The organism is Pseudomonas sp. 1912-s, assembly GCF_029269205.1.
GTDB lineage: Bacteria > Pseudomonadota > Gammaproteobacteria > Pseudomonadales > Pseudomonadaceae > Aquipseudomonas.
Genome location: NZ_JARIXR010000014.1, coordinates 1 through 113,563 on the forward strand (window position 1 = coordinate 1; position 113,563 = coordinate 113,563).

General features: G+C 61.4%; 103 protein-coding genes and 1 pseudogene (1 of these 104 cut by a window edge). 68 read left to right on the top strand and 36 right to left on the bottom strand.

What is annotated here, in order from left to right; all coding sequences use genetic code 11:
• Positions 1-939 precede the first annotated feature (939 nt).
• Complete coding sequence (locus P3C29_RS18140) at positions 940-2,124, top strand: MFS transporter (protein WP_275965074.1); 1,185 nt, start codon at positions 940-942, stop codon at positions 2,122-2,124.
• Here the strand turns inward: P3C29_RS18140 and P3C29_RS18145 are convergent.
• From P3C29_RS18145 to P3C29_RS18155, 3 genes are all read right to left on the bottom strand, one after another.
• Entirely contained in the window at positions 2,118-3,155 is a 1,038-nt protein-coding gene (locus P3C29_RS18145) for a dienelactone hydrolase (RefSeq protein ID WP_010169565.1), read from the bottom strand. The genes P3C29_RS18140 and P3C29_RS18145 overlap by 7 nt on opposite strands.
• Before the next feature lie 228 nt (positions 3,156-3,383).
• Positions 3,384-3,995, bottom strand: a complete 612-nt coding sequence (locus P3C29_RS18150; protein ID WP_010169567.1) for an FMN-dependent NADH-azoreductase — start codon at positions 3,993-3,995, stop codon at positions 3,384-3,386.
• 121 nt (positions 3,996-4,116) lie between these two features.
• Positions 4,117-5,055, bottom strand: a complete 939-nt coding sequence (locus tag P3C29_RS18155; protein ID WP_275965075.1) for an AraC family transcriptional regulator — start codon at positions 5,053-5,055, stop codon at positions 4,117-4,119.
• Positions 5,056-5,201: 146 nt separating this feature from the next.
• On the opposite strand from P3C29_RS18155, the gene P3C29_RS18160 reads away from it, so the two are divergent.
• Positions 5,202-6,110 (top strand): LysR substrate-binding domain-containing protein, encoded by a 909-nt coding sequence (locus P3C29_RS18160; protein ID WP_201123854.1) that lies wholly within the window; start codon positions 5,202-5,204, stop codon positions 6,108-6,110.
• Positions 6,107-6,469, top strand: coding sequence for an MmcQ/YjbR family DNA-binding protein (locus P3C29_RS18165; RefSeq protein ID WP_275965076.1), 363 nt, complete (start codon positions 6,107-6,109; stop codon positions 6,467-6,469). Before P3C29_RS18160 ends, P3C29_RS18165 begins: the two co-directional genes overlap by 4 nt.
• On the opposite strand, the gene P3C29_RS18170 is transcribed toward P3C29_RS18165, so the two are convergent.
• Positions 6,452-6,835, bottom strand: coding sequence for a DUF1294 domain-containing protein (locus P3C29_RS18170; RefSeq protein ID WP_201123850.1), 384 nt, complete (start codon positions 6,833-6,835; stop codon positions 6,452-6,454). The two genes, P3C29_RS18165 and P3C29_RS18170, sit on opposite strands and share 18 nt — an antisense overlap.
• On the bottom strand, positions 6,832-7,662 hold the full coding sequence (locus tag P3C29_RS18175) for an undecaprenyl-diphosphate phosphatase (RefSeq protein ID WP_010169576.1): 831 nt from the start codon (positions 7,660-7,662) through the stop codon (positions 6,832-6,834). The genes P3C29_RS18170 and P3C29_RS18175 overlap by 4 nt, the downstream gene beginning before the upstream one ends.
• Before the next feature lie 229 nt (positions 7,663-7,891).
• Here P3C29_RS18175 and P3C29_RS18180 point away from each other — a divergent pair, with 229 nt between their 5' ends.
• The 4 genes from P3C29_RS18180 (at position 7,892) to P3C29_RS18195 (ending at position 12,018) form a co-directional block, all read left to right on the top strand.
• Positions 7,892-9,526: a methyl-accepting chemotaxis protein gene (locus P3C29_RS18180; RefSeq protein WP_275965077.1), complete on the top strand. Its 1,635-nt coding sequence runs from the start codon at positions 7,892-7,894 to the stop codon at positions 9,524-9,526.
• 230 nt (positions 9,527-9,756) lie between these two features.
• Positions 9,757-10,320 carry a nicotinamide riboside transporter PnuC gene (gene pnuC, locus P3C29_RS18185; RefSeq protein ID WP_275965078.1) on the top strand — a complete coding sequence of 188 codons (564 nt, stop codon included), beginning with the start codon at positions 9,757-9,759 and terminating at the stop codon, positions 10,318-10,320.
• Positions 10,317-10,838: an AAA family ATPase gene (locus P3C29_RS18190; protein ID WP_275965079.1), complete on the top strand. Its 522-nt coding sequence runs from the start codon at positions 10,317-10,319 to the stop codon at positions 10,836-10,838. Before pnuC ends, P3C29_RS18190 begins: the two co-directional genes overlap by 4 nt.
• Before the next feature lie 19 nt (positions 10,839-10,857).
• Entirely contained in the window at positions 10,858-12,018 is a 1,161-nt protein-coding gene (locus P3C29_RS18195; RefSeq protein WP_275965080.1) for an NAD(P)/FAD-dependent oxidoreductase, read from the top strand.
• Here the strand turns inward: P3C29_RS18195 and ggt are convergent.
• Positions 12,012-13,736, bottom strand: a complete 1,725-nt coding sequence (gene ggt, locus P3C29_RS18200; protein ID WP_275965081.1) for a gamma-glutamyltransferase — start codon at positions 13,734-13,736, stop codon at positions 12,012-12,014. The genes P3C29_RS18195 and ggt overlap by 7 nt on opposite strands.
• A gap of 153 nt (positions 13,737-13,889) precedes the next feature.
• Here ggt and P3C29_RS18205 point away from each other — a divergent pair, with 153 nt between their 5' ends.
• Positions 13,890-14,525 carry a TetR/AcrR family transcriptional regulator gene (locus P3C29_RS18205; protein ID WP_010169592.1) on the top strand — a complete coding sequence of 212 codons (636 nt, stop codon included), beginning with the start codon at positions 13,890-13,892 and terminating at the stop codon, positions 14,523-14,525.
• Between the two features lie 129 nt (positions 14,526-14,654).
• Here the strand turns inward: P3C29_RS18205 and P3C29_RS18210 are convergent, their stop codons facing one another.
• The 4 genes from P3C29_RS18210 to P3C29_RS18225 all read right to left on the bottom strand — a co-directional run bounded on the left by P3C29_RS18210 (position 14,655) and on the right by P3C29_RS18225 (position 20,730).
• Positions 14,655-18,191: a molybdopterin cofactor-binding domain-containing protein gene (locus tag P3C29_RS18210; RefSeq protein ID WP_275965082.1), complete on the bottom strand. Its 3,537-nt coding sequence runs from the start codon at positions 18,189-18,191 to the stop codon at positions 14,655-14,657.
• A 16-nt stretch (positions 18,192-18,207) separates the two neighbouring features.
• Positions 18,208-18,684 (bottom strand): (2Fe-2S)-binding protein, encoded by a 477-nt coding sequence (locus P3C29_RS18215; protein WP_010169595.1) that lies wholly within the window; start codon positions 18,682-18,684, stop codon positions 18,208-18,210.
• A 368-nt stretch (positions 18,685-19,052) separates the two neighbouring features.
• A complete protein-coding gene (locus tag P3C29_RS18220) occupies positions 19,053-19,487 on the bottom strand; it encodes a MarR family transcriptional regulator (RefSeq protein WP_169388283.1) in 435 nt (144 codons plus the stop codon).
• A 190-nt stretch (positions 19,488-19,677) separates the two neighbouring features.
• Positions 19,678-20,730, bottom strand: a complete 1,053-nt coding sequence (locus tag P3C29_RS18225) for a 2,5-dihydroxypyridine 5,6-dioxygenase (RefSeq protein WP_010169600.1) — start codon at positions 20,728-20,730, stop codon at positions 19,678-19,680.
• A 308-nt stretch (positions 20,731-21,038) separates the two neighbouring features.
• Here P3C29_RS18225 and P3C29_RS18230 point away from each other — a divergent pair, with 308 nt between their 5' ends.
• The 17 genes from P3C29_RS18230 (at position 21,039) to P3C29_RS18310 (ending at position 45,590) form a co-directional block, all read left to right on the top strand.
• The gene (locus tag P3C29_RS18230) at positions 21,039-22,172 is read left to right on the top strand and encodes an FAD-dependent monooxygenase (RefSeq protein WP_010169602.1); all 1,134 of its coding nucleotides are present in this window, start codon (positions 21,039-21,041) and stop codon (positions 22,170-22,172) included.
• Positions 22,169-22,978, top strand: a complete 810-nt coding sequence (locus P3C29_RS18235) for an alpha/beta hydrolase (protein WP_275965083.1) — start codon at positions 22,169-22,171, stop codon at positions 22,976-22,978. Before P3C29_RS18230 ends, P3C29_RS18235 begins: the two co-directional genes overlap by 4 nt.
• 11 nt (positions 22,979-22,989) lie before the next feature.
• Positions 22,990-23,742 (top strand): Asp/Glu racemase, encoded by a 753-nt coding sequence (locus tag P3C29_RS18240; protein ID WP_088424308.1) that lies wholly within the window; start codon positions 22,990-22,992, stop codon positions 23,740-23,742.
• Between the two features lie 74 nt (positions 23,743-23,816).
• Positions 23,817-24,449: an N-carbamoylsarcosine amidohydrolase gene (locus tag P3C29_RS18245; protein WP_275965084.1), complete on the top strand. Its 633-nt coding sequence runs from the start codon at positions 23,817-23,819 to the stop codon at positions 24,447-24,449.
• A gap of 140 nt (positions 24,450-24,589) precedes the next feature.
• Positions 24,590-25,900 (top strand): MFS transporter, encoded by a 1,311-nt coding sequence (locus P3C29_RS18250; RefSeq protein WP_275965085.1) that lies wholly within the window; start codon positions 24,590-24,592, stop codon positions 25,898-25,900.
• Between the two features lie 27 nt (positions 25,901-25,927).
• Entirely contained in the window at positions 25,928-27,001 is a 1,074-nt protein-coding gene (locus tag P3C29_RS18255) for a nucleoside hydrolase (RefSeq protein ID WP_275965086.1), read from the top strand.
• Between the two features lie 194 nt (positions 27,002-27,195).
• The gene (locus P3C29_RS18260; RefSeq protein ID WP_275965087.1) at positions 27,196-31,842 is read left to right on the top strand and encodes a DUF6543 domain-containing protein; all 4,647 of its coding nucleotides are present in this window, start codon (positions 27,196-27,198) and stop codon (positions 31,840-31,842) included.
• 87 nt (positions 31,843-31,929) lie between these two features.
• Positions 31,930-33,213: a glycosyltransferase gene (locus tag P3C29_RS18265; RefSeq protein ID WP_275965088.1), complete on the top strand. Its 1,284-nt coding sequence runs from the start codon at positions 31,930-31,932 to the stop codon at positions 33,211-33,213.
• A 71-nt stretch (positions 33,214-33,284) separates the two neighbouring features.
• Complete coding sequence (locus tag P3C29_RS18270; protein ID WP_201123818.1) at positions 33,285-34,190, top strand: AraC family transcriptional regulator; 906 nt, start codon at positions 33,285-33,287, stop codon at positions 34,188-34,190.
• A 175-nt stretch (positions 34,191-34,365) separates the two neighbouring features.
• Complete coding sequence (locus P3C29_RS18275; RefSeq protein WP_003215317.1) at positions 34,366-35,676, top strand: sugar ABC transporter substrate-binding protein; 1,311 nt, start codon at positions 34,366-34,368, stop codon at positions 35,674-35,676.
• A 158-nt stretch (positions 35,677-35,834) separates the two neighbouring features.
• Complete coding sequence (locus tag P3C29_RS18280; RefSeq protein WP_003215314.1) at positions 35,835-36,761, top strand: sugar ABC transporter permease; 927 nt, start codon at positions 35,835-35,837, stop codon at positions 36,759-36,761.
• 10 nt (positions 36,762-36,771) lie between these two features.
• Positions 36,772-37,602 (top strand): carbohydrate ABC transporter permease, encoded by an 831-nt coding sequence (locus P3C29_RS18285; protein WP_003215312.1) that lies wholly within the window; start codon positions 36,772-36,774, stop codon positions 37,600-37,602.
• A gap of 43 nt (positions 37,603-37,645) precedes the next feature.
• Positions 37,646-38,749: a sn-glycerol-3-phosphate ABC transporter ATP-binding protein UgpC gene (gene ugpC / locus P3C29_RS18290; RefSeq protein WP_010169614.1), complete on the top strand. Its 1,104-nt coding sequence runs from the start codon at positions 37,646-37,648 to the stop codon at positions 38,747-38,749.
• Positions 38,750-38,766: 17 nt separating this feature from the next.
• A complete protein-coding gene (locus P3C29_RS18295; RefSeq protein ID WP_275965089.1) occupies positions 38,767-40,248 on the top strand; it encodes a mannitol dehydrogenase family protein in 1,482 nt (493 codons plus the stop codon).
• A 149-nt stretch (positions 40,249-40,397) separates the two neighbouring features.
• Positions 40,398-41,879 carry a xylulokinase gene (xylB, locus tag P3C29_RS18300; protein ID WP_275965090.1) on the top strand — a complete coding sequence of 494 codons (1,482 nt, stop codon included), beginning with the start codon at positions 40,398-40,400 and terminating at the stop codon, positions 41,877-41,879.
• Positions 41,880-41,891: 12 nt separating this feature from the next.
• Positions 41,892-42,830: a carbohydrate kinase gene (locus P3C29_RS18305; protein WP_275965091.1), complete on the top strand. Its 939-nt coding sequence runs from the start codon at positions 41,892-41,894 to the stop codon at positions 42,828-42,830.
• Positions 42,831-42,986: 156 nt separating this feature from the next.
• A complete protein-coding gene (locus P3C29_RS18310) occupies positions 42,987-45,590 on the top strand; it encodes an autotransporter outer membrane beta-barrel domain-containing protein (protein ID WP_275965092.1) in 2,604 nt (867 codons plus the stop codon).
• A gap of 519 nt (positions 45,591-46,109) precedes the next feature.
• Here P3C29_RS18310 and aqpZ read toward each other — a convergent pair.
• Positions 46,110-46,802 (bottom strand): aquaporin Z, encoded by a 693-nt coding sequence (gene aqpZ, locus P3C29_RS18315; RefSeq protein WP_201123811.1) that lies wholly within the window; start codon positions 46,800-46,802, stop codon positions 46,110-46,112.
• A gap of 114 nt (positions 46,803-46,916) precedes the next feature.
• Positions 46,917-48,158, bottom strand: a complete 1,242-nt coding sequence (locus P3C29_RS18320; protein WP_275965093.1) for a hypothetical protein — start codon at positions 48,156-48,158, stop codon at positions 46,917-46,919.
• A gap of 254 nt (positions 48,159-48,412) precedes the next feature.
• On the opposite strand from P3C29_RS18320, the gene P3C29_RS18325 reads away from it, so the two are divergent.
• Together P3C29_RS18325 and P3C29_RS18330 are read left to right on the top strand one after the other, a co-directional pair.
• A complete protein-coding gene (locus P3C29_RS18325) occupies positions 48,413-48,631 on the top strand; it encodes a hypothetical protein (protein WP_275965094.1) in 219 nt (72 codons plus the stop codon).
• 161 nt (positions 48,632-48,792) lie between these two features.
• Positions 48,793-49,053, top strand: coding sequence for a DUF2790 domain-containing protein (locus P3C29_RS18330; protein ID WP_201123804.1), 261 nt, complete (start codon positions 48,793-48,795; stop codon positions 49,051-49,053).
• Between the two features lie 80 nt (positions 49,054-49,133).
• On the opposite strand, the gene P3C29_RS18335 is transcribed toward P3C29_RS18330, so the two are convergent.
• The gene (locus P3C29_RS18335; protein ID WP_010169634.1) at positions 49,134-49,403 is read right to left on the bottom strand and encodes a DUF1652 domain-containing protein; all 270 of its coding nucleotides are present in this window, start codon (positions 49,401-49,403) and stop codon (positions 49,134-49,136) included.
• A 525-nt stretch (positions 49,404-49,928) separates the two neighbouring features.
• Positions 49,929-50,927, bottom strand: a pseudogene (gene ilvA, locus P3C29_RS18340) (threonine ammonia-lyase, biosynthetic); the annotation flags it as partial.
• Positions 50,928-51,185: 258 nt separating this feature from the next.
• Between ilvA and P3C29_RS18345 the strand changes: the two are divergent.
• Positions 51,186-51,389 (top strand): ParD-like family protein, encoded by a 204-nt coding sequence (locus tag P3C29_RS18345; RefSeq protein ID WP_010169638.1) that lies wholly within the window; start codon positions 51,186-51,188, stop codon positions 51,387-51,389.
• Positions 51,386-52,135 carry a type I methionyl aminopeptidase gene (gene map, locus P3C29_RS18350; protein ID WP_275965095.1) on the top strand — a complete coding sequence of 250 codons (750 nt, stop codon included), beginning with the start codon at positions 51,386-51,388 and terminating at the stop codon, positions 52,133-52,135. Before P3C29_RS18345 ends, map begins: the two co-directional genes overlap by 4 nt.
• A 43-nt stretch (positions 52,136-52,178) precedes the next feature.
• Here map and P3C29_RS18355 read toward each other — a convergent pair whose 3' ends face one another.
• From P3C29_RS18355 to P3C29_RS18365, 3 genes are all read right to left on the bottom strand, one after another.
• On the bottom strand, positions 52,179-54,080 hold the full coding sequence (locus P3C29_RS18355; RefSeq protein ID WP_275965096.1) for an acyltransferase family protein: 1,902 nt from the start codon (positions 54,078-54,080) through the stop codon (positions 52,179-52,181).
• Between the two features lie 91 nt (positions 54,081-54,171).
• Complete coding sequence (locus tag P3C29_RS18360; RefSeq protein ID WP_275965097.1) at positions 54,172-55,113, bottom strand: magnesium transporter CorA family protein; 942 nt, start codon at positions 55,111-55,113, stop codon at positions 54,172-54,174.
• A 6-nt stretch (positions 55,114-55,119) separates the two neighbouring features.
• The gene (locus P3C29_RS18365; protein ID WP_010169643.1) at positions 55,120-56,706 is read right to left on the bottom strand and encodes a RimK family protein; all 1,587 of its coding nucleotides are present in this window, start codon (positions 56,704-56,706) and stop codon (positions 55,120-55,122) included.
• Positions 56,707-56,800: 94 nt separating this feature from the next.
• On the opposite strand from P3C29_RS18365, the gene P3C29_RS18370 reads away from it, so the two are divergent.
• Entirely contained in the window at positions 56,801-57,901 is a 1,101-nt protein-coding gene (locus P3C29_RS18370; RefSeq protein ID WP_275965098.1) for a GNAT family N-acetyltransferase/peptidase C39 family protein, read from the top strand.
• On the opposite strand, the gene sfnG is transcribed toward P3C29_RS18370, so the two are convergent.
• Entirely contained in the window at positions 57,885-58,976 is a 1,092-nt protein-coding gene (gene sfnG, locus P3C29_RS18375) for a dimethylsulfone monooxygenase SfnG (RefSeq protein ID WP_010169645.1), read from the bottom strand. The two genes, P3C29_RS18370 and sfnG, sit on opposite strands and share 17 nt — an antisense overlap.
• A 263-nt stretch (positions 58,977-59,239) precedes the next feature.
• Here sfnG and P3C29_RS18380 point away from each other — a divergent pair, with 263 nt between their 5' ends.
• On the top strand, positions 59,240-60,475 hold the full coding sequence (locus P3C29_RS18380) for an acyl-CoA dehydrogenase family protein (RefSeq protein ID WP_275965099.1): 1,236 nt from the start codon (positions 59,240-59,242) through the stop codon (positions 60,473-60,475).
• On the opposite strand, the gene P3C29_RS18385 is transcribed toward P3C29_RS18380, so the two are convergent.
• Complete coding sequence (locus P3C29_RS18385) at positions 60,472-61,257, bottom strand: sulfite exporter TauE/SafE family protein (protein ID WP_201123796.1); 786 nt, start codon at positions 61,255-61,257, stop codon at positions 60,472-60,474. The two genes, P3C29_RS18380 and P3C29_RS18385, sit on opposite strands and share 4 nt — an antisense overlap.
• A gap of 82 nt (positions 61,258-61,339) precedes the next feature.
• Complete coding sequence (locus P3C29_RS18390) at positions 61,340-62,119, bottom strand: class I SAM-dependent methyltransferase (RefSeq protein ID WP_275965100.1); 780 nt, start codon at positions 62,117-62,119, stop codon at positions 61,340-61,342.
• 136 nt (positions 62,120-62,255) lie between these two features.
• On the opposite strand from P3C29_RS18390, the gene P3C29_RS18395 reads away from it, so the two are divergent.
• From P3C29_RS18395 to P3C29_RS18415, 5 genes are all read left to right on the top strand, one after another.
• A complete protein-coding gene (locus tag P3C29_RS18395; protein ID WP_275965101.1) occupies positions 62,256-62,777 on the top strand; it encodes a DUF3455 domain-containing protein in 522 nt (173 codons plus the stop codon).
• 71 nt (positions 62,778-62,848) lie between these two features.
• Positions 62,849-63,376 (top strand): sigma-70 family RNA polymerase sigma factor, encoded by a 528-nt coding sequence (locus P3C29_RS18400; protein WP_275965102.1) that lies wholly within the window; start codon positions 62,849-62,851, stop codon positions 63,374-63,376.
• Entirely contained in the window at positions 63,373-64,056 is a 684-nt protein-coding gene (locus tag P3C29_RS18405; protein WP_275965103.1) for an anti-sigma factor, read from the top strand. The genes P3C29_RS18400 and P3C29_RS18405 overlap by 4 nt, the downstream gene beginning before the upstream one ends.
• 114 nt (positions 64,057-64,170) lie before the next feature.
• Positions 64,171-65,424 carry a chloride channel protein gene (locus P3C29_RS18410; RefSeq protein ID WP_275965104.1) on the top strand — a complete coding sequence of 418 codons (1,254 nt, stop codon included), beginning with the start codon at positions 64,171-64,173 and terminating at the stop codon, positions 65,422-65,424.
• An 87-nt stretch (positions 65,425-65,511) separates the two neighbouring features.
• Entirely contained in the window at positions 65,512-66,066 is a 555-nt protein-coding gene (locus tag P3C29_RS18415) for a UPF0149 family protein (protein ID WP_275965105.1), read from the top strand.
• 73 nt (positions 66,067-66,139) lie between these two features.
• Here the strand turns inward: P3C29_RS18415 and P3C29_RS18420 are convergent, their stop codons facing one another.
• The 3 genes from P3C29_RS18420 to P3C29_RS18430 form a co-directional block, all read right to left on the bottom strand.
• Entirely contained in the window at positions 66,140-66,769 is a 630-nt protein-coding gene (locus P3C29_RS18420; RefSeq protein WP_275965106.1) for a lytic polysaccharide monooxygenase auxiliary activity family 9 protein, read from the bottom strand.
• Positions 66,770-66,981: 212 nt separating this feature from the next.
• On the bottom strand, positions 66,982-67,335 hold the full coding sequence (locus P3C29_RS18425) for a DUF1428 domain-containing protein (RefSeq protein WP_275965107.1): 354 nt from the start codon (positions 67,333-67,335) through the stop codon (positions 66,982-66,984).
• A 42-nt stretch (positions 67,336-67,377) separates the two neighbouring features.
• Positions 67,378-68,349, bottom strand: coding sequence for a LysR family transcriptional regulator (locus P3C29_RS18430; protein WP_275965171.1), 972 nt, complete (start codon positions 68,347-68,349; stop codon positions 67,378-67,380).
• A gap of 113 nt (positions 68,350-68,462) precedes the next feature.
• On the opposite strand from P3C29_RS18430, the gene P3C29_RS18435 reads away from it, so the two are divergent.
• From P3C29_RS18435 to P3C29_RS18455, 5 genes are all read left to right on the top strand, one after another.
• Positions 68,463-69,362 carry an NAD-dependent epimerase/dehydratase family protein gene (locus P3C29_RS18435; RefSeq protein ID WP_275965108.1) on the top strand — a complete coding sequence of 300 codons (900 nt, stop codon included), beginning with the start codon at positions 68,463-68,465 and terminating at the stop codon, positions 69,360-69,362.
• Positions 69,359-70,189 carry an SDR family NAD(P)-dependent oxidoreductase gene (locus tag P3C29_RS18440; protein WP_275965109.1) on the top strand — a complete coding sequence of 277 codons (831 nt, stop codon included), beginning with the start codon at positions 69,359-69,361 and terminating at the stop codon, positions 70,187-70,189. Before P3C29_RS18435 ends, P3C29_RS18440 begins: the two co-directional genes overlap by 4 nt.
• A gap of 11 nt (positions 70,190-70,200) precedes the next feature.
• Positions 70,201-70,659 carry a nuclear transport factor 2 family protein gene (locus tag P3C29_RS18445; protein ID WP_275965110.1) on the top strand — a complete coding sequence of 153 codons (459 nt, stop codon included), beginning with the start codon at positions 70,201-70,203 and terminating at the stop codon, positions 70,657-70,659.
• Between the two features lie 84 nt (positions 70,660-70,743).
• Positions 70,744-72,000 (top strand): 3-phosphoshikimate 1-carboxyvinyltransferase, encoded by a 1,257-nt coding sequence (gene aroA / locus P3C29_RS18450; protein WP_275965111.1) that lies wholly within the window; start codon positions 70,744-70,746, stop codon positions 71,998-72,000.
• Positions 72,001-72,032: 32 nt separating this feature from the next.
• Complete coding sequence (locus P3C29_RS18455; protein ID WP_010169661.1) at positions 72,033-72,422, top strand: hypothetical protein; 390 nt, start codon at positions 72,033-72,035, stop codon at positions 72,420-72,422.
• 1 nt (position 72,423) lies between these two features.
• Here P3C29_RS18455 and P3C29_RS18460 read toward each other — a convergent pair whose 3' ends face one another.
• Positions 72,424-72,798, bottom strand: coding sequence for a tautomerase family protein (locus P3C29_RS18460; RefSeq protein WP_275965112.1), 375 nt, complete (start codon positions 72,796-72,798; stop codon positions 72,424-72,426).
• Positions 72,799-72,803: 5 nt separating this feature from the next.
• Complete coding sequence (locus tag P3C29_RS18465) at positions 72,804-73,082, bottom strand: carboxymuconolactone decarboxylase family protein (protein WP_275965113.1); 279 nt, start codon at positions 73,080-73,082, stop codon at positions 72,804-72,806.
• 107 nt (positions 73,083-73,189) lie between these two features.
• On the opposite strand from P3C29_RS18465, the gene P3C29_RS18470 reads away from it, so the two are divergent.
• Entirely contained in the window at positions 73,190-74,047 is an 858-nt protein-coding gene (locus P3C29_RS18470) for a LysR substrate-binding domain-containing protein (protein WP_275965114.1), read from the top strand.
• Here the strand turns inward: P3C29_RS18470 and P3C29_RS18475 are convergent.
• Positions 74,044-74,649: an NAD(P)H-dependent oxidoreductase gene (locus P3C29_RS18475; protein ID WP_275965115.1), complete on the bottom strand. Its 606-nt coding sequence runs from the start codon at positions 74,647-74,649 to the stop codon at positions 74,044-74,046. The genes P3C29_RS18470 and P3C29_RS18475 overlap by 4 nt on opposite strands.
• Positions 74,650-74,740: 91 nt before the next feature.
• Here P3C29_RS18475 and P3C29_RS18480 point away from each other — a divergent pair, with 91 nt between their 5' ends.
• Complete coding sequence (locus P3C29_RS18480) at positions 74,741-75,352, top strand: TetR/AcrR family transcriptional regulator (RefSeq protein ID WP_275965116.1); 612 nt, start codon at positions 74,741-74,743, stop codon at positions 75,350-75,352.
• Positions 75,353-75,458: 106 nt separating this feature from the next.
• Positions 75,459-75,836, top strand: a complete 378-nt coding sequence (locus P3C29_RS18485; protein ID WP_275965117.1) for a hypothetical protein — start codon at positions 75,459-75,461, stop codon at positions 75,834-75,836.
• 151 nt (positions 75,837-75,987) lie between these two features.
• Here the strand turns inward: P3C29_RS18485 and P3C29_RS18490 are convergent, their stop codons facing one another.
• A complete protein-coding gene (locus tag P3C29_RS18490) occupies positions 75,988-76,662 on the bottom strand; it encodes a GNAT family N-acetyltransferase (RefSeq protein ID WP_010169668.1) in 675 nt (224 codons plus the stop codon).
• Positions 76,663-76,940: 278 nt separating this feature from the next.
• Positions 76,941-77,831, bottom strand: coding sequence for a LysR family transcriptional regulator (locus P3C29_RS18495; RefSeq protein ID WP_275965118.1), 891 nt, complete (start codon positions 77,829-77,831; stop codon positions 76,941-76,943).
• Between the two features lie 111 nt (positions 77,832-77,942).
• On the opposite strand from P3C29_RS18495, the gene P3C29_RS18500 reads away from it, so the two are divergent.
• The 7 genes from P3C29_RS18500 to P3C29_RS18530 all read left to right on the top strand — a co-directional run bounded on the left by P3C29_RS18500 (position 77,943) and on the right by P3C29_RS18530 (position 85,923).
• On the top strand, positions 77,943-79,175 hold the full coding sequence (locus P3C29_RS18500) for an MFS transporter (RefSeq protein ID WP_275965119.1): 1,233 nt from the start codon (positions 77,943-77,945) through the stop codon (positions 79,173-79,175).
• Between the two features lie 38 nt (positions 79,176-79,213).
• Positions 79,214-79,924 (top strand): FadR/GntR family transcriptional regulator, encoded by a 711-nt coding sequence (locus P3C29_RS18505; protein ID WP_029615839.1) that lies wholly within the window; start codon positions 79,214-79,216, stop codon positions 79,922-79,924.
• A gap of 106 nt (positions 79,925-80,030) precedes the next feature.
• Positions 80,031-81,224, top strand: coding sequence for an L-2-hydroxyglutarate oxidase (gene lhgO, locus P3C29_RS18510; protein WP_275965120.1), 1,194 nt, complete (start codon positions 80,031-80,033; stop codon positions 81,222-81,224).
• A 57-nt stretch (positions 81,225-81,281) separates the two neighbouring features.
• Entirely contained in the window at positions 81,282-82,607 is a 1,326-nt protein-coding gene (locus P3C29_RS18515) for an MFS transporter (RefSeq protein WP_201123750.1), read from the top strand.
• 81 nt (positions 82,608-82,688) lie between these two features.
• Entirely contained in the window at positions 82,689-83,546 is an 858-nt protein-coding gene (locus P3C29_RS18520; RefSeq protein ID WP_275965121.1) for a CAP domain-containing protein, read from the top strand.
• A gap of 140 nt (positions 83,547-83,686) precedes the next feature.
• The gene (locus P3C29_RS18525) at positions 83,687-84,106 is read left to right on the top strand and encodes an organic hydroperoxide resistance protein (RefSeq protein ID WP_275965122.1); all 420 of its coding nucleotides are present in this window, start codon (positions 83,687-83,689) and stop codon (positions 84,104-84,106) included.
• A gap of 140 nt (positions 84,107-84,246) precedes the next feature.
• Positions 84,247-85,923, top strand: coding sequence for an ATP-binding protein (locus P3C29_RS18530; RefSeq protein ID WP_275965123.1), 1,677 nt, complete (start codon positions 84,247-84,249; stop codon positions 85,921-85,923).
• Positions 85,924-85,926: 3 nt separating this feature from the next.
• Here the strand turns inward: P3C29_RS18530 and P3C29_RS18535 are convergent, their stop codons facing one another.
• Positions 85,927-87,054: a sensor domain-containing diguanylate cyclase gene (locus tag P3C29_RS18535; RefSeq protein ID WP_032881879.1), complete on the bottom strand. Its 1,128-nt coding sequence runs from the start codon at positions 87,052-87,054 to the stop codon at positions 85,927-85,929.
• 150 nt (positions 87,055-87,204) lie between these two features.
• On the opposite strand from P3C29_RS18535, the gene P3C29_RS18540 reads away from it, so the two are divergent.
• The 4 genes from P3C29_RS18540 (at position 87,205) to P3C29_RS18555 (ending at position 90,234) form a co-directional block, all read left to right on the top strand.
• The gene (locus P3C29_RS18540; RefSeq protein ID WP_201123744.1) at positions 87,205-87,732 is read left to right on the top strand and encodes a GNAT family N-acetyltransferase; all 528 of its coding nucleotides are present in this window, start codon (positions 87,205-87,207) and stop codon (positions 87,730-87,732) included.
• 133 nt (positions 87,733-87,865) lie between these two features.
• Complete coding sequence (locus P3C29_RS18545; RefSeq protein ID WP_275965124.1) at positions 87,866-88,906, top strand: alpha/beta hydrolase; 1,041 nt, start codon at positions 87,866-87,868, stop codon at positions 88,904-88,906.
• On the top strand, positions 88,906-89,418 hold the full coding sequence (locus P3C29_RS18550) for a cytochrome P460 family protein (RefSeq protein WP_275965125.1): 513 nt from the start codon (positions 88,906-88,908) through the stop codon (positions 89,416-89,418). The genes P3C29_RS18545 and P3C29_RS18550 overlap by 1 nt, the downstream gene beginning before the upstream one ends.
• A 111-nt stretch (positions 89,419-89,529) precedes the next feature.
• Positions 89,530-90,234 (top strand): hypothetical protein, encoded by a 705-nt coding sequence (locus P3C29_RS18555; protein WP_275965126.1) that lies wholly within the window; start codon positions 89,530-89,532, stop codon positions 90,232-90,234.
• Between the two features lie 19 nt (positions 90,235-90,253).
• Here the strand turns inward: P3C29_RS18555 and P3C29_RS18560 are convergent, their stop codons facing one another.
• The 4 genes from P3C29_RS18560 to P3C29_RS18575 form a co-directional block, all read right to left on the bottom strand.
• Complete coding sequence (locus tag P3C29_RS18560) at positions 90,254-90,682, bottom strand: TOBE domain-containing protein (protein WP_010169682.1); 429 nt, start codon at positions 90,680-90,682, stop codon at positions 90,254-90,256.
• Positions 90,683-90,856: 174 nt separating this feature from the next.
• The gene (locus P3C29_RS18565) at positions 90,857-92,266 is read right to left on the bottom strand and encodes an OprD family outer membrane porin (protein ID WP_275965127.1); all 1,410 of its coding nucleotides are present in this window, start codon (positions 92,264-92,266) and stop codon (positions 90,857-90,859) included.
• Between the two features lie 204 nt (positions 92,267-92,470).
• Positions 92,471-93,880, bottom strand: a complete 1,410-nt coding sequence (locus P3C29_RS18570; RefSeq protein WP_275965128.1) for an amino acid permease — start codon at positions 93,878-93,880, stop codon at positions 92,471-92,473.
• 77 nt (positions 93,881-93,957) lie between these two features.
• A complete protein-coding gene (locus P3C29_RS18575; RefSeq protein WP_169388236.1) occupies positions 93,958-94,992 on the bottom strand; it encodes a histone deacetylase family protein in 1,035 nt (344 codons plus the stop codon).
• Between the two features lie 118 nt (positions 94,993-95,110).
• Here P3C29_RS18575 and P3C29_RS18580 point away from each other — a divergent pair, with 118 nt between their 5' ends.
• From P3C29_RS18580 to P3C29_RS18605, 6 genes are all read left to right on the top strand, one after another.
• Positions 95,111-95,611, top strand: coding sequence for an Lrp/AsnC family transcriptional regulator (locus P3C29_RS18580; protein WP_275965129.1), 501 nt, complete (start codon positions 95,111-95,113; stop codon positions 95,609-95,611).
• Positions 95,612-95,741: 130 nt separating this feature from the next.
• Positions 95,742-96,596, top strand: coding sequence for a MurR/RpiR family transcriptional regulator (locus P3C29_RS18585; protein WP_201123734.1), 855 nt, complete (start codon positions 95,742-95,744; stop codon positions 96,594-96,596).
• Positions 96,597-96,598: 2 nt separating this feature from the next.
• Entirely contained in the window at positions 96,599-97,243 is a 645-nt protein-coding gene (locus P3C29_RS18590) for an isochorismatase family cysteine hydrolase (RefSeq protein ID WP_010169688.1), read from the top strand.
• Positions 97,240-98,574 (top strand): glutamine synthetase family protein, encoded by a 1,335-nt coding sequence (locus tag P3C29_RS18595; RefSeq protein ID WP_275965130.1) that lies wholly within the window; start codon positions 97,240-97,242, stop codon positions 98,572-98,574. Before P3C29_RS18590 ends, P3C29_RS18595 begins: the two co-directional genes overlap by 4 nt.
• Complete coding sequence (locus P3C29_RS18600) at positions 98,558-99,310, top strand: N-formylglutamate amidohydrolase (protein ID WP_275965131.1); 753 nt, start codon at positions 98,558-98,560, stop codon at positions 99,308-99,310. The genes P3C29_RS18595 and P3C29_RS18600 overlap by 17 nt, the downstream gene beginning before the upstream one ends.
• A gap of 137 nt (positions 99,311-99,447) precedes the next feature.
• Entirely contained in the window at positions 99,448-100,791 is a 1,344-nt protein-coding gene (locus P3C29_RS18605) for an APC family permease (RefSeq protein ID WP_275965132.1), read from the top strand.
• Positions 100,792-100,794: 3 nt separating this feature from the next.
• Here P3C29_RS18605 and P3C29_RS18610 read toward each other — a convergent pair whose 3' ends face one another.
• The gene (locus P3C29_RS18610; protein WP_275965133.1) at positions 100,795-101,832 is read right to left on the bottom strand and encodes an alpha/beta fold hydrolase; all 1,038 of its coding nucleotides are present in this window, start codon (positions 101,830-101,832) and stop codon (positions 100,795-100,797) included.
• A 276-nt stretch (positions 101,833-102,108) separates the two neighbouring features.
• Between P3C29_RS18610 and P3C29_RS18615 the strand changes: the two genes are divergently transcribed.
• From P3C29_RS18615 to P3C29_RS18630, 4 genes are all read left to right on the top strand, one after another.
• Positions 102,109-102,642: an RNA polymerase sigma factor gene (locus P3C29_RS18615; RefSeq protein ID WP_010169693.1), complete on the top strand. Its 534-nt coding sequence runs from the start codon at positions 102,109-102,111 to the stop codon at positions 102,640-102,642.
• Positions 102,635-103,579, top strand: a complete 945-nt coding sequence (locus P3C29_RS18620; protein WP_275965134.1) for a FecR family protein — start codon at positions 102,635-102,637, stop codon at positions 103,577-103,579. Before P3C29_RS18615 ends, P3C29_RS18620 begins: the two co-directional genes overlap by 8 nt.
• 106 nt (positions 103,580-103,685) lie before the next feature.
• A complete protein-coding gene (locus P3C29_RS18625; RefSeq protein ID WP_275965135.1) occupies positions 103,686-106,103 on the top strand; it encodes a TonB-dependent siderophore receptor in 2,418 nt (805 codons plus the stop codon).
• 49 nt (positions 106,104-106,152) lie between these two features.
• The gene (locus P3C29_RS18630) at positions 106,153-106,773 is read left to right on the top strand and encodes a LysE family translocator (protein WP_169388227.1); all 621 of its coding nucleotides are present in this window, start codon (positions 106,153-106,155) and stop codon (positions 106,771-106,773) included.
• Between the two features lie 2 nt (positions 106,774-106,775).
• On the opposite strand, the gene P3C29_RS18635 is transcribed toward P3C29_RS18630, so the two are convergent.
• Positions 106,776-107,480 (bottom strand): CerR family C-terminal domain-containing protein, encoded by a 705-nt coding sequence (locus tag P3C29_RS18635; RefSeq protein ID WP_275965136.1) that lies wholly within the window; start codon positions 107,478-107,480, stop codon positions 106,776-106,778.
• A 98-nt stretch (positions 107,481-107,578) separates the two neighbouring features.
• Here P3C29_RS18635 and P3C29_RS18640 point away from each other — a divergent pair, with 98 nt between their 5' ends.
• Genes P3C29_RS18640 through P3C29_RS18650 form a run of 3 tightly spaced genes read left to right on the top strand, consistent with a single transcriptional unit; the run spans position 107,579 to position 111,679 of the window.
• Complete coding sequence (locus tag P3C29_RS18640) at positions 107,579-108,691, top strand: HlyD family secretion protein (protein ID WP_275965137.1); 1,113 nt, start codon at positions 107,579-107,581, stop codon at positions 108,689-108,691.
• Positions 108,684-110,264, top strand: a complete 1,581-nt coding sequence (locus tag P3C29_RS18645; RefSeq protein ID WP_275965138.1) for a DHA2 family efflux MFS transporter permease subunit — start codon at positions 108,684-108,686, stop codon at positions 110,262-110,264. The genes P3C29_RS18640 and P3C29_RS18645 overlap by 8 nt, the downstream gene beginning before the upstream one ends.
• Positions 110,261-111,679: an efflux transporter outer membrane subunit gene (locus tag P3C29_RS18650; protein ID WP_275965139.1), complete on the top strand. Its 1,419-nt coding sequence runs from the start codon at positions 110,261-110,263 to the stop codon at positions 111,677-111,679. Before P3C29_RS18645 ends, P3C29_RS18650 begins: the two co-directional genes overlap by 4 nt.
• Positions 111,680-111,833: 154 nt before the next feature.
• On the opposite strand, the gene P3C29_RS18655 is transcribed toward P3C29_RS18650, so the two are convergent.
• Positions 111,834-113,563 carry the 3' portion of an OsmC domain/YcaO domain-containing protein gene (locus P3C29_RS18655; protein ID WP_275965140.1) on the bottom strand. The gene runs 466 nt beyond the window's last position, so the window shows 1,730 of its 2,196 coding nt (coding positions 467-2,196); its start codon lies off the right edge, out of view — the gene reads right to left on this strand; its stop codon occupies positions 111,834-111,836.

A 113,563-nucleotide genomic window follows, 5' to 3' on the forward strand; every position in this document is an offset into this window, starting at 1 on the left:
CTCTTCCTCCGGGCTATGGTTTTGAGCACTTGAAGGGCTCACCCAGAGGCGCAGGCTTGTTCCTATCGTCGGTCATAGCCAGATGCATTCTTTATCGGCGCTTGGGTGAAAGGAGGAGGGGCGAAATCTCCCACGGTCTGTACTGCGCCAACAGTCAGAATCGGGCTTTGTCCCTCCTCCTCCCTTCAAGTCCTAGCATACAAGCGGGCTTGCTCGCGAATGCGGTGTGTCAGTCACCGAATGCATCAACTGAAAGACTGCATTCGCGAGCAAGCCCGCTCCCACATTTTTGACCGAGTTCGCTTTGGCCTTTCCTCTGCCTGAAAGCCGACCCCAGTGGTAGAAGCCAAGATAAAGGCCGCCGCGAAAGCCAAATCTGAAGCTGAAGCAGCTCTGCTTTTTTGTGGGAGCTGGCTTGCCTGCGATGCAGGCAACTCGGTCTTCCAGACACACCGAGGTGATGCCATCGCGGGCAAGCCAGCTCCTACAGTTGACCGTGCCCGCTTTGGCTTTTGATTGTGCTTTTGCTTCACCACACTCAAGCCGGCCGGTAGGCCGCTGTGCTCTTGCTTTTGATCTTAGGCGCCCCGTTAACCACGATGGCCGCACGCAGGTATTGAGGAGCGGGTAAACCGGCAGGACGCCGGTTTAGCCGCGACGGGGCAGGGACGCCCCGTCGCGGCGGCCCGCGGAGCAATGCCGGAGTGCGGGCACACCGAGCCTAAGCGAGGTGCCGAGTGGTGGGGCAAGAGCCCTTTTGGTTACTTTTGGGGCTCTTTTCCAAAAGTGACCCGCCGTAAGGGCGGAACCCATAGCCGCCGTTACCGCAGCAACGGATATGCCCCCCGCCCTCAAATACACCCAATATAGTTAGCCTGCTTCCTTTTACCCCAAGCCCTTGCCATGATGCGCCTACCGCCCGCCCGCGAATGAGTCCCCATGCCTGCCCCACAGCCCGCCACCGCCAGCTCCCTGTCGATCACCCTGCAGATCGTCTCCATCGTCTTCTACACCTTTATCGCGTTCATCTGCATCGGCCTGCCGATTGCGGTGATCCCCGGCTACGTCCACGGCGAACTGGGCTTCAGTGCGGTGATCGCCGGGATCACCATCGGCTCGCAATACCTGGCAACGTTACTCAGCCGCCCGATGGCCGGACGCATGTCCGACAACGTGGGCACCAAGCGCGCCATTGTGTTGGGCCTGAGCGGCATCTTGCTGAGCGGCGTGCTGACGTTTATCGCGACGCTGGTGCAAAGCCTGCCGCTGCTGAGCCTCGGCATATTGATCGTGGGCCGCCTGTTGCTGGGCGTGGCCCAGGGTTTGATCGGGGTGGGCACCATCAGTTGGTGCATGGGCGCGGTCGGGGCCGAACACACCGCGCGCTCGATCTCGTGGAACGGTATCGCCTCCTACGGCGCGATTGCGATTGGCGCGCCGCTGGGCGTGGTGATGGTTGCCGATTACGGCTACACCAGCCTCGGAATCGCCCTCACGGTGCTTTCCGCCCTGGGCCTGTTGCTGATCCGCAATAAACCCTCGGTGCCCGTGGTGCGCGGTGAACGCCTGCCATTCTGGGCCGTGTTCGGACGCATTGCGCCGTTTGGGGCCAGCCTGTGCCTGGCGTCGATTGGCTACGGCACCCTCACCACGTTTATCACCCTGTATTACCTGAGCCGTGGCTGGGTCGGCGCGGCGTGGTGCCTGACGGTATTCGGGGTGTGTTTTATCCTCTCGCGCCTGGTGTTTATCTCCGCCATCAACCGCTTCGGCGGGTTCACGGCGGCGATTGCCTGCATGACCATCGAAACCCTCGGCCTCACGCTGCTGTGGCTGGCACCGTCCACCGGTGTGGCATTGATCGGCGCCGGGCTCACTGGCTTTGGGTTGTCGCTGGTGTACCCGGCGCTGGGCGTGGAGGCGATCAAGCAGGTGCCCAACAGCAGCCGTGGCGCCGGGTTGAGTGCGTATGCGGTGTTTTTTGACCTGGCGCTGGCGATTGCCGGGCCGGTGATGGGCGCAGTGGCATTGAATCTGGGCTATTCGTGGATCTTCTTCTGCGCCGCCCTGCTCTCGGTCACCGGCCTGGGCCTGACCTTGATGCTCAAGCGCCGCGCTTACTGATCAGCCGTCTGCAAGCCCGCCCGGGTGGATTGGCCCAGGGTGTGATTGAAGAACCGCCCGGCCTCGGAAATCAGGTCGCGATGGATACTTTCACGGTCAACCCCGTCGGCATCGGTGCACATGGCCGGCATTGCGGCCAGTTGGCTCTCATCGCAAGGCGCCATGAACACAAAGTGCCCTGCCCCGGCCAACAGCTTGAAGTCCGGCGGTTGCGGCAGTTTGCGCGCCAGGGCCTCGGCGTTCTTGTCCACCGCCACCAGCTTGTCACCGTCGCCGCTGTAGAGCAGCACCGGCACGTGCACGTCTGCCAGGGTGTGACGGCCAAACATCAGGCTCAGCGGCGCCATCAACATCAAGGCATGGATGCGCGGGTCGGCCTGAGGCTGCAGGTCGTCACGGTCGACGATCAACTCACCCTTGGTGGTGCAGGCATCACGGTCTTCAGGACGTTGCTGGCAGTAACGGCGCAGGCGGTCCAGGTCCGGCTTGGCACCGGCCAGAATCAGCGCGGTCTCGCCGCCGGCCGAATAGCCGATGACCCCCACCTGATCGACGTTGACGAACGGCGACAGCATCGGGTCGCCCAGGGTGGCGGTGATGGCTTCGGAAATCTGGATCGGGCGCCCATACAAGTTGCTCAAGGTGCCCAGGCGGCTGTGGTCCTTGTAGTTGTCGCCCGGGTGCAGCACCGCCACCACCACAAACCCTTTGCGTGCCAGGGAGGTTGCCAGGTCGTGCAGGGCCAGCGGTGTGCCGGTATTGCCGTGGGACAGCATCAACATCGGAAAGCGGCCGATGGCGATTTTCGAATCTTCAGTGGCGGCGATGTGATAAGCGCCCACCTGGGTGGTGTGTTCCAGGCCCGTGGACGGATAGAACGCGACGGCTTTCATCGGCTGCAGGTCCAGCGGGTCGAGAAAGGTCATGCGATGGAAGCCCACACTCCAATGAGGGTGCGGCGCCGGCGCGGCTTGCACTGAAATCAGGCCGCCGAGCAGAGAAATGACCAAGACTGCACAAAGACGCATCATGGGGATGTCCACCTTTGCTGCGTAAGCCCGCGTAGCTATTGAAATATCCATGGTTCAGGCGCTCGGACTGGCAGGGTTCTACCCATGCGTGCATAACCTGGGCCAAAGTAGTGACAGCGGGTAAACGAAAAAACTCCGTACTCCGTTCGCTTTTCAGGCGAGCAGAATACAGAGTTTAGGCGCCTCGACTCAGATTGATATCGAGGAACTGCAAAATTTACATAAGTCTTACGCAGCGGCGAACAATTGTTCGTTGATGACTACGTTGGCGTCGCTGATCGCCTTGCTGCGAACTTCTTCGCCGTAGCCCAAGCCGTGGGCGCGGACGATTTCGATGTCGGTGATGCCAAGGAAGCCCAGCAGCACTTTCAAGTAGTCTTCGTGAGCCACGCCGGTCGGCTGGCCAACATGCAGGCCGCCGGACGTCGACACGATGATGACTTTCTTGCCACCGGCCAGGCCTTCAGGGCCGTTTTCGGTGTAGCGGAAAGTCTGGCCGGCGACGGCGATACGGTCGATCCAGGCTTTGAGCTGGGTCGGGATGGTGAAGTTGTACATCGGTGCCGCCAGTACAATCGCGTCGGCCGCGAGGAATTCAGCGAGGGTGTTGGCGCTCAACTCGGCTTCGTGTTTCTGCACGGCATCACGCAGCTCGGCAGCGGTGCCCAGTGCACCCAGGGTCACGCCGGAGAAATGGTTGATGCCTTCACCGGCCAGGTCACGGTAGGTCACTTCAACGCCTGGCTCGGCCGCCTGCCAGGTCTTGACGACGCCGGCGCTCAACTGACGGGAAACCGAGTTGTCGCCGAGGATGCTGGAATCGATATGCAACAGTTTCATGGGTTATCTCCAAGTAAGCATCGCCAGGGGCGACGGAATGGAAATAAGCCTACAGATGAAACCAATCATGTATTAGTCGGGCAAAATGCGATTGTTCGTCCCACTGGCAGGACAGTGTTTTTTAATGTGAAGAGACGTAGATGGACGCGCTCGTGGGCGCCGGCAACGCGTAGGTGCGTTTCATCCAGTCAATTTCTTCAAGGGGCGTGCGACCAAAAAACCGCTTGAACTCACGGCTGAACTGCGAGGCGCTCTCGTAACCGACCTTGATGCAGGCCGTGGCGGCGGTGATATCACTCCTCAGCATCAGCAGTCGCGCCTGATGCAAGCGTGTCGACTTCAAGTACTGCATGGGCGAGGTGTCGGTCACCGTACGAAAGTGCGCATGAAAACTCGGCACGCTCATCATGGCTTCTTTAGCCAGCTGCTCCACGTCCAGGCGTTGTTCGTAACACGCATGAATCTTGCGAATCGCCCGGGCCACCTTGCCAAACTGGCCCTGGCGATTCAGCGCCGCACGCATCGAACCGCCCTGCTCACCCGTGATGATGCGGTAGTAGATTTCCCGCATCAGAGTCGGCCCCAGCACGCGCGCTTCCACCGGCACACTCATCACTTCCAGAAAGCGCAACAATGACTCACTGAGCTTGTCGTCCATCGGCGAGGAATACATGCCTTTGGGCCTGGCTTCGGGCGACGGGGCCAACTCATCCAGTTCCAGCATCAGCTCGGCAGCCAGGTTGAAGTCCAGCCGCAGGTAAACCGCCAGCATCGGCTCTGCTTCGCTGGCCTCGGTTTCCATGGTGAACGGCACCGGCACCGACACCACCAGGTAGTGCTGGGCGTCGTAGACATAGATGTCTTCTCCCAGGTAACCGCGTTTGCGGCCCTGGCACACGATCACGATACCCGGGTCGTAAAGCACCGGAATCCGCGTCAGCGACCGGTTGGAGCGCAGGAAGCGCACGTCATCCAGCGGCGTCAGGTTGTAGCCCTCAACGGGCGCCAACCGCCCCATCAACTCGATGATTCTGCGGGTGCGCGGGTGCTCAAGGCTCATTGGAAAGTACGTGCCGGGGAAAACCAGAAGGTAACCCGCCGATGCGTGACTGGCCAGCCAACTCTTGCTCGCGCCTGCAGTTGGGGGTGGATTTGCCGACGTCAGACGCGGATAGTTCGTCCCATTGACAGGACAATAGGCCGACCATGCAAGATCTGAATGACCTCTACTATTTCGCCAAAGTAGTGGAAGCCGGCGGTTTCGCCGCCGCCGGGCGGCTGCTGGGGATTCCCAAGTCACGGCTGTCGCGGCGCATCGCCGAGCTGGAAGAGCGCCTCGGCGCACGTTTGCTGCAACGCACCACCCGCCAGTTGACCCTGACCGCCGTAGGCGAACGTTACCTGCGCCACTGCCAGGCGATGCTGCTGGAGGCGGAAATGGCCGATGAGGCCGTGGCCAGCATGTCCAGCGAGCCCCGTGGCCGGTTGCGGGTCAGCAGCCCGGTGGGCCTGGCTCACCAGTTCCTGCAAACCGTGGTGGCAGAGTTTCTCAGCGCCAACCCGCTGGTGCAGTTGGAGATGAACCTGGTCAACCGTCGCGTTGACCTGGTAGCCGAAGGCATCGATGTGGCCCTGCGCGTGCGCGAGCTCGGGGACGAAGACCCGTTGCTGGTGACCAAGCGCCTGCGCCAGGCACAGACCGCCATTGTCGCCAGCCCCGCCTTTGTGCGAGACCGGCAGATCACCACCCTGGAAGACCTCAAGCAACTGCCGGTGCTGGGCGCCCTGGAGGCAGACCGCATGGTGCACTTCCGCATGCTGAGCCCGGAGGGCATTAGCCATGACCTGGTCATGGAAGCCCGGCTGGGCATCGACGATTTCCTGGTACGCAAGGCCTGCGCCCTTGCCAGCCTGGGGTTTACGGTGTTGCCGATGATGTATTGCGAGGAGGAGTTGGCCAGCGGCCAGTTGGTGCAGCTCTTGCCGGAATGGTCCTTGCCGGGCGGCTGGTTGCAGGCGGTTTACCCACACCGGCGTGGCGTGCTGCCGGCCGTGCGGGCCTGGATCGACCATCTGGATAACGCCTTCAAAGGGTGCGGAGACCGTTTGCTATGAGAATGACCGAAGACCAAGTCGCCGAGTTTTGCCTGGGGTTGCCCGGTGCGCGGGAGGATTACAAATGGGGCGGCGTGCGGGTGTTCTCGATTGCCGGCAACAAGATGTTCGCCTTGCAGCACCTGCGGGGTGATTCGCTGGCCTTCAAGGTCGACAAAGAGCTGTTCCTGGGCCACGTAGACCGCCCGGGCATCCATCCGGCGCCGTACCTGGCGCGGGCCCAATGGATCATCATGGAAACGCCCTACCCGCTGGGCGCTGAAGAACTGCGTGGCTTGTTGCAGCGTTCCCACCAGTTGGTGGTGAGCAAGCTGCCCAAGCGCACGCAGATTGGTTTGCTGCTAGAAAATCGAGAGTAGCGTGCCGCCGAGGAACAACTGGTCAATCCAGAACACCTCGTGCAGCAACACAATCACCCAGAACAGCACCTGATACGACACCTTGCGCGTCTTGTGGCGAAACACCTGCTGGGCGATCAGCGCGCCCGGCCAACCGCCTGCCAGCTCCACGGCGTGCAGGATGTTTTCCGGGGTGCGCCAGCCGTCTTCGCGGGCCTGGCGCTTGTCGCGCCAGTACAGCAAGAACGCGATAACGCTGACCACGCCATAGGCCACCAGCGGGATCATAGAAACCCCGCGATACCCCAGCAGCGCCGAACCCAACAGCGGCGCGGCGCACACCAGTGCAAACACCAGCGCCTTGAGGCGCGGATGCTGGATGCTCATGGCTTGACGGCCGACCAGTCGATCCAGCCGAACTGCCAGGTCGCCAGGATCACCAGGCCGAAGGCGATCCGGTACCAGGCAAACGCCGCGTAGCTGTGGCTGGCGATGAACTTGAGCAGCGCCTTGACCGCGATCATCGCGAAGATGAACGAGGTGACAAACCCGATGGCAAACACCGGCAAGTCATCCGGCTGGAACAGGTGGCGGTACTTGTAGCCCGAATACACCGCCGCACCGACCATGGTCGGCATCGCCAGGAAGAACGAGAACTCGGTGGCGGTCTTGCGTGACAGGCCGAACAGCAGGCCGCCAATGATGGTGGCACCGGAACGCGAGGTGCCCGGGATCATCGCCAGGCACTGGGCGAAGCCGACTTTGACGGCGTCCTTCCAGGTGATCTGGTCGACGGTTTCGGCGTGCACTTCATGTTGGCGACGCTCGGCCCACAACATGATGATGCCGCCGATCACCAGCGCCGTGGCCACGGTGATCGGGTTGAACAGGTAGTGTTTGATCAGGTCGGCGAAAATCACCCCCAATACCACCGCCGGCAACACCGCGATGATCAGGTTGATCGTGAAGCGCTGGGCGTTGCGCTGGGTCGGCAAGCCGATCACCACGTCGAGGATCTTGCGTCGAAACTCCCACACCACCGCCAGGATCGCGCCCAGCTGGATGATGATGTTGAACGCTTCAAAGCGCTCGCCACCGAAGTTGATCAAGTCGGCGACGATAATCTGGTGCCCGGTACTGGAGATCGGCAAAAACTCCGTCAGCCCTTCTACAACCCCGAGTATCAGCGCCTGAGCGGCGGTCCAAAGATCCATCAATTCCCCCAAAGGTCATGCTCGCGGCATGCCTCGTTCATATTTTTTAGACGTTCACTAACGATGAGTACGCGGCGAAAGCAGCGCAAACAATCAACACCAGGCTGCGAAAATTCCGTGAAAAATCAGGCAGGACTCAGGTTTTTTGATTCTGGGCCGAAAGCCTATCAGACAAGCCGGAAATGTCGATGCAGCACCCAAAATTATAAGAACACGGAGTGACAGGACCATGAACAGTTTGCGCAGTATGTCGATCAGCCGGCGCCTCTGGCTGATCCTGATTGTCGCGGTGCTGATGCTGCTAACCCTCGGCCTGCTTATGCTCAAGCAGATTCATGGCGACCTTTACCTGGCCAAGAGTGAGCAGACCCAGCGCGTGGTTCAAACCGCCAACGGGATCCTGACTTATTATCACAACCTCGAAACCAGCGGCGTCCTGACCCGCGAAGCGGCCCAGAAGCAAGCCTTGAGCGTGGTCCGCGGCCTGCGGTACGGGCATGACGATTACTTCTGGATCAACGACCTCACGCCCGTGATGATCATGCACGCGGCCAACCCCAAGCTTGATGGCCAAAACCTGTCGGCGATTCGCGACCCGGACGGCTTTGCGGTGTTCAACGAGTTCGTGATCCTTGCCAAGGCCAAGGGCGCCGGGATGGTGAACTACCGCTGGCCCAAACCCGGGGCCGATGCGCCGGTGGCCAAGACCTCGTATATCCAGCTGTTTGAACCCTGGGGCTGGATCATTGGTTCCGGCGTGTATGTCGATGACGTGCAGGGCGAGTTCCGGGGCCAGGTGTGGAAAGCCTCGATGGTGGGCCTGGTGATTGCCGTGATCATGGCGCTGCTGGTGGTGTTGATTGCCCGCAGCATCGTGCGCCCGTTGCAACAAGCGGTGAACGCCATGGCCAATATCGCCAGCGGCGAAAGCGACCTGACCCGCACCCTCGACACCCATGGCCAGGACGAAGTCACCCAACTGTCCCGGCACTTCAACAGTTTTACCGCCAAGCTGCGGCAGGTGGTCGGCCAGTTGCAGACCTGTGCCAATGCACTGGGCCAGTCGTCCACCGAGTTGGGCAGCAATGCCAGCGACGCCCATGACCGCAGCCAGCAGCAATCCCAACAGATGGAGTTAGTGGCAACGGCGATCAACGAAGTCACCTACGGCGTGCAGGACGTGGCCAGGAATGCCGAGCACGCCGCCAGCGAAATGCGAGACGCCCAGGTACAGGCCGAACAAGGCCAGCTCAATATCGACGGCAGCCTGCAACGGATCGACCAGCTCTCCACCACCATCAGCCAGGCCGTGGAAGTGATCCGCACCCTGTCGACGGAAAGCACGCAGATTGGCGGCGTGCTGGAAGTGATCCGGTCCATTGCCGACCAGACCAACCTGCTGGCCCTGAATGCTGCGATCGAGGCCGCGCGCGCCGGGGAGCAAGGGCGGGGCTTTGCGGTGGTGGCCGATGAGGTAAGGCTGCTGGCCCAGCGCACGCAAAAATCCACGGCTGAAATCCAGAGCATGATCGAGCGCCTGCAAGGCCACTCGGAAGCGGCGGTCAAGGTGATCAGCGACAGCCACCAGGCGTCGCAACTGACCATCGAACAAGCGGGCCAGGCCGGCGCGAGTTTGACGGCCATCGGCCAGGCGCTGCGCAATCTCAATGGGCTGAATGCGTCGATTGCCAGCGCTACCTTGCAGCAGGCGCATGTGGTGGAGGACATCAACCAGAACGTTACCCAGGCGGCGGGGTTGTCCCACAGCACGGCGTTGGCGGCAGAGCAGTCCAGCGTGGCGAGTGCACACTTAAAAGGCTTGAGCGAACAACTCGACGGGCTTCTGCGCCAGTTCAAGGTCTGACTCGATCTCTGCCAAAAGGGCTTTCTGTGGTGAGGGGGCTTGTCCCCCGCTGGGCTGCGAAGCGGCCCCAAAACCCTGGCACTCGGTTTGTCTGAAAGAACGCGTTTACCTTATCAGGGCCGCTGCGCAACCCAACGGGGGACAAGCCCCCTCGCCACAGAGGAGCTCTACCCCGCGCCCACCACTCTGGTTACAATCACCGCCCTCTTCGACTCCCCCAAGGAACCGCCATGTCCGGGCTTGAACTGTTTGCCGCCCCCCTGGGGGTGATCGCTGTCTGGTTGACGGTTAAACAGAACCCGTGGTGCTGGCCCATCGGCCTGGTGATGGTGCTGCTGTACACCTGGATCTTCTTCGATGTGAAGCTCTACTCCGACATGCTGCTGCAAGTGATCTATGCCGGCCTGCAACTCTACGGCTGGTGGCAGTGGACCCGCGCCGGCGAGGTCAGGCAAGGCCGGCAGGTCACCAGCCTGGGGCTGCAACCGATCCTGCAAGGCCTGGCCGTGGGTGCCCTCGGCAGCCTGTTGCTGGGTGCGGCCATGGCCCATTGGACCGACGCCGCCCAACCCTGGCTGGACGCGGCCCTGACCGGCTTCAGCCTGGTGGCGCAAATGTGGATGGCACAAAAACGCGTGCAGTGCTGGCCGCTGTGGATCACCGTGGATGTGATCTTCGTCGGGCTGTTCCTCTATAAAGGCCTGTACCTGACCGCCGCGCTCTACGCCTTGTTCACCGTGATCGCGGTGCAGGGCTGGCGCGAATGGCGCGCCGACCCGGCGTTGCACGCATGAAAGTCGTGGTACTGGCCGGCCCGGAATCCAGTGGCAAAAGCTGGCTGGCCGAGCAGTTGCAGGCGCACTTTGGCGGGCTGATGGTGGGCGAATACGTGCGCCATTTCATCGACCAGCATCAGCGCGATACCACCCTGGCCGATATTCCGGACATCGCCCGTGGCCAACTGGCCTGGGAAGATGCCGCCCGTGCCGCACAGCCGGCGTTGCTGATCCTGGACACCAACCTGCTGACCAACAAGCTGTGGAGCCAGACTCTGTTCGGCGACTGCCCGGCATGGCTCGACAGCGAACTGCTGGCCCGCCACTACGACCTGCACCTGCTGCTGTCGCCCGAGGATGTGGAATGGACCGCTGACGGCCAACGCTGCCAGCCGGAGTTCTCCGWCCGCCTCGTATTCTTTCAGGCCAGCCGTGACTGGCTGGAGCAACATCATCAGCCGCTAAGGATAATCCGTGGGGATTGGCACGCCCGCCGAGCGCAGGCGTTTTCAGCTGTGGAGCAACTGCTGGATTAACCGGCAAGGACACGTGTGCATGAACCGCTCATTACGCATCGCCATTGTCGGTGGCGGCCCCGCCGGGCTGACCCTGGCACGGATTCTTGTGGTCAACGGTTTTACCGTCAGCGTATTCGAGCGTGAGCGCGGGCCGCTGGAACGCCCTCAGGGCGGCACCCTGGACCTGCACGCGGAATCCGGTCAACTGGCGCTGAAACGCGCGGGCCTGGAGGACGCCTTCCGCAGCATCGCCCGCTATGAAGACCAGGGCTCACGCCTGATGGACAAGCACGCCCGGCTGCTGCTGGAAGACCCCGACCCGGGGGCCGGCGATCGCCCGGAAGTCGACCGCACCGCCTTGCGCCAGATCCTGCTGGACTCGCTGCCTGCCGATTGTGTGAAGTGGGACGCCAGCGTCAGCGAGATCCGTCAGGCGGGCGACGCACGCTGGACCGTGCATCAGGGCGACTCCGTCCATGGGCCGTTTGACCTGGTCGTCGGCGCCGACGGTGCCTGGTCGAAAGTGCGCCCGTTGCTGTCGCGCTATCAGCCGCAGTACAGCGGGCTGACGTTTATCGAGTTCGGGATTGATGATGTTGATCGCCGCCATCCCGCCCTCGCCCAACTGGTCGGCCGTGGCAAACTGGACGTTTCGGGTGATGCCAGGGCGCTGGTGGTGCAACGCAATGCCAACGCGCACCTGCGCGGATATGGGATCTTTCGCGTTCCCATGGACTGGGCCGCCCGGCAGCTCGACTGGTCATCACCGCAAGCGACCCGGCAATCGCTGCTCGCTCAGTTCGAAGGCTGGCACCCGGATATCCTGGCGCTGCTGCACGCCGCAAACGAGCGGTTCGTGTCCCGGGCAATTCATGCGCTTCCCGTCGGCCATCACTGGGCGCACCGCCCAGGCCTGACGCTGATCGGCGACGCGGCGCACCTGATGTCACCGTTTGGTGGCGAAGGCGTGAATGCCGCGATGCTCGACGCGGCGGAGCTGGCCCGGCACTTGATCGAAAACACCTCATGCTCCGAGGCGGTACAAGCCTTCGAAGCCGAGATGTTTGAACGCATTGAGCCCATTGCCCGTGACAGCGCTGAAGCGGCTGCCACCCAGCTTTCCCATGATGATATCGCCCTCTCCCTGGCGCACTTTCTCAGCCACCAGGGAGAGCACGACGGGTCGATGCCTCAGTAGCCCAGCGACAGCCCGGTATTGCGCCGTGGGTCGTTGGCCCCGTAGAAGCGGTTGTTGCCGACCGGCTTGCCATCCAGGGACGGCGCGCCCACCAGGATCGCCGCCAGGTGGTTGGCGTCCTGCGGGCCGGCAAACTTGTGGCCCCAGCCTTCGAGGATTTTCTGGGTATCGGGGCTCAGGGCAAAGCGCTCGATATTGGTCGCCTCAGGCAACCATTGCTGGTGGAAACGCGGTGCGTCCACGGCTTCCTGAATGTTCATCTTGTAGTCAATCACATTGAGGATGGTCAGCAAAGTGGCCGTGATGATGCGACTGCCACCCGGCGTACCCACCACCATCACCGCCTTGCCATCCTTGGTGACGATGGTCGGGCTCATGGACGACAGCGGCGTCTTGCCCGGGGCGATGGCGTTGGCTTCGCCCTGGACCAGGCCGTACATGTTCGGCACGCCGATCTTGGAGGTGAAGTCGTCCATTTCGTCGTTGAGGATCACCCCGGTCTTGCTGGCCATCACGCCGGCACCAAACCAGTCATTGAGGGTGTAGGTCACCGAAACCGCGTTGCCCCATTTGTCGACGATGGAGTAATGGGTGGTGTTATTGCCCTCGTGAGGCGAAACGCCCGGCTTGATGTCCTGGGAGATGCCGGCCTTTTGCGGGTCGATGGCGGCGCGCAGTTTGGCGGCGTAGTCCTTGTCCAGCAGATGGTCGACCGGGTTCTGTACGAAGTCCGGGTCGCCGAGGTAGCTGTTGCGGTCAACGTACGCGTGGCGCATGGCTTCGATCTGATAGTGCAGGCCCTGGGCCGAGTGATAGCCCAGCTCGGCCATCGGGTAGCCTTCGAGGATGTTCATGATCTCGCAGATCACCACGCCGCCGGAGCTCGGTGGTGGCGCGGACACTACGTGGTAGCCACGGTAGTCACACTCGACGGGCGCCAGTTCCCGGGTCTTGTATTTGTCCAGGTCAGCCTGGGTGATAAGGCCCTTGCCCGCCTGGCTGGAATCGACAATCGCCTTGGCCACCCAGCCCTTGTAGAAGCCGTCGGTGCCCTTGGCGGAGATCTCCCGCAGGGTTTTCGCCAGGTCTTTCTGCACCAGCTTCTGGCCCAACAGCATGGGTTCGCCACCGTGCAGGAAGATGCCGCGCAGGTCTTTGTCTTTCTTGAATTCGTCGGTGGCGGTGTGCAGCAGGTCGATATCGCCCTGCTCCAGGGCAAAGCCCTCTTCAGCCAGCTTGATGGCCGGGGCGATTACCTGGGCGCGCTTGAGGGTGCCGTATTTGCTCAGCGCCAGTTCCATGCCCGACACGGTGCCGGGGACGCCCACGGCCAGATGGCCCTTGGAGCTGAGGTCCGGGACGACGTTGCCGTCCTTGTCCAGGTACATGTCGGCGGTGGCTGCCAACGGCGCTTTTTCGCGGAAGTCCAGGAAGGTCTTGCGCCCGTCGGCCAGTTGCACGGTCATGAAGCCGCCACCGCCCAAGTTGCCGGCCGCCGGGTACACCACCGCCAGGGCATAACCCACCGCCACCGCCGCATCCACGGCATTACCACCAGCCTTGAGCACATCCACGCCCACATGGGTGGCCAGGTGTTGGGCGGTGACCACCATGCCATTTTCGCCAGCCACCGGGGCCTGGGAGGCCGCCTGTACACCGCTGACGCTCAGCACCAGCGCCGTGGCAATCAATGTTCGGGTAAACGGTTGGTATTTCATCCCTGGCTACTCTGTTTATTAGAAGAACTAGAAAGTAATACGTTTCGGATCCAAGCCCCAGCGTGATGCCGCGTTTGTGACAGAGCTTGTCGGTAACGGAATAATGCCCATGCTATATTCCGGGCCTTTACGCTGTGCAGCAGAGGCTTTTCGATGGTGATCAAGAAGACCGGTATCCGCGCCCAGCAGGCCGACCAGACCCGTGCGCGGATTCTCCAGGCGGCGGTCAAGGTCTTCACCCGCGACGGCTATTCCGGCGGGCGCGTCGAGAGCATTTCCCGGGAGGCCGACTCCAACGACCGCATGCTCTATTACTATTTCGGCAGCAAGGAACACCTGTTCGTGTGCGTGCTGGAACACACCTATGAACAGTTCAACAAGGCCGAGAGCAAACTCAAGCTCGACCTGAGTGCGCCGGTGCAAGCGTTGCAGGCGCTGGTGGCGTTTATCTGGAACTACTACGTCAAGCATCCCGAGTTTGTGGCGATCTTGAGTATCGAGAACCTGCACAAGGGCAAGCATGCCAAGCAGTCCGGCGAATTGCGCCGGCTGTCCGGGGAGGCGGTCGGGGTGTTGCGGCCGATCATCGAGGCCGGCCAGGCACAGGGGCTGTTTCGCGAGGATGTGGACATCAAGCATGTGTACTTGATGATTGCTTCGTTGTGCTACTTCTACAATTCCAACCAGCACACCCTCAGTTCGTTTCTGGGGGAAGATCTGGCGGACAAAGGGCAGCAGCGGGATTGGCTGGGTTTTATCAGTGATCTGGTGTTGCGTGGTGTACGGTAGAAACCGAATCAAAATGTGGGAGCTGGCTTGCCTGCGATTGCGGTGGATCAGCTAATAATTCAGTGACTGACGCACCGCTATCGCAGGCAAGCCAGCTCCCACATTTGATCTCCATATGGCTTGAATTTGTCAGTGAGTGCCGGGGTTGGCTCGTAGATGGGCAACCTTTTGCTCCAAGCTATTCCACTGCGGTGCATCGGGTGCAAAGCGGCTGCGCAGGTATGACGCCAGCTCCGCCACCTGGGTGTTGGACAGGCTGTCCTTGAACGCTGGCATATAGCCCAGGTCCTTGGTCGCCGGGGTGCTGATGCCTTGCAGGATTACCTTGATCAGGTTGTCCGGCTGGTCGCTGTGCACATTGGTATTGGTCGCCAGTGACGGGCTGACGCCGAACAGCTTCGGCCCCTGCCCGTCGGCATGGCAGGCCTTGCATGAACCTTCGAATACACGCCGTCCATTCGCATTGGGCAGCGTCGCGGCGGCTACCACCTGCGCTTCGGCGGCGCTGCTGTCGTTCAGTGAGGCCAGGTACACCGCCATCGCGCGGATGTCGGTCTTGGGCAGTTTCGCCAGCTCAGTCACGACCGGTCCCATCGGTCCTGTCGCCACGCCGTGGGCGTCGGAATAGCCGGTGCTCAAATAGGTGAACAGTTGGTCTTCGGTCCACGGCGTCGGCGCCTTGGACAAACCATTCAACGCCGGCGCCTCCCAGCCGTCCACCGTGCCGCCTGAAAGGAACGCCTTGCCGCCCTTCTCCGCCCCCATCAAGTTACGCGGTGAGTGGCACGCCGCGCAGTGCCCCAGGCCATTGACCAGGTAGGCCCCGCGATTCCATTGCTCGCTGCGCTGGGGTTGCACGGTGATTTCCCCCCGGCGCAAAAACAGCGCATTCCAGCCGGCCATCAACGGCCGGAAATTGAACGGAAAACTCATGGCATTCGGCACGGGTGCCTGGCTCACCGGGGCCTGGGACATCAGGTAGGCATACAACGCCTGCATGTCGGCATCGTTGATATTGCGAAACGCGGTATAGGGAAACGCCGGGTACAGGTTGCGCCCGTCGCGGCCAATGCCGTCACGCATCGCCCGCTCGAACGCCGGGTAGGACCAGTTGCCAATCCCGGTCTTCTCATCCGGGGTGATGTTGCTGCTGTACAGCGTGCCGAACGGCGTGTGCATCGCCAGCCCGCCGGCGTTGGTCGCCCCGCCCGGTGCTGTGTGGCACACCGCGCAATCCCCTGCCGCCGCCAACAAACGCCCGCGCTCCAGCGTGGCCTTGGACCAGGTGCCGGCGCTGGGCGGCGCAATCGGGGCGATTTCACCGTGGAACGGCCAGGCCGTAGCCGCCATCCCCAGCACCGCACCCAAAGCAGCGAACAATGAGCCGAATAGCCATTTGCGACGCTTCTGCGGGGACTTTTCCGGCTCGCCCAATGTGCCCGCATTCAGCGCCGCCAGCACGCGCTCGGGGGTAATCGGCAATTCGCGAAAACGAATGCCGGTGGCGTCATAGATCGCGTTGGCAATCGCTGCCGCACTGGGCACCGAGGCAGACTCGCCGGCGCCCATTGGTGGCTGGTCCTGGCGCGGCATCATCAGCACATCGATCTGCGGCACTTCAGGGAAGGTCAGGATCGGATAACCGCCCCACTCCTTGCTCGCCACGGTCGACTCTTCAAAGGTCACGCGTTCCTTGAGCACGCGGCTGGTGGACTGGATCACATTGCCGTGGATCTGATGCTGCACCCCCGCCGGGTTGATCATCATCCCCGAGTCATGCCCGATCACCACGCGGGTCACCGAGACATCACCGGTGTGTTTGTCGATGGCCACGTCCGCCACCCAGGCCGCCCACGCCGCGCCGAAGCCGGGGAACTTGCTGTGGATGTAGCGCGCGTAGGCAAAGCCTCGGCCTCGCAGCAGGTGGTCCTCATTCGCGGTTTGCATCGGCGCGGTGCGCGGTGCCCAGCTGGCCCGTTCGGCGGTGGACTTCACCAGGTCGATGGCGCGTTCGTCCTTGAGGTACCGCAGGCGGTATTCCACCGGATCGACCCCGGCGGCGAACGCCAGCTCGTCGATATAGGACTCATGGGCGAAGGTGTTGGGCAGTGCCGACACGCCGCGCATCCACGAGGCGCGCACGATGGGCGCCATGTCGTTGATGGTGACCCGCATATTCTCGATGTCGTAAGGCGGAATCGAGGTGCGGTCGCCCATCTCGAACATCGCCGCCACCGGCTCGACCCGCCCGGTCAGCAGCAGCGCCAGGGTGGGAGCGCCGTTGGACGGGTAGCTGGTTTCAAAGTCATAGGCGGCGATGCTGCCGTCGGCGTTCAGGCCGCCATCCACATCCATCAGCTGTGCGGTGCCCTTGGGCTCCCACAGGTGTTCCTGTTCGCGGGTCAGTTGCACCCGCACCGGCTTGCCCACGGCGCGGGACAACAGCAAGGCATCGGCGCACACATCGTCGGCGCAATTGCGGCCATAACAGCCGGCGGCTTCCATACGGATCACGTCGATGGCGTCTTCTGCGCACTCCAGCAGCCAGGCGAGATCCGCCCGCAGCAGGTGCGGGTTCTGGCTGCCCGACCAGACCCGGCTGACCCCGGGCTGATAATCCGCCACGCCGCAGGACGGGCCAATGGAGCCATGCATCTGGTACGGCCACAGGTAGGTGCGCGGCATGCGCTGGCTGGCGGCGGCCAGGGCTTCGTCGACGTTGCCCTGGTCGAGCACCGTGCGCCGTACTCGGGGGTTATCACGAATCGCCTGCTCCACATCGCTCATGTCCGGCAACGGGTGGTTCCAGGGGTTCCAGTGAACCTGCAGTTCCTGGGCGGCCTTGATCGCCTGTTCTTCGCGCAAGGCGACCACGCCGACAAAGTCACGGATCACCACCACCGCGACAATGCCCGGAATGTGGGCGATGGAGGATTCATCCACCTTCAACAGGCTATTGCCGACAAAGTCACCACAATCCAGGCCCGCATACGGCGGGCGAATCACCCGGCCGTGGAGCATGTCCGGCACGCGCATGTCGTGGACGTAAGTCAGCTCGCCAGTGGCCTTGCCGGGGATATCCACCCGGGCAGCGCCCTTGCCCACCAGGCGGTAATCGGCGGCCGCCTTCAGCGGTGCATCGCCGCTGATCCGCAGTTGGTCATGCTCGCCCGTGACCAGCTCGCCGTAGGTGGTGGTGCGTCCGTCTTCGGCGCTGATAACCCCTGCGTCGACCTTCAGGCTGTGTGCATCGACCGACCAGCGTTGCGCCGCCCGCGCCAGCAGGAAACGCCGGGCTTCGGCGGCGGCGTTGCGCAGCGGGATCGCGGAGATCTGCAAGGTCGCACTGGCGATGGTCGCGCCCTGGTTCGGCACGCGCTCCGTATCACCCAGCACCATGCGCACCTGCTCCATGGTCAGGTCCAGCTCTTCGGCCACGATCTGCGCCAGCGAGGTGCGAATGCCGGTGCCCAGGTCCACGTGCCCGTTGAAGGCGTACACCAACCCGTCATCGTTCACGGCGATAAACAGCCCCAGCTCCTTGGGCTTGACCGTCGGCGTGCCGCCCTTGGCCACCGGCCCCGAAGGCGGCAGCACGTCATCGACGATCAGCAGGACGCCGGCCTTGGCCAGCCATTGGTCACGGGAAGGGATTGCGTCAGTCATGGTCATCGATCCACGTTCAAGGCGTTTGGCGGGCGGCACGCAGCACCGCGCGGAGGATTTCGATATGGGTGCCGCAGCGGCACAGGTTGCCCGACAGTTCGGTGCGCACCTCGGCTTCGCTGGGGTTGGGATTGCGGTCGAGCAAGGCCTTGGCGGTCATGATCATGCCGTTGAGACAGTAGCCGCACTGGGCGGCCTGCTCGTCGATAAAGGCTTGTTGCACGCGGTGCGGGGTTTCGCGGGTGCCGAGGCCTTCGAGGGTGACGATGTCGCGGCCCACGGCTCCCGACAGCGGGAATACGCAGGCCCTTGCGGCCACGCCGTCGATGATCACTGTGCACGCACCACACTCCCCCAGGCCGCAGCCGTACTTGGGGCCGTTGAGTTGCAGGTCATTGCGCAGGATCAGCAATAGCGGTGTGTCCGCCATTGCGCTGACTTCCGTGGTGTGGCCGTTGACCTCAAGCGTTACCGTGATGTGCTGGCTGATCATTCGCTTCGCCCGTTGGCTTTGGTGAAGTGTCCACTACATCAAACAGTCAAAAAAAAGCGTCGCGTACCTGGGGTCTCGCGACACACTTGACGGGTGAAGTGGTTACTACACGAATGCAGAGCAAAAACGGTGCCAGAAGATGGATTCTCTACTTGTGGTGAGGGGGCTAGCACCCCGTTGGAGTGCGCAGCGCGCGCGCTTTTTTGGGGCCGCTTCGCAGCCCAACGGGGGGCAAGCCCCCTCACCACAAAGGGGTTGGGTTATCAGCCTTGAAAGTTGGGTTATCAGCCTTGGAAGTTGGGTTATCAGCCTTGGAAGTTGGGTTGTCAGCCTTGGGAGTTGGATTATCAGCCTTGGAAGTCGGGGGATCAGGCTTGGGGGTCGTCGATCATTTTGCGTAGCAGGAACAGCACCGCCACGCGTTCGGCGGGGTTGAGGTTGCTCAGGGTCAGCTCGGTGATGGTCGCGGCGCAGGGTACGGTTTGCTGCACCAGGGCGGCGCCGGATGCGGACAGGTTGACCACCACTTTGCGTTTGTCCTGGGGGTCGGGTTCCAGGGTGATCAGTTCGCGGGCCTTGAGGCGTTCGACGATGCCGCGGATGGTCGCCTGGTCGACGGCGGTGGCCTTGACCAGTTCGGTGAGCGAGCTTGCACCGTGATCGCGCAGGGCACACAGGGTGACGAACTGCACGGCGGTGAGTTGGGAGTCGCCCACGTTCTGCTGGAAGATCGCCAGGTGGCGCTGGTAGGCCTTGCGCAGCAGGTGGCCAACTTGCTCGGAGAAAACGTAGGAATCAGGCACGGCGGGCTCGGAAAGGCGGCGGTCGATGGGGTGGCATGATGGCGGGGTTGTGGGTTGGACTCAAGCATCAGCCACTGAAGGAATCAAATCGAATGTGGGAGCTGGCTTGCCTGCGATTGCGGTGGATCAGCCAGCTCTCTGTTGTCTGACACTCCGCTATCGCAGGCAAGCCAGCTCCTACAGGGGATGTTTAGCGTGCCAGGGAGGCTTGAGGGGCTACCACGTCGCCGGCGATGACTACGGCCTCATCATCGAGGTAGACGTCGCAGTTTCGCAGCGGGATGTCCATGTGGCACGGCGTCTTGCGGGTGCCGCCGACTTCGGTATTCGGGCCGGTGGAGAACAGGAAGTTGCCGTAGAACGCGCGGGCATCCATGCACATGCCGTCGTTCTTGTCGTGCAGGCCCATCGCCGTCCATTGCGCCCGCGGCTGCAGGCCCCATCCGATGTGGGAGATGCCGTAGACCTCGGGGTCGTTGAAGTATTTCATGTAGTCGCGCAGGTATTCGGCCTCGAAACCACCGTGAATCCGGGTGATGAAGCCCTTCTCGATCTCCAGGGTGATTTTCTCCCGGGTGTAGGTCTTGAACGGCAGCAAAATGTCGCCGATATCCAGCACCAGCACGCCCTCGGCGGTTTCTTCGTTGGGCCAGGAGAACAGGAAGCCGCTGGGCCAGTGGTCCCAGCGCCCGGGCTCATCGGCAAAACCGTACTCGGTGACGGACGGGTATTGCCCCAGCGCGGCGCGAAAATCACTGCCGGCGCGGGATTTGACGTGGATCGAGCGAGCCTTTTTCAACAACTCTTCGGCCGCCAGCACGCGCACCTTGTCTTCCTCGGTCGGCAGCATGCGCGCCAGCACTTCAGGTGGCTCCACCGCCAGCAGGATGCGCGTGCCGGTCTTGAGGATCTGTTCCTGCTCCGGCGAGTGCAACAGCATCATGGTGTCGACGATCAGGTCCGCCGCCTCCAGCGCCCGCTGGGCCGCAATATTGCCGGTCAGCGCGGTGTCGCCGCAGTAGGCGGTCATGTCATTGCCCATCGCCCGGGGGTGGTTGAACGACGGCAATTCCACCGCGTACACCTTGGCCCCCAGGCGCTGCGCAGCGTCCATCGCGGCACGCACAGTGCGCGGGTCGGAGTAATGGCTCTTGAGCACGGCGACGCTCTGGGTCGGATCGACCTTCGATAGCTTCAACACGTGTTCAAACATCTGGGTCAGTTCGCAATCACTTACCGGCATTTCCTGTCTCCTCAGCGGCTGCACCAAGATCTGGCAGTGCGCTTCACTCTAGTGCGTTTTTATAGCGTATACGCCATTTAATAACGATAAGAACTGATTTGCGCATGGACTGCAAGCGCCACGCCAAAACGTTACCAATCCACACAGAACCAATGAAATATGGAGATAGTCGGTTACAGGGGATCGATATGGCCAAAAAAACAATTTTTAAGGCACGGGCTTTTCATTTGAAAAAATGAGCGTATACACTTTAAAAACCTTGCGGCCAGACACTGCCGGCCATCATTCGAAAAAGAGGACCACGCCCCATGGGAAGCACACAAAAAATCGCAATCGTCGGCGCCGGCCTTGGCGGTGCCGCCGCTGCCACCCTGCTGCAACAGGCCGGGTTTGACGTGGACATCTACGAGCAGGCGCCGGAATTCTCCCGCCTGGGTGCCGGGATCCACATGGGCCCCAACATCATGAAAATCTTCCGGCGCATGGGCATCGAAAAGCAGCTGGACCTGATGGGGTCGCACCCCGAGCACTGGTTCAGCCGCGACGGCGAAACCGGCGATTACCTGTCACGCATCCCCCTGACCGGCTATGGCGCGTCCTACATCACCGTGCACCGCGGCGACCTGCACGCGCTGCAGATGTCCACCCTCAAGCCCGGCACCCTGCACTTCAACAAGCGCCTGGAAACCCTCGAAGAAACCGACACCCAGGTACGCCTGACCTTCGCCGACGGTGAAGTGACCTACGCCGACATCGTGATCGGTGCCGACGGCATCAACTCGCGCATTCGTGAAGAGCTGCTGGGTGCGGAAAAACCGCTGTACAGCGGCTGGGTCGCCCACCGTGCGCTGATCCGGGGCGATCAACTGGCCAAGTACGACCTGAAGTTCGAAGACTGCATCAAGTGGTGGACCGAGGACCGGCACATGATGGTCTACTACACCACCGGCAAGCGCGACGAGTACTACTACGTCACCGGTGTGCCGCACCCGGAATGGGACTTCCAGGGCGCCTTCGTCGACAGCAGCCGCGAAGAGATGTTCGACGCCTTCAAGGGCTACCACCCCACCGTCCAGGCCCTGATCGAATCCACCGAAAGCGTGACCAAATGGCCGTTGCGCAACCGCAACCCGCTGCCGTTGTGGAGCCGTGGCCGCCTGGTGTTGCTGGGCGATGCCTGCCACCCGATGAAGCCGCACATGGCCCAGGGTGCCGGCATGGCCATCGAAGACGCGGCGATGCTGACCCGCTGCCTGCAGGAAACCGGCATCAGCGACTACCGCACCGCCTTCGAACTGTATGAGGCCAACCGCAAGGAGCGCGCCTCCCGGGTCCAGGCGGTGTCCAACGCCAACACCTGGCTGCGTACCCAGGAAGATCCGGACTGGGTCTACGGCTATGACCTCTACGCCCAGCAACTGAAATCGGGGGTGGCCGCGTGAGCAGCTTTCTCTATGGCGGCAACGTCCAGGCCAACGGCATTCGCCAGCATTACCTGCGCTACGGTGGCAAAGGCCCGGCACTGATCCTGATTCCCGGCATCACCAGCCCGGCGATTACCTGGGGTTTTGTCGCGGAACGCCTGGGCCTGCATTTCGACACGTATGTGCTGGATGTGCGCGGTCGCGGCCTGTCGTCCACCGGCCCGGAACTGGACTACAGCACCGACACCTGCGCCGATGACATTGGCGCGTTTGCCGACGCGCTGAAGCTCGACAGCTATCACCTGGTGGGCCATTCCATGGGCGCGCGGTTCGCCGTGCGCAGTGCGGTGCGCCATCCCCGGGGCGTCAACCGCGTGGTGTTGATCGACCCGCCGGTGTCCGGCCCCGGTCGCCGTGAATACCCGAGCAAACTGCCGTGGTACGTCGACTCGATTCGCCAATCGCTGGTGGGCATGGACGCTGAGGCCATGCGCGCGTTCTGTGCCACCTGGACCGACGAGCAGCTGCAACTGCGCGCCGAATGGCTGCACACCTGTTACGAGCCGGCGATCGTGCGCGCGTTCAATGACTTCCACACCGTGGACTTCCATCAGGACCTGCCGCACCTGGAGGCGCCTGCCCTGCTGATTGTTGCCGGACGCGGCGGTGTAATTCAGCCCGAAGATGTCGCGCAAGTCCGACAGTTACAGCCAAGCCTGCAGGTGGCCCACGTGCCGAATGCCGGACACATGATCCCTTGGGACGACCTTGAAGGCTTTTTCACAGCCTTCGGCGACTTCCTCGGCCAGCCCCTGACTGCCTAACGGAGACCACCATGCTCAAGCCTTACCGCATCGGCCAGATCGTGCCGAGCTCCAACACCACCATGGAAACCGAGATCCCTGCGATGCTCAACGCGCGCCAGGCAATTCGTCCGGAACGTTTCACCTTTCACTCCAGCCGCATGCGCATGAAGCAAGTGCGCAAGGAAGAACTGGCGGCGATGGACGGCGAGTCCGACCGTTGCGCCATCGAGCTGTCCGACGCCAAGGTCGACGTGCTGGGCTACGCCTGCCTGGTGGCGATCATGGCCATGGGGCTGGGTTACCACCGCAATTCCGAACAGCGCCTGCGCAAGGCCACCGCCGACAACGACGCCAACGCCCCGGTGATCACCAGTGCCGGCGCCTTGATCGAAGGCCTGAAAGTGATGGGCGCCAAGCGCATCGCCATCGTCGCGCCCTACATGAAACCGCTGACCGAACTGGTGGTGAACTACATCCGCGAAGAAGGCTTTGACGTAGTGGACTGGCGCGCCCTGGAAATCCCCGACAACCTCGAAGTGGCCCGCCACGACCCGGCCAACCTGCCGGCCATCGTCGCCGGAATGAACCTGGAAGGCGTCGACGTGATCGTGCTGTCGGCCTGCGTGCAAATGCAGTCGCTGCCCGTGGTGGCCAAGGTCGAAGCGCAAACCGGCCTGCCGGTGCTCACCGCTGCGATCGCTACCACCTACGCCATGCTCAAGGCCCTGGACCTGGAACCCATCGTCCCCGGCGCCGGCGCCCTGCTCTCCGGCGCCTACTAAAAACGCTTTTGTGGCGAGGGAGCTTGCTCCCTCACCACAAGGTATGCGCACTGTCCATTAGCGAGAATTGAAAGATGAGCGAACAATCCGCCGACGCCAACTACCAGGGCGTCTGGGGCAACCGCATCGGCTTCGGCAAAAAATCCGCCCTGCTGATGATCGATTTCATGCAAGGCTACACCACCGAAGGCGCCCCGTTGTTTGCACCGGGCGTGGTCAGTGCCGTCGCCGAAAGCATTGAGCTGCTGGCCAGCGCTCGGCATCACGGGATCAGCGTGGTGCACACCAATATCCGTTACCATCCGGGCCATTTCGCCGACGGCGGTATCTGGGTAAAAAAAGCCCCGGTGATGAAAGACATGGTCGAGGGTAACCCCCTGGCCGCGTTCTGCACCGAGGTCCTGCCCCTGGCCAATGAAGTGGTGATCACCAAACAATACGCCAGCGCGTTTTTCGGCAGCAGCCTGGCCCCGATGCTGCACGCCATGGGCGTCGACACCGTGGTGCTCGCCGGCTGCTCCACCAGTGGCTGCATCCGCGCCACCGCAGTGGATGCGGTGCAACACGGGTTTCGCACCATCGTCGTGCGCGAATGCGTCGGCGACCGCCACCCGGCGCCCCACGAAGCCAACTTGTTTGATATCGACAGCAAGTACGGCGACGTGGTCAGCAAGCGGGAGGCCATGAGCAAGTTCAAGGAGCAATAAGGTTTCATTAAGAACCGCGCCACAGAGCGCGGTCTTGCACTCTTCTGACACTGCCTTTGGACGTCGCTTCTACAGCACTCCGAAGTGCTGGAAAAAAAGCGGCTGTATAAAAACCATAAGTCACCGCCAGGAGACACCCAATGCCCATTGCGAATGCAGCGCCCGCGACTACGGTCGCCGATCCGGTCCACACGCTCTACCACAAGATCACCTGGAAGCTGATTCCGTTCCTGTGTTTCTGCTACCTCGCCGCCTACCTGGATCGCATCAATATCGGCTTCGCCAAATTGCAGATGCTCGACCAGTTGCACTTCAGCGAAACCGCGTTCGGCCTCGGCGCCGGGCTGTTTTTTGTCGGCTATATCATTTTTGAAGTACCCAGCAACCTGATCCTGGAAAAGGTCGGCGCGAAGATCTGGATCGCCCGCATCATGATCACCTGGGGCCTGCTCTCGGCCTGCACCATGCTGGTCACCTCCACCACCCAGTTCTACATCCTGCGGTTCCTGCTGGGCGCCGCCGAGGCCGGGTTCCTGCCGGGCGTGCTGTATTACCTGACCACCTGGTTTCCCACCCATCGCCGGGGGCGGATCAGCGCCCTGTTCATGATCGGCCTGCCGCTGTCCAGCGTGATCGGCGGCCCGTTGTCCGGCTGGATCATGGGCCACTTCGACAACATGGCCGGCCTGCGCGGCTGGCAGTGGCTGTTCCTGATCGAAGCGGTGCCCAGCGTGCTGCTGGGTGTGTGGACCTTCTGGGCACTGCCCAATACCTATCAGCAAGCCAAGTGGCTGTCCCCTGAAGAAAAGACCCTGCTGGAAAGCGAACTGCGCAAGGACGACGCCGACGGTGCCGGCAGCAAGCACAGCTTCCGCGACGGCTTCTTCAACCTCAAGGTGTGGATGCTCGGCGGTATCGACTTCTCGATCCTGCTCAGCGCCTACGCCATGGGCTTCTGGATGCCGACGTTTATCCGCAACGCAGGCATCACCGACACGTTCCACATCGGCATCCTCACTGCCTTGCCCAGCGTGGCGGCGTTGCTGGGCATGCTGCTGATCGGCGCCAGCTCCGACAAACACCGTGAACGCCGCTGGCACATCATCGTGCCGTTTTTCATCGGCGCGGCAGCGATGGCCACGAGCACCTTCTTCACCCATAACGTGGTCGCCACCGTGGCCCTGTTTGCGATTGCGTCAGCCGCGATCATCGGGGCGGTGCCGGTGTTTTTCAGCCTGCCGGCGACCTTTCTCAAAGGTACCGCGGCGGCCACCGGCTTTGCCCTGGCCTGTTCACTGGCGAACATCGCAGGCCTGGTGAGCAACTCGTTGATGGGGGTTGCGATTGACGTCACAGGCAGCAGTGCCGGAGCCTTGTGGTTTTTTGCCGGCTGCCTGATTCTCAGCAGCTTCCTGGTCATCGCCTTGCCGGCGAAACTGGTGAACCGTTAATAACAACAACTCTTCGGGTGAGTCTCCATGCAAGGTTTCATCAAGCGCTGTACCCTGCTTGTCGCCGTCGGCCTGTGTGCCGGTACGGCGCAGGCCGCAGAAAAGGTCATCTTCGACACCGACTTCAACGTGCTCAACGATGACGGCCAGGCCTTTATCATGCTCGCCCAGTTGCATGCGCAAAAACGCATCGACCTGCTGGGCATGACCCTGGTCAGCGGCAACGCCTGGGTCGACCAGGAACAGGTGGACGCCCTCAAGGCCGTGGAACGCATGGGGGTGGAAAGGGAAGTCGGTGTCTATTCCGGCGCCGCCTACCCGCTGCTGCATGACTACGCCACTTATGAGGCCGAAAAAGCCCTGTTCGGCTCCGGCTGGCCGGGTGCGTTCAAGCACCCGCGCCCAACGAATGCATCACAACTGGTAGCACCCCCGGATGGCCTGGCGACCCACACCACGCTGCGCAAGGAAACCGCCGCCCAGTTCATCGTCGACAGCGTGCGGGCCAATCCCCACCAGGTGACGATTCTGGCGGTAGGCCCGCTGACCAACATCGCCCTGGCGATTCGCTCGGCGCCGGACATCGTGCCGCTGATCAAGCGCATCGTGTACATGGGCGGCGCCCTGGAGATTCCGGGCAATACCACGCCGGCAGCGGAGTTCAACTGGTGGTTCGACCCGGAGGCCGCAAAAATCGTATTGCGCTCGCCGATCGAACACGTGATTTTCCCCAATGATGTCTGTGAGAAAGTCACCTTCGACAAGTCGGTGTACCAGCGGGTGATCGCCCATAAAGGCCCGATTGCCGACCTTTACAAGCACGAGTTCGGGCCACTGTTCGACAAAGATCCGGCCTACCACAGCTTCACCTGGGACAGCCTGCCTGCGCTGTTTCTGGTAAGCCCCGACATCGTCACCGAATCCCGCGAACTATGGGTGGACGTGGACGCCACCTTCGGCGCCGACTACGGCCGGGCACTGGGCTACAAGAAAGGTGCGCCGGTGGGCACGCAGAAGGCCAAGGTGGTGTTCGCCGTGGACCAGAAGAAGTTCTGGGACGGCTATGTCGGGCTGGTGACACTGCCAACGCCGGTAAAATAACGCCATAAATATACTCACCCGTTGCGCCTGCAGAGGCCAGGCCAACGGGCACCTTACCGCTTTTGGGTGTTTCTCCTTGAAATACCCCGCCAAACTCCCTCGGTTATTTCTCGGAACGCCTACGGCGCGCGACTCGACACAGGCGGGTAAGTTCGGTCATTCCTGATCCGGCCTCCCTAGTTCAAGGAGCTTCCATGAGAAGTGTCGAATCCCATTTCCCTGCTTCCACCAGACAGATGCCGGCGGACGATAGCACCGGCATCCGGCCCCTCGGCTCACCCGACACGCTGCAGCCACTCACCACGCCCCCCCGTGATGCGCCGCCCGAACCGGGTGACAAAGAAGTCGCGCCGCCTCCTAAACGCTCGGGGTTCGGGCTGGTGCGCCAGGCATTGGAAGACGCACCAGCCTCTGCGCCGTCAATGCCATTCACCAGGCAACACAGTCTTTCAGAGTCCAGCGTCAGCGGTGATCCGAACACATCAACCCGCGCCGAGGCCGACGCGCAGGTGGCGCAAACCCTGGCGCAAACGGACGATCAGCAGACCGCACCTCTTCACGTGCCGCCCTTGTCGACCCTTGGACAATGGTTAACCCAATTGCGCACTGCACTGAACAGCCCTGCATTTCAGGCTTTTATCCAAGAAACCGGCTTTGATGCATCCAGCATTAAGTTTCTGCCTTCTATGTCGAGCCTCAACGGCATGATCAACGGGAGATTGGTGAGGGTCTCAATCGAAAGCGAAGGTGCTTCGAATAACGCGATCCGGAACCTGGCAATCGCAGAAGCTGTCGTCATCGGCAGCGGGCTGCCAACGCCCCTGTCCTACGCTGAGGTAATGAGCGGTGCGCTAAACGCCTCGATGGTAAAAGCGTTCTACGACGATAGTTTCAAATCCATCCTCAAATCGGAGAAAGCGCGCGGTCCACAGACGCTGGCAATTCATCGCCAAATCGTTGGCGATATCTATGATAGAGATAACCTCGCGCAGGAACTGAAGTTCATCAGTGCCCGCCTGGGCGCGGGCCGAATGACGCCGACAACGCTCCCGCATGTATTGGCCAACACCCAGGTAGATATCCAGACGGGCTCAACCTACAGCCAACTGCACGCAACCGAGCCAGGAGGCTCTGCCAACCTCGCGAGCTTCCTGAAAACCCTGGGCAAGCCACTGCCGGAAAGCCGGGAGCAAGTCGACCAGCTTGTCACCTTCCTCACCGGTAACGCCGATCTCTTTTCCGAAGAGACAATCCTGACGATGGCCTATTCCAGCGCACTGAGACAAGCCGCCGAAGGTCAATCAGAGGGGCTCGTCACAGTGCCACGCCACTCGCTGCTGGGCCGCTGGCTCGAACTTTACCGCGGCTTGCTCGACCACGAGGTGATCCAGACATGGCTGGTCCGGCAAAACGTTGATCCAGGTACGTTCACGGTTATTCCCGCGACCGGGCAAGCGACAGCCACGGTGAACGGCGCGCTGAAAACCTTTGAGCCATCAGACGATTCAGGCTGGGCACAGATCGCCGGCCCACTCCTGGCAATAGGCAAACTCATCGCACCAGGTTCTGAACAGTCGTTACAGATGCCGCGCTTGAGCCAGTTTATCGACGTGCCATTGAGCATGGTCGCCGGCTTTTACAATGAGCCGCCCACTGACACTGCCGTTCAAGCCCGGGAGCGGGCCGACTATCTTGAACATACAGGGGCTTTCGATTCCTCGCCGGCAACTGCGGAGCATTCGATCCCGTCCCTTGAAACGCATAAGCAGCAAGCGGATACCTATTACGACAACCTTGCCCGCGCCATGGCTGAAAAAAGCAAGTTTGAAAACATTGCCAGCACCACCGCCGCGGCACTGCCCAACGCACGTGCTGAGGCGAAGAAATCTGCCGAGGCGATCATTTTTAACCTCACGGGTAAGACGGTGGATGCCGACACGATTTACCACAACCGGTTTGACACGGCCCGCACGTCCGAAGAACTGTCCCACCGGCGGATCAAAAGCTCACTGCGCTTGCCGGATGCCTTATTGAAGAACTTCAGTGAGGCCGACTGGGTTCCTGGCATGCTCGACGCCACCTCGGGCCTGTACACCGACCCTGAGGGTTATGGAGAACACCACAAGTTTGCACTTGCCCCCTCAGAGGTGATGAACGAAAGCTGGAAAACGGATCTCCAGACGATCATGACTACCAAGCTGGATAACTTCTGGGATCAGCACCGTGACGATTTTCGCTCGATCCTCAAGGGCCGGTTCATTGCCCAGGCCCGCCAGCAACTGCAGGCCTACGAAGCGCTTTCCCCGACAGAGCAGGCAGCGCTTGCCGATGAGCATAAATTCACACGCGAGGACTACCTGCTGGTCATGGGGGCGACGTCGAATGTTTCTGTGAATGAGCGTGCCCCGATCACCGTAGCGCAGTTGCAGGCATCCACATCGACACGCGGCGTTGTCCGGGCCCACCCCCTGGATATCAATGGCTATGGTTCCGATATTGTGCGTTTCACCGCCCAGGACGATGGGCAATACCTCTACTCCAATGGCCGGCGTGATGGCAGACAGGTGCTTTACGTGCCGGGAGGCGACCCGGATTTTGTTCGCTTCGACTCCCTGGAAAAAATGGACCAGTGGATCGTCGACCAGGCCCGGGATCCGAAGAAGCGCAAGGACCTGGCGTCGCACTTCTCTGTGTACGACCGGCAGGACGGTATCAGCTATTACGGCGTCGAGACTTCGCTGGCCATGCTCGGGACAAAGCAGTGGGATCTTGAGGAAGGCATCACCATTGATCGTGCCAACATCAGTATTCACGGCGATGTCTTCCAGCACATCACGCAGGTCACCAAAAAACGCACGAGCAGTGATGCGGACTTGGCGATCAAATCAAACAGCGAGGCCATTCGCGACGCTTGGCTTAACGACATCACCGTTGGGACAGGACTGCTGGCAAAGTTGGCCCCCACGGGCATCATCGCCACCGGGGTGGCTACGGCCGCCGCGATCGCTGAAACAGCCCTTGGCGTAGAAAAATCGGTTTCAGGTGACACCTTGGCCGAGCGCAGTGATGGCGCACTCAAAGCTGCGGATGGCGCCCTCAACGCCCTGTTTTCCGTGGGTGCGAGCAGCGTTCCTGAAGATCCCTTCATCCTGCCAGCCGCCCGAGCCCCATCAACGCTCCCACTGCAAAGTGAAACCTTCTTTGACGGCACCCAGGCGTTGGTCACCGGGCAATCATTGGCAGAAGATGCCTATGTCATCCCACGCTCGGACGGCTTTGACGTGGTGGATGGCGAGAAGGTCTATCGCTACAACGCCAGACAACCCGGCCAACTGACGGACCTGGAGTCTGCCGGGCGCGAGGCGGAGCTGGAGAACTACGAAGCCTTTTGCCCGGTGCCCGCAGCGCCGGTCGGGAGAGTGAAACGCGGCGCCAACGATGAGTGCTTCTCCAGAATCATCGTCAACACTGGCGACGAGCTGCAGTTGGAGTTACAGGCGCTGGAGCACGAGCGCCTGCTGCCTTCCCCGCGCAAACTGTTCAACAGTGACCGGTACGTGGTGCGGGAAAGACGCCTGCACAAGATGGTCGATACTGAAATGGGCACCAAGCTCGTACCGCTTCCCACCCAAAAGCCTATCGAATACAAAACACTTATCGACGGAAAAATAATCGACGATCCACACTTCGGCCTCCCTTCTGAAACCACCAACACGTTCCTTGAAGCAGAAACACGCGTGGTGAAGCTCGGCAGCATCAGCCATGGCGTCAACGATCAGCGCGAGAAGCGCGGTATTGTGGTGCCCAGCTCCAGAGCAGGTGACCCCTCCCAGTTCCTGGTAGTTGAGGCAGATACCGCTGAATTCTATTACGTGAAGCTCAGCACGCCGCCGGCAACGGAGGTGACATTCATCAAATGCGGCGCGACAGAATTTGACTTGGAGCTGGCAAAAGAATATCGATCAAAATTTTACATACGCCAGGGCAATTCGGCCCATCCGAATGACGCCAACTTCATTGCCTTGCCTAAATTGAAGGATGCTTACAAGTCACTGGAGAGAAATGGCTACTCAAAAGCGGACATCGCTGAACTCAAAAACAAGGTCGCCACGATGACTGTCGAGCAGCAGCGTGAGGTGGTGTTCCAGCTACAAACACGAGGCGCGCTTGGCAGCGCCACTATTTCCATGATGCCAAACAAGATATCGGCCCTGACAACACCCGATAACTTCGCCGGGCTGACCGAGGCACAAAAAAACCGGTTTTATGCGCAGAAGGCAAAAGAGACGGTGGACCGTGCGATGAAAGCCACCGGGCTGGGCCCCAGCAACCAGGTACATTCAATCGCCGATATAAAACGAGCCGATGCTGCCAGCCAAACCATTGGATGGTTGCGCAAAACCGCGAATCCAGGGACCCATGACCTCGGGGCTCAGGCCCTGAAAAGCGGCGCCGGAAACTGTGGCGAAATGAGCCTGCTCGCCAGGGATATCATCACGAAAAGCGGGGGCCAGGCCTATACCTGGGGCGCGGGCGACGCTCACGCGTTCACCGTCGTTGGCGGTCCATCGATATTGCCTGGCGATACCGTCGACTTCTCGCAAGCCGAATGGGCTGATGCCTGGATCGTTGATCCGTGGGCCGAAATAGCCTGCCCCGCCCGGCAATACAATGCCGAGCTGGAGGCGACAATGAAACGATGGGATGCCTTGGGATGGAAGATCAGGGAGGGCAAGAACCCCAACATGAGCCCCCTCGATAACAACTGGACGAATACCCTGTTCAATTTACCGAAAAGCCCGAATAGCTATGGGTACGTCGAGCAGGCCTTGAGCGCCTGATCCGCCGATACGCCATCACGGCGGCGCGATACCAGGCCAATTGTGGTTTAATCGCGCCGTTTTTTTGCCCACAGGAACGCCCTGCTCATGAACCCGTCCGCCACCAAAGTCCTGGTCATTGGTTACGTCTGGCCCGAGCCCCGCTCTTCAGCGGCCGGCGGGCACATGATGCAGATTCTGGAGAGTTTTCTGGCCCAGGGCTGGGACATCACCTTCAGCAGCCCGGCCGTCACCGGCGAACACAAGGCCGACTTGCCCGCCCTGGGCATTCGCGAATGTGCGATCGAGCTGAACAACAGCAGTTTCGACGAATTTATCCAGCAACTGTCCCCTGATATCGTGCTGTTCGACCGCTTCATGATGGAAGAGCAGTTCGGCTGGCGTGTGGAAAAAGCCTGCCCGGGTGCCCTGCGCGTCCTGGAAACCTGCGACCTGCAAAGCCTGCGGGACGCCCGCCACCAGCGCCTCAAGGATGTCCTGAAGGCTGAACCCGGCGCTGACGACTTCAGCCCTCTGTTCAATGCGGACCTGGCCGCCGAATTCGATGACATGGCTGACACCGACGTGGCCAAGCGCGAGATGGCGGCGATCTACCGTTGCGACATCAGCCTGATGATCTCCGACGTGGAAAGCCGCTTGCTGACCGAGCACTTCAAAGTGCCCGCCGCCCTGCTCCACTGGTGCCCATTGATGCTGACGCCGCCCACCGAAGCGTTTGCGCCGTTTGAAGACCGCGCGCACTTCCTGAGCATCGGCAACTTTCGCCACGCGCCCAACTGGGATGCGGTGTTGTGGATGAAGAACAGCGTGTGGCCGCTGATCCGCCAGCAACTGCCCGGCGCTCAACTTCACGTGTATGGCGCCTACACGCCGCCCAAGGCCACCGCCCTGCACAACCCGGCCCAGGGCTTTCATGTGATGAACTGGGCCGAAGACGCCTTACAGGTCATGACGGCGGCGCGTATCTGCCTGGCGCCGTTGCGGTTTGGCGCCGGCATCAAGGGCAAGCTGGCCGACGCAATGCTCTGTGGCACACCGAGCGTCACCACACCGATTGGCGCCGAGGCCATGGGTGAACCGTGGCCCGGCGCGGTCGAGCACAGCGCCAGCGCCCTGGCCAACGCAGCCGTGGCCCTGTACCAGGACCGCGAGCGTTGGGTCCACGCCCAGGAAGCGGGACGCGCATTGCTGGCCAGCCGTTATGCCCAAGGCACTCACGGCCCGGCACTGGTGGCGCGCCTGGAGCAGTGCCGCAGCGAACTGGCCGAGCACCGCCGGCGCAATTTCACCGGCAGCATGCTGCGCCATCACCTGCACAAAAGTACCCAGTACATGGCGCAGTGGATCGAGGCGAAAAACCGCAACCTTTAAACAGCGGCGCTGGCGAGGTGGCGCGCAAGGGGGCATTATCCTTTTCGCAACCACAATAAAGCGACTGCAGCATGACCCGAGCAGCGAGAATCACCGACCCTTCCTACGAGCTGATGGACGATCACAACGGTCTGTCCATCATCTATCGCCAACACGGCTTCCCGTGCCCTTTGGTGCGCTGGCATTTCCACAAGGAATACGAGCTGCACCTGATCGTCGCCAGCTCCGGCAAGGTGTTCATCGGCGACTACATTGGCAACTTCTACCCGGAAAGCCTGTTCCTCACCGGCCCCAACCTGCCCCACAACTGGATCAGCCAGGTGGCCGAGGACGAAGTGGTGCCCAAGCGCGACATGCTGGTGAACTTCACCGATGAGCTGTTCGAAGGCGGCAGTCATGTGTTCGCCGAACTCAAGACCCTTGCGCCGTTGCTGGAACGGGCGCAATACGGCATCGAATTTCGCTGCAAAAAGACCATCGCCCAGGCGATGACCCTGATGCAACGTATCGAGGACGCCCACGGCATGGCGCGCCTGGGGCACTTCTTCATCCTGATGGAGGTGCTCAGTGCCTGCGAGGACTACCAACTGCTGTCCGGCGTGACCACCCCGCAACTGGCGGACGAACACAGCATCGACCGCACCAACCGGGCGGTGGACTACATTTTTGCCCACTACGCGCGGGAACTGTCCCTGGAAGAAGTCGCCGAATACCTCGGCATGAAGCCCACTTACTTCTCCCGTGTGTTTAAACAGGCCACCGGGCGCACCTTCATTGAATTCGTCAATCGCCTGCGCATCAGCAAATCCTGCGAGCTGCTGGCCGACGGTGACAAAGCCGTGACCGATGTATGCTTCGAGTCGGGCTTCAACAATATTTCCAACTTCAACCGCCGGTTCCAGCAGCTCAAGGGCATGACGCCGTCGCACTACCGGCGTTTGGCAGTGCAACGTTTGACCGAGCAGAATTTAGCTTAATCATTTCAGCGCCTTTCCGATGGAGTGCAAAAAAGTATCAGTAGAAGTGCTCCCAAGGATTTGTCACCACGCCAATTGAAGGCTGTAATCAACGCACACTTTTCCAGCTGTCGTGGAAGACACAACAACAATAACTGTCCTTCTGTAGCCCCTGGGCGCAGAAATGGAGTGCGCGATGAAGTTCACAGCTAAAGCTCTGCTTGCCTGCACCTGCATGACCCTGAGCGCCGTCAGTCTTGGCGCGCAAACCCTGACCATTGCCACCGTCAACAACAGCGACATGATTCGCATGCAAAAGCTCTCGAAAACCTTCGAGACCGAGCATCCGGAGATAAAGCTGAACTGGGTGGTACTGGAAGAAAACGTCCTGCGCCAACGTCTCACCACCGACATCGCCACCCAGGGCGGACAGTTCGACGTGTTGACCATCGGCATGTACGAAGCTGCACTCTGGGGCGCCAAGGGCTGGCTGGAACCGATGAAGGACCTGCCTGCTTCCTACGACCTGGACGACGTTTTCCCTTCCGTGCGTGACGGCCTTTCCGTCAAGGGCTCGCTGTACGCCCTGCCGTTCTACGCCGAAAGCTCCATCACCTACTACCGCACCGACCTGTTCAAGGACGCCGGGCTGACCATGCCCGAGCACCCGACCTGGACGCAGATCGGCGAATTCGCCGCCAAGCTCACCAACAAGGACAAGGAACAGTACGGCCTGTGCCTGCGCGGCAAAGCCGGTTGGGGCGAGAACATGGCGCTGATCACCACCCTGGCCAACGGTTACGGGGCACGCTGGTTCGATGAGAAGTGGCAGCCGGAATTCAACGGTCCCGAGTGGAAAGACGCGCTGAATTTCTACGTCGACAACATGAAAAAATCCGGCCCGCCGGGCGCCTCCAGCAACGGTTTCAACGAAAACCTGGCGCTGTTCAACAGCGGCAAGTGCGCGATCTGGGTCGACGCCAGCGTCGCCGGCTCGTTCGTGACCGACAAGACCCAAAGCAAAGTGGCTGACCACGTCGGCTTCACCTTTGCGCCCCATGAGAAAACCGACAAAGGTACGTCGTGGCTGTACTCGTGGTCCCTGGGGATTCCGACCAGCTCCAAAGCCAAGGACGCCGCCAAGGTCTTCACCACCTGGGCCACTTCCAAGGAATACAGCCAGTTGGTCGCCAAGACCGACGGGATTGCCAACGTACCGCCAGGTACCCGCAAGTCGACCTACAGCGACGAATACATGAAGGCGGCACCGTTTGCCAAGGTGACGCTGGAATCGCTGAAAGTCGCCGACCCGAAAGACCCGTCGGCCAAGCCGGTGCCGTATGTGGGCATCCAGTTGGTGACCATTCCTGAATTCCAGGCAATTGGTACCCAGGTCGGCAAGTTCTTCTCCAGTGCACTGACCGGTGGCTCGACCGCCGAAAAAGCCCTGGCGGATGCACAGACCTTCACCGAACGCGAAATGAAGCGGGCCGGTTATCCCAAGTAACCCCCAATACCTGTAGGCGCTGGCTATGTGGTGAGCGGGCTTGCCCCGCGCTGGGCTGCGAAGCAGCCCCATCAATCTGTGGTGAACCCGGAGGGGGACAAGCCCCCTCACCCCATAGCCCGCTCCCACACGCATGTACCTGACTGGTCCTGATCACCATGAATACCACCACTGCCCAAGTGCAAACCGCTACGCCGGACAAGCCGCGCAAAAGCCGCTTGATCAACCCCGGCTGGTTCCTCGTCAGCCCCTCGGTGGCCCTGTTGCTGCTGTGGATGATCGTGCCGCTGGGCATGACCCTGTACTTCTCGCTGATTCGCTACAACCTGCTCTACCCCGGCGAAAACCAATTCGTGGGCCTGGAAAACTTCACCTACTTCATCACCGACTCGGGCTTCCTGCCCGGTGCCACCAACACCCTGTTGCTGGTGGGCAGCGTGCTGCTGATCAGCGTGGTGTTTGGTGTACTGATCAGCGCCCTGCTGGAGGCCAGCGAGTTTTTCGGTCGCGGGCTGGTGCGGGTGTTGCTGATTTCACCGTTCTTCATCATGCCCACCGTCGGTGCGCTGATCTGGAAGAACCTGATTTTCCATCCGGTGTCGGGGATTCTCGCCTACGTGTGGAAGCTGTTCGGCGCCCAGCCCGTGGACTGGCTGGCCCATTACCCGTTGCTGTCGATCATCATCATCGTGTCGTGGCAGTGGTTGCCCTTCGCGATCCTGCTGCTGATGACCGCCATGCAGTCCCTCGACCAGGAACAAAAGGAAGCCGCCCGCCTGGACGGTGCCGGCGCCATCGCGATCTTCTGGCACCTGACCCTGCCGCACCTGGCACGCCCGATTGCCGTGGTGGTGATGATCGAAACCATCTTCCTGCTCTCGGTGTTCGCGGAAATCTTCACCACCACCAACGGTGGCCCCGGCTACGCGTCGACCAACCTCGCCTACCTGATCTACAACCAGGCGCTGGTGCAGTTCGATGTGGGCATGGCCTCGGCCGGCGGCTTGATTGCCGTGGTCATCGCCAATATCGCGGCGATCATCCTGGTGCGGATGATCGGCAAAAACCTGACTGACAAGCCTTGAGGGCCGCGCCATGACGCTCCAACAATCCCGCCGCCTGCAAAGCGTGTTGCTCGGCACCCTGGCCTGGGCCATCGCGATCCTGATTTTCTTCCCGATCTTCTGGATGGTGCTGACCAGCTTCAAGACCGAAATCGATGCGTTCGCCACCCCGCCGCAGTTCATCTTCACGCCGACGCTGGAGAACTACCTGCACATCAACGAGCGCAGCAACTACTTCAGCTACGCCTGGAACTCGGTGTTGATTTCCTTCAGCGCCACCGCCCTGTGCCTGCTGATCTCGGTGCCGGCCGCCTACTCCATGGCCTTCTACGAGACCAAGCGCACCAAGGGCACGCTGCTGTGGATGCTCTCTACCAAGATGCTGCCGCCGGTGGGCGTGCTGATGCCGATCTACCTGCTGGCCAAGAGCTTCGGCCTGCTGGACACGCGCATTGCGCTGATCATCATCTACACCCTGATCAACCTGCCGATCGTGGTCTGGATGGTTTACACCTACTTCAAGGACATCCCGAAAGATATCCTCGAAGCCGCCCGCCTGGACGGTGCCACCCTGTGGCAGGAAATGGTCCGGGTACTGCTGCCGATCGCCAAGGGTGGCCTGGCTTCCACGGTGTTGCTGTCGCTGATCCTGTGCTGGAACGAAGCGTTCTGGTCACTGAACCTGACCTCGTCCAACGCCGCGCCGCTGACCGCTTTGATCGCCTCGTACTCCAGCCCCGAAGGCTTGTTCTGGGCCAAATTGTCTGCCGTGTCGACCCTGGCCTGTGCGCCGATCCTGATCTTTGGCTGGATCAGCCAGAAACAGCTGGTCCGCGGTTTGTCCTTCGGCGCCGTGAAATAACGGCACCTTCAAACAACAACGAATTTAGAAGCGGAGGCCCATCATGGCCAACCTGAAAATCAAGAATCTGCAAAAAGGCTTCGAAGGTTTCTCCATCATCAAGGGCATCGACCTTGAGGTGAACGACAAGGAATTCGTGGTGTTCGTCGGCCCGTCGGGCTGCGGCAAATCCACCCTGTTGCGCTTGATTGCGGGCCTGGAAGAAGTCACTGAAGGTACCATCGAGCTGGATGGCCGCGACATCACCGAAGTCACCCCGGCCAAGCGCGACCTGGCGATGGTGTTCCAGACCTACGCCCTGTACCCGCACATGAGCGTGCGCAAGAACATGTCGTTTGCCCTGGACCTGGCAGGCGTCGACAAGAAGATTGTCGAGAGCAAGGTCAACGAAGCGGCGCGCATCCTGGAGCTGGGCCCGTTGCTGGAGCGCAAGCCCAAGCAGTTGTCCGGCGGCCAGCGTCAGCGTGTCGCGATCGGCCGTGCGATTGTGCGCAACCCGAAGATTTTCCTGTTCGACGAGCCGCTGTCCAACCTCGATGCCGCCCTGCGCGTGCAAATGCGCCTGGAGCTGTCGCGCCTGCACAAAGAGCTGCAAGCCACCATGATCTACGTGACCCACGACCAGGTCGAAGCCATGACCCTGGCCGACAAGGTGGTTGTGCTGAACAGCGGCCGCGTGGAACAGGTGGGCTCGCCGCTGGAGCTGTATCACCAGCCGGCCAACCTGTTTGTCGCAGGCTTTCTGGGTACGCCGAAAATGGGTTTCCTCAAAGGCAAGGTCACCCGCGTTGACGCGCAGGGTTGCGAAGTCGAGCTGGATGCCGGCGGCCGCATCAGCCTGCCCCTGAGCAGCGCGACCTTGAGTGTCGGCAGTGCAGTGACCCTGGGCATTCGTCCAGAACACCTGGAAATCGCCTCGCCGGGGCAAGCCACCCTGACCGTTACCGCCGACGTCGGCGAGCGCCTGGGCAGCGACACCTTCTGCCACGTCATCACCGCCAGCAAAGAGCCGCTGACCCTGCGTATCCGGGGCGACATGGCCAGCCAATACGGCGAAACCCTGCAGCTGTACCTGGACCCGACCCAATGCCATCTGTTCGACGCTGACGGCGTTGCCGTGGCCCGCCCCCTGCGCGCCGCCGCCTGATTTCGCGAGACTTACCCATGAAACTGAACAAGCAAAACCTCACGCAACTGGCCCCTGAAGTGCAGTTGCCAACCTATGCGATCGCCGATACCCGCCAGGGCATTGCGCACATTGGCGTCGGCGGGTTCCACCGCGCCCACCAGGCGTATTACACCGATGCACTGATGAACACTGGCACCGGCCTGGACTGGAGCATTTGCGGGGTCGGCCTGCGTGCCGAAGACCGCAAGGCCCGGGACGACCTGGCCGGCCAGGACTATCTGTTCACCCTGTATGAACTGGGCGACACCGACGACACCGAAGTGCGGGTTATCGGTTCCATCAGCGACATGCTGCTGGCCGAAGACGGTGCCCAGGCGCTGATCGACAAGCTGGCCAGCCCGGAAATTCGCATCGTCTCGCTGACCATCACCGAAGGCGGCTACTGCATCGACGACAGCAACGGCGAGTTCATGGCCAACCTGCCGCAGATCCAGTACGACCTGGCCAACCCGGGCTCGCCGAAAACCGTGTTCGGGTTTATCTGCGCCGCGTTGACCCAGCGCCGTGCCGCCGGGGTTGCGGCCTTTACCGTAATGTCCTGCGATAACCTGCCCCACAACGGCGCCGTGACCCGCAAGGCCTTGCTGGCCTTTGCCGCGCTGCATAACCCTGACCTGCATGAGTGGATCAAGGCCAACGTGAGCTTTCCGAATGCCATGGTCGACCGCATCACGCCGATGACCAGCACCGCGCACCGCCTGCAACTGCACGACGAGCACGGCATCGACGACGCCTGGCCGGTGGTTTGCGAACCGTTTGTGCAATGGGTGCTGGAAGACAAGTTCGTCAACGGCCGCCCGGCCTGGGAGACGGTGGGCGTGCAATTCACCGATGACGTCACACCGTACGAAGAAATGAAGATCGGCCTGCTCAACGGCAGCCACCTGGCGCTGACGTACCTGGGCTTTCTGAAGGGTTATCGCTTCGTCCACGAGACCATGAACGATCCGCTGTTCGTGGCGTATATGCGCGCCTACATGGACCTGGACGTCACGCCAAATCTGGCGCCGGTGCCGGGCATCGACCTGACCGAGTACAAGCAGACCCTGGTGGACCGCTTCTCCAACCAGGCGATTGCCGACCAGCTGGAGCGCGTGTGTTCCGATGGCTCCTCGAAGTTTCCCAAGTTCACCGTACCCACCATCAACCGCCTGATTGCCGATGGCCGCGAGACCGAGCGCGCTGCGCTGGTGGTGGCGGCGTGGGCGTTGTACTTGAAAGGCGTGGATGAGAATGGCGTGATCTACCGGATTCCGGATCCCCGTGCCGACTTTTGCCAGGGGCTGGTGACGGATGATGCGCTGATCAGCCAGCGACTGCTGGGGGTGGAAGAGATTTTTGGTACGGCTATTCCCAACTCACCTGCGTTTGTGGCAGCGTTTGAGCGGTGTTTCGAGAGCCTGCAGGATGTGGGTGTGAGTAAAACGCTGGAGCGGCTGCTCGCCAATCTCAACTGACAGAACCGAATCAAAATGTGGGAGCGGGCTTGCTCGCGAAGGCGGTGATTCAGTCGATACATTCTTAACTGACACACTGCATTCGCGAGCAAGCCCGCTCCCACATTTGAGCGGGTTACCAAGCCAACAATAATGCTGAGCAAATCCTCATGACCCAGCAAAACCTCTACCTCGGCATCGACTGCGGCACCCAGGGCACCAAGGCGATCGTCCTCGACGCTACCAGCGGCAAAGTCCTGGGCCTGGGCGCTGCCAGCCACACCCTGATCAGCGGCGCCAACGGGCGCCGCGAACAGCACACCCAGGAATGGCTGGACGCGTTCACCGAAGCCACCCACCGCGCCTTGCAACAGGCCGGTGTGGACGGCCAGGACATCCTCGCCATCGGCGTCTCCGGCCAGCAACATGGCCTGGTGCTGCTGGATGACCAGGGCCAGGTATTGCGCCCGGCCAAGCTGTGGTGCGACACCGAAACCACGCCGGAAAACGATCGCCTGCTGCAGCATCTGGGCGGAGAAAGCGGCTCCCTGGAGCGCCTCGGCGTGGCCATCGCACCCGGCTATACCGTGTCCAAGCTGTTGTGGACCCGCGAACAGCACCCGGAAATTTTCGCGCGCATCGCCCATGTCCTGCTGCCCCACGATTACCTCAACTACTGGCTCACCGGCCGCGCCTGCGCCGAGTACGGCGATGCCTCGGGCACCGGTTATTTCAACGTGCGCACCCGGGAATGGGACCTGGCGCTGTTGCGCCACATCGACCCCGAAGGGCGCCTCGAAGCCGCGCTGCCCGAGTTGATCGAGGCCAACCAGACAGTGGGCATCATCCTGCCAGCCATCGCCGAGCGCCTGGGCATCAACCCAAATGCGCAGGTGTCCAGTGGCGGCGGCGACAACATGATGGGCGCCATCGGCACCGGCAATATCGCCCCCGGCGTGATCACCATGAGCCTGGGTTCATCCGGCACCGTGTATGCCTTTGCCGATCAGGCCAACGTCAGCCCCCAGGCGTCGGTGGCAACGTTCTGCTCGTCCAGCGGCGGCTGGCTGCCGTTGATCTGCACCATGAACCTGACCAATGCCACCGGGGTCATCCGCGAACTGTTCGACCTCGACCTGGCGGCTTTCAACGCCCTGGTGGCCGAGGCCCCGATTGGCGCCGACGGCGTGAGCATGCTGCCGTTCCTCAACGGCGAACGGGTGCCCGCCCTGCCCCACGCCACCGGCAGCCTGCACGGTCTGACCATGACCAACCTGACCCGCGCCAACCTGTGCCGCGCGGTGGTCGAAGGCACCACCTTCGGCCTGCGCTACGGCCTGGACCTGCTGCGCCAGACCGGCCTGCAAAGCCAGAGCATCCGGCTGATCGGCGGCGGCTCGAAAAGCCCGGTGTGGCGCCAGATGGTTGCCGATATCATGAACACCGAAGTCATCTGCACCGAACAGAGCGAAGCCGCTGCCCTGGGCGCGGCGATCCAGGCGGCGTGGTGCCAGTCGGGTGAGAGCCTGGCGCAGCTGTGCGAGCGTTGCGTCAGCGTCGACGCGGCCAGCCGTACGCTGCCGGATGCCGGCAGTGTCAGCGCCTACCAGCAAGCTTATGAGCGTTATCAACAGCACGTGGCATCCCTTTAAGAGCGAACGAATATGTATTTGGTATGTGGCGAAGCGCTGTTTGATTTTTTCAGCGAGGACGATGCCAGCGGCAAGGCGTCGAGGGTCAATTACAAGGCAATCGCTGGCGGCTCGCCGTTCAACGTTGCCGTCGGTTTGCGTCGCCTGGGAATCGATGCGGGCTTTTTCGCCGGGATCTCCGACGACTACCTGGGCCGGCGCTTGTTGCAGGTGCTCAAGGACGAAGGCGTGCGCGAGGATTTCCTGCTGGAGTTCGCCGCGCCCACCACCCTGGCAATGGTCGCCGTGGGGGCCAATGGCTCACCCCAGTACAGCTTTCGCGGTGAGGATTGCGCCGACCGCCAGCTGCAACTTGAACACCTGCCGGTTTTGGGCGACGAGGTGCGTGGCGTGCACATCGGATCGTTCTCACTGGTGGTGCAGCCGATTGGCGACACCTTGCTGGCCCTGGTCCGCCGGGAAAGTGGCAAGCGCCTGATCAGCCTCGACCCCAACGTGCGCCTTAACCCGCAGCCGAACATTGAGCTGTGGCGCGAGCGGGTGGCCGAGTTGGTCAAGCACGCCGACCTGATCAAGGTCAGCGATGAAGACCTGCACCTGCTCTACCCTGGCCAGGCACCGGAAAGCATTCTGCAAGGCTGGTTGCAGCACCGTTGCCAGTTGGTGTTCCTGACCCGTGGCGGCGACGGCGCAACCGTGTTCAGCCGTCAGCATAGCAGTTGGTCCGCGCCCGCCGTCAAGGTGGTGATGGCCGATACCGTAGGGGCCGGGGACACTTTCCAGGCTGCCTTGATTGCCTGGCTCACGGAACACCAACTGGACTCCGTCGAGGGCCTGCAACAGCTGTCCCGCGAGCAGATCAGCGGCATGCTCACCTTCGCCATCCGCGCGGCGGCGCTGACCTGCAGCAAGACCGGCCCGGACTTGCCCTACCGTCATCAGCTGGACTGAAAAGCGTCCCACAAAAAACCAATGTGCCATCATGAAAGCCACGTATTACGTGGCTTTCAGCCCTGCTGCCACCGGTCCAAAAAATCTGCACTGTGTCAAAAACTGTACTAGACCGAAAGGCACGTGCAGTTTTTATAACAAAAGCAGGACAGATCCATGGGCAATAGACGGACCTTTCGCAATCGCGCCGTTTTGACTGTCGGCATCCTCTCACTGCATTACATCACGCCCCAACAAGCCCACGCGGCTTGCGTGCTCACCCCGGGCCCGGGCAACGACACCTATACCTGCGACAGCGGCAGCAGCGCCGGCCTCACCGACCTGCTGGGCAACAACACCCTGATTCTGCCGGCAGGCGGTTCCGGCACCATCAATGGCGGCGTCACCTTTGGCGCAGGCCGGGACGCGGTGCAAATCCGCTCGGGGCTGATTACCGGCGCGGTCCAGCAGGGCGCCGGCATCGACGACTTCGTGATGAGTGGCGGGCAGATCCAGTCCCTTGCCCAGGGCGACGGCCGCGACACCTTTTTCATGAGTGGCGGCACCCTCGTCGGCGCGTTTGAAGACGGCGACGTCGCGCAACAGACCGGTGGCACCATCGGCCGGGTCGACATGAAGCTGGACAACAACATTTATGACATGTCCGGCGGGGCGATCCTCGGCAACCTGGTGACCGGTTTCGGCACCGATACCATCATCGTTTCCGGCGGCTCCATTGGGGGCAATATCAGCACCAGCGGCGGTGATGACAGCATTAGCGTGAGTGGCGGCGTGATCAATGGCGAGATCCGCGCCAGTGTCGGCAATGACACCTTCAATTGGGTCAATGGCGGCCAGATCAAATCGGCCGTGTTGATGGGCGATGGCAACGACAACGCCCTGCTCAGTGGCCTCAACGAAACCCTGCTCGGCACCACGCCTTCGATTGACGGCGGCCTGGGCAACGACCAGTTGACCCTCGACAACACCACCTCCAGCACCGCCGCGCGTTATATCGGTTGGGAGACGGTGAACCTCAACAACAACTCGCGGTTTGACCTCGCCGGGGACTTTTTCCTTGGTGACAGCGCCAGCAACACCGGCACCTTCAATATCGACGGCAGCAGCACGCTGGGTGTGACCCAAGGCAGCATCCGCCCCTACACCGCAGGCGCGCTGGCGACCCTCAATAACGCTGGCACCCTCGACATGACCAGCCGCAGCAACAGCGCCACGGATACGTTGACGGTGTATGGCAATTACGTCGGCAACAATGGCCAGCTGTGGCTGCAGTCGGTGCTCGGTGACGACAGCTCCGCCAGCGACAAGCTGGTGGTGTCCGACGGGACCATCAGCGGCCATACGCAAATGACCGTGAGCAACCTGGGCGGCCTGGGCGGCCTCACGCAAAACAACGGGATCGAGGTGGTGCAGGCCCTCAACGGCGCCACCAGCAGCACCGACGCCTTCGCCCTGAAAGGCTCGGTGTCGGCCGGGGCCTACGAATACCTGCTGTTCAAGGGCGGCGTCACCGCAGGCACGGAAAACAACTGGTACCTGCGCTCGTCAGTGGTCGCCGTGCAACCACCGGCGGTTCCGCCGGTACCGCCAACGCCTCCGGTGGTGGTGCCGGTGCCCCCTATCCCGCCCGTGCCGCCGGTGGTTGCCCCGGATGAACCACCCGTGGAACCGCCGACGTCACAGCCTGTTGCGCCGGTCGAGCCCCCTGCTCCACCGCCCAGCCAGGTCGCGGCGGCCAACTCGCCCGAGTCGGCGGCGAGCAATCCGGTGTTGCCAACCGCCATCGCCGGTGCCGAGGCGATCCCGCTGTATCGCCTCGAAGTGCCGGTGTACTCGGTCGTCGTCCCGGCCGCGCAATTAATGACGCTGCAAGCCCTGGGCACCTTCCATGACCGCCAGGGCGAACAGAGCCTGCTCGGCGAGACCGGAGCCGTGCCGGCAGGCTGGGGCCGCGCCTATGGCAGTGACTTCAACAAAAGCTGGACCGGCACGGTGTCGCCGAGTTTCGACGGCTCCATCAAAGGCTATCAGGTGGGCCATGACCTCTACGCCTCCGAGACCAGCGGCGGCCAGACTCAACGCTTCGGCCTGTTCATCGGGCAAAGCCGCCTGCAAGGTGACATCAAAGGTTTTGCGATGGGGTTTGAGGACACCCGCTCCGGGCGAGTGAAGCTGGATGGCGATAACTTCGGTGCCTACTGGAACCTGACAGACCCCAAAGGCTGGTACGTGGACCTGGTCGCCATGGGCACGCGCTTTGACGGTGACAGCAAATCCGAGCGTGACGTGAAGATCGACAACAAGGGCCATGCACTGGCGTTGTCGGCCGAGGCCGGTTATCCCATTGCCGTGTCCGATCACTGGGTGGTGGAACCGCAGGTGCAGGTGATCAACCAACACATAGATATGGACAGCCAGAACGACGGCATTTCCAAGGTCTCGTTCGATTCCCAGGACTACTGGACCGGCCGCCTGGGTGCACGCCTGAAGGGGCGTTACCTGGTGCAGAACACTCCCATAGAACCGTATGTGCGAGTCAACGCCTGGCGCACCTTTGGCGGCAGCGACACGGTGACCTACGACGATGTCGACCGGATTAAAACCGATCACAAGTCATCCACTGCCGACCTGGGCGTAGGGGTTGTCGCCAAGTTGTCGTCCACCGTCAGCGTGTACCTGGCGGCGGACTACAACACCCAACTGGACAGCAATGCGTTTGAAGGCGTCAGCGGCAATGCCGGGGTGCGGGTCAGTTGGTAGGGATGGCTCTTACAGGCCGGCTACTCTCTTTTTACTGCCGCCACAACCTGTCAACTCTGACAGTTGTCATTTCTTTTTTTTGTGCCATAACTCAGGCATGAGAAAGGAGGAGCGAATATGTTATCCGCCATGCAACCCAACAGTCGGCGCACTCAACCAACAGATTCCAGGCCGGGTAGTAGAACGGTCTTTGCAATAACGGTTATAGCTACACTGTTTGCTTGTGGGGGCGTTTTGGCGCAGCCGCTCAATCTAGGCGCCGCTCAAAATACATTCGGGGCTTTTCGTCTGGGTGGTATCAGTACCAACAGCAATATTATTGTTGTCGATTGGGGCGCTCTCAGTACCGGAGACAACAGCGAGAGCGCTTTGTTTTTGCAGGGAACCAACGGGACCGAAACCCTCGGAGGCGCGCTCCTTCAATTCTCACTGCCCTGAAGATCCCGCTTGGCTTGCCGTCCCTGGCCCGAAACGGAGGGAGTCGGCAAGCAACATCCACGTGCCCCCCCTCTCGTCGACTTACGCTTCCTTTGGACAGGTCACCGCCCTCGCCACCACAGCTCCCACCACCGCACCGACCATCGGTGCCAGCCAGAACGCCCACAGTTGCATCAGGTATTCCCCTCCCGCAAATAGCGCCGGCCCGGTGCTGCGTGCCGGGTTGACCGAGGTGTTGGTCACGGGAATGGCCACCAGGTGGATCAGGGTCAGGGTCAGGCCAATCGCAATCGGCGCAAACCCCGCAGCCGAACCGGGACCGGTGACGCGCATGATGATGAACACAAAAAAGAACGTCGCCACCGCCTCAACCACCAGCGCAGCCAGCAAGCTGTATTGCCCCGGGCTCAACTCGCCATAACCGTTGGCGGCGAAAGCGCCCATTTCAAAGCCTGGCCGACCGCTGGCAATCAGCGCCAACACGGCGGCAGCGACAATTGCCCCCGCGACCTGGGCAATGATGTACGGCACCACATCGACGCCCGGCACGCGGCGGCCGACCCACAGGCCGATGGTCACCGCCGGGTTGAAGTGCGCGCCCGAAATGCCGCCCACCGCGTATGCCATGGTCAGCACCGTAAGGCCAAAGGCCAGGGCAACACCGGCAAAACCAATACCCAACTCCGGAAACGCCGCGGCAAGTATCGCGCTGCCACAGCCACCGAACGTCAGCCAGAACGTCCCCAAAAACTCTGCTGCGATTTTCTTTTGCAAACCCAACTCCACCTGATACCAACGCCATCCGATTGATGGACCCGGTGGCGACGGTAGCAAGAGGGATTACCCCGCCTGTATCAGACTTATCTGGTTAACAGGAAAGCTTAGTGTCTATGGCAGCGTTGCAACAACAGCGTCGTCGGTACCAACGCTATCCTCAGCACCTCCCGCCGCGTAGGTGCCATTCGACGATATCGCCGTCAGCCGGCTTTCCTGACCGCCGCTGAATTGTGGAATAGCCACGGTGCCAGTCGTAGAAGTCCAGGTAGCGGCCTGAGCATGCTCACCGGCGTTTTCGCTGGTGAGTGCGACCGTGTTGTTATCACTCAAGCCCACAAAGCCTATGTGCGTACCGCCCGCAAGCACCGGGATCAATTGGGCGATACCCGTCGAGGGGGTCCAAAAAGCCAATTGGCCGTGGCCATTACTGTCTTGGTAAGACACAACGGCATTCCCGTTATTGTTCAACCGACGCCCGGCGATTCGAGGTGTACCCGGCACGCCGCTGATACTGCTCAGTTGAACCGGAGTGGCGCTTGGGCTTGCCCAGTAAACGGCATGGGGCACATCCGGAGCCGAGAAGTGACAGGTGCCGACAAACTGCACAACATCATTGACGCTACTTACGCTGCAACCCGTGCTGCCGGCCGGTATGGGCAACGTCGTAGTAACCAGCGTGCCGAGCAGTCCGGTTTTTTGCACGACTTTGGCGACGGCGTTACTGGACCCAGGATTCGGGCAGTTGAGAGCAACGCTAGGCACTCCATTTATAGGTGTGTTGTTAACGTCGGCGACAATGCAGTTGTCATGCAGCGCGGATACTTGAAGCGGCGCCGTGCTCCCCGAGAACCACAGGACTGCTGTCGCAACATTAGTACCACTTAAACTCGCCCCCCCTAACACATCGCTCTGGTTGAAGGCGGTGATGGCAGTGCGGACTTCGGGCAGCAATCCTGTGCCGAGTACCGAGACCGCTTGCAATGCGGCAGGTGCAGCACTTGGTGTTGAGCTGTTCCAAATTACAGCGGTGGACCGGTTGTCCGCCATTTTGCAGGTCCCGGCTATTTGTCCATTATTGTCGATAGCCAAGGCAGTACAGCCTTGGCCGCTTACCAGCGGCTGCAACGGGACTTCAGTGCCGGCAGTGATCGCGACCCACGCCACCGATGGCCCGGAAGAATTGCCCGGTGTGCAGGTGCCTACCACAACGCCCGAATTATTGACACCCTGGGAAACACATTGCGCCCCGGCGGCCGTTCCTTCCCCGACAAATGTGGCCGCGCTGACCAGCCCCGTATGGGCGATAGCGCCCACCATAGAGAGGGCAAGCGTACTTTTGATCAACTTGTTCATGGCTGTTCTTTCCCTGGGGCCGAATTTCATGGCCGGCGAATGACACTTTTCAAGCGCCGGGGCACCTAAGTTATGGCATAGATTCCAGGGCCAACAACTGTCAAAGTTGACAGGTTGTGCGACGAGAAAAAAAGGCGTAATTGGTTGACTTCGAGCGATCACGGCAATGTCGCGAGCAGCAAATGCGTAGCCGAAATCGCGCTGGATGGGACGCAAGCAGCCGTTGACTCGTCATAACCCGATAGGAGTCTTCCGTGAAAAATGCAATGGTCTGGTTAGTGTGGGGCATGGCGCTGGCGACATCTGCGGTACATGGCGAGCACCTTGATACTGAGGCCCCACTCGGGCTTGTTCCCTTTGAGTCCACCGCTTTTACATTTGATACGCATGTTTTTGACGATGTGCTGCTTAAGGCCGACTTATTTCCCGTCGCAGCAGACTCATATACATCGCCTACCCTACTGCCCAATTGAGAGGCAAGATGAAGCTTTTGTCAGTAAAGCCCCAATTAATCCATGGTTAATCCGCCGGGACGAGAGTTGAATCGACCGCACTCGCACGGCTCCGGCCGTTGCCCAGGGCGGCCGCGGCTTATCACGTTGATAGGCCCGCGAACGACTTGCGGAGAAACACCATGAAACTGCGTACGTTAATGCTCGGTGGCGCCTTTGCCCTGACAGCTGTAACGGGGATGGCGCAGGCTGATACAGCCCCTGTCATCACGCCCTATCACTACGGCGAGAAGATGGATGTGAAGAAGGTACTTGCCATGCACGAAACCGATACCAATGTCTGCAAAGTGATCAACGCCGATATCAAGTACCTGGACAGTGCCGGGAAAGTCCAGGACGTGAGCTATCGCAAAATGTCGGAAGCCTGTGACTTCCAGAACTGATCCAGAGGCAGCCAATAGTGGGCCTGGCGTTTATCCAGGCCCGCAAGTCTTCACTGACTGAAACTCGGCCGTGCGTTTATTTAATAGAAGGGACGCGCTCCGGCTCTCTTGAGTGCCGGGGTATGGGTGTGCTTGAGGTCTTCGCGCAACTCGGTAATCAAGTTGCAGATCGCCCGACTGCTGTCGAGTTTGTTGGCGCAAATGCCGGTGACCACCAGGTCTACCCGGTCATGGTCGATCTCGTGATAAACCTTGACCGTCAACGAGGCGTCTGAGGCCTTGGTGACTTCACAACGTTTAGGCAGGAAACTTCCTTCAATAATGCCGCGTAGTTCCAGATCCGAAAGCATGGCCGACCTCTCCTTTTATGAGATTGCCAATCGATTGTTATCAATATTCCTACTGCCGGCGTCCGCGGTGACACGTTTGCCTTTTGCGCCTTACCAGCCCTAGAAGGCGGCTTCACTTACCCAGCCTACTAGGCTCGTTCGAAACGCGTTGGATCCTTTCCTCATAAGCGACAGCGTTACTTATATAAGTTACGTGGCAGACCGCCATTAACCCATCCGTTCGAGGTGTCAGTGGCCGTATGTGTTGCTCATTCAGAGTTGTAACAAGATCTTATCAAGCATTAAACATGCCGCCGGGCGCACCCGGTTGCGTCCCAGTAAAATCACGGCTTGCGGACAAAAAACATCCCGCCGTTTCATGCATCCTGCAAGAAGCTCCATTGGGCTTCATGCAAATTGAAAGGCTGCGACTTATAAGTGCCTGCACCGCACTTTTGCCCGCCTTTTAAAGGGCTATCCAAACGAGTGACCAGCACTCAATTAAACATTCGTTAGGTTAAACGTTTAACCCGCCTGCGCCGCCACTCGTTCTGCAACATGTCGCAAACTATCGAAGTTGATATTGGCTCCCGAATTGATCGCCACCCATGTTTGGCCCTGGATACCGGTCTTCGCGACTTGCTTGCAGATGCCGGCCACGGCCAGCGCGCCGGAAGGCTCGGTGATCGAGCGAGTATCGTCGTAGATCAGCTTGATGGCGCTGCACAGTTCGTCATTGCTGACGGTGATCACCTCATCAACGTGGTGCCGACAGATTTCAAAACCGTAGGCGCCGATCTGGGCGACGGCGGTGCCATCGGCAAAGCTGTCGACACTCGGCAACACCACGCGCTCGCCGGCACGCAAGGCCGCCAGCAGGCAACTGGAGCCTTCGGGCTCGACACCGATGATGCGCACTTCCGGGCGCAGGTATTTGACGTAGGCGGCGATGCCCGCAATCAGGCCGCCACCGCCCACCGGAACAAAGATCGCGTCCAGCGCGCCCTGCTGCTGGCGCAATATTTCCATGGCCACGGTGCCCTGCCCGGCAATCACCTCAGGGTCGTCAAACGGCGAGACAAAGGTGCTGCCCGTGGCCTCAGCCAACTGCAACGCATGGGCCAGCGCAAAGGGAAAACTTTCCCCGTGCAACACCGCCTCGCCGCCTCGGGAACGCACACCCAGTACTTTCAGCTCCGGGGTGCTGCACGGCATGACGATGGTCGCCTTGATCCCCAGTTCCCGAGCGGCCAGCGCCACGCCCTGGGCATGATTGCCTGCCGAGGCGGTGACCACGCCCCGGGCTTTCTGCTCGGCGCTGAGCTGCACCAGCTTGTTGTAGGCGCCGCGAATCTTGAAGGAAAAGGTCGGTTGCAGGTCCTCACGCTTGAGCAGGATCTGATTGCCCAGCAGCGCCGATAGCGCTGGCGCCGCCTGCAACGGCGTGCGCACCGCCAGGTCGTAGACCGGGGCAGCAAGGATCTTTTTCACGTAGTGCTCAAGCAGCCCCGAATCGTGGGTGTGGCGCGCCGGACGGGTACTCATGGATGTCTCCTGGGTGTTTACAGGGCCCTGGAGACGGAAAAACAAAACCCGCCTCTAGGGCGGGTTTGGGTACAGCCGTGCGCTATCCCGCCAAATGAGGAATGGCGGTAATAATGCTTGGCTGGCAACGAAAGGTTTGAAATGTCATGAATCAAAATTAACCGGGGCCACCGGGCAAGTCAATGGCGAAACGCCAGGCTTTACTCGGAGCATACGAAACGTATACGCTTTGTATATCAACCCTGCACAGTGAAGCTCATGGGCATCGTCAAGATCACCGACCAATTGCACGAACAACTCCGCCTGGCCAGCGCCACCATGGACCGTTCCATCAACGCCCAGGCCGAGTTCTGGATCAAGATCGGCCTGCTCGCGGAACTCAATCCGCACCTGGCCTATAACGACCTGATCAACAAACTGCTGCTGGACAAGCCAGACCTCATCCGGGGGCGCAGCCAATGATCAAGACCGCCGACCAACTCGTGCTCATGCGCGAAGCCGGCCGCCTGTTGGCCAAGGTATTCACCCGGCTCGATGGCTATGTCGCCGCCGGCCAGTCGACGCTTGAGATCGACAGCGCCGTGGAAGCCTTCATCCGTAACGACCTGCAGTCGCGGCCCGCGAGTCTGGGCCAGTACGACTACCCCTTCTGCATCAACACCTCGATCAACGAGGTGGTGTGCCACGGCATGCCGAGTGCCAAGGACGTGCTCAAGGACGGCGATATCGTCAACATCGACATCACCCTGGAGAAAGGCGGCTATATCGCCGACTCCAGCAAGATGTACATGATTGGCAACGTCGCGCCCAAGGCCCGGCGCCTGGTGGAAATGACCTTTGACGCCATGTGGGCCGGCATCCGCCAGGTCAAGCCCGGCGCACGCCTGGGGGATATCGGCTACGCCATCCAGAGCCATGCCCAGAGCAACGGTTACAGCGTGGTGCGTGAATATTGCGGGCACGGCATTGGCCGCGAGATGCACGAAGACCCGCAGATCCTGCACTTCGGCCGCCCCGGTACCGGGATGGAACTGCGCGAAGGCATGGTGTTTACCATTGAGCCGATGCTCAACCAGGGCAGCGCCAAGGTGCGCAGCTTGAAAGATGGCTGGACGGTAGTGACGCGGGATAACAGCTTGTCGGCGCAGTGGGAGCATACCGTGGCGGTGACGCGGGACGGGTTTGAGGTGTTGACGTTGCAGCCTTGAACAGGAACAAGATCACTCGTTCCTGCTGCCAAGAGCACTTGGCTTATATGGGGCTAATGACCTGTTTGAACAATCCTTTGAGCTGCTCATTGCCGGAGTCCACCAGATGGTTGTCATCGTAATAAAGCGGCACACCACCCTTGGACCCCATGCACCGACCATTCGGGCACAAGTAGGGTGTTGGGTCGATAACCTTGACATTGCATTGCTGCGCCGCCACCTCAATGGCACGCATGGCGATGCGATTACGCGTCTGATAGCTGTCCAGTGAAATCGAGATATCCGAGGCGCTCTGGAAAATGCGCTTATGCAGATTCAGGCCTTTGTAGACACTGAACGGCATCTCCGGAATCGGCTTGACGATGTACACCGGATGGTTCTCAGCAATTGAGCACACGGTTTTGGTGTACTCGGCGGTGTAGGTGTCGACAAATGCCTGGTCTTCAAGATGCTCCTTGCCTGGGAAGTAAATGCGATAGGAATTGCCTCGGCTCAAATCCGAGTACAGCGATGCCCGGCTGAACAGGATCACCGGGATGCCTTGGTAAGACGTTTTCAATACCTTCAGTTTTTCGCTGTTAAATCCCTTGCAATTGCTGGCCAGCTCTTTGTCGTACATCTCAAAGTCCTGCAGCGTCGGGCAACCGCCACGCGCCCAGGATAGAGCCGCCTGTTTGTTTTCAATCTGTACCGCGGCGGCTGTTGACTGGGCGTGGCTGTCTCCGAAGAGGATGACCGATACTTCCCCGCTGCCTAACTTGCAATCAGCGGCACCAAATGCATTGGGGAAACACTCTTGCGAGAATAACTTGCTTGAGTATTCAGGGCGGCCTAGATCAACGTAAGCAAACCGGACTCCCGGATGATCCTTGACCACCGACGAGGTGATCGCTGACAACCCAACCACTGCAACCACGTATGACGCATATTTGAAAATGGCCCGCGGTGCCGTGCTCACTTTGCGGGTCTTTGACTCAACGAAGTGATAAGACAGCGCTCCCAGCGCAAACGAAAGCACGATCCCTGCCGCCACGTATGGCCAGCTGCCCAGCAACCCGCACGTGTAAAGGAAAACCACCAGCGGCCAGTGCCACAGGTACACGGAATATGAAAGGCTGCCCGATAACTGCAAGGCTCTGTTGGTGCTGAATAGCGACTGGCTATTGGCAGCAATTACGAGTGCAGTGCCAAGTACCGGCAACAGTGCGAGGTATCCGGGCCAGAGGTCTTGTTCCGAAAAGCAGAAAATACTTACCAGGATCGCGGCAAGCCCTGCGCCTTCGAACGCCAGGCCCATGCGCTTGCCGAGTTGCAGCGGAAATAGGAATACCATCCCACCAACAATCAATTCCCAGGCACGGGTAGGCAGCATGTAGAACGCAACGACCGGATTGTTATCGGTCAGATAAACCGACGCCGCCAGGGAGCCCAACGCCAGCACCACGAGGGCTACTTTGGTTTTTTGCATCCCGAGCAACTTGTGCAGTGCCATCAGCAGCACTGGATAGATCATGTAGAACTGCCACTCGACCGACAGCGACCAGGTATGCAACAGCCAGTTTTCATGTAACGGCGCAGCGAAGTAATTACCGCCCTTGGCAAACATAAAGTTGGAGCTGAAGAACAGGCTGCTTTTGATCGTCCTGATCAGCTCTCGGTAGTCATCCAGAGGCAGGTAGACAAAACCGAAGATCAGCAACCCCACACACAGTGCCAATAGTGCAGGAAAAATGCGCCGGGCCCTTGAGGCGTAAAAGCCCAGCAGCGAGAAACTCTGTTGTAGCAGACCGTTAAAAATAATCCCGGTCATGAGGAACCCGGAAATAACAAAAAAAATGTCAACCCCGACAAAGCCCCCCTGGAATCCACTCACCTTGAAATGGAACAGCACAACCGATATCACAGCGATTGCACGCAGAGCATTTATATTTTTTCGGAATTGCATTCTAACTTTCCATGGCTAGGTCCTTCGCGGGGAGGCATTGTAGTGGCCATGGAGGCGGAATAAAAATGAAATGTAGTATTTCCGTTACGCACTAAACTGCCTTATCCCCTCCTCCCGCAATCCGCTTCAACCCCAACACCATCAACCCCGCCCCCAAGCCCATCGCCGCCATAAACAGCGGATACGAAATCCACCACGGCGTGCCCGCCGTCATCATGCTGAACTCCGACATCCCGCCCACGCTGGCGATCAGGTTCAACGGCAGGAACACCACGTTGATCAACGTCAGCTTGCGCAACAGGTTGTTCATGCTGTTGTTCATCAGGTTGCCCCGGGCATCGATCAGCCCGGAGAACACGTTGGAGTAAATCTCCGCCTGCTTGTAGCACTGGTTGTTCTCGATGATCAGGTCATCGATCAGGCCCAGTGTTTCAGCGCTGAAATGTTCCTTCTCCCCATGGTTGCGCAGGCGCGTCAGTACCGCGCCGTTGCTGTGCAGGGCGTTGATGTAATAGATCAGGCTTTCGCTGAGGTTGAACATCTGCATCAGGTGGCGGTTGCTCATCGACGCGTTGAACTGCTGCTGCAATTCCCGGGCGACCATCTTGATCACCTTGAGGTGGCCCAGGTAGTGGTGGATGTTGTTGAGCAGCAGGTCCAGCAACACATCCAGCGGCGTGCGCAATGGCCGGCGTGCCCCCAGCCCGGAAAGCTGGCTGTCGTCGGTGGCGATCACCAGCAACTGGTCCCCGGAAAACAGCAAGCCGCAGGACGACACTTCAAACACCAGGTTGCCGCCGCCGGAGTAGTTCTCCGGGCGCTTCCAGATCAGGAACAGGTTATCGGGGTGGAACTCGATGCGGGATACTTCGTCCGGGTCCAGCGCCGAGGCCAGGGCATGTTCATCGAGCTTGTAGCAGTCGCGCAGGTACTTGCGCTCGTGGGGGTCCGGATTGCTGAACAGCAGTACGTTCGCGTCGTCCCCCAGGCTGTTGTACAACTTGCCATCGGCTAATTCAAAGCGCTGCATCATCGCGCGTCACCACACCTGGCCTTGACGCTTCAGCTCCAGGCGTCGCACGAACTCCTCCAGTACCAGGGAATACAAATCGTCTTGCAGGTAGGCGTCTTCGATGCCGGCGTCCATGTTGGGGTTGTCGTTGACCTCGATCACCACCACTTTGTCGCCGGATTGCTTGAGGTCCACGCCGTACAGGCCGTCGCCGATCAGATTGGCGGTTTTGACCGCCAGTTCCACCACGGCCTTGGGCGCCTCGTGGACCGCCAGGGTGCGGCACTCGCCGTTGATGTCCTGGCCGATGGCCTTGTGGTTGTAGATCTGCCAATGGCCCTTGGACATGAAGTATTGGCAGGCAAAGATCGGTTTGCGGTTGAGAACGCCAATGCGCCAGTCGTACTCGGTGTAGAAAAATTCCTGGGCCAGCAACAACACAGAATGCTCAAACAGTTCGGCGGTGGCGGTCAGCAGCGCTTGCTGGCTTTCGACCTTGATTACGCCGCGGGAGAAACACCCGTCGGGGATCTTCAGCACCAGCGGGAAGCCAAGGCGCTCGCCCACCCGTTCGAAATCTTCGGGTCGCTCCTTGTAGAGAATTTCGGTGGCGGGCATGCCCAGTTGGTGGCTTTTCAGCAGGTCGGTGAGGTAGACCTTGTTGGTGCAGCGCAGGATCGACGCCGGGTCGTCCATCACCACCAGCCCTTCGCTCTCGGCCTTTTTGGCGAAGCGGTAGGTGTGGTTGTCAACGCTGGTGGTCTCGCGGATCAGCAAGGCGTCGTATTCGGCCAGGCGGGCGTAGTCCTTGCGCTCGATCAGTTCCACATCGATGCCCAGCCCCTTGCCAACCCGCACGAAATTTTCCAGGGCGCGGGCGTTGGACGGCGGCAATTGTTCCTGCGGATCGTGCAGGATTGCCAGGTCATAGCGGGCCAACCGTCGGGAGCGCGGTTGACGCCAGATCTTGCGGCTGAAGTTATCCAGCGCATTCGCAAATTGATCTTCCTGGTCATCACGTAACTTGTGCAATACGCCCGACTTGATGCCTTCGATGTGCCAGCCGTTATTCTTGCGGAACTCAACTAACAGGATCGGACAGGGAAACGCTTCAAACAACTGGCGGGCCAAATCCTGCAAGGGTTCAATATTGGTTCGGCCAAAATAAAGTGTCAGGGTAAAGCCTTCGGTGTTGCTGTAGAGATGATGACTCAAGGCTTTATCGAGGGTTTTATCCAGGTCATCAAGGGCCAGGCCGTAGAGGGATTTCCTGGTCAGTTCGCTGATGGTGCGCACCGACGGAATCACCTTGTGCCCCCGCGCCTCGGCCAGCAGCGAGCAGTAGTAGCCGTGGCCCAGGTACTTATAGCTGCGGCACAGGTTGATCACCTGCACCCGTTTGCCCGTCTCGTTCTCCCGGGTTTGCTCAAGGTATTCCTGGGCGGTGACGATGTCTTCGCTGGGGAAGTACGACGCCCAGTCTTCCTTGCGTTCGACAATGATCACGACTTGACTTGCACTCTTGGGAGGGCTGGAAAAATAACCGCTGGAAGTTATTGTCGCCGCCACTGTTTGCTCGGATACTTCACGCCAATGACCTTGTACCGCTGACATATTGATTGATCCGCTTTAGAGAACTAGACCTTTTCTATTAAGCACGATCTTTTAGAGAAGTCCCGTTTCGTTACGCAACTTTTACGGCGGTCACATGGCTCTTTCCTTTCGCGTTGCAACACCCGATGACGTGCCTGCATTGGTGGCATTGGAACAGCACTGTTTCACCACGGACCGGCTCTCCACCCGCAGCTTCCAGTGGATGGTCAGCCGCGCCCACGGGCACCTGTTGGTGGCAGAAAACGGCGGCGATTTGCTCGGCTACGCTCTGGTGCTGTTCCACCGGGGCACCTCCCTGGCGCGCCTGTATTCCATCGCCATCGCCGAGTCCTCACGCGGCCTGGGGTTGGGCAAGCAATTGCTGACGCGCATCGAAGTCTGCGCCGTGGAACATGACTGCGCCTACCTGCGCCTGGAAGTGCGCACCGACAACCCCGGCGCCATTGCACTGTACGAGCGCAATGGCTACCGGCGCTTTGCCTTGATCAACGACTATTACGAAGACCACGCCCCTGCCCTGCGCCTGGAAAAACGCATCCTCCAGCACCAGGACGCGCGGGCCTTGAGTGTGCCCTATTACCAGCAGACCACCGACTTCACCTGTGGCGCCGCAAGCCTGCTGATGGCCATGGGCGCCCTGGAACCTGCGCGTGTGGCCCAGCGCCGCGAAGAACTGCAGATCTGGCGCGAGGCAACCACCGTATTCATGACGGCCGGCCATGGCGGTTGCAGCCCACAAGGCCTGGCACTGGCCGCCTGGCGCCGGGGCTTTAGGGTGCGCATGCAGGTGAATGTGCGCGGGCCATTATTTCTCGATGGTGTTCGCGACCAGCATAAAAAAGACGTCATGCGCCTGGTGCATGAGGCCTTCGAGGAAGAGTTGGCATTGAGTGATGTTGAGCAAGTGCTCGGCGGCCCGCTGGATTTGCCCCAGGTGCTGCGCGACGGCGGGCAACCGCTGGTGCTGATCAGCAGCTACCGGCTGACCCGCTCCAAGTCGCCCCACTGGGTGATCGTCACCGACTGCGACGAAGACTTTGTGTACCTGCACGACCCGGACGTCGACCACAGCCAGCATCGCCACCCCATGGACTGCCAGCATTTGCCGGTCAGCCACGGGGAGTTCGAGCGAATGTGCCGCTTCGGCAACAGCAAATTGCGCGCGGCGGTGGTGGTGTTCAGGCGACTTGCCTGATCCCGGCCTTGGCTTCCAGTTCGCGCACCAGCGGCAGCACGCGCTGGCCGAAGTACTCGACTTCTTCCTGGAAGTGCAGGAAGCCGGCCAGTACCAGGTCCACGCCCACGGCCTTCAAGGCGACGATGCGCTCGGCGATCTGTTGCGGGGTGCCGATCAGGTTGGTCTTGAAGCCGTCGTTGTATTGCACCAGGTCTTCAAAGGTGGACTTGGCCCAGTTGCCCTCGCCTTCCGGTGAAGCCTTGCCTGCCTGTTTTGCGGCGTCGCCAAACGCATTCACGGCTTCCGGGTCGGCCTGCTCGATGATTTGCGCGAGCACGGCGCGAGCTTCTTCCTCGGTGTCACGGGCGATCACAAACGCGTTGACGCCGACTTTCACCGAGTGATTGTTGGCTGCCGCCTTGGCACGAATATCATCGACCTGGGCCTTGATGCCTTCCGGGGTGTTGCCATTGGTGAAGTACCAATCCGACACCCGCGCCGCCATGTCCCGCGCCGCCCTCGAACTGCCGCCCTGGAAGATTTCCGGGTGCGGTTCGCCCAGAGGTTTCGGTTTGAGGCTGTAGTTGTTGAACCGGTAGAAGTCGCCCTTGAAGGTGAAATTGTCCTGGGTCCAGATGCCTTTCAGGGCGCGGATGAATTCCTCGGAGCGCCGATAACGCTCGTCGTGCTCCAGCCAGTGTTCGCCGATGGCCTGGAACTCGCCCTTGAACCAGCCGCTGACGATATTCACCGCAACGCGGCCATTGGTGAGTTGGTCGATGGTTGCCAATTGCTTGGCCGCCAGGGCCGGTTGCCATGGCCCAGGCAGGATCGCCGCAATCACCTTGAGTTTGGTGGTGGCCGCCAGCAACGCATGGCTGAACGCGACGGACTCATGCTGGTATTCGGCGCCGTAACCGGCAGTGAAACGAATCTGCGTGAGGGCGTATTCAAAGCCGGCTTCTTCGGCCAGTTGCGCCAGCTTGCGGTTGTAGTCGATGCCCCAATGGGTGCGCTGTTCGATCTTGCTGACCACCAGCCCTCCGCTGACGTTGGGCACCCAGTAGGCAAATTTGACGGCTTGCTGACTCATTGGACTGTACCTCGCGGATTGGCATGTACGAGGTGTGGAGCAGCAAGTGTGCCAGTGACCGTGAGAGGCCCGCGCGACAGGCCTTCGAGCGCGGAAACAGACGAAAAGCAGCCTGCTCCGAGCTGTCACCGATTGCAGCGGTTTGTCGATTTGCTGTTGCAGGGCCAACAGTTGAATCGGCACCCACCCCGTAAATACGCGCCTTCGCGCCCGGCATGGACCGTGCAATAGCTCACCTATCTCACTGCCCAGGAACCGTCCCCATGACCGAACATCACGTGATCAATCCGCTGTCCACCGGCGTCGATTATCAAGCCTTGGCCGAACGCTTCCGGCCGATTTTCCAGCGCATCGCCGAGGGTGCCGTAGAGCGCGAACACACCCGCGTCCTGCCCCATGAGCCCATCCGGTGGCTCAAGCAGGCCGGCTTCGGCGCCGTGCGTGTGCCGGTGGAATACGGTGGCGGCGGCGCCTCGCTGCCGCAGTTGTTTGAACTGCTGATCGAACTGGCCGAAGCCGACTCCAACGTGCCCCAGGCCCTGCGCGGGCATTTCGCGTTTGCCGAAGACCGCCTGAACGCCGCACCGGGTGCGGCGCGGGACATCTGGTTCAAGCGCTTTGTCGACGGCGACATCGTCGGCTGTGCCTGGACCGAAATCGGCAGCGTGGCCATCGGCGATGTCGTCACCAAGGTCACTCCGGACGGCGATAAATGGAAACTCAACGGTGAAAAGTTCTACAGCACCGGCAGCCTGTTTTCCGACTGGATCGACGTGTACGCCCAACGCAGCGACACCGGCGGCGACGTGATTGCTGCCACCCGCACCCATCAGCCAGGCGTGGTGCAAAGCGATGACTGGGACGGCTTTGGCCAGCGCACCACCGGCAGCGGCACCTCACGCTTTACCGACGCGGTCGTGGAGGCTGAAAACGTCATCGACTTTGCCACCCGCTTCAAATACCAGACCGCGTTCTACCAACTGGTGCTGCTTGCCACCCTGGCCGGCATCGGCCGCGCGGCCCTCAAGGATGTGGCGCATCAGGTACGCAGCCGCAAGCGCATCTACAGCCACGGCAACGCGGCCCATGTGAGCCAGGACTCGCAGATTCAGCAGGTGGTGGGTGAAGTCGCGGCGCTGGTGTATGCCGCCGAAGCCAGTGCACTGAAGGCTACCCTCCCGGCGCAACGGGCTTACGTGGCAAGGTTCGGCGGGGATGATGCCGTGGAGCACGAAGCCAATGTGGCCGCTGAAATCGAATCAGCCACGGCGCAGGTGGTGGTCTCGGAACTGATCCAGCGCGCCACCACTGAGCTGTTCAACGCGCTGGGCGCCTCAGATGTGCGCCAGGGCAAAGCCCTCGACCGGCACTGGCGCAACGCCCGCACGGTGTCGTCCCACAACCCGGTGATCTACAAGGCGCGAATCGTTGGCGACTGGGTGATCAACGGCACCGAGCCGCCGTTTGTGTGGCAGATCGGCAATGGCCCGGCGCGTTAAAACGCCAGCTTGAAGCCAATCATCACCAGCATGAACGCCAGGCAAGGACGCAGTATCCCGTCCGGAACCTTGCCGGCCATGTGGCTGCCGACGTAAATCCCCGGCAGCGATCCCAGCAACAGGAAGCCCAGCAGCGTCCAGTCCATGTTGCCCATGCTCGCGTGGCCGAGGCCCGCGACCAGGGTCAGCGGTACGGCGTGGGCGATCTCCGTGCCCACCAGGCGCTTGGTGGCCAGGAACGGGTACAGGATAAACAGCGCCACGGTGCCGAGGGCGCCGGCGCCGATGGAGGTCAGGGCCACCATGGTCCCGAGGATCGCGCCGGTGATGATGGTCAGTGCATTGAGGTTGCGCGGCGCCATCTTGTAGTCGTCGCCGGCATGCCGCTGGGCGAAAGCCAGCAGCTTGTTCTTGAACAGGATTGCCGTGGCCGTCAGCAGCAACACCACGCCCAGGGACTGCTTGATCACCGCGTTCAACGCGGCGGGATCAGTGTCCAGGCTCTTGAGGAACCACAAGGTCAGCAACACGGCAGGCACACTGCCCAAGGTCAGCCAGCCGGTGATGGTCCAGTCGATGTTGCGATTCTTGCTGTGAACCAGCACCCCACCGGACTTGGTGATGGCGGCGTACAACAGGTCGGTGCCCACGGCGGTGGCCGGGTTGATGCCGAACCACAGCAGGATCGGCGTCATCAACGAGCCACCGCCTACACCGGTCATTCCCACGATAAATCCAACAATCAGGCCAGCAATCGAGAAACCAAAATTACCTACATCCATTACCACTACCTGCGGCCTTATAAAATTCTGGCCGCAGCATAGCGATTTTTCTTATAACCACTTATATCAAAACGATCTGACTTTATGCATTTTTTGCCAGTCGCTGGCTGCGATAGGCCTGAGTCTGGTACGGGAACGCCACCGTCTCACGGCCGCGCAACGCCGGATGCGTGTTGATCAGCGACTGCAACTGTTCAGTGACAAGCGCCTTTTCCGCCGGCGGCAATGCGGCGATAAAACTCACCGAAAGGAAGCGATCCATGATCACTTCCTGGGGGCTGCCGACATGGCTGTAAGGGAAGCAGGTCATTTCGGGGGCGGAAAAATACTCGCCAGTGAACGCCTCGCGCCAACGCCCGGTGTGAAAACGCGGGGTGTCGCCCTCGTAGGGCGTGATGATTTCGGTGATCGCCGCGACCCAGTCCACGGATTCGTCCCGCACGTTCCAGATCAAACCCAGGCGGCCGTCCGGCTTCAGCACCCGGTGAATTTCCGCCAGCGCGGCGTGCGTGGAGAACCAGTGAAACGCCTGGGCGCACACCAGCGCATCGGCAGTGGCCGCTTCAAGAGGAATGGCCTCGGCGGTGCCTGACAGCAGGCGCACATCGGGCAGCTGTTTCTTCAACTGCGCGCCCATCGCCTCTACCGGCTCGACCGCGATCAACGTCGGCGCCACGCTGCTGAGCAGCCGAGTGAACTTGCCGGTGCCGGCGCCCAGGTCGATGACCGTGGAGTGCGGGTTGATCTGCAGGGCGTCGGTGAGCCAGCCCGTGAGTTGTCGTGGGTAGTCAGGCCGGCCTTGGGCGTACGTGACGGCCTGGGTAGAGAATCCCTGTTGAGCAGACTTGTGAACACCGGTCATCGCCAATCTCTCCTCTGGTAGTGCGGGGGCCACAGTGTGCGCCCTTGCCGATTTATTTTCTAATCGCTGCATCCGTTTGCGCGTGTCGCGGGTAGTACCGGTAGCAGCGCCTTGCTGCCCTTATGGAGAGACGCCCATGAACGCCAAAGCCTTGTTCTGCGTGACCTGCCTGTTCGCCGCTGCACCGGGCGCCTTTGCCCAGACCGGTTTACCCGACAGCATCAAAGTGCCGGACGGTCACAAGGTGGCAATGGAAACCACCGGAGTCGGCGAAATCACCTATGAATGCCGGGACAAGGCCAACGCAGCCGGCCAGACCGAATGGTTCTTTGTCGGGCCCAAGGCCGTGCTCAATGACCGCAGCGGCCAGCAGGTCGGCAGCTACTTCGGCCCGCCCGCCACCTGGCAGGCCAAGGACGGTTCGACAGTCACCGGTACGCAGTTGGCCGTTGCGCCGTCCAGCCCCGGCAACCTGCCCTATCAACTGGTCAAGGCCAACCCCGCCGAAGGCAAGGGCGCGATGAGTGGTGTCGCGTACATTCAACGGGTAGCCCTCAAGGGCGGCGTGGCGCCGAGCACCGAATGCACGACGGCCAACAAGGGCAAGCAGGAAGTGGTGAAGTACCAGGCCGACTACATCTTCTGGGCGGCCAACTGACCAAAGTCGTCTACGCTGCTGCGAAAGCGCCCCGGGCTCACCACCGGGGCATCGACCTGGAAGCCTTGTCCTTGCCTGACGCCGTTTTTGACTATGAAACCTGCCTGCTGGCCTGCGCCCGGGGCGAACAACCGGCCTTGCGCCGCCTGTATCAGCAGGAAAGCAGTCGGCTGCTCGGGGTCGCGTTGCGCATCGTGCGCGACAAGGCCGTGGCCGAAGACATCGTGCATGACGCCTTTATCAAGATCTGGAACGGTGCTGCCGGTTTTGACCCGCAAAAAGGCTCGGCCCGTGGCTGGGTGTACAGCGTGACCCGGCACCTGGCGCTTAACGCCGTGCGCAGTAATGGCCGCGAAGTGCCCCTTGGCGAAGAACATGAAACGGGCGAGCACACCGACACCTTCGAGTATCAGGCACGCTCGGGGCGAATCTACAGCTGCCTCGAACAACTGGACCCGGCCCGCCGCAACTGCATCCTGCATGCGTATGTAGACGGTTATTCCCACAGCGAAATCGCGCACAGACTCGGCACCCCGCTGGGCACCGTGAAAGCGTGGATCAAACGCAGCCTCGCGGCATTGCGTGAGTGCATGGCATGAACAGCATCGACGAACTGGCCAGCGAATACGTGCTGGGCACCCTGCCCGCCAAGCAACGCGCCGAGGTGGAACAGCGCCTGGCCACCGACGCCGCGTTGCGCAGCGCGGTGGACGCCTGGGAACAGTGTCTGCTGCCGTTGACCGAACAGGTCGAGCCCGAGACGCCTTCGGTGTATTTATGGCGACGCATCGAGCGCAGCCTGGGGCATTCAGCCCTTCAGGACTCGACAGTCTCGTGGTGGAACAGGCTGGCCCTGTGGCGTGGGCTGGCAGGGGCAGGCATCGCGGCGAGCCTTGTTCTGGCGACGCTGCTGCTCACCCGTACGGCGGCCATCAACCCGACCGCCTATGTGGTGGTGCTGGTCGCCCCGCAAAACCAGGCACCGGGCTGGGTGATTCAGGCGAGTCATGATCAGGCAATCCAGCTGATTCCCCTGGGCATCATGGAAGTACCGGCAGACAAGACCTTGCAGTTCTGGACCAAGGGCGAAGACTGGCAAGGCCCGGTGTCGCTGGGGTTGGTCAAGCCGGGACAATCGCTGTCGGTGCCCCTCGACAAACTGCCGCCGCTGGCCCCAAACCAACTGTTTGAGCTGACCCTGGAAAACCCCGGCGGATCGAAAACCGGCAAGCCGACAGGTCCGATTCAGGCAATCGGCCGGGCCGTTAAAGTAATCTGAACGTAATGCAATGTTGTGAAACGCCCGTTCGCGTATTTGCATTACACCTCGGGGCTATAACGTCATCATTGCGCTATAGAATCGGCGTCGAAAACCCGGCTCACTGGACCCTCCATGCCCTCAAAGACCCGTTCGCTGCTGATTCTCGCCCTCGTCGTCATCTTCACCGGCATCGGTGCCGGCCTGGGCGGCATGCTCCTGGCCTTGCTGCTGCACGGCATCCAGCACCTGGCGTACGGTTACAGCCTCGACAGCCTGATCAGCCATGAAACCTTTTTGCTCGGCGTCACCGCCGCCTCGCCTGAACGCCGGGTGTGGGTGCTGATCACCTGCGGCCTGGTGGCGGGCGTGGGCTGGTGGCTGATCTACCGCTACGGCCGCCCGTTGGTGAGCATCAAGCAAGCGGTTTCGGCGGACGCGCCGATCATGCCATCCAAGACCACCCTCGCCCACGCCGTGCTGCAAATCATCACCGTGGCCCTCGGCTCGCCCCTGGGCCGTGAAGTGGCGCCCCGGGAAGTCGGCGCGCTGGCCGCCACCTGGTTGTCACAGCGCGCACGCCTGGCGCCGGACATGCACCGGTTGATCGTTGCCTGCGGCGCAGGTGCCGGGTTGGCGGCGGTGTACAACGTGCCGCTGGGGGGCGCGGTGTTTGTGCTCGAAGTGCTGGTGGGTGTGTTCAGTTGGCCGGCCGCGGTAATTGCGTTGGCCACCTCGGCCATCGGCGCCTCGGTAGCCTGGATCGGCCTGGGGGCGGAGTCGCAATACGTGGTGCCGCACTTTGTGCTCAGCCCCGGGTTGATCGCCTGGGCGCTGATCTGCGGGCCGGTGTTTGGCCTGGCTGCCTACGGCTTCACCCGCCTGACCGGCACTGCCCGCAACCATGCCGCCCGGGGCTGGCGCCTGCCGGTGCTGTCGCTGATCAACTTCACCATCATCGGTGGCCTGGCGATTTTCCTGCCGCAAATCCTCGGCAACGGCAAGGGCCCGGCGCAGTTGGGCTTCGACAATGAGCTGACCATCGGCCTCGCCGCCGTGCTGCTGGTGGTCAAGGTGCTGATCACCGCCAGCAGCCTGCGGGCCGGTGCCGAAGGCGGCCTGTTGACCCCGGCGCTGGCCAACGGCGCCTTGTTGGCGATCATCCTCGGCGGCGCCTGGAGCCTGCTGTGGCCCGGCGTGCCGCTGGGGGCGTTCGCGATCATTGGCGCGGCGGCATTCCTGGCGTCGAGCATGAGCATGCCGCTGACGGCGATTGTGCTGGTGGCGGAATTTACCCGCATCGACCACGACTTCCTGGTGCCGATCATCCTCGCCGTGGCGGGTTCGATGTGCATGAGCAAGCTGTGCGTCGTGTGGGAAAAACGCTGAACAGGCTGGATTAAAAACCCGGCAAGCGCCATCCTCCGCGCTTTAAGCCGCCCCATCAGCGGCGTTCTACGCACAAAGGATATCCCCATGCACGACCAACCCCTTGCTCCCGCCGATTTCGAGTTCATCGACGAAACCCTGCTCAAGTACGGCGACGACCATTCGGTGCTGAACCTGGCCGAGCTGGACGGCTACTTCACCGCCCTGGTCTCAAGCCCCGCGCAGGTGGATGTGGCCGAATGGTTCCCCGGCATCTTTGGTGGGCAGAACCCGGATTGGGAAAGCCCGGAAGAAGCCAAGCGGTTTCTTGAACTGAGCGTGCGCCATATGAACGCTATCGCCACGCAACTGGCGACCCATGCAGAAGGCTTCAAGGCACGTTTCGAAGAAACCGAGCATCAGGGCCAGCCACTGACCCTGGCGGAAGAATGGTGCTTTGGTTATATCCGTGGCGCCGCGATCGGCAACTGGCCAGAGCTGCCTGCCGAACAGGCCGGGCAGTTTGAGAAAATTTCCTGGTGTGCCGAGCAGGACAACTTTGAACTGCCGGCAGACCTGGATGTAAATGCCCATCAGCAACGGGTCGCCGCGATTGAACCGGCGGCCCGTGCGTTGCACGATTACTGGTTGGCCCAGCGCTGATTAAACGCAACACCTGTGGCGAGGGAGCTTGCTCCCTCGCCACATTATGTTTTGCCTCCAGGTTCAGTTGCCGCTATTTGAAATCGACGTCAAACGCCTGATAGAACGCATTGCCGGTGTTGGCCACGATCCACATCAACACCAGCACATGCCGGCCCTTCTTGCCCTTGGGCAATGTCACTTGATGCTCTACCTTGGCCTTCAGTTCAGCCGAGTGCTGGTAGTACGGCACCTGGGTGTAGAAGTCCTCGAAGAACGGCTTGGGCTCCAGTTGAGCACGGCTGATGCGTTGCTTGGGGTCCCAGCCGTCCCGGGTGATCAACCAGCGATAACCACGGGTCACGTGCGCAGCAGTGTAGTCCCACTGCACCTTGAACACCTGGCCGGCTTCAACATTCAGCAACGGCCAGTTAAACGGGGTGTTGAGCTTCTTGCTCATTTCCTCGTCGGTGAAGTTCACGCAGTCCCGGGCATCGGTCTTGCCGCCGCTGAGGATGTACCCATCGGCGGGCGGCGTGACGCTTTGATCATCGGTTTCATAAGGCGCCGGAAACGGCCCGGCGCCGAGGGCCGGGAAGTTCTTGCCGCCTTCCATTTCGTTGACTTGCCAGTTCTCCAGCAGGCCGCGTTCTACCGCCACCGAGCCACGACTGGCCGGGGTCACGACGCGACCATGCCTGAGTTGAGTCTGGGGTTTGTTCATTTCAGTCACTCCTTGATTGAAGACTTCCCGTCATGGGAAGCGCCTTGAACTTAGCCCACCCCGCCGGGTTGTCTACCCGACGGTTCTGTCAGACAAATCGCGCCATATCCTTGTTTTGCGGGGTTTTCGCAGCAGTCCTGCGCCGGACTTGTCGTTGGTCCTACCCTGTAACAGGCGATCGGACTACAGCTGGTGTCCGTGAACACCCTGCTTCAGGTGTTGAGGATCATCTCAAAGCCGCCATAAATCATGCGTTGCCCATCAAACGGCATCGGGTTGGCGTCCGCCTTCAGGCGCGGGTCCTCCATCACCTTGCGCATCCCGGCATCACGCACCTGCCGTGACGGCCACACGATCCAGGAAAACACCACGGTTTCATCGTCCTTGAGCTTCACCGCCATGGGCAGCGACGTCACCTGCCCCTGGGGCACATCGTCGCCCCAGCACTCGACGATATTCAGCGCACCGTGCTCCTTGAACACCACGGCCGCGGCCTTGGCGTGCTTGATGAATTGTTCGCGGTTTGCGGTGGGTACCGCGATCACACAGCCATCTACGTAAGACATGGTCATTCTCCTGATGCGACGGGTTGTTGTGCCTGTAGTCGATCAATCAGGCGCGCAATCGACATCACCGGGGGAAATGTCGACCAGTGGTGTTTTACCGATTGCGATGGTGGGTTCAGGCGCCCCACGCACCAGTGGCATATTGCTGACGATAAACTCAATAAACACCCGCAGCTTGGGCGGCACCTGCCGCCCCGACGGCCACAGCAGGTTGAACTGGCCGCCCTCCCACGTGTAATCCCCGAGCACCTCCACCAGACGTCCGTCCGCCAGCGCATCGCGCACCACGAAGTCGGCGGCGTAGGTCAGGCCCTGGCCTTGCACCGCCAGTTCCATGCGCCCTTCCACCGAACTGCAGATCATCGATCGTGGCAGCTCAAGCTCCAGCGCGCGCTCGTCTCGGCGCATCTGCCAGGCCTGGAGTTTGCCGGAGGCGGGAAAACGGAAATGGATGCAGCGATGCCCGTACAGGTCTTCCGGACAGCGCGGCGTGCCGTTCCAGGCAAGGTAATCCGGAGAGCCGACGATCAACATTCGATAAAGACCCAGTGGGCGTGCCGACAATCCCGAATCCTTCGGCGCACCGCTGCGGATCACCGCGTCGAAACCCTCAGCAATCACGTCGGCCAAGCGGTCGTTGAAATCCAGGTCCAGCTCGATCTGCGGGTACAGCGCCTGGAACTCGCCGAACATCGCCAGGAACGGCCGGGCAATCATCGGCAGGCCAACCCGCAGCGGCCCCTGGGGCGCGACAAGGGTTTGCGACAGCTCTTCACCCGCCACTTCCAGTTCCGCCAGCACCCGCCGGCAGCGCTCGACAAATTGCGTGCCCTGGGCCGTGAGGGTGATGCTGCGGGTGCTGCGATGAAACAGCCGCACACCAAACTTTGCTTCCAGCCGGGCGATGCTCTTGCTCACCGCCGACGCCGAGATGCCCAGCGTCCTGCCAGCACCGACAAAGCTGCGAGCTTCTGCCGCCGCGACGAACACGCCGATGGCATTCAGGCTTTCCATACGCGCACCCATTAAGGACTCTAGAGTCCATTCTAAACAGAACTCAAGCCTGTTTTTCCGCTAATTGTTCAAGCCTATGGTGGTGGCTCGTTCCCCAGCCACAGGCTTTTCCCATGAAGATTTTCCTTACCGGTGCCAATGGTTTCGTCGGCGGCAGCGTTGCCCATCACTTGATCGCCCAAGGGCACAGCGTGCGCGGCCTGCTGCGCGACCCGCAGAAAGCCGAACGCCTGCAAGCCTTGGGCATTACCCCGGTGATCGGCAGCCTGGATGATCGTCAGCTGCTAATCGACGAAGCACGTCAGGCGGATGCCGTGATCGATGCCGCCAACAGCGACCACGCCGGCGCCGTCGACACGTTTATCGAGGCGCTACGTGGCTCCGGCAAACTGCTGATCCACACCAGCGGCTCCAGCATCATCGGCGATGATGCGTCGGGTAATACGCTGTCTGAACACGTCTTTGACGAAGACACACCCTTCATCATCGAGCCCCCCAAGCAGGCCCGCTACGACATTGACCTGCGCATGATGGCCGCCGCCGAGCTGGGTATTCGTAGCGTGGTGATCTGCCCGAGCAATATCTACGGTGTGGGCCATGGCCTGACGGATCACAGCTTTCAGTTGCCGTTCCTGATGGCTCGTGCCCGGGAAACCGGAGTGATGCGTATCGTCGGGGCTGGCGTTAATCGCTGGTCCAACGTGCACATAGATGACGTCGCACAGCTGTTCCTGCTGGCCGTGGAAAAAGCCCCGGCGGGTGCGTTTTACTTTCTGGAAAACGGTGAAGCGTCCTTTATTGACATGGCCACTGCGTTGGCCAAACGCATGAACCTGGGTGCGGTGCAGTCATGGCCGGCCGAGGAAGCCGAGCAACACTGGGACCCGACGCACGTACATTACACCTTCGGCACCAATAGCCGGGTCAAGGCCAAGCGTGCTCGCGCGCAATTGGGCTGGGCGCCGCGCCACAGTTCGATCCTGGACTGGATCGGCAGTGAGATGCCGCTATGAGTCGGGTCTGGATGATTACCGGCAGTGCCGGTGGCCTTGGGGCGGGGATCGCTCGCGCGGCGCTGGACAATGGCGATCAGGTGGTGGCCACCGACCTGGACCTGGCGCGTCTGGATCAAACGTACAACGGCGACCGCGTAATGACCGCTAGCCTGGATATCCGCGACGAGCAACAGGCCCAAGCGGTGGTAGCAGCTGCGCTGGCGCGTTTCGGACACATCGACGTGCTGGTCAATAACGCCGGCTACGGTCAGTTCGGGCCCTTCGAGGAGGTCGAGCCTGAAGCCGTCGAACGCCAGTTCGCCACCAACGTGTTCGGCACCTTCAACGTCACCCGTGCCGTGCTGCCGGTGATGCGCCGCCAGCGCAGCGGGCATCTGGTGATGATGTCGTCCAATGGCGGATTCAAGGGCGTTCGTGGGGCCTCGATGTATTCAGCGTCCAAGTTTGCAATTGAAGGGTTTTCCGAAGCACTGGCGGAAGAAGTGGCCGAGTTCGGTATCCACGTGACACTACTGGAGCCTGGGGCGTTTCGTACCGACTTTCTTGACAGCCGCGCACTCAAACTCGGCACCCGGGCGCTGCACGATTACGCGGAGTTTCGGGCCCGCACCCTGGCGGTTTTCGAGGCCCGTAACCTCCAGCAAATCGGTGACCCCGGCCGGCTCGGCCTGGCCGTCGTGCAACTAGCGGCACTGGAAGCGCCGCCCTTGCGTTTTATCGCCGGCAGCGATGCCGTCAATGTCGTCGAAGCCAAGCTGGACCAGGTCCGCGTTGACCTGGAGCGCTGGCGCTCGCTGTCCACCTCCACCGACTTTCCTCAATAAAGGCCCTTGCCATGACCGACCTCATCACCCGCGTGGAACACCTGGAAACCCGCTTCACCCTTGAGCGCCTGATCAGTGAATACGCGCACGCCTTCGACTCCCGCGACGAAACGTTGCTGCGCAGTATCTGGCACGAAGACGCGCGGCTGGACCTTGGCGCTGCGTTCGGCTGCCATGATGGTGTCGCGGCAATCATTGCTTCGGCCCACCTCAACTGGGCAATCATGCCCCATATGCATCACTGGATGGCCAACCCGCTGATCGACATCAGCGGCGACAGCGCCAGCGCCAGGGTTGCCGTGGATTGCCTGTGCACCCATAACGAACTGGGACAGGTGCAAATCAGCGGCCTGTATCACGACCATTTCGAACGCCGACAAGGGCGCTGGGCGTTCGGCGAGCGCCGCTTTGAGCTGCACTTTCTGACACCGTTGGCGGGCTGGAAGCCGCTGGCCGGGATGGAGGCGTAGATCCCCGCTCGACAACGGTAGCGTGTTTGGCCGATTATTCGTGTCCGCCAAACGCCACCCGCCCTGAAGCAGGAGCCTTGTACCTTGAGTTCGCAGAAAACCGTGACCGTTACACCGCCCAACTTTCCACTGAACGGCAAGGTAGCGCCCCCCGGCTCCAAATCCATTACCAACCGTGCCCTGCTGCTGGCCGCCCTGGCCAAGGGCACCAGCCGTTTGAGCGGCGCGTTGAAAAGCGATGACACCCGCCACATGTCGGTGGCCCTGCGGCAGATGGGCGTGGAAATTGATGAACCGGACGACACCACGTTCGTCGTCACCAGCGTTGGCAAACTGCAACTGCCGGCGCAACCGCTGTTCCTCGGCAACGCCGGCACCGCTATGCGCTTCCTCACCGCCGCCGTGGCCACCGTTCAAGGCACCGTGGTGCTGGACGGCGACGCCTACATGCAAAAACGCCCGATCGGCCCGCTGCTCGCGACCCTCGGCCAGAATGGCATCAAGGTCGACAGCCCAACCGGTTGCCCGCCGGTGACCGTGCACGGCACCGGCCGTGTGCAGGCCAAGCGTTTCGAGATCGACGGCGGCCTGTCGAGCCAGTACGTGTCGGCACTGTTGATGCTGGCAGCATGCGGCGAAGCCCCGATTGAAGTGGCCCTGACCGGCAAGGACATCGGCGCCCGTGGCTATGTCGACCTGACCCTGGACTGCATGCGCGCCTTCGGTGCCCAGGTGGACATCGTCGACGAAAGCACCTGGCGCGTGGCCCCCACCGGCTATACCGCCCATGACTACCTGATCGAGCCCGACGCTTCCGCCGCCACCTATTTGTGGGCCGCCGAAGTGCTGACCGGTGGCCGCATCGACCTCGGTGTCGCCCCGCAGGATTTCACCCAGCCCGACGCAAAAGCCCAGGCAGTGATCGCACAATTCCCGCACATGCAGCCAGTGGTCATCGGCTCGCAAATGCAGGATGCGATTCCGACCCTCGCCGTACTGGCCGCGTTCAACAACACGCCGGTACGCTTCACGGAATTGGCCAACCTGCGGGTCAAGGAATGTGACCGGGTGCAGGCCCTGCATGACGGCCTGAATGAAATCCGTGCGGGTTTGGCGACCATTGAAGGCGATGATCTGCTGGTGGCCAGCGATCCGGCCCTGGCGGGCACCTCGTGCAACGCGCTGATCGACACCCACGCCGACCACCGCATCGCCATGTGCTTTGCCCTGGCAGGCCTGAAGGTGTCGGGGATCAGGATTCAGGACCCGGACTGCGTCGGCAAGACCTATCCTGAGTACTGGAACGCGCTGGAAAGCCTTGGGGTTCATCTGACCTGGTAAGCCGTCGGCGCCGGTAACGGGAGGGAGTATTCATGACGATTCGCCAACCCTGCCCACCCGGCGCCTGCGACTGCAAGCGTGAGCAACTGCTCGACCTTCCCGGCGCCGATGCACGCATCCTGCACCTGACGCGCCAGGAAGAAAAACGCCTGCTCGAACGCCTCGAAAACCTGCAAAGCCTGCCTGACCTTGAGCGCATGCAACAACTGATGCACCAGCAACTGGGCATCCGCGTGCACATCGCGCCCGGTCATACGGAAGTCAAAAGCATGCGCGGGATCCAGATCGTTATCGATGACTTGCCGGGGTTGTGTCGCAAGACCCGGCAGTCGATTCCGGCAGCGATTCGCAAGGGCATGGAGAAACGGCCGGAGATTGCGTATCGGTTGCTGGATGCCCATGACTTGTTTCGCGAGGGTTGAGTCAGTTCCCTCTGCCACCCGCAAACGACCACTCATCCGCCGCCGTCGTGGTAATCACCACCATCACGTCCTCAGGGCTCAGCCCAATAGCGGCCTCCAGCCGCTCCACCAACACCTGGTAAAACCGTCGTTTGGTCTCGGTATCCCGGGGTTTGCCGCCGGTGATCGCGATCAGTACATAGTCGTGGCTCCGTGGGCCGCCGAGGTAGTTGGGGTCGATGATCATCTCGCCCACTTCGTGCTGGTGGATCACATGAAAGCGGTCGGCCACAGGAATCTTGAAGCTTTCCACCAGGGCGTCATGCAGTCCCTGGGAAAGGGCTTGCAGATATTCAGGGGATTTCCCGCGATGCAGGGAGATTCGGGCGTAAGGCATGGGGGTTACTCCGCAGGATCGATGGCGGCCAACAGGTTCAACGCTGACGCCGCCGTCGGCCAGCCGGAATAAAACGCCAGGTGGGTGATGACTTCGCCCAGCTCATCGACGCTTACACCGTTGCCCATCGCTCGCTGCAAATGAAACGGCAATTGCTCCAGGCGATACATCGCCACCAATGCCGCCACGGTGATCAGGCTGCGCTCCCGACGCGACAGGCCATCACGCTCCCAGATATCGTCGAACAGCACGTCGCGGGTCAGCTCGGTAAATTTGTTGCTCATGGGCTCTCGCTCCGACAATTCAGTTGACGGGCGAAAACTAGCAAGCCAGGATCATTCCGAATATCAGATTTAACAGCGACAACCATCCCGCTTTTATGGACTATTAAATGCGTCGCCCGACCTTTGACCTGGATGTATTGCGCACCTTCGTCACCGGCGTTGAACTGAACAGCTTCGCCAAGGCAGCGGATCGTCTGGGGCGCTCGACCTCCGCCGTCAGCGCACAATTGAAGAAACTCGAAGAACAGGTAGGCACGCCCGTGCTGAGCAAATCCGGCCGCGGGCTGGTGCTGACACCCGTGGGCGAAACGCTGCTCAGCCACGCCAGGCGATTGCTGGACCTCAACGACGCCGTCTTCAGCAGCCTTCATGAAACCCAGACCGCCGGCACCTTGCGCCTCGGTTTGCAGGAGGATTTTGGCGAGCATGTGCTCAGTGACATCCTGCGGCGCTTCGCCAGGCTGTACCCAATGATCAGCCTTGAGGTGCGGATTGGGCGCAACGCCGAACTGCTGGCGCTGATCGACAGCGCCAGCCTGGACCTGGCCCTGACCTGGGAAACCGGCCACACCTCGTCCGGCGCTAAACGCCTGGGGCAAACCCCGATGCACTGGATTGGGCCCCGGGACCAACCGCAACTGCCACGCGCCGAGGATGCGCCGCTTCCACTGGTGATGTTCGAGGCGCCCTGCGTATTGCGCAGCGCGGCCACCGAAGCGCTGGACCGCGCCGGCATTGCCTGGCGCATTGCCTTGACCAGCCCCAGCGTCGGCGGGATCTGGGCGGCGGTCGATGCCGGGCTGGGGGTGACCTTGCGGACCCGGATCGGTTTGCCGACGCACCTGCGTGTGCTCGACGGGCTGCCGCCGGTGCCGTCCCTGGGCTATGAACTGCATTGCAGCCATCCGGCGCCAGGCGCCGCGGTAGCACAGCTGGCAACGCTCATACAGAGCAGCCTGGTTTAGGCGGTTTCGCAAGGTTCCAGGGTGACGAACAGTTGTCGCCCCAACTTCGCCACCGTCTCCAGGTGCTGCTCGGCGGCGCCGCTCTCCGAGTCCAGTAACAGCTCGGAGGTCAGCACCTTGGCGCCACAGTAATCAAAGATCCCATGGTCGATTTGCGTGCGCATCGCGTCGGCATAGCCATGGCGTTCAAACACACCTTCATCCGCCCCGCCGACGCCCAGCAAGTGCACCTGGAGATGGCCGAGTTTTTTTACCACCTTGGTTTCAAGGCTGTAGTCGATCGCCCAACCGTTGACGAACACCCGGTCGATCCAGCCCTTGAGCAAGGCGGGCATCGACCACCAGAAGATCGGGAACACCAGCACCAACGCGTCGGCGCGGTCGAGCCGGGCCTGCTCGGCCAGTACGTCGGCCGGCGGCGTGGCGCGGGTGCGGTGCACTTTATGGTCGGCAGCGCTGTAGCGCGGGTCGAAACCTTCGGCGGCGAGGTCGGCGATTTCGACGGTGTGGCCGGCGGCCGTAATGCCGACGGCGGCCTGTTGGGCGAGGCTGTGGGTCAGGGATTGCGGGTCGTGGTGCGCAATAACGATCAGGGCGTGCATGGCAGTGACTCCTTCGGGGGTGGCGACGGGACGGCAAATTGAGTAGGCTTGAGCTAAGTTACCGTTGGTAAGTTACTTTTGGTATATAAGCATGTCAAGCGATCAATCCCCTGCCCCTCGCCGTCGCCTGTCCCGGGATGACCGGCTACGCCAGTTGCTCGACGTGGCCTGGCAACTGGTGCGCGAAGAAGGCACTGACGCCCTGACGCTGGGGCATCTGGCTGAGTTGGCCGGCGTTACAAAGCCGGTGGTGTATGACCATTTCGGCGATCGCGCGGGGCTGTTGGCCGCGCTGTATGAAGATTTCGATGCCCGTCAGAATCAGGTGTTTGCGACTGCCATCGAGACCAGCGAACCCACCCTGGATGACCGCGCCTGGGTGATCGCCTCGTGTTATGTCGACTGTGTGTTGCTGCAGGGGCGAGAAATTCCGGGGGTGATTGCGGCGCTGGCCGGCAGCCCTGAGCTGGAAGCCATCAAGCGCGAGTACGACGTGATTTTCCTCGGCAAGTGCCGGGATGCCCTCGCCCCGTTTGCGCTGGACGGTGTGATCGGCCAGGCCGCTTTACGCGGCATGCTGGGCGCGGCAGATGCCCTGTCCCAGGCTGCCGCCAGCGGCGAAATCAGCCCGCTGGAGGCGCAGGAGGAGCTGTTTGCGAGCATCAAGGCAATGGTCAATCGCGCACGCGTTCAAAAGAATTAAACAAGGGCGGGGAATAAACCGACGCGGCGGGTGTTTACCTGAGTACGCCTTGTGAATACAGCACAAGGCCAGTACCCAAACCAAGAAAAACCCCCAGGAGTTCGTCATGCTGAAAAAATTCTCCCTTGCTGCCGCTGTCGTGATTGCGTGTGCTTCGACCATGGCCTTCGCCGCCCCTGCCAATATCGCTGACAGTGCCAAGGGCAAAGTCCTGGTGGATGGCAAGGGCATGACCCTGTACACCTTCGCCAAGGACAGCGCCGGCAAATCCGCCTGCAACGGCCAATGCCTGGCCAACTGGCCGGCGCTGACCGCCTCGGCAGGTGCCAAGGATGCCGACGGTTACACCGTGATCAGCCGTGACGACGGCAGCAAGCAATGGGCTTACAAAGGCCAGCCGCTGTACACCTGGGTCAAGGACAGCAAGCCGGGCGACATCACCGGTGACGGCGTTGGCGGCAACTGGAACCTGGCCAAGCCATAAAAGACATACCCATCAAAATGTGGGAGCGGGTTTGCTGTGGCGAGCGGGCTTGCCCCGCGTTGGGTTGCGAAGCAGCCCCATCAATCTGTGGTGAACCCGACGGGGGACAAGCCCCCTCACCACAGCCAGCCCGCACCCACATTGTTCTGCGTTATCCCAGCCTTGCGTGCACAAACATCCGGGCTTTATGGGTCATCTGGTCGAAGTGACGATCACGCTGTTTCTCTGCATCGATCATCGCCCGCTTGCCGTGCTTTTGCAGCAGGTAGGTATGGATCTGCCGCACCTCCAGCGAGCTGTAGATCGACGCCACATCCAGCAACCCCATCAAGCCGTCGGTGCTGTAGTCGCGGGTGTTCATCAACACCTGAGTGCCACGCACACCGCGCAGTTGAAAGCCCATGGACTCGAACGCCGGCACCTTCTCCACCGCGCAGGTCAGTTCAGCGTGAGGGTAGCGAGCCAGCATGTCCTGCATCATCGCCCGCGCCACGCCTTTGCGCCGATGGCTGGCGTGCACCGCCATGTAGGCCACGCCGCACGCCTCGGGGTCGTCCTTCACCGGCAGGTACAGCAGGAAGCCAATCACCTGCTCCTGCGCATCCAGCGCGACGATCAATTCAACCGCAATGCCCTTCGACCCGCCCAGCGCTTCCAGGTACAGGTGCACCTCATAGCCGATCGCATACTGGTACACGTTGTACAGCAGGTTGCTCGGGGGGATGGCGACCATGCTGATGTCGGTCAGGTAGTCGACCACCATCTGCAGGATCTGCGCGTTGATCGGCTCGGGGCATGGGGTTTCGTAACGGGTAAGGCTGAACATTCGAATTCCTGGTGTTTCGTGTCAAGGCTGGGCGGATTGTACCTGTTGAAGGGCCGCAGCGGGCCCGGAGCGACTTGCTTCAGTCCTATTGTTGAAGGCGCTTGCTGTGGCGAGGGAGCTTGCTCCCGCTGGGCTGCGTAGCAGCCCCAATCAAACACACCGCGTTCTTTCAGCTAGAAACAGGATGCAGGTTTTGGGGCCGCTTCGCAGCCCAGCGGGAGCAAGCTCCCTCGCCACAGCAAGAGCGTCGCGTTCAAGACCGGCATTCCAAACGCCGTTCATTGCGCACACACCTCCCGCAGGCAACCGCGCAGCCAGCGATGGGCCAGGTCGGCGTCCAGGCGCGGGTGCCAGAGCATCGACACGGTGAAGTCCGGGAACGCGAACGGCAGCGCAAAGCGGTAAAGGTCGCTGTGCAGGTTGGCGGTATGGCGCTCGGGTACGCTGGCGATCAGGTCGGTGCTGCGAGCGAGCGCCAGGGCGGTGGAGAACCCGGCAACGATGGTCACCACGTCCCGTGTCAGCCCCAGCGCTTCAAGGGCTTGATGAATCTGGCCCTGGTCATGGCCGCGCCGGGACACGTAGAGATGCTGGCCGCCGGCAAACCGCTGCGGTGTGACTTCGCCTTCACTCAACGGGTGCCCTTTGCGCACCACTCCAATAAACCGGTCGCGGAACAGCGCCTGGGTCAGTACTTCGGGGCTGGCGCTGCTGTCGACCACGCCGGTTTCCAGGTCGACGCTGCCATCGCGCAGCGGCGTGCTGGCCTTGTCCGGTTTGTGCACGAAACGCAACCGCACGCCCGGCGCTTCCCGGGCGATACGTGCGAGCAACGCCGGGCCGAAGTTTTCAACAAAACCGTCGCTGGTGCGCAAGGTGAAGGTGCGCACCAGTTGGCTCAGGTCCAGCTTCGCCGCCGGGCGCAACACGGCTTCGGCGTCCTGCACCAACTGGCTGACCTGCTCGCGCAGCTCCAAGGCGCGCGGCGTTGGCACCAGGCCACGGCCGGCGCGCACCAATAACGGATCCCCCGTGGTTGCCCGCAGTCGTGCCAGGGCCCGGCTCATTGCCGAAGGGCTCAGGCGCAGGCGTTGGGCGGCGCGGGCGACGCTGCCTTCAGCGAGCAACACATCCAGGGTGACCAGCAAATTCAGATCAGGTGTCGACACGGCAAACCTCATAGGGCGTTTGGCGCACGTATACAGTGCAAATGCTGCGCCTTCCGCCATGTTAGGTGACGGCGTAGATTTCTGACAGCGGTCAAATTCAGGAGCCTCTTGATGAAATCACCTACACCCCGTGGCGCCCTCGTCGCCCTGTCACTGTCCATGCTGCTGGCGTCGTTGGGCACCAGCATCGCCAATGTCGGCTTGCCGAGCCTGGTGCAGGCGTTTGATGCCTCCTTTCAGACGGTGCAGTGGGTGGTGCTCGCGTATTTGCTGGCGATCACCGCCGTGATCGTCAGCGTCGGGCGACTGGGCGACCTGCTGGGCCGCAGCCGCCTGCTGTTGGCGGGGTTGTTACTCTTCACGATTGCCTCGGCCCTGTGCGGTATGGCCCCGTCCCTCGGCCTGTTGATTGCAGCCCGCGCCCTGCAAGGCCTGGGCGCCGCGATCATGATGGCGATGACCATGGCGCTAGTGGGCGAGACCGTCGCCAGGGAACGTACCGGCCGTGTCATGGGTTTGCTGGGCACGATGTCAGCCATGGGCACTGCGCTGGGGCCAAGCATGGGTGGCGTATTGATTGCCGGGTTTGGCTGGCGCGCGCTGTTCTTCATCACCGTGCCGCTGGGGTTGCTGACCTTTGCCCTCGCCCGCAGCTCTCTGCGCGTCGACCGCCGCGAACAGCAGCCCACGTCATCCGGGTTCAGTTTCTGGTCGACATTGCGGGATTCATCCCTGAGCACCGGCCTGGCCATGAGCGCACTGGTGTCGGCGGTGATGATGGCGACGTTGGTGGTCGGGCCGTTCTACCTGACCCACGGCGCCGGCCTCGACCCCGCGTGGATGGGCCTGACGATGGCCGTCGGCCCCTGCGTTTCGGCAGTGATGGGCGTACCGGCGGGCCGCTTGACCGACCGTTTCGGCAGCGGCCCGATGACCGTCGCCGGGCTGCTGGCGATGGTGACCGGCTGCCTGTTGCTCTCACTGACGCCGCTCAACCTCGGGGTTGCCGGGTACATCGCCCCGCTGATCATCCTCACCCTCGGCTACGCCCAGTTTCAGGCTGCCAACAACACCGCCGTAATGAGCGACGTTCTGGCGGACCGTCGCGGCGTGGTCGCCGGCCTGCTTAACCTGTCACGCAATCTGGGGCTGATCGCGGGCGCCTCGGCATTGGGCGCGGTATTTGCGCAGGTGTCCGGTGACCTCGCCACGGCCAGTCCCTACAACGTAGGACGTGGGATGCAAGCCACGTTCGGCGTGGCATTGGCACTGATTGGCGTAGGCCTTTTCCTGGCACTGCGCACCCGGCTCGGCGCCGCGAATCTTGACAAGGTAAAATCGTAACGACTATTGTCTGACAACCTGATTACCAAGGTTGTCCCATGCTTGAGCTCCAGCGCCCTGATTCGCTCGTTATGCGCGTTGTCAGCGCCATTCGTGCAGAAATCGATTCCGGCCACCTGGCGCCCGAAGCGCGCCTGCCCACCGAACAGCAACTGGCTGAACAGCTGAACGTCAGCCGCTCGGTGGTGCGCGAAGCGATTGCCCAGCTCAAGGCCGATGGCGTACTCACCGCCCGCCGTGGCCTGGGCTCATTTATCTCCCAGACCCCGGCCGGCACGGTGTTCCGCTTTCCGGAAAAAAACGGCCGCCGCCCGGACCTGGCACAAATGTTCGAAGTGCGCCTGTGGATCGAAACCCAGGCCGCCTCGATTGCCGCCCAACGCCGCGACGCTGCAGACCTGCAGCGCATGAAAAGCGCCCTGCAGGAAATGCACGACAAACGCGCCGACTTCGAAGCCGCCGCCCTGGCTGATGTGGAATTCCATCGCGCCATCGCCGAGGCCAGCAAGAACGACTATTTCGTGGCCTTCCATGACTTCCTCAGAAGCCAACTGGCAAGCGCCCGCAAGACCGCCTGGGAAAACTCTGCCACCCGCTTTGTCAGCGGCTCGGCCGACGCCACCCAGGAACACACCGCGCTGTACCAGGCCATTGTCGACGGTGACGCCCAAGGCGCCGCCGCCTGTGCCGAGGCCCACTTGCGTGCCGCAGCAAGGCGCCTGCACCTGGAGCTGCCGGCCATCAACTGACGGATCCAGGCTCATTTGAAGCGTGCCGCTGGCGCGCTGTTTTTTTAATAAAACCATTAGTCTGACAACCTGATAAGCAGACTGAAATGCGTAGGTAACCCACACAATGATTTATGACTTTTGCATCATCGGCGGCGGCATCGTCGGCCTGGCCACCGCGATGGAGCTGCTCAAGCGCCAGCCCGACGCGTCCCTGGTGATCCTGGAAAAGGAAAGCCTGCTGGCCAAACACCAGACCGGCCACAACAGCGGCGTGATCCATGCCGGCATCTACTACGCGCCGGGCAGCCTCAAGGCCGATTTGTGCAAGCGTGGCGCCGAAGCCACCAAGCAGTTCTGCACCGAGCACGGGATCAAGTTCGAGGTGTGCGGCAAGCTGCTGGTGGCCTCCACGCCGCTGGAAGTGCAGCGAATGGAAGCGCTCTACGCCCGCTCGCAGCTCAACGGGATGAAAGTCGAACGCCTGGACGCCGACCAGTTACGCCAGCGCGAACCGAACATCGTCGGGCTGGGGGGGCTGTTTCTCGACGCCACCGGCATCGTCGATTACCGCGAAGTCTGCGAAACCATGGCCCGGGTGATCCGCCGCGCTGGCGGCGAAATCTGCCTGGAACGCACCGTCACCGACATCGTCGAGGACACCGACAAGGTCACCGTCAGCACCCGTGGCGAAAGCTGGCAGGCCAAACACCTGGTGGTGTGCGCGGGCTTGCAATCGGACCGCCTGGCGGTGATGGCCGGGGTCAAGATCGACCACCAGATCATCCCGTTCCGTGGCGAATACTTCCGCCTGCCGGCCTCGAAAAACAACATCGTCAACCACCTGATCTACCCGATTCCCGACCCGGAGCTGCCGTTCCTCGGCGTGCACCTGACCCGCATGATCGACGGCAGCGTCACCGTCGGCCCGAATGCCGTACTGGGCCTGGGCCGCGAAAACTACCGCAAATTCTCGGTGAACTGGCGCGACGTGGCGCAGTACGCGAGCTTCCCGGGCTTCTGGAAAACCATCTGGCAGAACCTCGGTTCCGGCAGCGTCGAGATGAAGAACTCGCTGTTCAAGTCCGGCTACCTGGAGCAGTGCCGCAAGTACTGCCCCTCGCTGAACACCGAAGACCTGCTGCCCTACGAGGCCGGTATCCGCGCCCAGGCCGTGATGCGCGACGGCACCCTGGTGCACGACTTCCTGTTCGCCCAGACCCCGCGAATGCTCCACGTGTGCAATGCGCCCTCACCCGCTGCCACCTCCGCGATTCCCATCGGCGCGATGATCGCCGACCGCATGTTCACGCCTCACTGATACCCGCGACACGCCGCACTTTGACAATAAATATAATGACCAGGAAGGAACAACAGCATGACGGCAACAGCCCGCACACCGGACTCTGAAACCCCCGAGCAAACCAGGAAACGCCTGCGCAAAGTCGCGGCCGCAACGATCTTCGGCTCGATGCTGGAGTGGTATGACTTTTACCTGTACGCCACCATGGCGGCCATTGTGTTCTCGAAGATCTTCTTCGATAACAGCGACCCGAAAGCCGCCACGCTGATGGCGTTTTCCACCTTTGCCATCGGCTTTATCGCACGCCCGTTTGGCGGCATTCTGTTCGGCTACCTGGGCGACAAGTTCGGGCGCAAGCAAGTGCTGGTGCTGACCTTCTGCATGATGGGCGTGTGCACCACGCTGATCGGGCTGATCCCCAGCTACGCCACCATCGGCATCTGGGCGCCAATCGTGCTGGTGTTTATCCGCATCATCCAGGGCCTGGGTGCCGGAGCGGAACTATCCGGTGCGGCAGTCACCTCCTACGAGCACGCCAGCGAAGGCAAGCGCGGCAGCCAGGGCGCATGGCCCGCGCTGGGTTTGAACCTGGGGTTGCTGCTGTCGTCGCTGACCGTGTACCTGCTGACCATCAACGGCAACGAGTTCCTGCTGGCCGGCGGCTGGCGGATTCCGTTCATTTGCAGCATCGCCCTGGTGGGCGTGGGCCTGTGGGTGCGCAACAGCATCCCGGAAACCCCGGAGTTCAAGGAACTGAGCAAGGAAACCGCGAAAGCCAAGGCCTCGCCGCTCAAGGCGCTGTTCAAGAACGACCTCAAGGGGTTGGCGGTGGTGTTCTTCGTGGCGATTGGCTACAACGCGCTGAGCTACATCTTCAAGACGTTTTCCCTGGCGTACCTGACCCAGTTCAAGGGCGTCGATGTGCACGTCACCTCGCTGTCGGTGACCATCGCCAGCCTGATCGCCATCGTCGCCGTGCCGTGCTTCGGCTGGTTGTGCGACAAGTGGAGCAGCAAGACCGTGCTGATGCTCGGCGGCCTGCTCTCGCTGCTGTTCGCCTACCCGTTCCTTGCGCTGCTGAATACTGGCGAGAGCCTGATGATCTACGTCGCCATCGGCGTGGGCACCGGCATCCTCGCCCCGATGATGTTTGCGCCCCAGGGCTCGTTCCTGAGCCGCCAGTTCCCGACCCAAACCCGCTCTTCAGGCTTTGGTACCGGACGGGAAATCGGCACCGCCATCGCAGGTGGCCTGGCGCCATTAGGGGCGTTGTCGATGGTGGCGGCGTCGGCCACCCACTCCACTGATGGCGTTGTGATAATCCTCGCGATCTCGTCCCTGCTGGTGGTGGTGTTCGCCTTGTGCGATCAGGGCCGTAAACACTCGGCATTCAAGAACTGAGGCAAAAAGTTCGGACCAACGGGTGCATGGATGCCCCTTCATCGCGCATCATGGGCACTTTCAAGCTCAAGGGAAACGTCCATGCGCGTTCTGTCATTGATGATGGGTCTTACGACGCTGGCCGCCAGCCTGGTGTTCAGCGCCCAGGCGCAGGCGGGTGAAGAAAGCCTGTTGGTCGACTCGATCAATCAATACCGCAGCCAGGTTCAACGCTGCGGCAACCAGGGTTCCCAGGAATTGCCACCGCTGGCCAGCGACACCCGGCTGGTATTGCCCGTCAACAGCGTCGGCGACTTGCAACAGGCGCTGGCGCGGGCGGCCTACCCGATGGTCAACGTCCAGGCCATCAGCCTGTCCGGGCCCAAAAACGCCGAAGCGGCGATGAAAGCCGTGCGCGAAAGTTTTTGCCGGGTGGTGCTCGACCCGCAATTCATTGATATCGGCGTGAGCAACAGCGGCCAGGACTGGCGCATCGTGCTCGCCCGCCCGCTGCTGACCAGCGGCCTGGGTGAGACCCAGACCGAAGGCAAGAAGGTGCTCGACCTGATCAACGCCGCCCGCCAGCAACCCCATCAGTGCGGCGGCCAGGCGTTTGCCGCCACCACGCCCCTGAGCTGGAACGAAGCGCTCGCCACCGCCGCCGCCGGCCACGCGCGCAACATGGCCAACGGCAACTTCTTCGATCACCTGGACCACGATGGCCGCACCCCGGGCGACCGGGCTGAACTGGCAGGCTATATCGGCCAGCAGATCGGCGAGAACATCGCCGCCGGCATGGATACCCCGCGCAAGGTGGTCGACGGCTGGCTGGCCAGCCCCGGGCACTGCGCCAACCTGATGAACCCGCAGTTCCGCGAAATAGGCGCCGCCTACGCCATGGACCCGAAGAGTGACGCGGGCATCTACTGGACGGGGTTGTTTGGCGTGCAGCAGCAATAACGGTTTGTATCCCAACGTATCTTCCCGGTGCGGCGACACACTGCGAGGTGCACGCCCCCTGGCGATGACACATTGCGGATACGCCGGCGCGGTTTCCTGTGCACACCGGCCCATCCCGGGCCACCTGCAAGGAAACCGTCATGTCCCAGAACAGCACCGTGCTCTACACCGGCAAAACCCACACCACTGGCGGGCGTGAAGGCGCGTCCCACAGTGATGACCTGCAACTGGACATCAAGCTGTCGCCGCCCGGCTCAAAGGCGCCCGGCACCAACCCCGAGCAACTGTTCGGTGCCGGCTGGTCCGCCTGCTTTATCGGCGCGATGGGCAAGGCCGCACAAAGCCTGCAGATCCGCCTGCCAGCCGACACGGCCGTGAGCGCCGAAGTGGACCTGGTGAACAGCCCCGAAAATGGCTATTACCTGCAAGCCCGCCTGCGGGTCAGCCTGCCGGGTATCGAACACGCGGCGGCCCTCGCGCTGGTGGAACGTGCCCACCAGACGTGCCCGTATTCCAAGGCAACCCGCGGCAACATCGAGGTGGAAATCACCGTGGTCTGAACGAGGTTTGCCGGGTGATTATTTGGCGGCGACATTAGATTGCCATCTAGTGGATAATCCCGCTGAACTGGCTGAATCCTGGGGTGTCTGTAGCTTGGCATCCCTACTCAGCAAACCGTGGCAAAGAAGGCGTTCACCGAATGACAAACTGGCTGCAAGGCGGCGGCGAAATGGGCGAAAGGGTTCGGTATCACGACTGGGCCACTACGCCGCTGGGGCCGCTGGATCAATGGCCGGACGTGTTGAAGACCACTGTTGCCCTGTGCCTTGCCTCCAGTTTCCCCCAGGCGATCGTCTGGGGACCTTCGCTGATCACGCTGTACAACGACGGCTTCATCCCGATTCTTGGCGACAAACCCGACGCGCTCGGGCGACCTTTCAGCGAGATCTGGCAGGAAGCGTGGCCCGAGATCAGCCCGATCGCCAACGCCGCCTTCGCGGGTGAAGCCACCTTTATCGAAAATTTCCCGTTGCGCGTCGAACGCGGCGGCGCACCGGAGCAGGCGTACTTCACCTTTTGCTACAGCCCGATTCGCGACGTGCAAGGCAACGTGGTCGGCATGCTCGACACCGTGACCGAAACCACCGCCACCGTCGTACTGTCCCGGCGGCTGGCCGAGTTGAATGCGAGCCTGGAGCAGCGCGTCAACGAACGAACCACCCTGTTGACCCAGACCGAAGCCGCCTTGCGCCAATCGCAAAAACTCGAAGCCATCGGCCAGTTGACCGGTGGCGTGGCGCACGACTTCAACAACCTGCTGACCATCATTCGCTCCTCCGTCGACTTCCTGCGCATGCCTGCGTTGTCCGAAGAACGTCGTCAGCGCTACATGAGCGCCGTCAGCGACACCGTGGAGCGGGCCGGCAAATTGACCAGCCAGTTGCTCGCATTTGCGCGCCGCCAGCCACTGAACCCGGAAGTGTTCGATGCCGGGCAGCGAGTGAACAACATTGGCGAGATGCTCGAAACCGTCACCGGCGCGCGGATCAAGGTGCGGGTCGAGTTGCCCGGGCTGCCGTGTTACATCCGCGCCGACTCCAGCCAGTTCGAAACCGCGTTGATCAACATCGCCCTCAACGCCCGGGACGCCATGAACAGCCAAGGCACCCTGACCCTGAGCGTGGTCGCCGACCAAGCGCTGCCGAGCATCCGGGGTGACGCCGGTTCGCGCCAGGCGTTTATCGCAATTTCACTCACCGACACCGGCAGCGGAATTCCCGGCGAGACTTTCGAGCGCATCTTCGAACCCTTCTTCACCACCAAGGAAGTCGGCAAGGGCACGGGCCTCGGGCTGTCCCAGGTGTTTGGCTTCGCCAAGCAATCGGGCGGTAACGTCGATGTGGCCAGCACGGTTGGCCAGGGCACGGTGTTTACCCTGTACCTGCCGCAGGTGGTGCCTGAAGAAGGCGTTGAAAACCCCGCGCAGGAGGTTTGCGGGCTGGTCGCAGAGAGTGCTCAGCGCCACATTCTGGTGGTGGAAGACAACCTGGAAGTGGGTCGCTTTGCCAACCAGATTCTCCAGGACCTGGGGTACCAGACCACCTGGGCGACCAACGCCGAACAGGCGCTGGAACTGGCCGGTGCGGATGCAATGGGGTTCGACGCGGTGTTTTCCGATGTGGTGATGCCCGGCATCACTGGCGTGGCACTGGCCAGGGAACTGCGCCGGCGCAGGCCCGGCCTGCCGGTGGTGCTGACTTCCGGCTACAGCGAGGAACTGGCGGAAAGCGGCTACGAAGGCCTGGTGTTCCTGCCCAAACCCTACTCGGCCGACCAGGTTTCACAGGTGCTGGCCAAGGCGTTGTTCAAGGGCTGAGCCCTACTCGGCCACGGCCACCTGATTGCGACCGAGGGCTTTGGCGCGGTACAGGGCCTTGTCGGCGGTGTTCATCAACCCGTGCAGGTCTTGATCCACCGCGCGGGCCCAGGCCACGCCAAGGCTGGCGGTGAGCCCATGGACCGGCTCGCTGGCCAGCCCGGCAATCGCCTTGATCAACTGCTCGGCAATGTCCCGCCCGGTCTCCAGGGACGTGTCCGGCAACAGCACTGCAAACTCCTCGCCGCCCAGCCGCCCGTACACGTCGGCCTGGCGAAACGACGCGCTGATCACCCCGCCGATCTGCCGCAGCACCTGATCCCCGGCCTGGTGGCCGTAGGTGTCATTGATGTCCTTGAAGTGGTCCATGTCCATCATCAGCGCGCACAACGGCTGCTGATTATGCCGGCACTGTTCGTAGAGCAACTGCGCATGCTCGAAGAACGCCCGGCGGTTCATCAGGCCGGTGAGCTCGTCGGTTTGTGCGGCGCGGGTAGAGATATTGTGGGCACGTTCCATTTGCCGAGTCAGGCGAAAGGCCTTTTCCAGGGCGTCGGACAGCTTGCGCGTGGCGCCACCGACAAACGAGGAGAACACCAGCACCGCCAGCGCCATGCCGACCTGCATCGACGACGGTTGAAACAGCAGCCACACGGTGCACGGCAGCAACACCAGGCCCATGGAGACCAGGGTCATGTAGCGATAGGCCGAATAACAGGAGACGGCGCTGACCGACATGCCTACGGTGAACAACATCACCAAGGCCTGGGAGAGTCGGTCATCAGTGGGCATCAGCGCCAGTGCGCCAAGCCCCCACACGCCGGCAGACAACATCAGCGTCACCCAGTAGCGCCGCTCCCAGCGTGCAGGGGTGCGATCACTGTTGGGGCAGCGAAACCAGGCCATGAACATCCAGACCCGCAGCAGTGACGTCCCCGCCAGCACCACCAGCCAGACCAGCATTACCCGGTGATCAAAACGCTCCCAGCACAGCCAGCACAGCATGGCGGCCGCCATATAACTGCCGAAAACCGCCGAAAATGACTGGCGAAACAGCTGATGCAATCGATCTGTTCGTACCTGCTCCTCGATGAAGCAATCCTGGTCCTGCCCACGCCCAAGGCCATTCATTTGGTCCGCCTGATCATACTGCTGCGACAAAGTGCCATTGTGGCATCCTGCCAGTAGCCCTAACAACTGAATCGAGCGTGCTAGAGCGCCGAAAGCAGGATAAATATAGGTGAACACCTTTTGTCTCGCCCCAAGGATCAAACGCCATCCATGAATACCCGCCCAATCACCACCCCACGCCTGATGCTCAGGCCCGTCACGGTCGACGATGCGGCCAGTGTATTCGCCATCTATGGCGATCCCGAGACCAACCGCTACAACCCGTCCGGTCCCTTGACCGACCCGGGTCAAGCCAGCGCCGCCCTGGATCGCTGGCTGAAACACTGGGCAGAACACGGTTTTGGCCAATGGGCGATTGCTACACAACAGGCGCCGGAGTGCGTGATCGGCTTTGGGGGCATCACCTTGTACCCCTACAACGACGTTGAGCGAATCAACCTGGGCTACCGCTTTGCCGTCAGCGCCTGGGGCCAGGGCTTTGCAACAGAGCTTGCCAGGGCTGCGTTGCAATTTGGTTTTGTCGAACTGGACCAGCCGCAGGTGTACGGCGTGGTGCGTCCGGCGCATACAGCGTCCATCAAGGTGCTGGAGAAAATCGGCATGCAGCACATTGATGAACTGGACGATGTGCCCGGGCAGGCGCCGAGCCTGGTGTACGTGGCCACCCGGCCCCTCTGAATCGTGTATCGCAGTGTGTCCAAACACCCCTGCGATACAAAACCTTTAACCCAACCGTTTTCTCGAAACAGACGGGATACACAACTACGTTCAACTGTGAGCCAGGCACACAACCCGCCGCCGGAGACTCACCATGCACACACAGTTGAACACCCCACCCCGCCGCCTGATGGGCGCGTCGCTGCTGGCCTTTGCGCTGTTGCAGTTCGGTGCCTTCGGCGTAGCCCATGCACAGGACACGCAAGCACCTGCGGTTGCCAGCGCCAGTGCCCACGCCACGCTCGGCCCGTTGAAGCAGGTGAAGGCCGGCTTGCTGGAGGTGGCCTACGCCGAAGTCGGCCCGGCCGATGGCCCGGTGGTGATCCTGCTGCATGGCTGGCCCTACGACATTGACAGCTATTCCGAGGTAGCGCCGCTGCTGGCCGCCCACGGCTACCGCGTGCTGGTGCCTTACGCCCGTGGCTACGGCGATACCCGTTTCCTCTCGGCAAAGACCCTGCGCAACGGCCAGCCGGCCGCACTTGCGGTCGACCTGATCGACTTCATGGACGCACTGAACATCAAGCAGGCCGTGCTCGGCGGCTACGACTGGGGCGCCCGCACCGCCGACATCGTCTCGGCGTTGTGGCCTGAGCGGGTCAAGGCGCTGGTGTCGGTCAGCGGCTACCTGATCGGCAACCAGGCCGCCGGCAAGAACCCCTTGCCACCCAAGGCTGAGTTGCAGTGGTGGTACCAGTTCTACTTCGCCACCGATCGCGGCGCCGCCGGTTATGCAAAAAACACCCACGACTTCGCCAAGCTGATCTGGCAGATCGCCTCACCGAAATGGGCGTTTGATGACGCCACCTTCGACCGCAGCGCCAAAGGCCTGGACAACCCCGACCACGTCGCCGTGTCGATCTTCAACTACCGCTGGCGCCTGGGCCTGGTCCAGGGCGAGAAGAGATACGCTGCGCTGGAACAGAAACTCGCCACCGCCCCGTCCATCAGCGTGCCCACCATCACGATGGAAGGCGACGCCAATGGCGCACCGCACCCGGCGGCGGAAGACTACGCCAAGCGCTTTACCGGCAAGTACGAGTACCGGCTGATCACCGGCGGCATTGGCCACAACCTGCCACAGGAAGCGCCCCAAGCCTTTGCCAAGGCTGTGATTGATGCGGACCACTTGTGATGAAGCGCCTGCACCTTGCTGCACTCATCGCTGCGACAGCCGCCGTCGTCGCCACCGCTACCGGGGCCGCTTTTGGCGGCCCTGGTGGCACGAGCGAGCCTTCGCCGATCTACGGCGTGACGATTCCCGACGGCTACCGCCAATGGGAGCTGATCGCCCCGGCCCAGGAAGCCGACCCGCTGAATGAACTGCGGGTGGTGCTGGGCAACCAGGTCGCGCTCAAGGCTTACCGCGACGGCACGTTGCCCTTCCCTGACGGCACCGTGCTGGCCAAACTGGCCTGGAAACATGTGCAGTCGCCCGAGTTCAAGACCGCCTCGATTCCCGGCGCGGCGACCACCGTGCAGTTCATGGTCAAGGATTCGAAGAAGTACGTAGCGACGGGAGGCTGGGGGTTTGGCCGGTTCATCAACGGCAAGCCCGCGGACCAGGCGCAGCATGAGACGTGCTTTGCCTGCCATCAGGCGTTGGTGAAGAACCATGATTATGTGTTCACGCGGCTGGCGCCTTGAAGCAATCCATTGCGGCGAGGGAAACGCGGTTTGATCTGCCTACCGTTTCCCTGTCATTCTGCGGCGCGATCTACTTGCCACTCAACACTTACGCCGCATGGAAGCCCGTCTATGTTTGTTTATCGCTGGAGCGCCCTGTTCCTCGGCTGCCTGCTGTCGCAGCTGTGTATTGCCGGCACACTGCCTATCGACCCTCGCGGCGAGAGCCTGTATCAACAGGCCCTCCCGTACCTGCAACAAGCGAACGCCAAGATGGAGGCGGTGCCTGCCAACTTCCCCACGGCAGGTGCGCAGGAAAGAGAACGGGCGATGGTGCTGATGCAGGAAGCCGGCGAGTTACTCAAGCCAGCCGTTGCCCTGCTTGAGCAAGCAGCAGCGCTTGATCACCCGGTGGCGCAGCATCGCCTCGCGATGATCTACATCCTCTTGCTTTCGCCGACCGAGGTGATCAAGGAAAAGGCTTGCCCGCTGATGGAAAGAAGCCTGGCTCAAGGCTTCGCACCGCCGGCACTGGGAATATCCTCCTTTTGTTGGGAATTCACCGATACACCCCAGTACAAAACTGCGCTGCTGGCGATTGAAGCCAGCGCGCCCCTGTATGAGGCGTACTTTCCACAACCGGTTGTGAAGCTCGAGTGCAAAAACGAAATGCCCCAAGGCATGGCGATGCAATGGGGCAGCAGTCGCGATTATCAGGCTGAAACGTATCGACTGCTGGGAGACTACGACCGCGCAAGGCGCACGGAGTATTACCAAAAGGCGATTGAGATCAACGACTGCTACAAGGCGAAAAGACGCCTGGCGATGCGTTCGTAGTCGGAGGCGCGGCGGCTTATCAGGCCGGCACACCCAAAATGATATGGGACGCCTTGATCACCGCCGTGGCACTCACACCCGGCTTCAGGCCCAACTCGGCCACCGCATCGCGGGTCACGATGGAAAACACCTTTGAGCCGCCCGCCAATTCGATCACAACCTCAGCATTTACCGCGCCGTCATTCACGCTCAGCACTTTGCCTTCCAGGCAGTTGCGGGCCGAGAGGCGGATGTCGCTGGACTCAGTCATCAACATCACCCACGGCGCCTTGATCAGCGCGACCGCTTCCTTGCCCACGGCGATGCCGAGGTTGCGGATGCTTTCCAGGGTCACCACGGCTACCAACTGCTCGCCGCCTGGCAGGGTCAACACGACTTCAGCGTTGACCGCGCCTTCCTGGACCTGGCTGACCTGGCCTTTGAATACGTTGCGTGCACTGACTTTCATGGGAACGGTCCTTTTCTTGACTTGTAGGTTAGGAATTGCCGGGCATGATTAAACGCAGCGTTGTGTAAAAACAACTATAGCGCCCTGCTCTGCCGGCAAGCCGCTGAAAAAGTCCTGCCCAAAAAAAGGCCGCCCAACAGGCGGCCTTCATTTGGAGCATTTACCCGCGACTGATTAAAACAGTGCGTAGGTGTAGTTGAAGATCAGGCGGGTTTGATCCTGGTCGGCAGTGCCGGTGTTGTGGCCGTGGTAGCTACCGGTACGGAAGGTAGTACCGAAGCCTTTCAGCGGGCCTTCTTGCACGACGTAATCAAGACGGAAATCGGTTTCGCGTTCCGACTGATCGCTGCCACCGGCAACCTTGGCCTTGATGTCGCTGCCGTTGAGGTAAGCAACGGAGGCTTTCAGGCCTGGCACCAGGGTTCTGAAGTCATACAGGTACTGACCGAAATTGACTTGCTCGCCCGCGCGGGAGAACTGGCCAACCACCGCATCCGTGAACAGGTAGAAGTCGGAACCGGCCGCGCCTTGTGCAGTAGGGTCGGCGATGCTGCCCTGGTTGACCCACACGAAGCCACCGTCGTCACTCACGCCAATGTGGCCGAGCATCAACTGGCTGCCACCCAACTGGTAGGTGAATGAAGCACTGTAGGTTTTGTTGTCGACTTCACCGGCGTGCTTGGCATAGCCGCCGTTGTTGTTGAACGCGTAGCCGGCCGAACCGTTTTTGCCGTCGCTGGTGCTGTCGAAATAGCGCAGGTCGGTCTTGAACGATTGGTCATTGCCCAACGGCAGTACGTGCACCAGGCCGAAGTAGTTCTGTTTGTAGAAGTCTTCCAGGTCAGCGTAGTAGTACTGCAACGTCAGGTTTTTAGCGATGGCGTTGTCGGAAGAACCAAACGGCTGGTAGTCAACGCCGCCGAACCGGAAGCTGTCGCTGTCACGCGTGGCGCCGGCGACGCTCAGGCCAGTGGAGTTACTCGATGCACGCCCTTCAGCCTTGTTCAACTCGCCGCCGGTGAAGGTGACGTTGGGAATGTCCTTGGAGGTCAGGATGCCGCCGTCAAAGGTTTGCGGCGCGGCACGGCTGTCGTTGGACACCAGGATCGGCAGGATCGGGGCCAGGCCACCGCCTACGTGCAATTCAGTCTGGGAAATACGGAATTTAACGTTGCCGGCTGCGCGACCAAAGCTGTCAGCAGGCTCGGTGCCGTTGTTCTTGACCGGAAAGAAACTGTTGCCGTTACCCGACAGGCCATTGCCCGCGGCGTGGCCATCACCACCGTCCAGGCGCAAGGCGCCGAACGCCATCACGTCGAACCCGATGCCTACGGTGCCTTGGGTGTAACCGGATTTGTAGTCGAAACGCAGTACTTGAGCCGCTTCGCGCAGGTCATTCGCGGTGCCGGAGTGAACGTCGGCGTTGTAGTACATGGTGCGCGAACTGATCGATGAGTGGCTGTCTTCAAGAAAGCCACTGTGACCGTTACCCGTGCCGAGTGAGCCAAGACCAAAATCATCTGCGCAGGCTTGTTGTGCGAGGACAGCCGCGGTGATGGCCAAAGCTAATGTAGAGAGTTTCATTTACTGCGCCCCTATGAACATTATTTTTTTACTGTCCTTCGAGCGAATACCGTTGCGGCCCTGCAAACGCTGCGGATTGTGGCATGGGGCCTAGGGCGCAGAATGTGAAATTTTTGTCATGTAGCGATGAAAAAACCGTCACATAAAGGCCGTACAAGCCGGCCTTTTTTGAGGGCTGATTGCCGTTGAGTTGTATGACGACTGTTATGTCGCCGTGCGCTGATCAGGCTGGAGTCGGCTGCGAAAATGCGAGAAATGGTAGGCAACTGCCAGCCACACAAACCAGGCCGGCATCACGCAAAGTGCCAGGCGGGTGTCTGGGCGAAATGCCAGTAGGCAAAGTACAAACGCCAGGAACCCAAGTGAAACCCAGGCCATCGGCACACCACCGGGCATTTTGTAGAGCGATTTTTCATGTAGCTGCGGGCACTTTTTCCGATAGGCGATGTAGGACGCCAGGATCGTCGACCAGGTAAAGATCACCAGAATTGCCGACACGGTTGAGACGATGGTAAAGGCCGTCATCACTTCCGGGACTATAAAGAGCAGCAACAAGCCGAGCAGCATCAGGAAGGTGGTAAACGCCAGGCTGATAAACGGCACGCTGTTGTTCGACAGTCGCCGAAAGATCCCCGGCGCATCCCCCAGGTCCGCCAGGCCGAACAACATGCGGCTGGCCGAGAACACCCCGCTGTTGGCCGACGAGGCCGCCGAAGTCAGCACCACGAAATTCACGATCCCGGCGGCAGCGGGAAACCCGGCCACCAGGAACAGCTCGACAAACGGACTTTTGCTGGGCGACACCTGCTGCCACGACGTCACGGCGATGATGCACGCCAGGGCCAGCACGTAAAACAGGATGATCCGCAACGGAATCGAGTTGATCGCCTTGGGCAGCGTCTTCTCCGGCGAGCGGGTTTCTGCGGCCGCCGTGCCGATCAGTTCTGTACCGGCGAACGAGAAGATCGCCATCTGGAAACCGGCAAAGAAGCCGAACAACCCATTGGGAAACGCCGCCTGTTTATCCAGCAAATGGTTCAGGGAGGCCGTGACGCCGGTGGGTGACACAAACGAACTGGCAATCAGCACCACGCTCACGCCGATCAAGGTCACCACGGCGATGATCTTGATGATCGCAAACCAGAACTCCACCTCACCAAACAACCGCACCGTGAGCACATTCAAGGCAAACAGGGTCAGCAGCATCGCAATCGCCGGGATCCAGGCCGGCACGTCCGGGAACCAGTACTGGAAAAAACCGCCGACCACCACCGCGTCCCCCACCACCGCAACGCTCCAGCTCAGCCAATACGACCAGCCTAGAAAAAACGCCGCACGCGGCCCCAGGTACGCACCGGCGAAGTCGGCGAAGCTTTTGAAGTTCAGGTTGGATAACAGCAGCTCGCCCATGGCGCGCATCACGAAATACACAAACAGCCCGATGATCATGTAGATCAGGATGATCGAGGTGCCGGACAGCGCAATGATCTTGCCCGAGCCCATGAACAGGCCGGTGCCAATCGCACCGCCCATGGCCATCAGTTGAATGTGTCGGTTGTTGAGGGTGCGTTGCAAAGCGGGCTTTTCAATAAGCCCGGGCGCGGTTGTTTTCATCACAAAACCTCTTGTTATGTTTTTGAGTTTTGGCAGAAAAAAGTCAGGCGGCTTTTATTGTTGGAGTGGCGTCGGGATCAGGCGTGTTTGTTCTCGAAACCATGCAGCACATTGACGGCGTTGATGCCGATTTCATCGACCATGTAGCCGCCCTCCATCACAAACAGGGTGGGCACACCGACGCTGGCGATGATCTCGCCGATGCCCAGGAAGTCGCGGCTCTCGAGCAGGAAATGGCTGATGGGGTCGTCCTTGAAGGTGTCGACACCGAGGGAAATCACCAGCACTTGCGGCGAGAACTTTCTGAGTTGATTGCAGGCGTCAAGCAACGCTTCTTTATAGGTGGCCCAGCCAGTGTTTTTCGCCAGCGGGTAATTCAGGTTGAACCCCTCGCCTGCCCCGGCGCCGCGCTCGTCCCTGAAGCCCGAATAGTAGGGATACGACACGGACGGATCGCCATGCAGCGAGACAAACATCACGTCGCTGCGGTCGTAGAAAATGTTCTGCGTGCCATTGCCGTGGTGGAAGTCTACGTCCAGCACCGCGACACGCCTGGCCCCTTGGGTGATCGCCTGTTGCGCGGCGATGGCCGCGTTATTCAGGTAGCAATAACCGCCCATGTATTCCCGCGCCGCATGGTGGCCCGGTGGCCGGCACAGGGCGAAAGCACTGCTGTGGCCCTCGTCAATGACCGCCAGGCCGGTGAGGGCGATGTCGGCGCTGGTCTTCACCGCTTCCCAGGTGGTGCGGGTGATGGGCGAACCGGCGTCCATCGCGAAAAAGCCGAGTTTGCCGTCGATGAATGCCGGCACCTGGTCATTGGCCAAATCACGCACCGGCCACACCAGCGGCAACGCATCATGGGCACGGCCGATCGCGGTCCATTCGGCCCAGGCGGTTTCGAGGAAGGACACGTAGCGTTCGCTGTGGGCGTTGACGTAACAAGCCCGGTCGAACGTGCGCGGCACGATGATATCGCCCAGCCCCACGTGCTTGACCCGGTCACGCACCGTGTCGGCGCGGCTGGGTTGTTCGAAGGACGGCTTGAGCACGCCATCCTTGAGTTCGGTGCCATGGTGCAAACGATGAGAGTCGCTAAAAACAGTCAGCATGAAAGACATCCACCCGTAAAAGACAGGTGATTATTTTGTTCTGGCTGCGGTGGGCTTTCTTTGCTTTTACGTGCGCCGATGCTAGCGTAATCGGGCATTTTTACCCCAACGAGCTGCCATGAAGAAAAATAAAACCAAACAGGTCGCACTTGACGACACCGACCTCGCCATCCTCGCGTTGCTGCAGGAAGACGCGAGTATTTCCAACGCCGAACTCAGTGAGCGGCTGTCCCTCAGCCTCACCCCGTGCTGGCGTCGGCGTAAACGTCTGGAGGAAGAAGGCGTGATCAAGGACTATCAGGCCAACCTGGATCGCAAGATGCTAGGCCTGGAAATCATGGCGTTTGTGCATGTGCGGTTTACGGTGCATTCCGACCATACGCCGGAGGATTTTGAAGCGGTGATCAAGGAACTGCCGCAGGTGCAGTCCTGCCACAAGATCACCGGCGATGCGGATTATCTGCTGCAGGTACTGGCGGAGGATCTGGATGCTTACAGTGATTTTGTGGAGAGCGTATTGCGGCGGCAGTTAGGGATTGCGTCGATCCAGTCGAGTTTGGCGTTGCGGGAGGTGAAGGCGACGAGTCGGGTAGCGATTCCGGGGCGGGTGGGGAAGTGATCCCTGGCCACAGGTAAAGCCATACCCCTGTAGTGTTTCCTACAAACAGCCGAAATCTGCCTTTACATGTAGCATTTACTACCAATACACTCATTCTCGCCAAGCCGTAGCAAAAACAACAAGGCGAGATATGACCAACCTACGCGACAAACTCACCGACGCCGCACTCAGCCCTACGCCTTCCGAGCGCAAGGTGATCCGTGCCCTGCTCGATCATTATCCGCGCAGCGGCCTCGGTTCCATGGCGCGCTTGGCGGAACACGCCGGGGTCAGCGACCCGACCATCATGCGGCTGGTGAAGAAGCTCGGTTTCGGAGGCTACGCCGAATTCCAGGACGCGCTGCTCAGCGAAATGGACCACCGCCTGCGCTCGCCGATCACGCTGCTGCAACCCCGGGCGCACTCGTCGCAGGATGACGCCTGGACCACCTACCTGGATGACTGCAATCGCGCCCTTCAGGACACCCAGGCCCTGACCCAACCCGAAGACGTGCGGGTGCTGACCGAATGGGTGCTGGATACCAAACATCAGGTGTTCGGCTTCGGCGGCCGGCTCAGCAGTTTTCTCGCCGGCTATCTGGTGAATCACTTGCGCCTGTTGCGCCCGGGTTGTCATGCCCTCGAAGACAACGCCCAGTTGCCCGACCGAATCCATGACATCCAGCGCCAGGACCTGGTGCTGCTCTTCGACTATCGCCGCTACCAAACCCAGGCCTTGCGCGTGGCCGCCGCCGCCAAGGCCCGGGGCGCGCGGGTGGTGTTGTTCACTGATATCTACGCCTCGCCGCTGCGGGAATTGGCCGACCTGATCATCAGTTCTCCGGTGGAGTCGGTGTCGGCCTTCGACACCATGGTGCCCGCCCTCGCACAGGTGGAGGCCCTGATCGCCACCCTCACCCAACACAGCAATGGCCTGGATGCCCGCCTGGAAGGGATCGACGCCCTTCGCACGGAATTCGCCGCTCACCTTTTGGAGGAAAAATAACCATGTTCACGCTCCCCCATCATTCGCCCCGCGACATTCCCTTCACGCGGGACACTACCGCCTTGCTGCTGGTGGACATGCAACGCGCCTGGCTCGACCCGGCGCTCGACCCACACCTGCATGGACCGCAGGCGGCGTACTTCCTGAACCGCGCCCGGGACACGGTGATTCCCAATCAGGTCAAGCTGTTGAATGCGGTGCGTGAAGCCAAACAGAACGTGCTGCACACCATCATCGAAAGCCTGACGGCGGATGGCCGTGATCGCTCGCTGGACCACAAGCTGTCGGACATGCATCTGCCCAAGGGCAGCTATCAGGCTGGCGTGATTGACGAACTGACGCCGGTGGAAAATGAAATCGTGTTGCCCAAGACGTCGTCCGGGGTCTTCAACTCCACCAACATCGACTACGTGCTGCGCAACCTGGAAACCCGGCACCTGATCATCGCCGGCATCGTCACCGACCAATGCGTCGACATGGCGGTGCGTGACGCGGCGGACCGGGGTTATCTGGTGACGTTGATTGAAGACGCCTGCGCGACCTACACCCCGGAGCGTCATCACGCCTGCCTGGAAGCGATCAAGGGTTATTGCTGGATCACCGACACTCAAACCGTAATCAACCGTTTGCAGGAGTGGCGCCCGTGAGCCTGATCCAGCCAACGCCCATGACCACCATCGTCACCACCGACCTGATTGGCGTGACGCGCGGACGCTCGTTTCCCGCTGACGAGCTTGAGAGTTATCAGCAGGCCGGTGTGGGCTGGGTGCCGGCCAACAGCGCACTAACGCCGCAAGACCGGGTGGCCGAGAATAATCCATGGGGTTCCTGCGGCGATTTGCGCCTGATCCCCGACATGACCACCCGCGTGCAGGTGCCCAACGGCCCGGACGCCACAGCACCCGCGCTGGACTTTATCCACGCCGACATCTGCGAAACCGACGGCCAGCCATGGGCTGCCTGCCCACGCACATTGCTGCGTAACGAGATCCAGCGGTATCGCGACGAACTGGGGCTTGAAGTCACGGCGGCGTTCGAGCACGAGTTCAACCTGGGCTACAAAGACCCGAATAACGCGCACCATGCCTTTTCGCTCTCGGCCCAGCATCACGCCGCGTCGTTTGGTGGCTGGCTGTTAAGTGCGTTGAAAGCTGCCGGTGTCGAACCGGAGATGTTTTTGCCCGAATACGGCAAGGCGCAATACGAAGTCACCTGCCGCCCCACTCAAGGCGTGGCCGCTGCGGATCGTGCGGTGAATGTGCGGGAGATCACCCGGGAAATCGCCCGGCAGATGGAGCTGGATATCAGCTTCTCGCCCAAGCTGGAAGCCGACGGTGTGAGCAACGGTGTGCACCTGCATATCAGCCTGCAGGACCCGGCCGGCAACGCGGTGATGTACGACGGGCAAAGCAGCAACGGGCTGTCCGAAACAGGCCGGCAATGGGCCGCAGGCGTGTTGAAATTCCTGCCGGCGTTATGCGCCTTCAGCRCGCCCACGCCGATTTCCTATCTGCGTCTGAAGCCGCATCACTGGAGCGCGTCCTACGCCAACCTGGGCCAGCGCAACCGCGAAGCGTCACTGCGGATCTGCCCGACGATCACACTCGGCGGCAGGTCCCCGGCCAAGCAATACAACCTGGAATTCCGCCCGCTGGATGCAACCGCCTCGCCGCACCTGAGCATGGCCACCGTGCTGATCGCCGGCCGGCTCGGCATCCAGCAAAAGCTCACGCTGGACAGTTCCGCCGATGAAGACCCGGAGTCCATGAGCGAAGCACAACGCCAGGCACGCAACATACGCGCCCTGCCCGATACCCTCGCCGATGCACTGGCCAGTCTGCGCAATAACCCGCAACTGCTGGAACAACTGCCGCCCTTGATGATGGAGGCCTACTTCGCTCTGAAAGCCGAAGAGCTCAACTCCACCGAGAAACTGACGCCTGCCGAATTGTGTGATCACTATGCCCGCCTCTACTGAAACCGCCGAACACGGCCTGTACAAGAAGCCCGTGTACCGGGTCAGCCGGGAAGATTCCGTACACCCGGTGATTCTGGTGTGCGAACACGCCAGCTCCTATATCCCGGATCAATTGAATGCCCTGGGGTTGAGCCCCGAGGCGGCAAAGGAACACATCGCCTGGGACATCGGCGCGCTGAAGCTGGCGGAGCGGCTGTCAAAAGCCCTCGGTGCAACGTTGATCTCGGCGGCCTATTCGCGGCTTTTGATCGACCTCAACCGCCCGCTGGAAGCCCCGGACAGCATTCCGCCGCGCAGTGAGATCTACGACGTACCGGGCAACCGGGAGCTGCCCGAGAGCGTTCGCCGGTACCGCCAGCAGACCTTGTTCACGCCCTTTCACCAGCGCCTGGATGAACTGATCGACGCGCGCCTGGCCGCGGGCCGCGAAGTGCGCATCGTCGCGGTTCACAGCTTCACCCCGGTGTACCACGGCCAGCCACGCCGCCTGGAAGCCGGTGTGTTGTATGCCCGGGCCGCCACCTACGCCCACGGCATGCTCGATGGCCTGGCCGCTCACGGCCTGAACGTCGCGGCCAATCAACCTTATGAAATCGATGTGCTGGGCGACATGACGGTGCCGTTCCATGGCGACCGGCGCGGCATCGACGCGGTACTGCTCGAGGTGCGCAACGACTTGCTGCGCACACCCGAAGCACTTGAGTCATGGACCGACTATTTGGCACCCCTGCTGTAACTGCTGCTGTTGGCTGGACCGGTCTTACAACTATAAAAAAAACCGCCTGGGCGTCTTTTAACCTGCCGGGTTCAAGAACATGTTCGGCCGCTTTGGCGGCTGCGCATTCGCCTTACTTCATACGGAAGTACCCCATCATGGCAATTGAAGAGTTTGGCTATAAACAAGAATTGAAGCGCAGCTTGTCCCTCACGGATCTGGTGATCTACGGGATGATCTTCATGATCCCTATCGCGCCCTTCGGTGTGTATGGCTACGTGAACAGCGAGGCGCCCGGCATGGTGCCGCTGGCCTACATCATCGGCATGGTCGCGATGCTGTTCACCGCCTTGAGCTACGGCAGCATGGCGCGGGCGTTTCCGATTGCGGGCTCGGTATATTCCTATGCCCAGCGCGGGTTGAATCCCGGTGTCGGTTTTATTGCCGGCTGGTTGCTGTTGCTCGACTACTTGCTGATTCCGCCGCTGCTGTACATCTACGCGGCGATTGCGCTGAACCACTTGTACCCCGAGATTCCAAAAACGGTGTTTATCCTGGCGTTCCTGATCAGCGCCACGCTGGTCAACCTGCGCGGCATGACGTTCACCGCACGCATGAACATTGTCTTCCTGCTGGCGCAACTGGTGGTGCTGGGGATTTTCCTGGTGTGTGCCTGGAAGGCCCTGCACGGCGGTGCCGGCAACGGCCACCTGACGCTGGCGCCGCTGTATAACCCCGGAGGATTCAACCTGGGGTTGCTGATGCAGGGCGTTTCAATTGCGGTGCTGTCGTTCCTGGGCTTTGATGCGATTTCCACCCTGGCGGAAGAAACCAAGGGCGATGCCGGGCGCAGTGTGGGCCGGGCGGCGTTGATCAGTTTGCTGGTGATGGGCGCGATCTTTGTGGCGCAAACCTGGCTGGCCACCGACCTGGCGGCGGGCATGGGCTTCACCTCCGCCGACTCGGCGTTCTATGAAATCGCCGCGATCGCCGGAGGCAACTGGCTGGCGTCACTGACGGCGATTGCCACGGCGTTGGCGTGGGGTGTGGCGGTGTCCATCACCTCACAGGCCGCGGTCTCGCGGTTGCTGTTCGGCATGGCCCGGGATGGCAAGCTGCCGGGGATTTTGGCCCGGGTTCATCCGACATACAGCACGCCGTACCTGAGCATTTACCTGGTGGGCGTGCTGTCGCTGATCATCTGCTACTTCTTCATCGACACCGTGGACACCCTCACCTCGCTGGTGAACTTCGGCGCCCTCAGCGGCTTCATGATCCTGCACATCACGGTGATCAACTACTTCTGGCGGCGCATGAAGTCGCGCAATGTGTTGCGGCACCTGATCACGCCTGTGCTGGGGTTTGTCATCACCTTCGCGATCATGTTCAACATGGGCTTGCAGGCACAGAAACTCGGGATTGCCTGGGTAGTCATCGGGCTGGTCTACCTGTGGTTCCTGAGCCGCAAGGGCGCGAACCTGGTGTTGTCCAAGGACATCTGACGGCTAGTGCAGGGACTGCTGCAGAAACTCACTGATCAACGTGAGGACCTGCTGCTGGATCTGCGGTTTGGGACGGGCGCCCTTGGCATCCAGGCAGATGAAGCCTTCGCCGGGGTCGCTCTGTTCAATCCGCTCCACCGCGCCGGGCTTGCAGATGGGCAGGAAAGTGAAGTGGGTGGCGTCGCTGATTTCCACGTAGCGTGAAGTCTTCTGCGGCAGGCGTTTGGCCAAGTCAGCCGACTCCAGTTTTGCAGGCAACTCCGGCGACGGCGTGCCCGCCGCAATCACCAGCGTGGGCCGATGCAGCGCCGCGAGGCTGTCGTCGCTGAAGCCGCGGGCGAAGCCCAGGTCCAGGGAAACAATGGCCGCCACGCGCGGGTCGCTCACGTCCTCGGCCAGGCGTTGCTTTGCCTGCTCGGTACGGCCGGCCTCGATCAGTTCATACGCCTTGCACGGCGCAATCTCGGAATGCACCTTGCAGTCCTCGGTAAAGCGCTGCGGATCAAAACGGGCACCGCCGACTTCCAGTGCGGTCCAGCCACCGAGCGAGTGCCCCACTACGGCGATCTTGTGCGGGGCCACCGCGCCAAAGCGCTTGGGCTGGGCGATCACGGCATCAATCACCCGATGGATATCGAGGGGCCGCTTCCAGAGCTCGGAGGCGGCGGGCTGGGTGCGGTCCTTGCTGGTGGTGCCGGGGTGGTTGGGCGAGGCGACGATATAACCCTGCCCGGCCAACGCACTGGCGAGCCACGACTGGTTGATCCAGTTGCCGAAGATACCGTGGGAAATCACCACCAACGGATGCTCACCGGCAGCCGGCGCGGCGTCTTTCAAGGCCGGCGCACCGACGAAAACCGGATTGTCGGCGATCAGTTGTGGCGTGCCGGCGGCATGGGTCGGGTACCACACCGCCACCTGCAACGGCCTGCCGTGTTCTGCGTCGGGAATTACTATTTCCTGGAATCCGACCTGCACGTCATCGGCCTGGGCCAGGCCGGACACAACCATCAACAACAGAGCAGCACACAGCGTTTTCATCCTTGAGATCCCTAAGTGGCTAAGCGCCATATTCTGGCACGGCCGAGGAGGGAAAGCAGGTGTGTAATGAATGCGCGGCTAAACCTTCAGGCTATGGCAGCCATTCGAATGGTACGACTACCCGGTGCTCCTTGGCGTGGTGATGGCTTTACGTATCATCCTGACGGCCAACCACCCAGGAAACAGCGGTACTCTTTCAGACCCAAACCATGCTGGTAATGATATTTAATCTCATTATAATGCCCAGCTTTCGCGCATAGGACGGTGTGGGGCGTTATGGATAACGGGGACAGTCAGCACAAACTGAGCGCGCTATTTATCGGCCAGCGCCCTGCACTGGTTCGCATGCTCGCCCGAGTCACCGGCTGCGCCAGCCTGGCTGAAGACCTCGCCCAGGACACCTACCTCAAGGTGGCCAAGGCCCTGAGCGCCAGGCCCATCGAACATATCCGTCCATTCCTGTACCAGACCGCGCAGTACCTGGCGTTTGATCACTTGCGCAGCCAGCGCAGCAAGCGGCGCTTCGAGTGCCAGGTCGCGGATGAAAGCTACCTCGCGCAGATACCTACATCCGCCCCGGGTCCGGACAACCATGCGCAAAGCCAGCAGCAACTCAAGCGCTTCGAGCAGGTGCTTGCGACCCTGCCCAAGCGCCAGCAGCAAATATTGATCCTCGATAAGCTGCGGGGCTTTTCCAAAGCGCAGATTGCACAGCAACTGGACGTATCCTTGAGTACCGTCGAAAAAGACCTGCGCAGTGCGCTCGATGCCTGTACCAGAGCCACTCAGGAGCAGGCGTGCGATGACTGATTCACGTGAAGCGGCGCGCCAACAGGCCACCGACTGGTTTGCACGACGCGATGAAGTGGCCGGCAATCCGTTGCTGCGCCATCAGTTCGAGCAATGGCGTAACGCATCCAATGATCATGCACAGGCGTATCAAGCCCTCGAAACGATGTGGAACGACCTCGCCTTCGAACAGGCCCTGCGTAATCTTGAGACAGGCCTGGACATCCCGGAGCGCCCGCCTGCCAAACGCCCGCGGTCGCGGCTTTTCGCGGTGGCTGCCTCGTTATTGATCATGCTGACCGGCGGCTGGATCGCCGATGTGCCCATGCGCTTGCGCGCCGACCACATGACCTCGGTTGCCGAGGTCCAGCGCCTGACCCTGGAGGACGGCTCGCAGATCGTCCTCGGCAGCGACAGCGCCATCAGCACTCACATGAAGGGTCCGCAGCGACAGATCCGTCTGTTGCGCGGCGAGGTGTTTATCGAGGCGTTCCATGACGCATCTCGCCCGATGACGGTGGAAAGTGCAGGTGCCAAAGTCACCGTCGTGGGCACTCAATTCAGTGTGGCGCTGAACGATCAGGACGTCACCGTGGCGGTGCGTGAAGGCCGGGTCAACGTTGCCGACACCCGCGGCAAGCAAACCCTGTTGCTGGCGGGTAGCTGGCAGCAACTCAGGCAGGATCATCTGCAGGCCGCCCACACCGAAGGTGCAGAGCGGCAAATGGCCTGGGTCAACGGGCGCCTGTCGTTTCAGGACGCGCCGCTGGCCGAAGTGCTCGACACCCTCAAACGCTACTACCCTGCCCCGATCTGGCTGCTCGACGCCGAGGCGGCAAAGGTTCGGGTCAGCGGCAATTATCGGCTGGATGATCCGTTGGCCATCGTCCAGGCATTGAGCAAGGTCGCCGCGACCCACGTCACCCAACTACCCGGAAAAGTGCTGGTCATCCACTAAGCCGGAAAGCCCGTAGCGTTTTATGAAAAAAGTTTTACGGGTTTCAAAGTCTCAACCCGTCTGGGATTTGTTATTGCAAACAATTCCTATTCGTTACGGGGCTCGTATGTACTTTCCAACTCTCCACTCGACGCACGCTCGCAGCGCGCTGGCGCTCGCGGTTTTCCTGGCATGCGCGCAGGCAACGGCGGCCGAACCCAACACCTCGCCCGCCGCAAACGACCCGTCGAAAACCTACGCGCTGGCCATCCCCCGGCAGTCCCTGGCCAACGCGCTGGATCAGTTGAGCGAGCAAAGCGGCCTGCAGATCGTCTACTCCTCGGACCTCGCCGCCGGCATCGAGTCCCCTGCCATCAACGGCACCATGACCACGCGCCAGGCCTTGGCCAAACTGCTGGCCGGTACACGCCTGCGGGTTGAGCAGCAAGGCGAAAATGCGGTGATGCTCGAGGCATTGCCGGCCACTGGTGCCCTGGAGTTGGGCGCCACCCACGTGGTCAGCAACCAGCTCGGCACCGTTACCGAAGGCTCCGGCTCCTACACGCCGGGCACTATCGCCACCGCCACGCGCCTGGTGCTGACACCCCGGGAGACGCCGCAGTCGATTTCCGTGGTGACGCGCCAGGCCATGGACGACTTCGGCCTCAAGTCCATCGACGACGTGATGCGCCATACCCCGGGCATCACCGTGGCAACCTATGACAGCGACCGCACCAGCTACTATTCCCGTGGTTTCGCGATCCAGAACTTCCAGTACGACGGCATTCCGATTCTCCAGGATGCGCAATACTCCTCCGGCCATACCCTCACCGACACTGTCATCTACGACCGGGTGGAAGTGCTCAAGGGTGCCACGGGATTGTTGACCGGCGCCGGCGGCCCCGGCGGCACCATCAACATGGTGCGCAAGAAGCCCACCGCCGAGTTCAAGGGCTACGTGGACCTGGGTGCGGGCTCATGGGACAACTACCGCTCGGAAATCGATGTCAGCGGGCCCCTGACCGAGACCGGCAATGTGCGCGGACGCGCCGTCGCCGCGTATCAGGACAAGCACTCGTTTATCGACCACTACCAGCGCCAGACGAGTGTCTACTACGGGATTCTGGAGTTCGACCTGGCACCGGACACCTTGCTGACCGTCGGCGCCGATTATCAGGACAGTGATCCGCAGGGCTCCAGTTGGTCAGGCAGCGCCTCGCTGTTCAATTCCAAAGGCGAACCCATCAGCAACTCCCGCTCGTTCAACAACGGGGCCAAGTTCAGCAGCTGGGAGCAGTACACCCGCACCGTGTTCTCGACCCTGGAACATAACTTCGACAATGGCTGGATGGTCAAAGGCCAATACAATCACCAGATCAACGGCTACCACGCGCCGCTGGCCGCCTTGCTCGACCCTGACGCCGTCACCGGCAAGGCGCAGATGCTGACGCGCAAGTACACCGGCGAGACCACCAGCGACACCGGCGACCTGTATGCCAGCGGGCCCTTCAGCCTCTTTGGCCGCGAACACCAACTGGTGCTGGGCACCTCGGTATCGCGCTCGCGCTGGCTGGGCCGTGACTACACCAACGCCACCAACCTCAACAACAGCTACGACTACTTTGGCTGGGACGGTGATGCGCCCGAACCGGATTGGGGCCCGCAGACCAAACGCAACGATGAAACCACTCGCCAGAGCGCCAACTACGCCACCGGCCGTTTCAGCCTGGCGGACGACCTGACCGTGCTGCTCGGTGCCCGCGTCAACAACTACGAAGTCAGCGGCACCAGCCAGATCAAGGACACCGGCAAAGTCGTGCCCTACGCCGGCGTGGTGTACGACCTCAACGATAATTTCTCGGCCTATGCCAGCTATACCGAAATCTACCTGCCCCAGGACGACTACCGGGATCGCAACGACAAGCCGCTCAAGCCGGACGAAGGCAAGAACTACGAGATCGGCCTCAAGGGTGAGTTCTTCGACGGGGGCCTGAACGCCAGCCTCGCCTACTTCGAGGTGCATGAGGAAAACAAGCCGGTGGACGATCTGGACTATGTCGCCAACAGCTACCCGGGGCTTGACTACGCGTCCAAGGGCGTCAAGGCCAAGACGAAGGGCTATGAAGCGGAGATCACCGGGGAAGTGGCGCCGGGCTGGCAACTGGCGGCGGGCTACACCCACAAGATCATGCGTGATCAGGCGGGCGACAAACTCTCCACCTGGGAACCGGAGGATCAGGTCAACCTCTACACCACCTATAAGCTCACGGGGCCGCTGGACAAGCTGACCCTCGGCAGCGGCGTGCGCTGGCAGGGCACGGGCTGGAAGATCCTCGAACACAATGGCATCAAGGAAAAGTTTTCCCAGGATCCGTTGTGGCTGGTGGACGTGATGGCGCGCTACCAGATCACCGACCAACTGTCGGCCACCCTCAATGTCAACAACGTGTTCGACAAGTCCTACTACACCAACATCGGTTTTTATAACTCGTCGTATTACGGTGACCCGCGCAACGTGATGCTGAGCACCCGCTGGAGTTTCTGACAGAGGGCCTGTTAACGTGGGCGGGTCCCCACTTCGACGTGCCCCGCCCATGTCCATCGCCGATAACCTGCTCGCCTTCACCTTTGCCGCCACGCTGTTAACCCTCACACCCGGGCTGGACACGGCCCTGGTGTTGCGCACCGCAACGGTCGAAGGCAAACAACAGGCGTTGCGCGCCACCTTGGGCATCAACGCCGGCTGTTTGCTGTGGGGCGCGGCGGTGGCCTTTGGGCTGGGCGCTCTGATTGCCGTGTCCGAGGTGGCCTTCAACGTCTTGAAGTACTGCGGCGCGGCTTACCTGGCGTGGCTCGGCCTGAACATGCTGGTGCGCCCGCGCCGCTCATTAGCGTCTGTCGAGGCCGACGGAAAACCCGGCGCCAACTGGTTCCTGAAAGGCATGCTGGGCAACGTCCTGAATCCCAAGATCGGGATTTTCTACGTGTCTTTCCTGCCGCAGTTCATCCCCCAAGGCCACTCTATGGTGGGATGGACATTCGGGCTGGTGAGCATCCACGTGGTCATCAGCCTGATCTGGGCGCTGGTGTTGATCGGTGCCACGCAGCCACTGGCCGGCGTGCTGCGGCGCGAAAAGGTGATCCAGTGGATGGACCGCACCACCGGCCTGATCTTTGTGCTGTTTGCGGCCCGTCTGGCGTTCAGCAAGCGCTGAGGTCAGCGTCGGTCCCGGTGCCGGACCAGCCCTTCCAGGGTAAACCGTGCCTGTGTCAGCACCACGTCGCGCACCAGTTCCATTTCCTTCTGGTTCACTTCAGTCCAGTTCAGGGCCGAGAGCAGCTTGGGTTTCTGTACCCGAAAGGCCAGCCCTTGGGTGAACAGCGCCATCGAATGAATCACCGTGCGATCGTCCTCGACGGCAAAGCCCGACAATCGCGCGATCAGCAGCCGGATGACATTGGCAATGCGCGCCTTGAAGCGTTCTTCGAACGCCATGGTCGCGCTTTCAGGGCAGAGTCCCGCCTGGTGACGGTCAAGAAACGCCCGCCACGCCGTGGTTTGCGGGCTGTCCTGGATCGTTGAAACCACCGCACCGAGAATGCCCAATGAGGCTTCGATCAGCGCCTGATCGTTAGCGCCCTCCCCGGCCAATGCGCTTTCTGCCGCTTCAACGGTGGGCGCCATTTTGCGCCACAGCAGCGTGATCAAGTGCTCCACGCACGCCAGGTACACGCCTTCCTTGCCATCGAAGTAATACTGGATCGCCGGTGCATTGACCCCGGCCGCGTTCGCGATGTCCCGGGTAGACGCGCCGTCGTAGCCACGCTCGCCAAATACCCCGACGGCCGCCTCGACAATACGTGCGCGGGTTTCTTCGCCCCGCTGATAACCCCCTTCGGCGGCTGGTTTGTGTCGTGCCATGTGCAACTCCATTTTTTAACGTAACCAAAATATACCAGTTGACAAAAATTCGCGAAAAAACGAATTTATTCCAACTGATATAAAACTGGAGTGACTTGATGTCTGCTGCACCTCCCTCTTCTCAGGTCATTCCTGAAACCACCGTCAACGGCCAACGTGGCAAAGCCCGACGGATTCTACTGTCACTCGCCGGCGTGGCGCTGTTGGCCGGGCTGGCGTGGGGCGCCTGGTGGTGGCTCACCGGGCGCTTTATCGAGACCACCGACGACGCCTATCTGCAAGCCGACAGCATCAGCGTGGCGCCGAAAATCAACGGTTACGTCGCCGACGTACTGGTGGCCGATAACCAGAACGTCAAGCGCGGCGACGTGCTGGTACGCCTGGACGCTCGCAAATACCAGGCAGTGAGTGATGAAGCCTCGGCGACGATTGCCGCCCGCGAGGCCGACTTTGCCAAGGCCCAGGCCGACCTCGTGCAACAGGACTCGACCATCGCCGAAGCCCGCGCCCAACTGCAAGGCGCCCAGGCCGACGCCCAACACGCGCAAACCGAAGTCGCGCGTTATGCACCGCTGGCGCGTTCCGGGGCCGAACCGGAAGAACGTCTCGCGCAACTCAACAATCAGCTGGCCCAAGCCCGCAGCACCGTGGCCGCCAAGCAGGCGGCGTTGCGCTCCAGCCAGACCCGCTACGGCACCCTGGAAGCCCAGCTCAAGCAGGCCCAGGCGCAACTCGGCGTGGCCAAGGCCAGCGAAGCGCAAAGCCAGCTGGATGTGGACGACGCAGTCATCCGCAGCCCCCTCGACGGCCGCGTGGCCGACCGTGGCGTGCGTGTCGGGCAATACGTGCAGCCGGGCACACGCCTGCTGACCGTGGTGCCGGTGAGCGCGATCTACCTGACCGCCAACTACAAGGAAACCCAGATCGGCGAGATGCGCGCCGGGCAGACCGTCACCGTGCACGTGGACGCCCTTCCGGGCCATGACATACAAGGCCATATCGACAGCCTGTCACCCGGCACCGGTGCGCAATTCGCGCTGCTGCCGCCATCGAACGCCACCGGTAACTTCACCAAGATCGTGCAGCGGGTGCCCGTGCGGATTTCCCTGGACCTGCCGGATGACGACGTTCGCCAGGCCCTGGTGCCCGGCTTGTCCGCCACCGTGGAAGTCGACACCCGTACCCACAAGGCAGATGCCAACCATGGCTGAAGCAATCCTGGCCGAGGTGCCCGCGGAGAAACCGCGCAACGCCTCGCTGACGGACTGGATCGCGGTCGCCGCCGGCTCGCTCGGCGCGTTACTGGCGACCCTGGACATCTCGATCACCAACTCGGCGCTTCCGCAAATCCAGGGCCAGATCGGCGCAACCGGCACCGAAGGCACGTGGATCGCCACCGGTTACCTGATGTCGGAAATCGTGATGATTCCCCTCGCCGCCTGGTTGACCCGGGTGTTCGGCCTACGCCGGTTCCTGATCGGCACCGCGTTGATGTTCACGTTTTTCTCGATGTTCTGCGGGTTGTCTTCAAGCCTCGGCGCGATGATCGCCGGGCGCATCGGTCAGGGTTTTGCCGGCGGCGCGATGATCCCGACCGCCCAGACCATCGTGCGTACCCGCCTGCCCGCTCACCAGCTGGCAATCGGCACCACGATGTTCGGCATGACGGTGATTCTCGGCCCGCTGCTGGGCCCGGTGATCGGTGGCTGGCTCACGGAAAACATCAACTGGCGCTGGTGTTTCTTTATCAACCTGCCCGTCAGCATTACCTTGATCACCCTGCTGATCACCGGCTTGCCAAGCGAGCGCATGAACCTTCAACAGTTCATCAAGGCCGACTGGCTCGGCATCCTCGGCCTGGCGATGGGCCTGAGTTCACTTACCGTGGTGCTGGAAGAAGGCCAGCGTGAACACTGGTTTGATTCGCAATTGATCATCTGGCTGAGCATTACGATGGTCGTCGGTTTCTTCCTGATTGCCGTTGGGCAGGTCCGGTCGAGTACGCCGATCCTGCGCCTGCAACTGGTGCTCAACCGCAGCTTCGGCAGCGTGCTGCTGATTGCCACGGCCGTGGGCGCCGGGTTGTACGGCACGGCCTATCTGGTGCCGCAGTTCCTCGGCATCCTGTCGGGCTATAACGCGCAGCAGTCGGGTTCGATCATGCTTCTGTCGGGCATCCCGGCGTTCCTGCTGATGCCGATCCTGCCGAGAATGCTTGGCCGCCTGGACCTGCGGATGATGGTCGGCGTGGGTCTGTTGATGTATTGGGCCAGCTGTTTTCTCGACACCCAACTCACCGCCCAGAGTGTCGGCCATGACTTCTACTGGTCGCAGATTCTGCGGGGCTTCGGGCAGATCCTGGTGATGATGCCCCTCAGCCAACTGTCCATGCGCTCGGTGGAGGCGCGAGATGCCGGTGACGCGGCCGGGCTCTACAACATGTCACGCAACCTCGGTGGCACCCTGGGGCTGGCGCTGCTGGGCGTACTGATGGATCGGCGCAGCCACTTTCATGACGACATGCTGCGCGAAGGCATCCAGGCCAACACCCAACTGACCCAGGACCAGATGGCGAGCGACACCGCCAGCTACCTGGCGCAAACCGGCGACCCTTCCACGGCATCGCTGCAGTCGCTCAGTCACCTGGCCAACGACATCGCCCAGCAAGCGGCGGTGATGGCCTACAACGACGCGTTCTACGTGCTGGGACTCGCAATGGTGGCGTGCCTTCCCCTGATCTTCATCCTGAAAAAGCGCGCGGCGCAGGCAGGCCAACGAACATGATTTATCGCTCTCTTCCCCTGCTCTTCACCGTCGGCCTGCTGGCGGCCTGCACTGTGGGGCCGGACTACCACGGCGCGCCGGATGCCGCGCCAAAAACCCTGGCGGCCGGACGCTTGCCTCACGCCGGCAGCGAGTCGAGTACGCCGGGTGTCGCCCAATGGTGGCAAACCCTGGGCGACCCGCAACTCAACCAACTGGTGGCCCAGGCGCTGCAAAACAGCCCGGACATGGCGACCGCCCAGGCCCGGCTCAAGCAATCGCGCGCCAGCCTGAGTGGCGCCAACGCCAACACCATGCCCAAAATCACCGGCGATGCGGCGATGCTCAAACTGCGCTCACCCGACACCTCGGCGCTGGGTGGCAGCAGTGGCGGCGGACGCGGTCCACTGAGTCTTTACCTCGCCGGCTTTGATGCCAGCTGGGAAGCCGACGTGTTTGGTGGCACCCGCCGTGCGATCGAGGCGGCGCAGGCGCAAAACGACGCGTCACAGGCGCAGTTGGCCGATGCCCAGGTACAACTGGCCGCCGAGGTGGTACAGACCTATGCCGACCTGCGCGACCAACAGGCGCGACTGGCGCTGGTGGACGCCAGTGTCGACATTGAGCAGCAGGCGCTGGACCTGACCCAGCAGCGGCGCAGCCGTGGCGTGGCCTCGCAGTTGCAACTGGAACAGGTACTGACCCAGGCGGAAAACACCCGTGCCCAGCGTCTGCCGCTGCAAGCCTCCATTGTCGAAGCCGTGGATCAACTGAACTTGCTGTGCGGCCTGGAGCCGGGCGAGCTGGATGCGAGCCTCAATACGCCCCGCGCCCTGCCCGCTATCCCGAGCCAGGTGCCGTTTGCCGACCCGGCAGCCATATTGAAAGCCCGCCCGGATATTCGCGTGGCCGAGCGCCAACTGGCGTCGAGCAACGCGCAGATCGGCGAGAAGACCGCCGACTGGTTTCCCAAACTCAGCCTGATGGGCGACCTCTCATTCTCGGCGGCCGATCCCGGGCACCTCACACGCAAGGACAGCGGCACCTGGCTGTTGTTGCCGCGGCTGACCTGGAACGCACTGGATTTTGGCCGGGTGGCGGCCAGCGTCAAAGGCGCGGAAGCCGGGCGCGACGAGGCCCTGGCCCATTACAAAAGCGTGGTGCTGAGTGCGTTGCGTGACGCGGATGTGGCATTGGCCCGGTATGGCAACCAGCGGCAGAACGTGGTGTTGCTGAGGAATGTGGAATCGTCGGCGGTGCGGGCTGCGGACCTGACGCGCCAGCGTTATAAAGCAGGCACGGCGAGTACGCTGGACTGGCTGGACGCGGAGCGTACGCGGTACCAGGCGCAGGAAAGCCGGATTTCCGGGGATGCGGCGCTGCTCAAGGACTTTGCGTCGTTGCACAAGGCGCTGGGGTTGGGTTGGACGTTGTAAACGCTAGAGCAAGCAACCAATAACCTGTGGCGAGGGGGCTTGTCCCCCGTTGGGCTGCGCAGCGGCCCCAAAAAACGGGACTGCTACGCAGTCCAACGGGGGACAAGCCCCCTCGCCACAACAAGCCCCCTCGCCACAAGTACGGTGTTGGCTTTTAACTGACGGAGTTGGCCCGCGCCGAATGCAGCTTCTTGTAGCTGTCAATCAACCGCAGGTGCCGATCCAGCCCTTCCAGCTTCATGCTCGTCGGCGTCAACCCGTAGAACCGCACACTGCCGTTCACCGACCCGATCGCCGCGTCCATCCGCTCGTTGCCGAACATCCGGCGGAAGTTCACTTCGTAGTCCGCCAGTTCCAGGTCTTCGTCCAGTTCCATCTCCAGCACCGCATTCACGGCCTGGTAGAACAAGCCACGCTCGACGGTGTTGTCGTTGTACTGCTGGAACATCTCCACCAGTTCCTTGGCTTCTTCGAACTGCTGCAAGGCCAGATAAATCAGCAGCTTCAGCTCCAGAATGGTCAACTGCCCCCACGCCGTATTGTCGTCAAACTCGATGCCGATCAATGTGGTGATGTCGGTGTAGTCGTCCAGCTCACTTTCCACCAGACGCTCAACCAGGCCCTTCAACTCGGTTTCGTCGAGGCGGTGCAGGTTGAGGATGTCTTCGCGGAAAAACAGCGCCTTGTTGGTGTTGTCCCAGATCAGATCGTCGATCGGATAGATCTCCGAATAGTCCGGCACCAGGATACGGCAGGCGGTAGCGCCGATGTGTTCGTACACCGCCATGTAGACTTCCTTGCCCATGCCTTCGAGGATGCCGAACAACGTCGCGGCCTCTTCAGCGTTGGAGTTTTCGCCCTGACCGGAGAAGTCCCATTCGACGAACTCGTAATCCGACCGGGAACTGAAGAAGCGCCACGACACCACACCGCTGGAGTCGATGAAGTGCTCGACAAAGTTGTTCGGCTCGGTCACCGCGTGGCCTTCAAACGTCGGCTGCGGCAAGTCGTTCAGGCCCTCGAAGCTGCGGCCTTGCAGCAGCTCGGTCAGGCTGCGCTCCAGCGCCACTTCCAGGCTCGGGTGTGCGCCAAACGAGGCGAATACACCGCCGGTGCGCGGGTTCATCAAGGTCACGCACATCACCGGGAATTCACCGCCCAGCGACGCATCCTTCACCAGTACCGGGAAGCCCTGGGCTTCCAGGCCCTGGATACCGGCCAGGATGCCAGGGAATTTCGCCAGCACTTCCTGGGGCACATCCGGCAGCGCGAATTCACCCTCGATGATTTCGCGTTTTACCGCCCGTTCGAAGATCTCCGACAGGCACTGCACCTGGGCTTCAGCCAGGGTGTTGCCAGCGCTCATGCCGTTGCTGAGGTACAGGTTCTCGATCAGGTTGGACGGGAAATACACCACCTCGCCATCGGACTGGCGCACGAACGGCAGCGAAACAATGCCGCGCTCTTCGTTGCCGGAATTGGTGTCGTACAGGTGCGAACCACGCAGCTCACCGTCACGGTTGTAGATATGCAGGCAGTGCGCGTCGAGGATTTGCGGCGGCAGTTCGTCTTTACGGCCGGGCTTGAACCAGCGCTCGTCCGGGTAATGCACAAACGCCGCGTTGGCGATGTCTTCACCCCAGAACTGGTCGTTGTAGAAGAAGTTGCAGTTCAGCCGCTCGATAAACTCGCCCAACGCCGACGCCAGCGCGCCCTCTTTGGTCGCCCCTTTACCGTTGGTAAAGCACATCGGCGAGTGCGCATCGCGGATATGCAGCGACCACACGTTGGGCACGATATTGCGCCACGACGCGATTTCGATCTTCATGCCCAGGCCCGCCAGAATGGCCGACATGTTGGCGATGGTGGTTTCCAGCGGCAGGT

What these genes read in the sequence shown, in the direction of transcription:
- P3C29_RS18600 (WP_275965131.1), top strand. Translation starts at nt 98,558, where the DNA reads ATGCCCGCCTCTACTGAAACCGCCGAACACGGCCTGTACAAGAAGCCC.
- P3C29_RS18620 (WP_275965134.1), top strand. Translation starts at nt 102,635, where the DNA reads ATGACTGATTCACGTGAAGCGGCGCGCCAACAGGCCACCGACTGGTTT.
- pnuC (WP_275965078.1), top strand. Translation starts at nt 9,757, where the DNA reads ATGTCCGGGCTTGAACTGTTTGCCGCCCCCCTGGGGGTGATCGCTGTC.
- P3C29_RS18555 (WP_275965126.1), top strand. Translation starts at nt 89,530, where the DNA reads ATGTTTGTTTATCGCTGGAGCGCCCTGTTCCTCGGCTGCCTGCTGTCG.
- P3C29_RS18145 (WP_010169565.1), bottom strand. Translation starts at nt 3,155, where the DNA reads ATGATGCGTCTTTGTGCAGTCTTGGTCATTTCTCTGCTCGGCGGCCTG.
- P3C29_RS18320 (WP_275965093.1), bottom strand. Translation starts at nt 48,158, where the DNA reads ATGAACAAGTTGATCAAAAGTACGCTTGCCCTCTCTATGGTGGGCGCT.
- P3C29_RS18310 (WP_275965092.1), top strand. Translation starts at nt 42,987, where the DNA reads ATGGGCAATAGACGGACCTTTCGCAATCGCGCCGTTTTGACTGTCGGC.
- P3C29_RS18230 (WP_010169602.1), top strand. Translation starts at nt 21,039, where the DNA reads ATGGGAAGCACACAAAAAATCGCAATCGTCGGCGCCGGCCTTGGCGGT.
- P3C29_RS18215 (WP_010169595.1), bottom strand. Translation starts at nt 18,684, where the DNA reads ATGATCAGCCAGCACATCACGGTAACGCTTGAGGTCAACGGCCACACC.
- P3C29_RS18640 (WP_275965137.1), top strand. Translation starts at nt 107,579, where the DNA reads ATGTCTGCTGCACCTCCCTCTTCTCAGGTCATTCCTGAAACCACCGTC.
- P3C29_RS18275 (WP_003215317.1), top strand. Translation starts at nt 34,366, where the DNA reads ATGAAGTTCACAGCTAAAGCTCTGCTTGCCTGCACCTGCATGACCCTG.
- P3C29_RS18245 (WP_275965084.1), top strand. Translation starts at nt 23,817, where the DNA reads ATGAGCGAACAATCCGCCGACGCCAACTACCAGGGCGTCTGGGGCAAC.
- P3C29_RS18515 (WP_201123750.1), top strand. Translation starts at nt 81,282, where the DNA reads ATGACGGCAACAGCCCGCACACCGGACTCTGAAACCCCCGAGCAAACC.
- P3C29_RS18295 (WP_275965089.1), top strand. Translation starts at nt 38,767, where the DNA reads ATGAAACTGAACAAGCAAAACCTCACGCAACTGGCCCCTGAAGTGCAG.
- P3C29_RS18225 (WP_010169600.1), bottom strand. Translation starts at nt 20,730, where the DNA reads ATGCCGGTAAGTGATTGCGAACTGACCCAGATGTTTGAACACGTGTTG.
- P3C29_RS18435 (WP_275965108.1), top strand. Translation starts at nt 68,463, where the DNA reads ATGAAGATTTTCCTTACCGGTGCCAATGGTTTCGTCGGCGGCAGCGTT.
- P3C29_RS18355 (WP_275965096.1), bottom strand. Translation starts at nt 54,080, where the DNA reads ATGCAATTCCGAAAAAATATAAATGCTCTGCGTGCAATCGCTGTGATA.
- P3C29_RS18175 (WP_010169576.1), bottom strand. Translation starts at nt 7,662, where the DNA reads ATGGATCTTTGGACCGCCGCTCAGGCGCTGATACTCGGGGTTGTAGAA.
- P3C29_RS18440 (WP_275965109.1), top strand. Translation starts at nt 69,359, where the DNA reads ATGAGTCGGGTCTGGATGATTACCGGCAGTGCCGGTGGCCTTGGGGCG.
- P3C29_RS18385 (WP_201123796.1), bottom strand. Translation starts at nt 61,257, where the DNA reads ATGGATGTAGGTAATTTTGGTTTCTCGATTGCTGGCCTGATTGTTGGA.
- P3C29_RS18345 (WP_010169638.1), top strand. Translation starts at nt 51,186, where the DNA reads ATGGGCATCGTCAAGATCACCGACCAATTGCACGAACAACTCCGCCTG.
- P3C29_RS18365 (WP_010169643.1), bottom strand. Translation starts at nt 56,706, where the DNA reads ATGTCAGCGGTACAAGGTCATTGGCGTGAAGTATCCGAGCAAACAGTG.
- P3C29_RS18645 (WP_275965138.1), top strand. Translation starts at nt 108,684, where the DNA reads ATGGCTGAAGCAATCCTGGCCGAGGTGCCCGCGGAGAAACCGCGCAAC.
- P3C29_RS18485 (WP_275965117.1), top strand. Translation starts at nt 75,459, where the DNA reads ATGCTGAAAAAATTCTCCCTTGCTGCCGCTGTCGTGATTGCGTGTGCT.
- P3C29_RS18410 (WP_275965104.1), top strand. Translation starts at nt 64,171, where the DNA reads ATGCCCTCAAAGACCCGTTCGCTGCTGATTCTCGCCCTCGTCGTCATC.
- P3C29_RS18370 (WP_275965098.1), top strand. Translation starts at nt 56,801, where the DNA reads ATGGCTCTTTCCTTTCGCGTTGCAACACCCGATGACGTGCCTGCATTG.
- P3C29_RS18260 (WP_275965087.1), top strand. Translation starts at nt 27,196, where the DNA reads ATGAGAAGTGTCGAATCCCATTTCCCTGCTTCCACCAGACAGATGCCG.
- P3C29_RS18405 (WP_275965103.1), top strand. Translation starts at nt 63,373, where the DNA reads ATGAACAGCATCGACGAACTGGCCAGCGAATACGTGCTGGGCACCCTG.
- P3C29_RS18490 (WP_010169668.1), bottom strand. Translation starts at nt 76,662, where the DNA reads ATGTTCAGCCTTACCCGTTACGAAACCCCATGCCCCGAGCCGATCAAC.
- P3C29_RS18270 (WP_201123818.1), top strand. Translation starts at nt 33,285, where the DNA reads ATGACCCGAGCAGCGAGAATCACCGACCCTTCCTACGAGCTGATGGAC.
- P3C29_RS18305 (WP_275965091.1), top strand. Translation starts at nt 41,892, where the DNA reads ATGTATTTGGTATGTGGCGAAGCGCTGTTTGATTTTTTCAGCGAGGAC.
- P3C29_RS18455 (WP_010169661.1), top strand. Translation starts at nt 72,033, where the DNA reads ATGACGATTCGCCAACCCTGCCCACCCGGCGCCTGCGACTGCAAGCGT.
- P3C29_RS18425 (WP_275965107.1), bottom strand. Translation starts at nt 67,335, where the DNA reads ATGTCTTACGTAGATGGCTGTGTGATCGCGGTACCCACCGCAAACCGC.
- P3C29_RS18445 (WP_275965110.1), top strand. Translation starts at nt 70,201, where the DNA reads ATGACCGACCTCATCACCCGCGTGGAACACCTGGAAACCCGCTTCACC.
- P3C29_RS18580 (WP_275965129.1), top strand. Translation starts at nt 95,111, where the DNA reads ATGAAGAAAAATAAAACCAAACAGGTCGCACTTGACGACACCGACCTC.
- sfnG (WP_010169645.1), bottom strand. Translation starts at nt 58,976, where the DNA reads ATGAGTCAGCAAGCCGTCAAATTTGCCTACTGGGTGCCCAACGTCAGC.
- P3C29_RS18390 (WP_275965100.1), bottom strand. Translation starts at nt 62,119, where the DNA reads ATGACCGGTGTTCACAAGTCTGCTCAACAGGGATTCTCTACCCAGGCC.
- P3C29_RS18470 (WP_275965114.1), top strand. Translation starts at nt 73,190, where the DNA reads ATGCGTCGCCCGACCTTTGACCTGGATGTATTGCGCACCTTCGTCACC.
- P3C29_RS18460 (WP_275965112.1), bottom strand. Translation starts at nt 72,798, where the DNA reads ATGCCTTACGCCCGAATCTCCCTGCATCGCGGGAAATCCCCTGAATAT.
- P3C29_RS18380 (WP_275965099.1), top strand. Translation starts at nt 59,240, where the DNA reads ATGACCGAACATCACGTGATCAATCCGCTGTCCACCGGCGTCGATTAT.
- P3C29_RS18480 (WP_275965116.1), top strand. Translation starts at nt 74,741, where the DNA reads ATGTCAAGCGATCAATCCCCTGCCCCTCGCCGTCGCCTGTCCCGGGAT.
- P3C29_RS18535 (WP_032881879.1), bottom strand. Translation starts at nt 87,054, where the DNA reads ATGAATGGCCTTGGGCGTGGGCAGGACCAGGATTGCTTCATCGAGGAG.
- ggt (WP_275965081.1), bottom strand. Translation starts at nt 13,736, where the DNA reads ATGAAATACCAACCGTTTACCCGAACATTGATTGCCACGGCGCTGGTG.
- ugpC (WP_010169614.1), top strand. Translation starts at nt 37,646, where the DNA reads ATGGCCAACCTGAAAATCAAGAATCTGCAAAAAGGCTTCGAAGGTTTC.
- P3C29_RS18240 (WP_088424308.1), top strand. Translation starts at nt 22,990, where the DNA reads ATGCTCAAGCCTTACCGCATCGGCCAGATCGTGCCGAGCTCCAACACC.
- P3C29_RS18505 (WP_029615839.1), top strand. Translation starts at nt 79,214, where the DNA reads ATGCTTGAGCTCCAGCGCCCTGATTCGCTCGTTATGCGCGTTGTCAGC.
- P3C29_RS18160 (WP_201123854.1), top strand. Translation starts at nt 5,202, where the DNA reads ATGCAAGATCTGAATGACCTCTACTATTTCGCCAAAGTAGTGGAAGCC.
- P3C29_RS18530 (WP_275965123.1), top strand. Translation starts at nt 84,247, where the DNA reads ATGACAAACTGGCTGCAAGGCGGCGGCGAAATGGGCGAAAGGGTTCGG.
- P3C29_RS18525 (WP_275965122.1), top strand. Translation starts at nt 83,687, where the DNA reads ATGTCCCAGAACAGCACCGTGCTCTACACCGGCAAAACCCACACCACT.
- P3C29_RS18545 (WP_275965124.1), top strand. Translation starts at nt 87,866, where the DNA reads ATGCACACACAGTTGAACACCCCACCCCGCCGCCTGATGGGCGCGTCG.
- P3C29_RS18150 (WP_010169567.1), bottom strand. Translation starts at nt 3,995, where the DNA reads ATGAAACTGTTGCATATCGATTCCAGCATCCTCGGCGACAACTCGGTT.
- P3C29_RS18565 (WP_275965127.1), bottom strand. Translation starts at nt 92,266, where the DNA reads ATGAAACTCTCTACATTAGCTTTGGCCATCACCGCGGCTGTCCTCGCA.
- P3C29_RS18280 (WP_003215314.1), top strand. Translation starts at nt 35,835, where the DNA reads ATGAATACCACCACTGCCCAAGTGCAAACCGCTACGCCGGACAAGCCG.
- P3C29_RS18500 (WP_275965119.1), top strand. Translation starts at nt 77,943, where the DNA reads ATGAAATCACCTACACCCCGTGGCGCCCTCGTCGCCCTGTCACTGTCC.
- lhgO (WP_275965120.1), top strand. Translation starts at nt 80,031, where the DNA reads ATGATTTATGACTTTTGCATCATCGGCGGCGGCATCGTCGGCCTGGCC.
- P3C29_RS18465 (WP_275965113.1), bottom strand. Translation starts at nt 73,082, where the DNA reads ATGAGCAACAAATTTACCGAGCTGACCCGCGACGTGCTGTTCGACGAT.
- P3C29_RS18140 (WP_275965074.1), top strand. Translation starts at nt 940, where the DNA reads ATGCCTGCCCCACAGCCCGCCACCGCCAGCTCCCTGTCGATCACCCTG.
- P3C29_RS18550 (WP_275965125.1), top strand. Translation starts at nt 88,906, where the DNA reads ATGAAGCGCCTGCACCTTGCTGCACTCATCGCTGCGACAGCCGCCGTC.
- P3C29_RS18635 (WP_275965136.1), bottom strand. Translation starts at nt 107,480, where the DNA reads ATGGCACGACACAAACCAGCCGCCGAAGGGGGTTATCAGCGGGGCGAA.
- P3C29_RS18210 (WP_275965082.1), bottom strand. Translation starts at nt 18,191, where the DNA reads ATGACTGACGCAATCCCTTCCCGTGACCAATGGCTGGCCAAGGCCGGC.
- P3C29_RS18420 (WP_275965106.1), bottom strand. Translation starts at nt 66,769, where the DNA reads ATGAACAAACCCCAGACTCAACTCAGGCATGGTCGCGTCGTGACCCCG.
- P3C29_RS18155 (WP_275965075.1), bottom strand. Translation starts at nt 5,055, where the DNA reads ATGAGCCTTGAGCACCCGCGCACCCGCAGAATCATCGAGTTGATGGGG.
- P3C29_RS18415 (WP_275965105.1), top strand. Translation starts at nt 65,512, where the DNA reads ATGCACGACCAACCCCTTGCTCCCGCCGATTTCGAGTTCATCGACGAA.
- P3C29_RS18475 (WP_275965115.1), bottom strand. Translation starts at nt 74,649, where the DNA reads ATGCACGCCCTGATCGTTATTGCGCACCACGACCCGCAATCCCTGACC.
- P3C29_RS18610 (WP_275965133.1), bottom strand. Translation starts at nt 101,832, where the DNA reads ATGAAAACGCTGTGTGCTGCTCTGTTGTTGATGGTTGTGTCCGGCCTG.
- P3C29_RS18165 (WP_275965076.1), top strand. Translation starts at nt 6,107, where the DNA reads ATGAGAATGACCGAAGACCAAGTCGCCGAGTTTTGCCTGGGGTTGCCC.
- P3C29_RS18575 (WP_169388236.1), bottom strand. Translation starts at nt 94,992, where the DNA reads ATGCTGACTGTTTTTAGCGACTCTCATCGTTTGCACCATGGCACCGAA.
- P3C29_RS18615 (WP_010169693.1), top strand. Translation starts at nt 102,109, where the DNA reads ATGGATAACGGGGACAGTCAGCACAAACTGAGCGCGCTATTTATCGGC.
- P3C29_RS18330 (WP_201123804.1), top strand. Translation starts at nt 48,793, where the DNA reads ATGAAACTGCGTACGTTAATGCTCGGTGGCGCCTTTGCCCTGACAGCT.
- P3C29_RS18250 (WP_275965085.1), top strand. Translation starts at nt 24,590, where the DNA reads ATGCCCATTGCGAATGCAGCGCCCGCGACTACGGTCGCCGATCCGGTC.
- P3C29_RS18335 (WP_010169634.1), bottom strand. Translation starts at nt 49,403, where the DNA reads ATGCTTTCGGATCTGGAACTACGCGGCATTATTGAAGGAAGTTTCCTG.
- map (WP_275965095.1), top strand. Translation starts at nt 51,386, where the DNA reads ATGATCAAGACCGCCGACCAACTCGTGCTCATGCGCGAAGCCGGCCGC.
- P3C29_RS18205 (WP_010169592.1), top strand. Translation starts at nt 13,890, where the DNA reads ATGGTGATCAAGAAGACCGGTATCCGCGCCCAGCAGGCCGACCAGACC.
- P3C29_RS18630 (WP_169388227.1), top strand. Translation starts at nt 106,153, where the DNA reads ATGTCCATCGCCGATAACCTGCTCGCCTTCACCTTTGCCGCCACGCTG.
- P3C29_RS18560 (WP_010169682.1), bottom strand. Translation starts at nt 90,682, where the DNA reads ATGAAAGTCAGTGCACGCAACGTATTCAAAGGCCAGGTCAGCCAGGTC.
- P3C29_RS18590 (WP_010169688.1), top strand. Translation starts at nt 96,599, where the DNA reads ATGTTCACGCTCCCCCATCATTCGCCCCGCGACATTCCCTTCACGCGG.
- P3C29_RS18520 (WP_275965121.1), top strand. Translation starts at nt 82,689, where the DNA reads ATGCGCGTTCTGTCATTGATGATGGGTCTTACGACGCTGGCCGCCAGC.
- P3C29_RS18255 (WP_275965086.1), top strand. Translation starts at nt 25,928, where the DNA reads ATGCAAGGTTTCATCAAGCGCTGTACCCTGCTTGTCGCCGTCGGCCTG.
- P3C29_RS18430 (WP_275965171.1), bottom strand. Translation starts at nt 68,349, where the DNA reads ATGGAAAGCCTGAATGCCATCGGCGTGTTCGTCGCGGCGGCAGAAGCT.
- P3C29_RS18650 (WP_275965139.1), top strand. Translation starts at nt 110,261, where the DNA reads ATGATTTATCGCTCTCTTCCCCTGCTCTTCACCGTCGGCCTGCTGGCG.
- P3C29_RS18540 (WP_201123744.1), top strand. Translation starts at nt 87,205, where the DNA reads ATGAATACCCGCCCAATCACCACCCCACGCCTGATGCTCAGGCCCGTC.
- P3C29_RS18605 (WP_275965132.1), top strand. Translation starts at nt 99,448, where the DNA reads ATGGCAATTGAAGAGTTTGGCTATAAACAAGAATTGAAGCGCAGCTTG.
- P3C29_RS18195 (WP_275965080.1), top strand. Translation starts at nt 10,858, where the DNA reads ATGAACCGCTCATTACGCATCGCCATTGTCGGTGGCGGCCCCGCCGGG.
- P3C29_RS18360 (WP_275965097.1), bottom strand. Translation starts at nt 55,113, where the DNA reads ATGATGCAGCGCTTTGAATTAGCCGATGGCAAGTTGTACAACAGCCTG.
- P3C29_RS18170 (WP_201123850.1), bottom strand. Translation starts at nt 6,835, where the DNA reads ATGAGCATCCAGCATCCGCGCCTCAAGGCGCTGGTGTTTGCACTGGTG.
- P3C29_RS18285 (WP_003215312.1), top strand. Translation starts at nt 36,772, where the DNA reads ATGACGCTCCAACAATCCCGCCGCCTGCAAAGCGTGTTGCTCGGCACC.
- xylB (WP_275965090.1), top strand. Translation starts at nt 40,398, where the DNA reads ATGACCCAGCAAAACCTCTACCTCGGCATCGACTGCGGCACCCAGGGC.
- P3C29_RS18570 (WP_275965128.1), bottom strand. Translation starts at nt 93,880, where the DNA reads ATGAAAACAACCGCGCCCGGGCTTATTGAAAAGCCCGCTTTGCAACGC.
- P3C29_RS18265 (WP_275965088.1), top strand. Translation starts at nt 31,930, where the DNA reads ATGAACCCGTCCGCCACCAAAGTCCTGGTCATTGGTTACGTCTGGCCC.
- P3C29_RS18395 (WP_275965101.1), top strand. Translation starts at nt 62,256, where the DNA reads ATGAACGCCAAAGCCTTGTTCTGCGTGACCTGCCTGTTCGCCGCTGCA.
- P3C29_RS18180 (WP_275965077.1), top strand. Translation starts at nt 7,892, where the DNA reads ATGAACAGTTTGCGCAGTATGTCGATCAGCCGGCGCCTCTGGCTGATC.
- P3C29_RS18625 (WP_275965135.1), top strand. Translation starts at nt 103,686, where the DNA reads ATGTACTTTCCAACTCTCCACTCGACGCACGCTCGCAGCGCGCTGGCG.
- P3C29_RS18585 (WP_201123734.1), top strand. Translation starts at nt 95,742, where the DNA reads ATGACCAACCTACGCGACAAACTCACCGACGCCGCACTCAGCCCTACG.